Annotated in this window: 83 protein-coding genes, 3 tRNA genes and 10 pseudogenes (1 of these 96 cut by a window edge); 48 read left to right on the forward strand and 48 right to left on the reverse strand. The window is 69.9% G+C overall.

Annotation, left to right across the window (positions count from 1 at the left end):
• Positions 1 to 778, forward strand: the 3' portion of a protein-coding gene (locus tag IE263_RS18940; protein ID WP_189937946.1) for an oxidoreductase. It extends 155 nt beyond the left edge of the window; only the last 778 of its 933 coding nucleotides appear in the window; its start codon lies off the left edge, out of view; it ends in the stop codon at positions 776 to 778.
• Between the two features lie 171 nt (positions 779 to 949).
• Here IE263_RS18940 and IE263_RS18945 read toward each other — a convergent pair whose 3' ends face one another.
• Together IE263_RS18945 and IE263_RS18950 are read right to left on the reverse strand one after the other, a co-directional pair.
• A complete protein-coding gene (locus IE263_RS18945) occupies positions 950 to 3,088 on the reverse strand; it encodes a SulP family inorganic anion transporter (protein ID WP_229911051.1) in 2,139 nt (712 codons plus the stop codon).
• Positions 3,085 to 3,690, reverse strand: coding sequence for a carbonic anhydrase (locus tag IE263_RS18950; protein ID WP_189937948.1), 606 nt, complete (start codon positions 3,688 to 3,690; stop codon positions 3,085 to 3,087). Before IE263_RS18950 ends, IE263_RS18945 begins: the two co-directional genes overlap by 4 nt.
• Before the next feature lie 311 nt (positions 3,691 to 4,001).
• Between IE263_RS18950 and IE263_RS18955 the strand changes: the two genes are divergently transcribed.
• A complete protein-coding gene (locus tag IE263_RS18955; protein ID WP_229911052.1) occupies positions 4,002 to 5,042 on the forward strand; it encodes a response regulator transcription factor in 1,041 nt (346 codons plus the stop codon).
• Positions 5,039 to 6,523, forward strand: a complete 1,485-nt coding sequence (locus tag IE263_RS18960) for a sensor histidine kinase (RefSeq protein ID WP_189937950.1) — start codon at positions 5,039 to 5,041, stop codon at positions 6,521 to 6,523. Before IE263_RS18955 ends, IE263_RS18960 begins: the two co-directional genes overlap by 4 nt.
• A 340-nt stretch (positions 6,524 to 6,863) precedes the next feature.
• Here IE263_RS18960 and nirD read toward each other — a convergent pair whose 3' ends face one another.
• Genes nirD through IE263_RS18975 form a run of 3 tightly spaced genes read right to left on the reverse strand, consistent with a single transcriptional unit; the run spans position 6,864 to position 11,028 of the window.
• Positions 6,864 to 7,214 carry a nitrite reductase small subunit NirD gene (gene nirD / locus IE263_RS18965; protein ID WP_189937952.1) on the reverse strand — a complete coding sequence of 117 codons (351 nt, stop codon included), beginning with the start codon at positions 7,212 to 7,214 and terminating at the stop codon, positions 6,864 to 6,866.
• Positions 7,211 to 9,817: a nitrite reductase large subunit NirB gene (nirB, locus tag IE263_RS18970; RefSeq protein WP_189937954.1), complete on the reverse strand. Its 2,607-nt coding sequence runs from the start codon at positions 9,815 to 9,817 to the stop codon at positions 7,211 to 7,213. The genes nirD and nirB overlap by 4 nt, the downstream gene beginning before the upstream one ends.
• Positions 9,817 to 11,028: an NAD(P)/FAD-dependent oxidoreductase gene (locus IE263_RS18975; protein WP_189937956.1), complete on the reverse strand. Its 1,212-nt coding sequence runs from the start codon at positions 11,026 to 11,028 to the stop codon at positions 9,817 to 9,819. Before IE263_RS18975 ends, nirB begins: the two co-directional genes overlap by 1 nt.
• A 222-nt stretch (positions 11,029 to 11,250) precedes the next feature.
• Between IE263_RS18975 and IE263_RS18980 the strand changes: the two genes are divergently transcribed.
• Complete coding sequence (locus IE263_RS18980; protein WP_189937965.1) at positions 11,251 to 12,033, forward strand: sulfite exporter TauE/SafE family protein; 783 nt, start codon at positions 11,251 to 11,253, stop codon at positions 12,031 to 12,033.
• A gap of 52 nt (positions 12,034 to 12,085) precedes the next feature.
• On the opposite strand, the gene IE263_RS18985 is transcribed toward IE263_RS18980, so the two are convergent.
• The 3 genes from IE263_RS18985 to IE263_RS18995 all read right to left on the reverse strand — a co-directional run bounded on the left by IE263_RS18985 (position 12,086) and on the right by IE263_RS18995 (position 14,206).
• A complete protein-coding gene (locus IE263_RS18985) occupies positions 12,086 to 12,709 on the reverse strand; it encodes a class F sortase (RefSeq protein WP_189937967.1) in 624 nt (207 codons plus the stop codon).
• A 116-nt stretch (positions 12,710 to 12,825) separates the two neighbouring features.
• On the reverse strand, positions 12,826 to 13,353 hold the full coding sequence (locus tag IE263_RS18990) for a GVDTG sorting domain-containing protein (RefSeq protein WP_189937969.1): 528 nt from the start codon (positions 13,351 to 13,353) through the stop codon (positions 12,826 to 12,828).
• 418 nt (positions 13,354 to 13,771) lie between these two features.
• A complete protein-coding gene (locus tag IE263_RS18995) occupies positions 13,772 to 14,206 on the reverse strand; it encodes a gamma-glutamylcyclotransferase family protein (RefSeq protein ID WP_189937970.1) in 435 nt (144 codons plus the stop codon).
• Between the two features lie 169 nt (positions 14,207 to 14,375).
• On the opposite strand from IE263_RS18995, the gene IE263_RS19000 reads away from it, so the two are divergent.
• The 3 genes from IE263_RS19000 to IE263_RS19010 all read left to right on the forward strand — a co-directional run bounded on the left by IE263_RS19000 (position 14,376) and on the right by IE263_RS19010 (position 17,967).
• Positions 14,376 to 16,025 (forward strand): M4 family metallopeptidase, encoded by a 1,650-nt coding sequence (locus IE263_RS19000; RefSeq protein ID WP_189937972.1) that lies wholly within the window; start codon positions 14,376 to 14,378, stop codon positions 16,023 to 16,025.
• A gap of 123 nt (positions 16,026 to 16,148) precedes the next feature.
• Positions 16,149 to 16,835 (forward strand): DUF6215 domain-containing protein, encoded by a 687-nt coding sequence (locus IE263_RS19005; protein ID WP_189937974.1) that lies wholly within the window; start codon positions 16,149 to 16,151, stop codon positions 16,833 to 16,835.
• 331 nt (positions 16,836 to 17,166) lie between these two features.
• A complete protein-coding gene (locus IE263_RS19010; protein WP_189937976.1) occupies positions 17,167 to 17,967 on the forward strand; it encodes a LolA-like protein in 801 nt (266 codons plus the stop codon).
• A gap of 275 nt (positions 17,968 to 18,242) precedes the next feature.
• Here IE263_RS19010 and IE263_RS19015 read toward each other — a convergent pair whose 3' ends face one another.
• Positions 18,243 to 19,748, reverse strand: a complete 1,506-nt coding sequence (locus IE263_RS19015) for an MFS transporter (RefSeq protein WP_189937978.1) — start codon at positions 19,746 to 19,748, stop codon at positions 18,243 to 18,245.
• A gap of 189 nt (positions 19,749 to 19,937) precedes the next feature.
• On the opposite strand from IE263_RS19015, the gene IE263_RS19020 reads away from it, so the two are divergent.
• Positions 19,938 to 20,678 (forward strand): TetR/AcrR family transcriptional regulator, encoded by a 741-nt coding sequence (locus IE263_RS19020; RefSeq protein WP_189937980.1) that lies wholly within the window; start codon positions 19,938 to 19,940, stop codon positions 20,676 to 20,678.
• Here the strand turns inward: IE263_RS19020 and IE263_RS19025 are convergent.
• Entirely contained in the window at positions 20,675 to 22,924 is a 2,250-nt protein-coding gene (locus tag IE263_RS19025) for a molybdopterin oxidoreductase family protein (RefSeq protein ID WP_189937982.1), read from the reverse strand. The genes IE263_RS19020 and IE263_RS19025 overlap by 4 nt on opposite strands.
• Before the next feature lie 360 nt (positions 22,925 to 23,284).
• Between IE263_RS19025 and IE263_RS19030 the strand changes: the two genes are divergently transcribed.
• Genes IE263_RS19030 through IE263_RS19040 form a run of 3 tightly spaced genes read left to right on the forward strand, consistent with a single transcriptional unit; the run spans position 23,285 to position 26,873 of the window.
• A complete protein-coding gene (locus IE263_RS19030) occupies positions 23,285 to 24,802 on the forward strand; it encodes an amino acid adenylation domain-containing protein (RefSeq protein WP_189937984.1) in 1,518 nt (505 codons plus the stop codon).
• Positions 24,799 to 26,061, forward strand: a complete 1,263-nt coding sequence (locus IE263_RS19035; protein WP_189937986.1) for an FNR domain-containing protein — start codon at positions 24,799 to 24,801, stop codon at positions 26,059 to 26,061. The genes IE263_RS19030 and IE263_RS19035 overlap by 4 nt, the downstream gene beginning before the upstream one ends.
• Positions 26,062 to 26,105: 44 nt before the next feature.
• On the forward strand, positions 26,106 to 26,873 hold the full coding sequence (locus IE263_RS19040; protein ID WP_189937988.1) for an enoyl-CoA hydratase-related protein: 768 nt from the start codon (positions 26,106 to 26,108) through the stop codon (positions 26,871 to 26,873).
• A 107-nt stretch (positions 26,874 to 26,980) separates the two neighbouring features.
• Here the strand turns inward: IE263_RS19040 and IE263_RS19045 are convergent, their stop codons facing one another.
• Positions 26,981 to 27,670 carry a SanA/YdcF family protein gene (locus tag IE263_RS19045; protein ID WP_189937990.1) on the reverse strand — a complete coding sequence of 230 codons (690 nt, stop codon included), beginning with the start codon at positions 27,668 to 27,670 and terminating at the stop codon, positions 26,981 to 26,983.
• A 211-nt stretch (positions 27,671 to 27,881) separates the two neighbouring features.
• On the opposite strand from IE263_RS19045, the gene IE263_RS19050 reads away from it, so the two are divergent.
• The 5 genes from IE263_RS19050 to IE263_RS19070 all read left to right on the forward strand — a co-directional run bounded on the left by IE263_RS19050 (position 27,882) and on the right by IE263_RS19070 (position 35,154).
• Entirely contained in the window at positions 27,882 to 28,790 is a 909-nt protein-coding gene (locus IE263_RS19050; protein WP_189937993.1) for a sirohydrochlorin chelatase, read from the forward strand.
• A gap of 136 nt (positions 28,791 to 28,926) precedes the next feature.
• Positions 28,927 to 30,249, forward strand: a complete 1,323-nt coding sequence (locus tag IE263_RS19055) for a deoxyguanosinetriphosphate triphosphohydrolase (protein WP_189937995.1) — start codon at positions 28,927 to 28,929, stop codon at positions 30,247 to 30,249.
• 169 nt (positions 30,250 to 30,418) lie between these two features.
• Positions 30,419 to 31,684, forward strand: coding sequence for an NAD(P)/FAD-dependent oxidoreductase (locus tag IE263_RS19060; protein WP_189937997.1), 1,266 nt, complete (start codon positions 30,419 to 30,421; stop codon positions 31,682 to 31,684).
• A gap of 122 nt (positions 31,685 to 31,806) precedes the next feature.
• Positions 31,807 to 33,711 carry a DNA primase gene (gene dnaG, locus IE263_RS19065; protein ID WP_189937999.1) on the forward strand — a complete coding sequence of 635 codons (1,905 nt, stop codon included), beginning with the start codon at positions 31,807 to 31,809 and terminating at the stop codon, positions 33,709 to 33,711.
• Between the two features lie 114 nt (positions 33,712 to 33,825).
• Complete coding sequence (locus IE263_RS19070; RefSeq protein ID WP_189938001.1) at positions 33,826 to 35,154, forward strand: RNA polymerase sigma factor; 1,329 nt, start codon at positions 33,826 to 33,828, stop codon at positions 35,152 to 35,154.
• A 35-nt stretch (positions 35,155 to 35,189) separates the two neighbouring features.
• On the opposite strand, the gene IE263_RS19075 is transcribed toward IE263_RS19070, so the two are convergent.
• The 4 genes from IE263_RS19075 to IE263_RS19090 form a co-directional block, all read right to left on the reverse strand.
• Positions 35,190 to 37,118 (reverse strand): ABC transporter ATP-binding protein, encoded by a 1,929-nt coding sequence (locus IE263_RS19075; RefSeq protein ID WP_189938003.1) that lies wholly within the window; start codon positions 37,116 to 37,118, stop codon positions 35,190 to 35,192.
• Positions 37,118 to 38,851 (reverse strand): ABC transporter ATP-binding protein, encoded by a 1,734-nt coding sequence (locus tag IE263_RS19080; RefSeq protein WP_189938005.1) that lies wholly within the window; start codon positions 38,849 to 38,851, stop codon positions 37,118 to 37,120. Before IE263_RS19080 ends, IE263_RS19075 begins: the two co-directional genes overlap by 1 nt.
• A gap of 119 nt (positions 38,852 to 38,970) precedes the next feature.
• Positions 38,971 to 40,422, reverse strand: coding sequence for a xylulokinase (locus tag IE263_RS19085; RefSeq protein ID WP_189938006.1), 1,452 nt, complete (start codon positions 40,420 to 40,422; stop codon positions 38,971 to 38,973).
• 184 nt (positions 40,423 to 40,606) lie between these two features.
• Positions 40,607 to 40,912 (reverse strand): YtxH domain-containing protein, encoded by a 306-nt coding sequence (locus tag IE263_RS19090; protein ID WP_189938008.1) that lies wholly within the window; start codon positions 40,910 to 40,912, stop codon positions 40,607 to 40,609.
• 158 nt (positions 40,913 to 41,070) lie between these two features.
• Here IE263_RS19090 and IE263_RS19095 point away from each other — a divergent pair.
• From IE263_RS19095 to IE263_RS19105, 3 genes are all read left to right on the forward strand, one after another.
• Positions 41,071 to 41,143: transfer RNA gene (locus tag IE263_RS19095), tRNA-Asn, on the forward strand.
• 5 nt (positions 41,144 to 41,148) lie between these two features.
• Positions 41,149 to 41,221 (forward strand) — tRNA-Asn (locus IE263_RS19100).
• Between the two features lie 169 nt (positions 41,222 to 41,390).
• Positions 41,391 to 41,464 (forward strand) — tRNA-Ile (locus IE263_RS19105).
• Between the two features lie 1,076 nt (positions 41,465 to 42,540).
• Here the strand turns inward: IE263_RS19105 and IE263_RS19110 are convergent.
• Complete coding sequence (locus IE263_RS19110; protein ID WP_189938010.1) at positions 42,541 to 43,752, reverse strand: DUF418 domain-containing protein; 1,212 nt, start codon at positions 43,750 to 43,752, stop codon at positions 42,541 to 42,543.
• Positions 43,753 to 43,917: 165 nt separating this feature from the next.
• Between IE263_RS19110 and IE263_RS19115 the strand changes: the two genes are divergently transcribed.
• Together IE263_RS19115 and IE263_RS19120 are read left to right on the forward strand one after the other, a co-directional pair.
• The gene (locus tag IE263_RS19115; RefSeq protein ID WP_189938012.1) at positions 43,918 to 44,613 is read left to right on the forward strand and encodes a response regulator; all 696 of its coding nucleotides are present in this window, start codon (positions 43,918 to 43,920) and stop codon (positions 44,611 to 44,613) included.
• Entirely contained in the window at positions 44,610 to 45,722 is a 1,113-nt protein-coding gene (locus tag IE263_RS19120) for a sensor histidine kinase (protein ID WP_189938014.1), read from the forward strand. Before IE263_RS19115 ends, IE263_RS19120 begins: the two co-directional genes overlap by 4 nt.
• A gap of 184 nt (positions 45,723 to 45,906) precedes the next feature.
• On the opposite strand, the gene IE263_RS19125 is transcribed toward IE263_RS19120, so the two are convergent.
• Together IE263_RS19125 and IE263_RS19130 are read right to left on the reverse strand one after the other, a co-directional pair.
• Entirely contained in the window at positions 45,907 to 46,434 is a 528-nt protein-coding gene (locus tag IE263_RS19125; RefSeq protein WP_189938016.1) for a hypothetical protein, read from the reverse strand.
• A gap of 101 nt (positions 46,435 to 46,535) precedes the next feature.
• A complete protein-coding gene (locus IE263_RS19130; RefSeq protein WP_189938018.1) occupies positions 46,536 to 48,323 on the reverse strand; it encodes an ABC transporter ATP-binding protein in 1,788 nt (595 codons plus the stop codon).
• Positions 48,324 to 48,640: 317 nt separating this feature from the next.
• Between IE263_RS19130 and IE263_RS19135 the strand changes: the two genes are divergently transcribed.
• Positions 48,641 to 49,924 (forward strand): DUF418 domain-containing protein, encoded by a 1,284-nt coding sequence (locus tag IE263_RS19135; RefSeq protein WP_189938020.1) that lies wholly within the window; start codon positions 48,641 to 48,643, stop codon positions 49,922 to 49,924.
• Between the two features lie 462 nt (positions 49,925 to 50,386).
• Here IE263_RS19135 and IE263_RS19140 read toward each other — a convergent pair.
• Positions 50,387 to 50,833 (reverse strand): annotated as a pseudogene (locus IE263_RS19140) (tyrosine-type recombinase/integrase); the annotation flags it as partial.
• Between the two features lie 159 nt (positions 50,834 to 50,992).
• On the opposite strand from IE263_RS19140, the gene IE263_RS19145 reads away from it, so the two are divergent.
• The 4 genes and pseudogenes from IE263_RS19145 to IE263_RS19155 all read left to right on the forward strand — a co-directional run.
• The gene (locus IE263_RS19145; protein WP_189938022.1) at positions 50,993 to 51,424 is read left to right on the forward strand and encodes a hypothetical protein; all 432 of its coding nucleotides are present in this window, start codon (positions 50,993 to 50,995) and stop codon (positions 51,422 to 51,424) included.
• A gap of 75 nt (positions 51,425 to 51,499) precedes the next feature.
• Positions 51,500 to 51,622: a hypothetical protein gene (locus IE263_RS49525; RefSeq protein WP_268256038.1), complete on the forward strand. Its 123-nt coding sequence runs from the start codon at positions 51,500 to 51,502 to the stop codon at positions 51,620 to 51,622.
• 141 nt (positions 51,623 to 51,763) lie between these two features.
• Positions 51,764 to 52,144, forward strand: a complete 381-nt coding sequence (locus tag IE263_RS19150; protein ID WP_229911053.1) for a hypothetical protein — start codon at positions 51,764 to 51,766, stop codon at positions 52,142 to 52,144.
• A pseudogene (locus IE263_RS19155) lies at positions 52,145 to 53,127 on the forward strand (ferritin-like domain-containing protein); the annotation flags it as partial.
• A gap of 94 nt (positions 53,128 to 53,221) precedes the next feature.
• Here the strand turns inward: IE263_RS19155 and IE263_RS19160 are convergent.
• The gene (locus tag IE263_RS19160) at positions 53,222 to 56,395 is read right to left on the reverse strand and encodes a DNRLRE domain-containing protein (RefSeq protein ID WP_444545099.1); all 3,174 of its coding nucleotides are present in this window, start codon (positions 56,393 to 56,395) and stop codon (positions 53,222 to 53,224) included.
• 639 nt (positions 56,396 to 57,034) lie between these two features.
• On the opposite strand from IE263_RS19160, the gene IE263_RS19165 reads away from it, so the two are divergent.
• Positions 57,035 to 65,110, forward strand: coding sequence for a ricin-type beta-trefoil lectin domain protein (locus tag IE263_RS19165; protein WP_373312018.1), 8,076 nt, complete (start codon positions 57,035 to 57,037; stop codon positions 65,108 to 65,110).
• A 129-nt stretch (positions 65,111 to 65,239) separates the two neighbouring features.
• Positions 65,240 to 65,554 (forward strand): hypothetical protein, encoded by a 315-nt coding sequence (locus tag IE263_RS19170; RefSeq protein ID WP_134403998.1) that lies wholly within the window; start codon positions 65,240 to 65,242, stop codon positions 65,552 to 65,554.
• Positions 65,555 to 65,649: 95 nt separating this feature from the next.
• On the opposite strand, the pseudogene IE263_RS19175 reads toward IE263_RS19170, so the two are convergent.
• Positions 65,650 to 66,106, reverse strand: a pseudogene (locus IE263_RS19175) (penicillin-binding transpeptidase domain-containing protein); the annotation flags it as partial.
• Positions 66,107 to 66,129: 23 nt separating this feature from the next.
• Between IE263_RS19175 and IE263_RS50030 the strand changes: the two are divergent.
• Positions 66,130 to 66,488 (forward strand): annotated as a pseudogene (locus IE263_RS50030) (hypothetical protein); the annotation flags it as partial.
• A gap of 197 nt (positions 66,489 to 66,685) precedes the next feature.
• On the opposite strand, the gene IE263_RS19185 reads toward IE263_RS50030, so the two are convergent.
• Positions 66,686 to 68,305 carry an ISAzo13 family transposase gene (locus IE263_RS19185; protein ID WP_189938028.1) on the reverse strand — a complete coding sequence of 540 codons (1,620 nt, stop codon included), beginning with the start codon at positions 68,303 to 68,305 and terminating at the stop codon, positions 66,686 to 66,688.
• An 82-nt stretch (positions 68,306 to 68,387) separates the two neighbouring features.
• Here IE263_RS19185 and IE263_RS19190 point away from each other — a divergent pair, with 82 nt between their 5' ends.
• The gene (locus tag IE263_RS19190) at positions 68,388 to 68,531 is read left to right on the forward strand and encodes a hypothetical protein (protein ID WP_189938030.1); all 144 of its coding nucleotides are present in this window, start codon (positions 68,388 to 68,390) and stop codon (positions 68,529 to 68,531) included.
• Positions 68,532 to 68,553: 22 nt separating this feature from the next.
• The gene (locus IE263_RS19195; protein ID WP_189938032.1) at positions 68,554 to 68,901 is read left to right on the forward strand and encodes a hypothetical protein; all 348 of its coding nucleotides are present in this window, start codon (positions 68,554 to 68,556) and stop codon (positions 68,899 to 68,901) included.
• Positions 68,902 to 68,941: 40 nt separating this feature from the next.
• Here IE263_RS19195 and IE263_RS50350 read toward each other — a convergent pair.
• The 3 pseudogenes from IE263_RS50350 to IE263_RS19205 form a co-directional block, all read right to left on the reverse strand.
• Positions 68,942 to 69,052 (reverse strand): annotated as a pseudogene (locus IE263_RS50350) (IS5/IS1182 family transposase); the annotation flags it as partial.
• A 49-nt stretch (positions 69,053 to 69,101) separates the two neighbouring features.
• A pseudogene (locus tag IE263_RS19200) lies at positions 69,102 to 70,064 on the reverse strand (IS30 family transposase); the annotation flags it as partial.
• A 223-nt stretch (positions 70,065 to 70,287) separates the two neighbouring features.
• Positions 70,288 to 70,659: pseudogene (locus tag IE263_RS19205) on the reverse strand (penicillin-binding transpeptidase domain-containing protein); the annotation flags it as partial.
• A 190-nt stretch (positions 70,660 to 70,849) separates the two neighbouring features.
• Between IE263_RS19205 and IE263_RS19210 the strand changes: the two are divergent.
• The 4 genes and pseudogenes from IE263_RS19210 (at position 70,850) to IE263_RS19225 (ending at position 72,546) form a co-directional block, all read left to right on the forward strand.
• Positions 70,850 to 71,368, forward strand: a complete 519-nt coding sequence (locus IE263_RS19210; RefSeq protein ID WP_189938034.1) for a HEAT repeat domain-containing protein — start codon at positions 70,850 to 70,852, stop codon at positions 71,366 to 71,368.
• A gap of 130 nt (positions 71,369 to 71,498) precedes the next feature.
• A pseudogene (locus IE263_RS50035) lies at positions 71,499 to 71,768 on the forward strand (polymorphic toxin-type HINT domain-containing protein); the annotation flags it as partial.
• Between the two features lie 216 nt (positions 71,769 to 71,984).
• The gene (locus IE263_RS19220; protein WP_189938036.1) at positions 71,985 to 72,164 is read left to right on the forward strand and encodes a hypothetical protein; all 180 of its coding nucleotides are present in this window, start codon (positions 71,985 to 71,987) and stop codon (positions 72,162 to 72,164) included.
• A 1-nt stretch (position 72,165) separates the two neighbouring features.
• Positions 72,166 to 72,546, forward strand: a complete 381-nt coding sequence (locus tag IE263_RS19225) for a hypothetical protein (protein ID WP_189938038.1) — start codon at positions 72,166 to 72,168, stop codon at positions 72,544 to 72,546.
• A 91-nt stretch (positions 72,547 to 72,637) separates the two neighbouring features.
• Here IE263_RS19225 and IE263_RS48640 read toward each other — a convergent pair.
• Positions 72,638 to 72,866, reverse strand: a pseudogene (locus IE263_RS48640) (penicillin-binding transpeptidase domain-containing protein); the annotation flags it as partial.
• A 110-nt stretch (positions 72,867 to 72,976) separates the two neighbouring features.
• On the reverse strand, positions 72,977 to 73,393 hold the full coding sequence (locus IE263_RS19230; RefSeq protein ID WP_189938040.1) for a hypothetical protein: 417 nt from the start codon (positions 73,391 to 73,393) through the stop codon (positions 72,977 to 72,979).
• 60 nt (positions 73,394 to 73,453) lie between these two features.
• Between IE263_RS19230 and IE263_RS19235 the strand changes: the two genes are divergently transcribed.
• From IE263_RS19235 to IE263_RS19250, 4 genes are all read left to right on the forward strand, one after another.
• Entirely contained in the window at positions 73,454 to 74,638 is a 1,185-nt protein-coding gene (locus tag IE263_RS19235; protein WP_189938042.1) for a site-specific integrase, read from the forward strand.
• A gap of 1 nt (position 74,639) precedes the next feature.
• Positions 74,640 to 75,083 (forward strand): hypothetical protein, encoded by a 444-nt coding sequence (locus IE263_RS19240; RefSeq protein WP_189938044.1) that lies wholly within the window; start codon positions 74,640 to 74,642, stop codon positions 75,081 to 75,083.
• A gap of 66 nt (positions 75,084 to 75,149) precedes the next feature.
• Positions 75,150 to 75,815 (forward strand): nitroreductase, encoded by a 666-nt coding sequence (locus tag IE263_RS19245; protein WP_189938046.1) that lies wholly within the window; start codon positions 75,150 to 75,152, stop codon positions 75,813 to 75,815.
• 177 nt (positions 75,816 to 75,992) lie between these two features.
• A complete protein-coding gene (locus IE263_RS19250) occupies positions 75,993 to 76,652 on the forward strand; it encodes an MSMEG_1061 family FMN-dependent PPOX-type flavoprotein (RefSeq protein WP_189938048.1) in 660 nt (219 codons plus the stop codon).
• 430 nt (positions 76,653 to 77,082) lie between these two features.
• Here the strand turns inward: IE263_RS19250 and IE263_RS19255 are convergent, their stop codons facing one another.
• From IE263_RS19255 to IE263_RS19265, 3 genes are all read right to left on the reverse strand, one after another.
• Positions 77,083 to 80,427, reverse strand: coding sequence for an FG-GAP-like repeat-containing protein (locus IE263_RS19255; protein WP_189938055.1), 3,345 nt, complete (start codon positions 80,425 to 80,427; stop codon positions 77,083 to 77,085).
• Positions 80,428 to 80,624: 197 nt separating this feature from the next.
• A complete protein-coding gene (locus IE263_RS19260; protein ID WP_189938330.1) occupies positions 80,625 to 81,428 on the reverse strand; it encodes a carotenoid oxygenase family protein in 804 nt (267 codons plus the stop codon).
• Positions 81,429 to 81,516: 88 nt separating this feature from the next.
• Positions 81,517 to 82,920: an MFS transporter gene (locus IE263_RS19265; protein WP_189938057.1), complete on the reverse strand. Its 1,404-nt coding sequence runs from the start codon at positions 82,918 to 82,920 to the stop codon at positions 81,517 to 81,519.
• A 485-nt stretch (positions 82,921 to 83,405) separates the two neighbouring features.
• On the opposite strand from IE263_RS19265, the gene IE263_RS50040 reads away from it, so the two are divergent.
• Positions 83,406 to 83,657 (forward strand): WD40 repeat domain-containing protein, encoded by a 252-nt coding sequence (locus IE263_RS50040; RefSeq protein ID WP_373312011.1) that lies wholly within the window; start codon positions 83,406 to 83,408, stop codon positions 83,655 to 83,657.
• A gap of 486 nt (positions 83,658 to 84,143) precedes the next feature.
• Here the strand turns inward: IE263_RS50040 and IE263_RS19275 are convergent, their stop codons facing one another.
• Both IE263_RS19275 and IE263_RS19280 read right to left on the reverse strand, forming a co-directional pair.
• Positions 84,144 to 84,800 (reverse strand): response regulator transcription factor, encoded by a 657-nt coding sequence (locus IE263_RS19275; protein WP_189938059.1) that lies wholly within the window; start codon positions 84,798 to 84,800, stop codon positions 84,144 to 84,146.
• Positions 84,801 to 84,916: 116 nt separating this feature from the next.
• Positions 84,917 to 87,124 (reverse strand): MMPL family transporter, encoded by a 2,208-nt coding sequence (locus IE263_RS19280; protein ID WP_189938061.1) that lies wholly within the window; start codon positions 87,122 to 87,124, stop codon positions 84,917 to 84,919.
• A 310-nt stretch (positions 87,125 to 87,434) separates the two neighbouring features.
• Between IE263_RS19280 and IE263_RS19285 the strand changes: the two genes are divergently transcribed.
• Positions 87,435 to 88,841, forward strand: coding sequence for a flavin monoamine oxidase family protein (locus IE263_RS19285; protein WP_189938069.1), 1,407 nt, complete (start codon positions 87,435 to 87,437; stop codon positions 88,839 to 88,841).
• Between the two features lie 47 nt (positions 88,842 to 88,888).
• Entirely contained in the window at positions 88,889 to 89,374 is a 486-nt protein-coding gene (locus IE263_RS19290) for an SRPBCC family protein (RefSeq protein WP_189938071.1), read from the forward strand.
• Between the two features lie 49 nt (positions 89,375 to 89,423).
• Here the strand turns inward: IE263_RS19290 and IE263_RS19295 are convergent, their stop codons facing one another.
• Positions 89,424 to 90,047 carry a TetR/AcrR family transcriptional regulator gene (locus IE263_RS19295; RefSeq protein ID WP_189938079.1) on the reverse strand — a complete coding sequence of 208 codons (624 nt, stop codon included), beginning with the start codon at positions 90,045 to 90,047 and terminating at the stop codon, positions 89,424 to 89,426.
• Positions 90,048 to 90,235: 188 nt separating this feature from the next.
• Here IE263_RS19295 and IE263_RS19300 point away from each other — a divergent pair, with 188 nt between their 5' ends.
• From IE263_RS19300 to IE263_RS19310, 3 genes are read left to right on the forward strand one after another with little or no spacing between them, the layout of a single operon-like run.
• Positions 90,236 to 91,582 carry a flavin-containing monooxygenase gene (locus IE263_RS19300; RefSeq protein WP_189938081.1) on the forward strand — a complete coding sequence of 449 codons (1,347 nt, stop codon included), beginning with the start codon at positions 90,236 to 90,238 and terminating at the stop codon, positions 91,580 to 91,582.
• Complete coding sequence (locus IE263_RS19305; RefSeq protein WP_189938083.1) at positions 91,579 to 92,457, forward strand: SDR family NAD(P)-dependent oxidoreductase; 879 nt, start codon at positions 91,579 to 91,581, stop codon at positions 92,455 to 92,457. Before IE263_RS19300 ends, IE263_RS19305 begins: the two co-directional genes overlap by 4 nt.
• The gene (locus tag IE263_RS19310; RefSeq protein ID WP_189938092.1) at positions 92,454 to 93,866 is read left to right on the forward strand and encodes an aldehyde dehydrogenase family protein; all 1,413 of its coding nucleotides are present in this window, start codon (positions 92,454 to 92,456) and stop codon (positions 93,864 to 93,866) included. The genes IE263_RS19305 and IE263_RS19310 overlap by 4 nt, the downstream gene beginning before the upstream one ends.
• Positions 93,867 to 93,903: 37 nt before the next feature.
• On the opposite strand, the gene IE263_RS19315 is transcribed toward IE263_RS19310, so the two are convergent.
• The 5 genes from IE263_RS19315 to IE263_RS19335 form a co-directional block, all read right to left on the reverse strand.
• The gene (locus IE263_RS19315) at positions 93,904 to 94,986 is read right to left on the reverse strand and encodes an AraC family transcriptional regulator (protein WP_189938093.1); all 1,083 of its coding nucleotides are present in this window, start codon (positions 94,984 to 94,986) and stop codon (positions 93,904 to 93,906) included.
• 629 nt (positions 94,987 to 95,615) lie between these two features.
• On the reverse strand, positions 95,616 to 96,263 hold the full coding sequence (locus IE263_RS19320) for a response regulator (RefSeq protein WP_189938095.1): 648 nt from the start codon (positions 96,261 to 96,263) through the stop codon (positions 95,616 to 95,618).
• A 2-nt stretch (positions 96,264 to 96,265) separates the two neighbouring features.
• Complete coding sequence (locus IE263_RS19325) at positions 96,266 to 97,450, reverse strand: sensor histidine kinase (RefSeq protein WP_189938097.1); 1,185 nt, start codon at positions 97,448 to 97,450, stop codon at positions 96,266 to 96,268.
• A 50-nt stretch (positions 97,451 to 97,500) separates the two neighbouring features.
• Positions 97,501 to 99,705 (reverse strand): MMPL family transporter, encoded by a 2,205-nt coding sequence (locus tag IE263_RS19330; RefSeq protein WP_189938105.1) that lies wholly within the window; start codon positions 99,703 to 99,705, stop codon positions 97,501 to 97,503.
• Positions 99,706 to 99,948: 243 nt separating this feature from the next.
• Positions 99,949 to 100,125, reverse strand: a complete 177-nt coding sequence (locus IE263_RS19335; RefSeq protein WP_189938107.1) for a hypothetical protein — start codon at positions 100,123 to 100,125, stop codon at positions 99,949 to 99,951.
• Between the two features lie 265 nt (positions 100,126 to 100,390).
• Between IE263_RS19335 and IE263_RS19340 the strand changes: the two genes are divergently transcribed.
• Positions 100,391 to 101,077, forward strand: coding sequence for a maleylpyruvate isomerase family mycothiol-dependent enzyme (locus IE263_RS19340; RefSeq protein ID WP_189938109.1), 687 nt, complete (start codon positions 100,391 to 100,393; stop codon positions 101,075 to 101,077).
• A 7-nt stretch (positions 101,078 to 101,084) separates the two neighbouring features.
• Here IE263_RS19340 and IE263_RS19345 read toward each other — a convergent pair.
• The 3 genes and pseudogenes from IE263_RS19345 to IE263_RS19355 form a co-directional block, all read right to left on the reverse strand.
• Positions 101,085 to 101,351, reverse strand: a pseudogene (locus IE263_RS19345) (hypothetical protein); the annotation flags it as partial.
• Between the two features lie 111 nt (positions 101,352 to 101,462).
• On the reverse strand, positions 101,463 to 101,903 hold the full coding sequence (locus IE263_RS19350; RefSeq protein ID WP_189938110.1) for an SRPBCC family protein: 441 nt from the start codon (positions 101,901 to 101,903) through the stop codon (positions 101,463 to 101,465).
• A 10-nt stretch (positions 101,904 to 101,913) separates the two neighbouring features.
• Positions 101,914 to 102,237, reverse strand: coding sequence for an ArsR/SmtB family transcription factor (locus IE263_RS19355; protein ID WP_189938112.1), 324 nt, complete (start codon positions 102,235 to 102,237; stop codon positions 101,914 to 101,916).
• 182 nt (positions 102,238 to 102,419) lie between these two features.
• Here IE263_RS19355 and IE263_RS19360 point away from each other — a divergent pair, with 182 nt between their 5' ends.
• Positions 102,420 to 102,992 (forward strand): TIGR03086 family metal-binding protein, encoded by a 573-nt coding sequence (locus IE263_RS19360; RefSeq protein ID WP_189938114.1) that lies wholly within the window; start codon positions 102,420 to 102,422, stop codon positions 102,990 to 102,992.
• 477 nt (positions 102,993 to 103,469) lie between these two features.
• Complete coding sequence (locus IE263_RS48650; RefSeq protein ID WP_229911057.1) at positions 103,470 to 103,670, forward strand: hypothetical protein; 201 nt, start codon at positions 103,470 to 103,472, stop codon at positions 103,668 to 103,670.
• Here IE263_RS48650 and IE263_RS19370 read toward each other — a convergent pair.
• From IE263_RS19370 to IE263_RS19400, 7 genes are all read right to left on the reverse strand, one after another.
• Positions 103,653 to 105,857: an endonuclease gene (locus IE263_RS19370; protein WP_189938123.1), complete on the reverse strand. Its 2,205-nt coding sequence runs from the start codon at positions 105,855 to 105,857 to the stop codon at positions 103,653 to 103,655. The genes IE263_RS48650 and IE263_RS19370 overlap by 18 nt on opposite strands.
• 70 nt (positions 105,858 to 105,927) lie before the next feature.
• Positions 105,928 to 107,076 carry a DUF8225 domain-containing protein gene (locus tag IE263_RS19375; protein ID WP_189938125.1) on the reverse strand — a complete coding sequence of 383 codons (1,149 nt, stop codon included), beginning with the start codon at positions 107,074 to 107,076 and terminating at the stop codon, positions 105,928 to 105,930.
• On the reverse strand, positions 107,073 to 108,542 hold the full coding sequence (locus IE263_RS19380; RefSeq protein ID WP_229911058.1) for a hypothetical protein: 1,470 nt from the start codon (positions 108,540 to 108,542) through the stop codon (positions 107,073 to 107,075). The genes IE263_RS19375 and IE263_RS19380 overlap by 4 nt, the downstream gene beginning before the upstream one ends.
• Before the next feature lie 243 nt (positions 108,543 to 108,785).
• Positions 108,786 to 111,854: a hypothetical protein gene (locus IE263_RS19385; protein ID WP_189938128.1), complete on the reverse strand. Its 3,069-nt coding sequence runs from the start codon at positions 111,852 to 111,854 to the stop codon at positions 108,786 to 108,788.
• A 16-nt stretch (positions 111,855 to 111,870) separates the two neighbouring features.
• A complete protein-coding gene (locus tag IE263_RS19390) occupies positions 111,871 to 113,841 on the reverse strand; it encodes a M28 family metallopeptidase (RefSeq protein WP_189938130.1) in 1,971 nt (656 codons plus the stop codon).
• Between the two features lie 344 nt (positions 113,842 to 114,185).
• Positions 114,186 to 114,434 carry a hypothetical protein gene (locus tag IE263_RS19395; RefSeq protein WP_229911059.1) on the reverse strand — a complete coding sequence of 83 codons (249 nt, stop codon included), beginning with the start codon at positions 114,432 to 114,434 and terminating at the stop codon, positions 114,186 to 114,188.
• A 66-nt stretch (positions 114,435 to 114,500) separates the two neighbouring features.
• Positions 114,501 to 115,331 carry an ABC transporter ATP-binding protein gene (locus IE263_RS19400; RefSeq protein ID WP_189938132.1) on the reverse strand — a complete coding sequence of 277 codons (831 nt, stop codon included), beginning with the start codon at positions 115,329 to 115,331 and terminating at the stop codon, positions 114,501 to 114,503.
• Positions 115,332 to 115,343 lie beyond the last annotated feature (12 nt).

Below are 115,343 nucleotides of genomic sequence, written 5' to 3' on the forward strand. Positions count from 1 at the left end.
GGCTCGCGGGCGTGCCGCCGTCGAGCGGCTGGGCGGTGAAGTGCCGGGCTCCGACACCGAGTTGCGTCGACTGGACCTCGGGGACCTCGCCTCCGTGCGGGAGTTCGCGCTGTCGTACGAGCGGCTCGACCTCCTCGTCAACAACGCGGGCGTGATGGCGTTGCCGTACGGCACGACCGCCGACGGGTTCGAGACGCAGTTCGGGGTGAACCACCTCGGGCACTTCGCCCTCACGGGGCTGCTGCTGCCCGCGCTGCTCGCCGCGCCCGGTGCGCGCGTGGTGACCGTCTCCAGCATGGCCCACCTGCTCGGGAACATCGATCCCCGGGACCTCAACTGCGAGCGGGCATATCGTCGTTGGACCGCCTACGGCCGTTCCAAGACCGCCAACCTGCTCTTCACGCACGAACTCGCGCGGCGGCTGGCGGCGGCCGGGGCCGATGTGGCCGCGGTGGCCGCGCACCCGGGGTACGCGGCCACCAACCTGCAGACGGCCGGGCCGCGGGCCGAGGGGCGCCGGCGCGCCGAGCGGTTCATGGAGATCGGCAACCGCTTCTTCGCCCAGTCCGCCGAGGCCGGCGCGCTGCCCGTCCTGTACGCCGCGACCGCGCCGGACGTACCGCCGGACTCCTTCACCGGACCGTCCTTCGCGATGTGGCGCGGGGCGCCCGCCTCCTCGTGGCGGGCGCCCTGGACCCTCGACGACCGGGCCGGGGAACGGCTCTGGGCCGCCTCCGAGCAGTTGACCGGGGTGTCCTACGAGGCCCTCGGGTCCTGACCGCTCGCAGGGCCCGTGTCGCGTGGGGGAGCGGGCGGTACGGGACCGCGTACCTACGCCGCGCGCCCGTCGGGGTGACCGACGGGCGCGTGACCCACGAGGGCCTCAGGAAGTACCGGCCATGGGACGAACCGATCTTGAACCGTCTCGGCCTTCGGTGTCTCGGGTGTCTCAGCGCGAGGCGTATCCCTGGGTGTAACCGGGGGTGTACTCGCCCCCGTACCCCTGCGGATGGCCCGGGGCGTACTCCGCCGCGTACCTCTCCGCGAAGTCCTCCGGCATCGGTGTGGTGTCCAGGTAGAACCACTCGGCGGTGGGGCCGGGGCCGGCGGAGGGGGACGGGGTGGCCGGGCGGCGGGGCAGGGGCCTGGAGGACGGGCGGGGGCCGTCGGAGGCCGGTTCCGTGTCCCGGGGCGGCTGGTTCGCGTCCTGGGACGGCTGTTTCGCCGGGCCCGGCATCAGGAGTTCCACCCGCAGACCCTTGCCGCGTTGCTGGGCGGTGAACTCCTCCACCTGGCTGCGGCAGGCGTGGTCGAGGTGGGTCACGCCGGTGAGGTCGAGGCGGATGCGGGGCTTTCCGGCCTCGGCGGCGGCTTCCAGGGCCTCGATGACCTGGGGCAGGCGCAGGAACGTGGCGTTCCCGGCCATGACCACCTTCGCGGTGTCGTCCTCGATGTGCTGCCGGATGACGGTCTGCGACATGCGCACCGCGGCCAGCACGATGCCCGCCGCGAGGCCGATGAGGACGCCCTCCAGGAGGGCCGTCGCCACGATGACCAGCGTGGTGAGCGTCATGACCACGAACTCGCCCCGGTCCTGCCGCCACATCTTCGGGAACTCCTCGGGGGCGAAGAGCTTCCAGCCGCTGTGGATCAGTACGCCCGCGAGGACCGAGATGGGGATCAGGGCCAGCACCTGGGGGAGCAGCAGCGCGAAGGCCAGCAGCCACAGGCCGTGCAGGGTGCGGGAGAGCCGGGTCTTGGCGCCCGCCTGGACGTTCGCCGAGCTGCGGGCCACGACCGCCGTGATGGGCAGGGCGCCCAGCAGGCCGGCGACGGTGTTGCCGGCGCCCTGTGCGATGAGCTCGGGGTTGTAGCGGGTGCGCGGGCCGTCGTGCATACGGTCCACGGCGGCCGCGGTGAACAGGGACTCCGCGGAGGCGATCACGGTGAAGGTCAGGATCGCGGTGATGACCCCGGCGTCCGCCAGGCCCGCGAACTGTTCCGGGCCCGGTACGTCGACGGAGGCGAGCAGGTTGCCCACCTGGAGGGTCTTCACCTCCACGCCGGGCAGCGCGGCGACCGCGATGCCGATGCCCACGGCGACCAGGGCCGCCGGGACCTTCTTGATCGGGCCGGGCACCTTCTTCCACAGGAAGCTCAGGACGACCGTGACGATGCCGAGGCCCGCCGCGATCAGCGTCTGCGGGTTGCTGAACGTGTCCGCGAGCAGGCCGGGGATGCCGGCCATGTTCTCGATCGGGGTGCCGGGGGCCTTCGCGTCCATCGCCGGGTACGCCTGGCTGAACATCAGCGGCAGGCCGATGCCGGCGAGCATGCCCTGGACGACGGCCAGGGAGATCGCCTGGAAGAACCGGCCCAGCTTCACCAGGCCGAGGACGATCTGGAGGAGGCCGGAGAAGAGCACGATCACGCCGAGCATGGCCACGCCGTGCTCCAGTACTGTCTCCGCGACCAGCGCGGCGAGACCGGCGGCGGGGCCGCTGACCTGGAGGGTGCTGCCGCGGGCCGCGCCCACCACCAGGCCGCCGATGACGCCCGAGATGATGCCCAGTTCGGCGGGGACGCCGGAGGCGACGGCCACGCCGATGCACAGGGGGAGTGCGACCAGGAAGACGACGAGGGACGCGGTGATCTCGGTGGCCAGGTCGCCCTTCGGGGCCTTCGAGCCCTCCGGGCCCTGACCGGCCTTGGGAATCTTCGGAAGCCTCGGGATCCTCGGAACCCTCGGGGTCGTCGAGGTGGGGGCTTCCGCGGCGGGGGGCCGTGTGGTGGGGGACTGCGCGGTGTCGAACTCCGGTGCGAGGAAGTCCGGTGCGCGGAAGTCCGGTGCGGGGAAGCCCGAGGTGGCGAAGTCCGAGGTGGCGTAGTCCGAGGCGGCGAAGTCCGAGGCGGCGAAGTCGGACGCGGGGTAGTCGGACGCGGGGTGGCGCTGCGCGGCCGTGGGGGCCTGCGGGGGCCGGGGCGGGAACGGTATCCCGCCGGCCTCCCGGAAGGTGGGTCCGGACGCCTGTGTTCCCGGTGCCGCGCCGCCCCGGCCCCGGGCGTGCCGGGCGTGTGCGCCGCTCATGCCGCGTGCACCCGGAAGTGGCCGTCCTCGTCCAGCTCGTGCACCTGGCCGGTGTCCACCTCGTAGTACCAGCCGTGCAGCCGGAGCCGTCCCTCGTCGAGCCGGCGCCGTGCCGCCGGGTAGTTCCGCAGTACGGCGAGCTGGTTGACGACGTTCAGCTGGGCGATGTCCGGCAGGCGCGGGTCCTCGATCACGCCGTCGAGGACGGGGGCCAGCCTCGGGCGGGCCAGTTGCAGCCAGGCGTCCACGCCGGGCAGGCCGGACAGGTCGTCGCCGGACTTGAGGGCGCCCATCGCACCGCAGTGGGAGTGACCGCACACCACGATGTCCTGAACGCCGAGCACCTCCAGTGCGTACTCGATGGTGGCCGCCTCGCCCGAGGCGCCCTGCCGGCCGTGCGGCGGGACGATATTGCCCGCATTGCGCAGCTCGAATATCTCACCGGGCCGTGCGCCTGTGATCAGGGCGGGTATCACCCGTGAGTCCGAGCAGGTGATGAACAATGCCTCGGGATATTGGCCTTCGGCCAGCCTCCGGTATTCGCCGCTTTCGAAGTCCACCCGTCGCTTGAACGAGCGGGCGCGGTCCAGCAATGCCTTCACGGTTCCTCCCGGTGGGGGTTTCCAGGCCGGATCAGGGCAGGCCAGGGCAGGGTTATTGCAGGTCAGATCAGGTCAGACCAAGTCAGACCCGGTCGGCGGGGAGTTCCGACCAGGTGATCATCACCGTAAAGGGGCGTCCGCCAAGCGAAGGTTAGGGGAACACTAAACCGTCGACAGAAATGGGACAGTTTTCGTCCGGCGCTGAGCCGCTGATCACATTGACTGCGATCCGCGCGACGTTATTCGATCGCTCTTGTAGCGTGGCGGGTCCACGGACACGCGAATTCGGTTCACGGGAGAGACGGGAACGCATGGGCGTACGAGTCCTGCTCATCGAGGACGACCAGACGATCGCCGAGCCACTCGTCGAGGGTCTCGGACACTTCGGGCTGACGGTGCATCACGTCCGCACCGGCAACGAGGGGTTGAGAGGGCCGTACGGCGATGTCGTCCTGCTCGACCTGGGGTTGCCGGACGTGGACGGCATCGACGTCTGCCGTGGCATCCGGCAGACCTCGGACGTCCCGATCATCATCCTCAGCGCGCGGGGTGAGGAGGCCGACCGGGTCCTGGGCCTGGAGCTGGGTGCCGACGACTATCTGGCGAAACCGTTCAGCATGCGGGAGCTGGTGGCGCGGGTGCGTGCGGTGACGCGGCGGACGCAGCGCGGGGCGGGGGGAGGGGAGTACGGCGCAGGGGAGCCGTCCGGCGCAGAGGTCTTCGCGGGCGGCGGCTCCGGCGGCGGCGCCACCACGGCGCCCTTCTCGACCACGTCCTTCGCGACCACCTCCTTCACCACGGCGCCCCCCTTCACCACCGCACCGACGGCGGCCGCCCCCGCGCCCCCCGTCCCCGCCCCCGCTGCCCCCTTCGACCCCGTACCGCCGCCCCCCGAGGCCGCCGAGGGCGCCGTCGTCGGTCCTCTGGTGGTCGACCGGCGGACCCGGCAGGTGTGGGTGGGGGACGAGGCCGTGGTGCTGACGCCGAAGGAGTTCGAGCTGCTCGCGCTGCTCACCGAGGACCCCGGGGCCGTGTACTCGCGGCAGCAGATCCTCGACCGGGTGTGGGACCCGCACTACGAGGGGCCGACGAAGACGCTGGACGTGCATGTCGCCACGCTGCGGCGGAAGTTGGGCAACCCGGCGTGGATCCAGACGCTGCGCGGCGTGGGATTCCGGCTGGCGGTGCAGACGGCTCCGCCGGGCGCGCAGCCGACGTACGCGGCCCCGGGCCCGCAGTCGACGTACGCGGCCCCGGGCGCGCAGCCGACGTACGCGGCGCCGGGCTCGCACACGGCGTTCGATCCCCCCGGCGGCTACCCGTCCCACCAGCAGCCGGCGGCGTATCGATGACCCGTCGGCTGCTGCTCAGTTACCTCACGCTCGCCGCCCTGGTGCTGGTCTGTCTGGAGATCCCGCTCGGCTTCGTCTACTCGCGGGGCGAGCGGGAGCGGGTGACCAACGCGGCGAAGGACGAGGCGGAGTCGGTGTCGGCGTTCGCCTCGCTGTCCATCTCGGCGGGAAGTGCCGCGCGGGACCTGCCCGAGCGGGCGGCCCACTGCGCCGAGCGCATCGGCGGCAAGGTGCTGATCGTGGACCGGTCCGGGGCACTGCTGGCCAGTTCGCACCCGCTGTCCGAGCGGGAGGAGCGCGAGCTCGCGTCCTGGCCGGGCATCGCCGCCGCGCTGCGCGGGATCGCGACGGCGGACGTGCGCACCTCGACCATCGGCGGCGTGGAGTATCTGGCGGTGGCCACCCCGGTGCGGCACGGTGCCGAGGACCAGGGTGCCGTCCGTATCACCGTGCCGACCCGGATGGTGCACGAACGGGTCCACCACGTCTGGCTGTTGCTGGTCCTCGGCGGGCTCGGGGTGCTCGCGGCCGTCGCCGTCCTCGGCTTCGCCATCGCCCGCTGGACCGGTCGGCCCATCCGTGAACTGGAGCGCGCCACGAACGAGTTGGCCGTCGGCGGCACCGTCGCCCCGGTGCCGATCACCAAGGGGCCGCCGGAGGTGCGCAGCCTCGCCGCGACCTTCAACCGCACGGCCGCACGGCTGGAACACCTCCTGGCCTCCCAGCGCGCCTTCGCCGGCGAGGCCTCGCACCAGCTGAAGACCCCGCTCGCCGCACTGCGGCTACGGCTGGAGAACCTCGAGAGCGACATCGCCCTGAATGCCCGCGGTTCCCTCACCGCCGCGCTGACCGAGACCGACCGGCTGGCCCGGATGGTCGAGGGGCTGCTCGCGATGGCCCGGCTCGACGAGAGCGCCGCCGTACGGGAACGGGTCGCCCTGGACCAGGTGTGCGCGGAACGGCACCGCGCCTGGACGCCGCTGTACGAGCAGTACGGCGTCCACCTCGCGCTGGCCGGGGACTTCACCGGTGAGGTGCTGGCCGTGCCCGGGGCCGTCGAGCAGATCCTCGACAACCTGCTCTCCAACGCCCTGCGCGTGTCACCCCCCGGCTCCACCGTCTCCATCGACCCGCGCCGGCACTCCCCCCACGAACGCCGCTTCCCGCACCGCCCGGCCGGCCCCGCCTGGGTCGAGCTGCACGTCATGGACGAGGGCCCCGGTATGACCGAGGAGCAGCGCCGCCGCGCCTTCGACCGCTTCTGGCGCGCCCCGGACGCCCCCAAGGGCGGCACCGGCCTCGGCCTCGCCCTGGTCCAGCGCCTCGCCCACGCCAGCGGCGGCGAGGCGATCCTGCGCCGGGCCCCGCTCGGCGGCCTGGACGCGGTGATCCGCCTCCCCGCGGTGGGCCGGTCCGGCCCCGGCGCCCCCTCGCAGCGCCCGGCGAGACCGTTGCAGACCGCGACACGGGGCCAGGCGTAGGGCGAGAGGCTGCCGGTGCCCCTGGGCCTGCCGCGTCGGAGTTCCGGCGCGCGTCCCGCCGGCCGCGACAGCGCGGCGACGGTCAGCACGACGGGGACTGCGTACCACCACCGGCGCAGCCGCTCGGTCTTGACGAACTCCCATGTCAGAGGTGCGGTGACGACCGGGACGGCCAGGCCGGGGCCGGACGCGAAGCCCGAGCGCGCGACGGTTTCGCTGTCTCAGGGACCGGCGGGGCCGGCCAGGTACGCGAGGAAGCCCCCACACGACGCCCACACGACGCCGCAGGGCGAGGCCCGGTGTGTCCGGGCCTCGCCCTGCGGCGGGTGGTCGTGGGCCGTCAGGCCGTCCGTACCTCGTACGTCGTGATCAGCACCGTCTCGTCGTCCAGGCACTGGCCGCTCCGCAGGTCGAAGCGCTGCTTGAGGAGCGGGGAGGCGACGAAGGGGCGGCCCTGGTGGGTGCCGGTGAGGCCGCGGGAGAGAACGGCCGCGCCGCCGAAGGGGTCGCGGTTGTCGATGGCGTACAGCTCGCCCCTGCGGTCGCGGAACAGGGCGACCTGGCGGCCGTCGGGCAGCAGGGCGGCCACGCCGCGGCCGGGGACGAGCTGGTGCAGGTCGCAGACCGTGAACCAGTCGTCCGCCAGCTTCAGCTGGACCTTCAGGTCGGTCGTCTCGGGTGCCAGGGTCATCGCTGGGCGGTTCCTTCCAGGACGTCTTCCGTGGGTCGCATGCCGATGGAGAGCAGCGGCAGGTCGGGCTTGATCTGGTCGCGCTCGGGGACGAAGCCGACGACCGGGTCGGGGGTGTCGGGGGCGTTCACGAAGGAGACGAAGCGGGAGAGCTTCTCCGGGTCGTTGATGGTCTCCGCCCACTCGTCGCGGTAGTTCGCGACATGGGCCGCCATCAGGGACTCCAGCTCCTCGCAGATGCCGAGGGAGTCCTCCACGACGACGTCCCGTACGTGGTCCAGGCCGCCGGGGATCCGCTCCAGCCACGTCGACGTGCGCTCCAGACGGTCCGCCGTGCGGATGTAGAACATCAGGAAGCGGTCGATCAGGCGGATCAGCTCGGCGTCGGACAGGTCCTGCGCCAGCAGGTCCGCGTGGCGCGGGGTGGCGCCGCCGTTGCCGCCGACGTACAGGTTCCAGCCGTTGGCGGTGGCGATGACGCCGAAGTCCTTCGACTGGGCCTCCGCGCACTCGCGCTGGCAGCCGGAGACCGCCGACTTGAGCTTGTGCGGGGAACGCAAGCCCCGGTAGCGCAGCTCCAGGTCGATCGCCATGCGGACGGAGTCCTGGACGCCGTAGCGGCACCAGGTCTGGCCGACGCAGGACTTCACCGTGCGCAGCGCCTTGCCGTACGCGTGCCCGGACTCGAAGCCGGCGTCCACCAGCCGCGCCCAGATCAGCGGCAGCTGCTCCACCCGCGCGCCGAACATGTCGATGCGCTGGCCGCCCGTGATCTTCGTGTAGAGGCCGAAGTCGCGGGCGATCTCGCCGATCACGATCAGCCCCTCGGGGGTGACCTCACCGCCGGGGATGCGCGGCACGACCGAGTACGAGCCGTTCTTCTGCAGGTTGGCGAGGAAGTGGTCGTTGCTGTCCTGCAAGGCGGCCTGCTCGCCGTCCAGGACGTAGCCGCTCGCGCCGATCGTCGGGGCGAGGGAGGCGATGATCGAGCCGACCGCCGGCTTGCAGATCTCGCAGCCGTCGCCGCCCCGGGCGTTCTCGCGGCCGTAGCGGTCCAGCAGGTCCTGGTAGGTGTTGATGCGCAGGGCGAGGACGATCTCGTACAGCTCCTCGCGGGTCTGCGAGAAGCAGCCGCACAGGCCCTTGTCGACCTCGACGCCGCTGGCCTCCAGCTCGGCGTTGATCAGCTGGCCGAGGACCTTGACGCAGCTGCCGCACGTCGTACCGGCCTTGGTGCACTTCTTCACCTCGGGCACGGTCGTGCACTGGTGGTCGGTGACCGCGCCGCGGATCGTGCCCTTGGTGACGTTGTTGCAGGAGCAGATGATCGCCTCGTCCGGCAGCGCGGACGGGCCGAGCTGGGCGGGTGCTCCGGCGCCGGCCGGCAGCACCAGCGACTCGGGCGAGACCGGCGGGACCGAGCCGGTGAAGGCCTTCAGCGTGCCGTACGCCTCCGCGTCACCGACCAGGATGCCGCCGAGCAGCGTGCCGTCGCGGCCGATGACCAGCTTCTTGTACAGGCCGGCGCGGGAGTCGGAGTAGATGACGTCCAGGCAGTCCTCCGTGGCGCCGTGCGCGTCGCCGAAGGACGCCACGTCCACGCCGAGCAGCTTCAGCTTGGTGGACAGGTCGGCGCCGGTGAAGGCGGCCTCGTCGGCGGCGATCGTGGCGGCCGCGGTCTCGGCCTGCTCGTAACCGGGGGCCACCAGGCCGTACACCCGGCCGTCCGCGGCCAGCGCGCACTCGCCGATCGCGAAGACGTGCGGGTCCGAGACCGTCCGGCACTGCTCGTCGACGCTGATGCCGCCGCGCTCACCGACCGTCAGACCGCAGTCGCGGGCCAGCTGGTCGCGGGGGCGGACACCGGCGGAGAACACCACCATGTCGGTGGCCAGTTCGGAACCGTCGGACAGCTTCATTCCGGTGACCGCGCCGGACTCGTCGACCACGATCTCCTGCGTGCCGACGCCGGTGTGGACGGACAGGCCCATGTCCTCGATGGTGCGCAGCAGCGCGGCGCCACCGCCCTCGTCGACCTGGACGGGCATCAGGCGCGGAGCGAACTCCACGATGTGCGCCTCGACTCCGAGCCCCTTGAGCGCACCCGCCGCCTCGAGTCCCAGCAGACCGCCGCCGACCACCGCACCGGTGGTCGCCTTCGTCTTCGCGTACTCCTCGATCGCGAGCAGGTCCTCGATCGTGCGGTAGACGAAACAGCCCTGGGCGTCCTTGTTCGGGACGGGCGGCACGAACGGGTACGAGCCGGTGGCCAGGACCAGGACGTCGTAGTCGACGACGAGCCCGGAGCGGGCGGTCACCTTCTTCGCCTCGCGGTCGATGGTCTCCGCCGGGTCACCGATGTACAGCTCGATGCCGTGGTCCTTGATGAACTCCATGTCGGTCATGGAGAGGTCCTCGGGCGTCTTGCCCGAGAAGTACGAGGTGAGCGCTACACGGTCGTACGCCGGACGCGGCTCCTCGCACAGCACGACCACGCGGTGCGTGGCGGTCAGGCCGCGCTCGGCGAGCGCTTCGAGGAAGCGCTGGCCGACCATGCCGTGGCCGACGAGCACGATCGTGGGGTTCGCCCCGGTGGCGGTCATCAGGAGCCTCCATCATTGGTGAGCAGGTGGAGCAGAGGGCCGTTGTCGGGGAGCGGCTCTGCTCCCTCCCAGGCGCGGGCGAGCGCGCCGACGGTGCCGAGTTCGCCGACGAGGACCCCGCCGACCAGGCGGTCGTCGCGGACGACGACCTTGCGGTAGGTGCCGCGGGTGGCGTCGGCGAGCTGCACGACGTCGTCACCGGGGCGTGCCTCCGTCTCGCCGAACGCGGCGAGGTCGAAGGCGGAGTGTCCGTTGAGCGTGAGGCGGGTCAGGGCACGGGTGCCGGTGTACCGGGCGCTCGCGTTCCCGGTCAGCGCCTCGGCCAGCACGTCCGCCTGTTCGAGGGCGGGGGCGGCGAGGCCGTACACGTTCCCGTCGTGCTGGGCACAGTCCCCGATCGCGCGGATGTGCGGGTCGGAGGTGCGCAGTTCGTCGTCGACGAGGACGCCCTTGTGGACGGCGAGCCCGGCGTTCTTGGCGAGACCGGCGCGGGGGGAGACCCCGCAGGCCAGCACCACCAGGTCGGCGTCGAGGGCGTAGCCGTCCGCCATCTCGACGGAGCGGACCGCGCCGCCGACGCAGCGCACGTCCCGCACTCGGCACTCGGTGTGCACCTCGACGCCGAGGTCCTTCAGGTGCCGCAGGACGAGCCGGGACGCCCCCGGGTCGAGCTGACGCTCCATGAGCCGCTCGGACTGCTGGGCGAGGACGACCTGCGCGCCGCGCACCGCGAGGGCGCGGGCGGCGGAGACCCCGAGGAGCCCGCCGCCGATGACGACCGCCCGCACACCCGGCCGGACCGCCTTGGACAGGCCCAGGCAGTCGTCCATGGTCCGGAACGCGTGGACGCCCTCCGGCAGCTCGTGGTCGGGCGTGAACAGGCCGCGCAGCGGCGGCAGCACCGGGTTGGATCCGGTGGCCAGCACCAGCGTGTCGTATGCGATCTCCGAGCCGTCCGCGCAGGCCACGGTCCGCCGGTCGCGGTCGATGCCGGTGACCCGGGCCCGGACCAGCGCGGCGGGCGCGGGCAGCGCGATCACCTCGGGGGCGTACCGCCCGGCCAGCACCTCGGCGAGCAGGACCCGGTTGTACGGGAGGTGCTCCTCCTCGCCGATCAGTACCGCGGGCGTGCCGAGCTCACCGAGCCGCCGGGCGAGCCGTACGCCCGCGAGGCCGGCGCCGATCACCACCACACGCGAATTCGAGGTCATGTCATCGAGCGTGCGATGCGGAGGTTACCCGGCCGCATCACGGTTGTTTCCCGCGAGGAACGCTGCCCTCAGCGGGGGCGAGGCGGGGGTGTGAGGGTTTCCGGATGTGGTGCGGGACGGCCTGTGAGGTGGCGGGAAGGGCCGCCGGACGACGGCCCGGAACCTCAGAACTGCCTCAGTTCGATGGACGAGCCATGTATCCGGTCCCGTAGGGTCGCGATCATGCCCGACATACCTCTGACCATGGTCGCCGTCCTCTGTCTCGCCGCCCTCGCGGCAGGCTGGATCGACGCCGTGGTCGGCGGGGGCGGGCTGCTGCTGCTCCCGGCGTTGCTGCTCGGGCTGCCGGCCGGGACCCCGGCCGCGCACGCGCTCGGCACCAACAAGGCGGTGGCGATCGTCGGCACGGCCGGGGCGGCGGTGACCTACGCCCGCAAGGCGCCGGTCGACGTGGGCGTGGCCGTGCGGATCGGCCTCGCGGCGCTGGCCGGCTCCTCGGCGGGGGCCTTCTTCGCGGCCGGGATGAGCACCGAGGTCCTCAAGCCGGTGATCATGGTGGTGCTGCTCGGCGTGGCCGCCTTCGTCATCCTGCGCCCCGCCTTCGGCACCGCCCCCACGACCGGCCCGGCGGGCCCGCGCCGCGTCCTCGCCGCGATCGGCCTGGCCGGCCTCGGCATCGGCTTCTACGACGGCTTCATCGGCCCCGGCACCGGCACCTTCCTCGTCCTCGCCCTCACCGCCGTGCTCCACCTCGACCTGGTGACCGCCTCCGCCACCGCCAAGATCGTCAACTGCTGCACCAACGCGGGCGCCCTCGCGATGTTCGCCTGGCAGGGGGCCGTGCTGTGGCAACTGGCCGGCCTGATGGCCGTGTTCAACCTGGCGGGCGGCATGCTGGGGGCACGTACGGCCCTGAAGAAGGGCAGCGGGTTCGTGCGGATCGTGCTGCTGACGGTGGTCTTCGCGCTGGTGGGGAATCTGGCGTACGAGCAGTGGCTGGCCTGACGGGGGCGCACTCCTGGAGGACGGCTGTCGCGGTGCCGCCGGAGCCGTCCACTCAGCCCGGACGGCTGCCCGTGAGATGCGCGAACACCACGATGTTCCCCTGGTATCCGGTCGCCCGCGAATACCCTCCGCCGCAGGTGATGACCCGCAACTCCGGCCGCTCGGCCGCTCCGTACACCTTGGCGTCGGGGAAGTTCCGCGCCTCGTACGTCTCGACCGTGTCCACCGTGAACACCGCGACGGTGCCGTCCCGCCGGTCCACCTCGATCGTGGCGCCCCGCTTCAGGGCGCCGAGGTCGTAGAAGACGGCGGGACCATCGGCGTTGTCGACGTGACCGGCGACGATCGCGGTGCCGGTCTCGCCGGGGGTGGTGCCGGCCTCGTACCAGCCGGCGAGGTTCTCGCGCTCGGGGGGCGGCACGTCGAGGCTGCCGGTCTCCGTCAGGCCCAGGCCCATCAGCGGGGCGTCCACGTGGATCGACGGGATGCGGACCCGGTCGGGCGGGGAGGGCGGCAGCGCGGGGGCGGAGCCCGGGTCGGGGCGGCCCGGGCGGGCCTCGGCCGCGGACGGCTGCGGCGGGGCGTGCGTCTCGGTGCCGTCGGCCAGCAGCCACGCCCCCGAACAGAGGGCGACCGCGGTGACGGCCGCTATCGCGGTGTTCCCGATCCTGCGCATCCGAAGAACCCCTCTCGTCGGCGGAGCCCCGTGCCCCCCTCCGGGCCGCGAGGGGCGTCGGACCCGGAGGGGGAGGGGAGATGCGGTACCGGTGGACGGACAGCGGAGGGTGCCCGTCAGATCCCGTCGCCTCTCGCCCGGCGATGCAGGAGCCAGGTACCGCCCGCGGCGGCGACGGCGAGAGCCGCCACACCGGCCGCGGTCTGCACGGGATCGGGGCCCAGTGCGCCGCCGACCCCCGTCTTGACACTTCCCCGCGGATACACCTGCTGCCGCTGGGAACTCAGCATCACCACCAGGTCCCCGGTGACCTTCCGCCCGTCCGCGGCGCACTGCGCGACGATCTCGTACGTCCCCGGCTGCGCGCTCGGCGGCACCCGGAACTGCCCGACCGCCTCACCCCGGCGCGCGCTGGGCGCCAGTATGAAGCGGCCGGCGCCCACCGCCCCGGCATCACCCGCGGCCCCGCCGTCCGCGCACGCCGCCGTGTTCACGGTGACCTGGCCGCCCGGTACCGCGGTGGAGGGATACACCTCCAGGCGTCCGGTCCCGCCGCCGGTGCCGTACGCGGGCGCGGCCGTCCCGGCCACGGCGGCGACGGCGAACGCGGTGCCGGTCAGCAGTCGAGCGGCGGTACGTCGCATCGGTGCTCCTCCCGAGCTCGTCGAGGGCACGGCCCGCGGCACCCCCATGTGCCGCCGCCTCGGTCGCGTCCCTGCCCTTCCAGAGGTAAGGGGCAGCGACGCGAGCGCGCTTCCTGAGGACGCGTCAGGACTGGGATGAACGGGTGTCGGCCGACGCGGCGAAAGGCTCACTCGCGCGGGCGTTTCGGCAGGTCACCGCCGTGCGCCGGGCGCCCTCCGGAAAAGCGCCGCCAAGGGGTGTGAACGGGTGACCACTCGCACGGCGCGACCGCGCTCCGCTGTCGCGGGCGGCTGCTTCTGCCGCGCGGGTGCGCCTTGCCGTCGCGGGTGCGCACCCTCATGGCGTGGTCGCGGTTCGCTGTCGCGGACGAGCGCCCTCATGGCGTGGCCGTGGCGGCGCCCGCGGGGGCACCGCCCCTCACCGCGTGGGCCCGCCCCGCTCCCGCCAGTCCCCGCCCTCGATCAGCTTCCCCCGCGCCCGGAGCCCCGCCGCCACCCCGGGCGCGGCGACGTACACCCACGCCCGCACCGGCCGCCCGTCGCCGACCCGGACCACCTCGCGTGCCACCCGCTCGTACAGATTGCGTGGGTCGCCCGGCCGGTACTCCTCCAGCCGGTCCAGGTCGGCGAGCAGCCGCCCGTACGTCTCCGGGAGCGCGGTGACGAGCTCCCCGGTCACGACTCCGCCCGGCTCCTCGACGACGTACGGGTAGCCGGGGCCGTCGTAGAGCACCGCGCCCCTCAGGCGGGCTGGTTCCTCGGTGAGGGTGCGGCCGCGCAGGAAGAGGTCGTGGTTGACCTCTCCGGGGCGCAGGGTGCCGTAGACGAAGAAGGGGAGTTCCGGGGCGCTCACGGAAACGATTCTCTCCCCTCACCGCACCCGCACTCCTCCCGCACATGACCGCTATGGACATGACATGTCATGCCCACTTGAATCCTCAGGACCAGGTCAGCGCCCCACGCGCTCCCCCCCACACGTTTCCCCCCACACGCGCCCCCACGGCGCCTTCCCGAGGAGACCGATGAGCCGGATACGGCCGCACGCCCGAGGTTCCCGTCTCGCCACCGCCGGCATCGCCGCCACCACGGCCACCGTGCTGGCCGCCGTCCTCACCCCCGCCGCCGAGGCGGCGGACCGGCCGAGCCGGGCCACCGCGCTGGACAACGCGGCCACGGCCCTGGCCGAGCACGCCGCGGGCCTCGGGCTGACCGCCGCCCAGGGCACCACCGTCCGGGACGTCATCGTCGACAAGGACGGCACCCAGCACATCCGCTACGACCGCACCTACCACCGACTCCCCGTCCTCGGCGGCGACTTCGTGGTCCACCTCGCCCCCGACGGCACGTACCGCAGCGCGAACCGCGCGACGAGGAGCGAGATCTCGCTCCCGACGGTCACCCCCGCCCTCTCCGGCCCCAAGGCCGCCGACGTCGCCGCGAACGCCCTGCGCGCCGCGCACCTGGGCGAGACACTGAAGAAGCTCACCGCCAAGCCCCGCCTGGTCGTCGACGCCCTGCACGGCGCCCCCAGGCTGGCCTGGCAGACGAACGTCGCGGCCCTCGACTCCCTCGGCAACCCGGTCGCCCGCGCCGTCCTGACCGACGCCCGCACCGGTGCCCAGATCGACGCCTGGGACACCCTGGAGACGGCGACGGGCGACGGCAACTCCCTCTACGGCGGCAAGGTCCCGCTGGAGACGACCCTCTCGGGCTCGACGTACCAGCTCAAGGACCCGACCCGGGGCAACACGTACACCGGCGACGCCGCCAACAAGACCGACCTGTGCTTCCTCGGCGGCATCTGCATCAGCCGCGCCCCCTCGACCGTCTTCACCGACGCCGACAACCACTGGGGCACGGGCGCGACCACCGACCGCGCCACCGCCGCCGTGGACGCCCAGTACGGCACGGACGTGACCTGGGACTACTACAAGAACGTCCACGGCCGCAACGGCATCGCGGGCGACGGCAAGGGCTCCTACAACCGCGTCCACTACGGCACCCGGTACAACAACGCCTTCTGGGACGACAGTTGCTTCTGCATGACCTACGGCGACGGTGACGGCACCCAGCTCGGCCCGCTGGTCTCCCTGGACGTGGCCGGCCACGAGATGACCCACGGCGTCACCTCGAAGACGGCCGCGCTGACCTACTCGGGCGAGTCCGGCGGCCTGAACGAGGCCACCTCCGACATCTTCGGCACGCTGGTGGAGTTCCACGCGAACAACGCCGCCGACGCCGGCGACTACCTCATCGGCGAGAAGATCGTCCGCTCCGGTTTCGGCCGGGACGCCCTGCGCTACATGGACAAGCCCTCCAAGGACGGCAGCTCCGTGGACTACTGGAGCAGCACGGTCGGCACCCTCGACGTCCACTACTCCTCGGGCGTCGCCAACCACTTCGCGTACCTCCTCGCGGAGGGCAGCGGCACGAAGACCATCAACGGCGTGACGTACAACTCCCCGACCTTCAACGGCTCCACGGTCACCGGGATCGGCCGGGCCAAGCTGGGTGCCATCTGGTACCGCGCCCTGACGGTCTACATGACGTCCTCGACGAACTACGCCGGGGCACGCACGGCCACCCTGAACGCGGCCCGCGACCTCTACGGCGCCGGCAGCGCGGAGTACACCGCGGTGGCGGCGGCGTGGAGCGCGGTGAATGTGAACTGACCGCCCGTACAGGCATTACGGGTAAGTAACCCCGCTTCCCCGCTGAACCGATCACCCGTTAGGCTCCCCCGTCGCGCGCTGGGGGACCAGGGTGACCAGGGGAAACCGGGGGTAACGGGGAACATGACCGAGGAAGTCGCCGCGGCGGAGAAGAGCCCGAACGCGTGGGCGCAGGCCGCCACGGCGCTGGTGCTGATCGGGGCGCTCGGGGGCGGGCTGTGGGTGCAGGACAAATTCGCCGGGGGAACGGACGCGAACGCGCCGGCGGTCTGCCCGGACGACGAGGACGCGAAGCCGTCGAAGCGGATCTCCGGAGCGCAGTTGTGCACGGCCCTGAACCGCACGGACCTGCCGGCGCTCCTCGGCACGCCCAAGGAGCAGGCGCAGACGGCTTACGGCAGTGACGCTTCGGTCAAGTCGGCGAGCGGCACCGAGACAGCCACCCCTGAGGCGACCGTCAAGTTCGACACCTACACCGTGCAACTCTCGCGCTCCTACGACGACCTCCCGGTCGCGGGGACGGAGGACCTGCTGAACAGCGCGGAGTCGAAGACGATCCTGGGCCACCCGGCGGTCCTCTACTCGAGCCAGACGATCGCCATCCGCTTCAACCTCGGCGGCGGCGAGTCCGAGACCGGCCCCGGCGGCACCGCCCGCAGCCTGGTGGTCGCCCCGGACCCGAAGGACAGCGGCGGCTCCTACGAGCTCGCGATCTGGCGCCAGGACACCTTCCCGCCCGACGACGCGGCGCTGCTCCGCGTCGCCGAGAAGGTGCTGCCGACCATCCCGGGCTGGACGGCCGCCGGCTGACGCCGGGACGCACGCCGAAGGCCGGCGCTTCTGAGGGCGCCGGCCTTCTCTGTGTTGGGGGACGTCGGCGACGTCGCCGACGGTGTGCCGGCCGTACTCGGCCAGCTCAGCAAGACCACGGGCATCCCTCTTTCAGCACGGCGGTGTGTCGGTGAGGTCGAGGACGGCCATGTCCGGCCCTGACCCGCTGACCGCGGCACGCGTACCCGCGAGCGGCCACGCTGTGGAGTGCGTCGCGTCAGAGTGAGCCGGATCACGCGCTGGTCGCTGCATCCCTTTGCGTAGCTGATGGGTCGGATCAGCGAACCGGAATGCTAAAGGAGATGTAAAGATGACTAATCGTACCCTTCTGGCTGCGGCGGCTCTGTGTGCGACGGCAGTAGTGACGCTCACCGCGTGCGGAGGTGACAAGAAGGCCGACGCCAAGGAGTCAGGCACCCCTGCAGCCAAGGAGGCAGGCACCCCTGCCCCTGCCACGCCGTCGCCCGCGAAGCCGTTAGAGGGTCTGACCCCGGCCCAAATCGCCGAAGAGTCCCGGCTGGCCATGACGAAGCTGAAGTCGTTCAAGGTCAAGGGGGGCGTGACCAGCGACGGCGAGGAGATGACCGTCGACTTCACTGTCGCCGCGAAGGGTAGCTGCCAGGGGACCTTCACCAGCGGGGGCGCGTCCGCCGATATCCGGAAGGTCGGTGGCGCGATGTACATGAAGGGCGACGAGAAGTTCTGGCAGCAGACAGGCAGCGAGGAGGGCTCGTCGCCCGAGGAGGCGAATGCCCTCACCGAGCTGCTCAAGGGACGCTGGTTCAAGCTGCCGGCGGGGGATGCGAAGGCGGACGAGTTCCCCTTCTGTGACGCCACCATGCTGTTCGAGAAGGACACGGAGGAAATCCCTGTCACCAGAGGCGCGGAAGCCGTGGTCAACGGCACGCGCGCCGTGACGCTCACGAGGAAGGACGGCGCCGAGACGATGACGCTCCTCGTATCCGCTGAGGGAGAGCCCTACGCGCTGAGGATGACCAACGAGGGCGGCCAAGAGCCCGGCTCGCTCGAGTTCTCGGCGTTCAATGAGCCGGTGACCGTCACGCCCCCGCCGGCCAGCGAGGTCATAGACTCGGAGAAGCTCAAGGGATGACACCCGGCTCGCTGCCGTTATTGGGCCCGACCGCCGTGTTGGGGTGATCTCCCGGTGGTTGGGGCACAGCGGCAGGGCCTCTTGGTAGCTCGGGGTTGCGATCCCAACCGAGCAGTACCAGGAGGCCCTGTTGTCGCAGTCTGTCGCGCTTGCGTCCGTGGAGTCCAACGCGCCGTCTACGGCAGGCGTACGGGGCGCTGTCGGCGAACTCCCCACAGCCGGAAGGCCGGTGCCTTGGGAAGGCACCGGCCTGGGGGCGAGGGGGAGAGGGAGCGTCAGGCGACCAGCTCCCGCTCCTCCACCGGGGACTCGCTCTCCTGTCGCGCCGGCTTCTTGTCCCGCATCACCAGCGTCGCCAGCACCGCTGCCACGAGGACGCCGATCGCGCTGACCGTGAAGGTCGTCGTCATCGAGGTGGTGAAGGCCTCGCGGGCCGTCCGGACGAGGGCCGTGTCCTCGCCGGCCACCGCCAGGGCGCCGGCGATGGACTGGCGGGCCTGCTCGGGGGCGTCGGCGGGCATCTCGGCGGCGAAGCCGCTGGTCAGCAGGGAGCCGAGGATCGCGATACCGAGGGCGGTGCCGGCCTGCTGGATGGTGTCGTTCAGGGCCGAGCCGACGCCCGCCTTGTCCTCGGGGATGGTGCCCATCAGGGCCGCGACGGCCGCCGGCATCGCGAGACCGGCGCCCAGACCGAGCAGACCCAGCGCCACGGCCGGGACCGTGAAGCCGCTGTCCGCCGTGACCGTCGTCAGCAGGGCGAAGGAGGCCACCATCACCAGCATGCCGGTGAGGATCACGAAGCGGTTGCCGATCTTCGCGGCGAGCTTGACCCCGCTGCCGTTGCCGATGAGCGCGGTGATGGCGAGGGGCAGGAAGGCCAGGCCGGCCTTGACGGGGGAGTAGCCGAGGACGAACTGCAGGTACTGGGTGAGGACCAGCAGCAGACCACCGTTGCCGATCTGGACCAGGGCGAGGGAGATCGAACCGCCGCTGAAGTTGCGCTGCTTGAACAGGACCAGCGGGACCATCGGGGACTTGGTGACGTTCTCCCAGACCACGAACCCGGCGAGGGCGACGACGGCGACGACGAGGCTGATCGCGGAGCGGCCGCCGAACGCGCCGTGCTGCGGAAGCTCGATGATCCACCAGACCAGGGCGGTCATACCGGCCGCGGAGAGCACCGCGCCCAGCGGGTCCGGCTTCTGGTACGGGGCCTTCGACTCGGGCATGAGCAGGACACCGGCGAGCAGGGCCAGGCCGACGATCGGGACGTTGATCAGGAAGATCGACTGCCAGGAGAAGTGGTCGATCAGCACACCGCCGAGCACCGGGCTGCCGACCAGACCGAGCATCGACACCGAGCCCCAGGCCGCCATCGCCTTGCCGCGCTCCTCCTCGTCGAAGACGGTGATGAGGATCGAGAGCGTGGACGGCATGATCAGCGCCCCGCCGACACCCATCGCGACGCGTACCGCGATCACTTCACCGGGGTTGCTGCAGAAGGTCGCCGCCAGCGAGGCCGCTCCGAAGAGCAGGAGCCCGATCAGCATCACCTTCCGCCGGCCGAAACGGTCGCCCAGGCTGCCGGAGGTGAGCAGGAGACCCGCGAAGACCAGGATGTAGGAGTCCAGGATCCACTGGATGTCCTGGGCGCTCGCGCCGAGGTCCTCGGTCATCGAGGGCACCGCGACGGTCAGCGCCATGCTGTCGACGACCAGCACCAGCGTGCTGAGGCAGAGCACGACGAGGATCCACCAGCGACGTGGATTGCGGGTTTCCATGGGGCTTCCCTTCGCTCCCTGACCGGTGCTGCGAACACCGTTCCTTCGGTGCGAACACTGTACGCAGAGCGGAACAGTGTGCGCAACCCTTGAACTCTGTACGCTGGATGCGAACGATGTACGCGCTCAGGAAGTGTGCGCTCAGGAAGTACGCGCTCGCCCCGTCCTCGATTCCAAGGAGCCGCCGCCATGGCCGCCAAGGCGAAGTCCCACCCGATCCCGTCCGTCTGGGCCCGTGAGCGGCGTGAGCCCGACCAGCCCGCGCTGAGCAGGGACGCGATCGTGCGCGAGGCGATCGCGATGCTGGACGCCGACGGCATCGAGGCCCTGAGCATGCGCAAGCTCGGCGCCCGCCTCAACGCGGGCGCGACCTCCCTCTACCGGCACGTGGCCACCAAGGACGAGCTGATGGAGCTGGCCGTGGACGAGGTCGCCGCCGAGATCCGCGTACCGGACGCGGACGGCGCCGACTGGCGGGCCGCCGTCGCCGAGGCCGCGAGCTCCTTCCGGGCGACCGCCCTGCGCCACCCCTGGCTGTCCTCGGTCCTCGGCCAGGCGGGCCTCGCCTACCTCGGCCCCAACCTCATGAACTTCTCCGAGCGCCTCGCCGCCCTGTTCACGGCCGCCGGCTTCCCCGAGCCGGGCCGCGTGATCGAGCCCGTCCTGGCGTACGTCATCGGCATGAGCACCACGGAGGCGGCCTGGCTCACCACGGTCGCCCGTTCCGGCGAGACGGAGGCCGAGTTCGTCGCCCGGCTGATGCCCGCCGCCGCGCAGGCCGCCGCGTCCTACGAGCACCTCGCCGACGAGTACGCCACCACCGCCGCAGAGACGGCCGACCCGGCCGCCCTCCGCGACGCAAAGTTCACCTACGGCCTGGAGGTCGTCCTCGACGGTCTGGCCCTACGGCTGCCGCGCGAGGCCTCCTAGGACGAGGCGTTCTCCACCCGCACCGCGCACACCTTGAACTCCGGCATCCGCGAGGTCGGGTCCAGTGCCGGGTTGGTCAGGGTGTTGGCGCGGCCCTCGCCCGGCCAGTGGAAGGGCATGAAGACGGTGTCGGGGCGGATGCCGGTGGTGATCCGGGCCGGTGCCACCGCCCGGCCCCGCCGCGACACCACGGCCACCGGGTCGCCCTCCGCCGCCCCGAGCCGGGCCGCGAGGCGGGGGTGCAGCTCGACGAACGGGCCGGGCGCGGCGGCGTTCAGCTCGTCCACGCGGCGGGTCTGGGCGCCGGACTGGTACTGGGCGACGACCCGGCCGGTGGTGAGCAGGACGGGGTACTCGTCGTCGGGTTCCTCGGCGACGGGCCGGTGCGTGACGGGGACGAAGCGCGCCCGGCCGTCCGGGGTGGCGAACCGCTCGAGGAAGAGGCGGGGCGTGCCGGGGTGCACGGCCCCTGCACGGGGGTCGTCGTCCCGCGTGGGATCGTCCGCGCCCGCGCCCGCGCCCGCGTCCAGCGAGGCGTCCTCGCAGTCGCCCGTGGCGTCCGTGGCAGTCGTGACACCCGTCGCGGCCGTGGGAGCCGTGGCGCCCGTGGCAGCCGTCGAGTCCGCGGCACCCGTGTCGTCGGCCGCCGGGCAGGGCCAGAACACCCCGTTCTCCTCGGCCAGCCGGCGGTAGGTGATCCCGGAGTAGTCGGCGGGCCCGCCCGCGCTGGCCCGGCGCAGCTCCTCGAAGACCTCCTCGGGGTCGGTCGGGAAGCCCTTCTCCACGCCCAGCCGGGCGGCCAGCTCGTGCATGACCTCCAGGTCGCTGCGCACACCCTCGGGCGGGGTGATCGCCCGCTGCCGCAACAGCACCCGTCCTTCCAGGTTGGTGGTGGTCCCGGTCTCCTCCGCCCACTGGGTGACGGGCAGGACGACGTCCGCGAGAGCGGCCGTCTCCGACAGCACGACGTCACAGACGGCAAGGAACTCAAGGGACTTCAGGCGCTCCTCGATGTGTGCCGCGCGCGGCGCGGACACCACCGGGTTCGACCCCATCAGGAGCAGGGACCTGATGTCGGTCCCCAGCGCGTCCAGCAGCTCGTAGGCGCTGCGGCCCGGTCCGGGCAGGCTGTCGGGGTCCACGCCCCACACCTCGGCCACGTGCCGCCGCGCCACCGGGTCGTCCAGCTTGCGGTAGCCGGGCAGCTGGTCGGCCTTCTGACCGTGCTCGCGTCCGCCCTGCCCGTTGCCCTGCCCGGTCAGACAGCCGTATCCGGACAGCGGGCGGCCCGCCCGTCCGGTGGCCAGGCACAGGTTGATCCAGGCGCCCACGGTGTCGGTGCCCTTGGACTGCTGCTCGGGCCCGCGGGCGGTGAGCACCATCGCGGACTCGGGCTCGCAGAACAGCCGTACCGTCTCCCGGAGCTGGGGAACGGACACCCCCGTGATCCGCTCCACGTACTCGGGCCAGTGGGCCATGGCCGCCGCCCGCGCCTCCTCCCAGCCGGAGGTCCGCTCCCGTACGTACTCCTCGTCGACGCGGCCCTCGGCGACGACCAGGTGCAGCAGGCCGAGCGCGAGGGCCAGGTCGGTGCCGGGGCGGGGCATCAGGTGCAGGTCGGCCTGCTCGGCGGTCTTCGTGCGGCGCGGGTCGACGACGATCAGGGTGCCGCCGTTCTCGCGGAGCTCGTTGAAGAAGCGGAGCGAGGGCGGCATGGTCTCCGCGAGGTTGGACCCGACGAGGATCACGCACCCCGACTTCGGGATGTCCTCCAGCGGGAAGGGCAGCCCGCGGTCGAGCCCGAACGCCTTGATGCCGCCGGCCGCGGCGGACGACATGCAGAAGCGGCCGTTGTAGTCGATCTGCGAGGTGCCGAGCACGACCCGGGCGAACTTGCCGAGCGTGTACGCCTTCTCGTTGGTCAGCCCGCCCCCGCCGAACACACCGAGCGCGTCCGGCCCGTGCTCCGCGCGCACGCGCGTCAGCTCGGCGGCGATCCGGTCGAGTGCCTCGTCCCAGGTGGCCGGCACGAGCGTGCCGCCGGAGCGCACCAGCGGGGAGGTCAGCCGCACCCGGGACGACAGCACCTCCGGCGCCGTACGGCCCTTGCCGCACAGCGCGCCCCGGTTCACCGGGAAGTCGGCGCGCTCGGTCACCTCGACGCCCCCCTCCGGCGTGGGCGACAAATTCATCCCGCACTGCAGGGCGCAGTACGGGCAGTGGGTGGGCGTCGAGGTGGTCTGCATACCTTTCAGCGTGCTTCGGCCGTGTTACGCGCCGTGCGGTGTCCTGTTACGGCGGTGTGGTGGTGACCTCCCCGACGGTGCCCACCCGGCGTGAGGCACAGGGAGGCCCTCCCTCGTGTCGCCGCCGGCCGCTACGCACGTTGCCGTTGTTGTGAAAGACGCCACATGTGGCTCATTTCGTTCCTTACTTGGCTGATCCGCCCTCGTTGAGAGTTGAAGCAGCGCTACTACAGTCGTTCAGCGCAAGGGCGTGTCCCCGACGGACGTGCCCTAGGCCCCGCACGGCGTTCGAACACCGGGCATGCCGCCGTCCCCGGACATGTCACCCGACTCTCGAAGCAGCCTGGAGGTCCCCCACCCATGCCTCTGCGTCACCTCACCCCCCACGACCAGCGGCTCTTCCACCGGTACGGCCGCGGCCCGGCCGTTCCCGTCCCGGACCCGCTGATCCACCGAGCCGTCGAACGGCACGCCAGGGCCACCCCGCACGCCGTCGCCGCCGAGCACCAGGGCGCGACCCTCACCTACGGCGAGCTGAACCGTCACGCCGACGCCCTCGCCGCCCGCCTGGCCCGCGAGGGCGTCCGCCCCGGCGACCACGTCGGCCTCTTCGTCCGCCGCTCCCTGCCCATGCTGGTCGGCTTGCTCGGCATCCTGAAGGCGGGCGCTGCCTACGTCCCCCAGGACATCGGCCTGGCACCCGCCGCCCAGCTCACCCACGTGGTCCGCACCGCCGCCACCCGCATCGTCCTCACCCAGGCCGAGTACGCGCTCCGCGTGCCGAGGGGCCCGCGCGTGATCGCCCTCGACGAGCCGCTGCCGTACGAACCCGCCGGACCGCTCCCGGCCCCCGCGCCCGACGACGGCTGCTACGTCCTGTTCACCTCGGGCACCACCGGCCGCCCCAACGGGGTGAAGGTCACCCACCGCAACGTCGCCAACATCCTCCTGACCGAACCCGGCGCCCTCGGCATCCGCCCGGGCGACCGGGTGGCCCAGCTCCTCAACGTCGCCTTCGACATGGCCGCCTGGGAGATCCTCGGCTGCCTCGCCCACGGCGCCACCCTGGTCATCCGCGGCAGGGACATCCCCGCCGCCGCCCACACGGCCACCGTGCTCATCGCCACCCCGACCGTCCTGTCCGGCATCGACCCGGCCGCCTGCCCGCGGGTGCGCGCGGTCGCCGTCGCCGGGGAACCCTGCCCGCGCCCGCTCGCGGACGCGTGGGCCCGCCGGGCCGCCTTCCACAACTGCTGCGGCCCGACGGAGACGACCATCGTGAACACGATGGCCCGCCACGACCCGTCCGCCCCGCTCCTCACCATCGGCCGCCCCACCCCCAACAACACCGTCTACGTCCTCGACGCCGACCGCCGCCCCCTGCCCATCGGCGAGGTCGGCGAGATGTGGGCGGGCGGCGACTGCGTCTCGGCCGGCTACCTCGGCAACGACGAGCTCAACGCCGAGCGCTACGCCCCCGACCCGTTCCTCGGCGGCGGCCGCCGGATGTTCCGCACCCGCGACCTCGGCCGCTGGACCCCCGACGGACACCTGGAGCACCTCGGCCGCACCGACGACCAGGTCAAGGTGCGCGGATTCCGTGTCGAACTCGACTCCGTCTCCGCCGTGCTGGAGCGGCTGCCCGGCTGCGCCCGCGCGGTCACGCTCAAGCGCGACGACCGCAGCCTGGTCTCCTTCGTCTGTCCGGCCGACGTCGACCCCGCCGCGGCCCGGCACGCGGTCGCCGAGGCCCTGCCGTACTACTGCGTGCCCGAGGATGTCATGCCCCTGACATCACTGCCGGAGACCGACCGCGGCAAGATCGACAAAGGGGCGCTGCTGCGGCTGGCCCACGAGCGCGTGGCGGTGGCCCGATGACCACCTCCCTCGACCGCGCGGCGGCCGTGGAACTCCCCCCGCCCACGTCCGCGGTACGGCGCCTGCTCAAGCACCCCCGCCTGATGCACCACAACCGCCTGGCGGCCCTGGTGCTCCTCGCCAACGCGGCCTTCGCGTGGGCCGGCTGGCCCCTCTCCGACCGCACCCTCGGCCACGCGGCCCTCGCCAACCTCGCGCTCGCCGTCGTCATCCGCCAGCAGTACGTCATCAACCTCCTCTTCCGGCTGGCGACCTCGGCCCCCACGAGCTGGCCGCTGCGGCTGCGCTGGACGCTCGGCAAGGTCTACCACTTCGGCGGACTGCACATGGGCGGGGCACTGGCGGGAGCGGGCTGGTTCCTGGCACTGACGATCAGGACGAGCACCGACGGCTCCCACGCGCCCGAGACCTACGTGGGCTGGACCCTGATCGCCCTCCTCGCCCTCATCGTCGCCACCGCCCTCCCGCCCTTCCGCTCCCGCCACCACGACCACTTCGAGAAGATCCACCGCTTCGGCGGCTGGAGCGCCCTCGCCCTGTTCTGGACGCACACCCTGCTGTCCGCCCCCGGCCCGGCGTCGGTGACCGTCCTGGCGGGCGTCACCTTCAGCGTCGCCCTGCCGTGGCTGCGGCTGCGCAAGGTCGACGTACGCGTCGAACGCCCCTCCCCGCACGTCGTGCTGGCCCGCTTCGACTACGGCGAGACGCCCTTCGCCGGCTCCTCCACCGCGATCAGCCGCAGCCCCCTCAAGGAGTGGCACTCCTTCGCCAACGTCCCCGCACCCGGCGAGTCCGGCTTCCGGCTCACCATCTCGCGGGCCGGCGACTGGACGGGCTCCTTCATCGACGACCTGCCGTCCCGGGTGTGGGTGAAGGGCATCACCACCGCCGGAGTCGCCAACATCGAGGTCCTGTTCAAGAAGGTGGTGTACGTGGCGACCGGCAGCGGCATCGGCCCCTGCCTGCCCCATCTGCTCGCCGCCGAGGTCCCCTCCCGCCTGGTCTGGGCGACCCGCGACCCCCGCGCCACCTACGGCGACGCCCTCGTCGACGAGATCCTCGCCGTCCAGCCGCACGCCGTCGTCTGGGACACCTCCCGCCACGGCAAGCCCGACATGGTGCGCCTCGCGTACGCGGCGTACCGCGACTTCGGGGCGGAGGCGGTGATCTGCATCTCCAACAAGAAGCTGACCTGGCAGGTGGTGCACGGACTGGAACGCCGGGGGATTCCGGCGTACGGCGCGATCTGGGATTCGTAGGGACTCGTAGGGATTCGTAGGGACTCGTGGACCTGGAGGGACCGATGAACCACCTGAAGCTGGAACGCGAGGGCGCGGTCGTGACCGTCCGTCTGCACCGCCCGCATGTCCTCAACGCGCTGAACTCCGCGCTGCTGGCCGAACTCCTCGACGTACTGGTCCCGTTGGACGCGGACCCGGACGTCGGCTGCGTGGTCGTCACCGGCTCCGAGCGGGCCTTCGCCGCCGGCGCCGACATCAGGGAGATGGCCGGGAAGTCGGCCGTGGAGATGGCGGCGGAGGACTACTTCGCCGCCTGGGAGGACTTCGCCGATTTGCGCACCCCGAAGATCGCCGCCGTCAACGGCCTCGCGCTGGGCGGCGGTTGCGAGCTGGCGATGATGTGCGACCTGGTGATCGCGGGGGAGTCCGCGGTCTTCGGCCAGCCGGAGATCAAGCTCGGTGTCATCCCGGGCATCGGCGGCACCCAGCGCCTGACCCGCCTGGTCGGCAGGGCGAAGGCGATGGACCTGGTCCTCACAGGCCGCACGATGGACGCACGGGAGGCCGAGAGCTGCGGCCTGGTCTCCCGCGTGGTCGCCGATGAGGCGGTCCTTCCGGCGGCGCTCGAAGCGGCGGCGACGATCGCCTCGTACGGCCGTACGGCGGTCAGGGCGGCCCGTGAGTGCGTCGACCGCGCCCTGGAGACCGGCCTGCGTGACGGCATCCGCTACGAACGCCGGGTGTTCCACGCCCTGTTCGCGACCGAGGACCAGAAGGAGGGCATGACCGCCTTCCTGGAGAAACGCGCCCCGCACTTCCGGGGACGCTGACGGTCACACGAGAACCGGGGACGCAGACGGGCACACGGCAACCGGGGACGGGAGCGGCCGCCGCCGTTCCCGCCCCCGGCCGTGACGAACGCGGTGTTCATCCGCATTCATCCGTCCGCCCGTTCGGCCGTGGCCAACGCCCGTGCCACGCCCGGCTCCTTGGGCCCGAGGAACCGCGGGTCCGGCTCGAACACCGCGTCCAGCGCCGCCTTGCCGGCCGCGAAGATCTCCCGGGCGCCGCCGTAGTACCAGGTCACGTCGTGCACGGCGGCCACACCGACGCCGTACGACTCCACCCCCGCCGCCTGGCACAGGGCGACCGCCCGCCGGATGTGGAAGCCCTGGCTGATGAGGACGGCCCGGTCCACCCCGAAGATCTTCTTGGCGCGCACACAGGAGTCCCAGGTGTCGAAGCCCGCGTAGTCACTGACGATGCGGCCGTCGGGCACCCCGTGCTCGGTCAGATAGGCCCGCATGGCGTCGGGCTCGTCGTAGTCCTCCCGGCTGTTGTCGCCGGTGACGAGCACGACCTTGACACGTCCCTCCCGGTACAGCTCGGCCGCCGCGTCCAGCCGGTGCGCGAGATACGGCGACGGCTCGCCGGCCCACAGACCGGCACCGAAGACGACGGCGACCTCGGTGCGCGGCGCGTCGTCCGTCGTGCCCAGCCGGTCCGCCGTCGACACGAACAGCCACGTCGCCGGCAGCAGCCCGAGCACACACCCGGCCATCACGCCCTGCACCAGCCGCCGCCACCCCGCACGGGTGCGCGGCAGCCGCGGTCGACGGATGTTCATACGGTGTCCCCCTGGGTCGGCATCCCCTCTGGCCTGGGAAGACGCAACCTACGATGATCCGGTTCAGCACCCCGCGGGTCACCCCGGTCACACCTGGACCAACCGCCACGAACCGCACCTCACAGTGCCCGCCCGCGCACGGTGAAGCCCCGGAAAATACTCGTGACGGTCACGCAACGGGGGTGCAACCTCGCGCCGTCAGGATCGGTTCATGACGGCGTCGCCCTCCCTGCACGACGAGTCCGACCCCCGCCCCGGCAGCCCGCTGCCCGGTGGCGCTCACCTCGACAGTACGGCGCACATCATGAACCGGATCAGCACCCAGCTCGCCAGCCAACTCAGCCTCGTCCAGCTCGACGGCCGCCGGCGCCCCGGCCCGCCCGCGCTGGCCGTCGTCGCCCACGGCAGCCGTGACCCGCGCGCCCTGAGCACCGTCAGCGCGCTCCTCGACCGCGTCCGCGAGCTGCGCCCGGGCCTGCCCGTGCACCTCGGGCACATCGAGCTGAACGCCCCCCTGCTGACCGACACCCTCGCGGAACTCGACGCCACGGACACGGCCGACGCCGTCCTCGTCCCCCTCCTGCTCAGCCGCGGCTACCACGTCAAGCGGGACATCCCCGAGATGGCCGCGGCCGCCCGGGTACGCACGCGCGTGGCCGCACCGCTCGGCCCCCACCCCCTCCTCGTGGAGGCCCTGCACTCCCGTCTCGTCGAGGCCGGCTGGCGCACCCGGATGACGGACTCCGAACGCCGGACGAGCGCGGTCGTCCTCGCGGCAGCGGGCTCCCGCGACCCCGACTCGGCCGTGGACACCCGCCGCACCGCCCAGCTCCTCGCCGAGCGCCTGGGCGTCCCGGTGGTCCCCGCCTACGCGACGACGGCCGGCCCGACGGTCCCCACGGCGATCCGCGCACTCACCGCGCGAGGCCGCCACCGCATCGCCGTGGCGTCGTACTTCACGGCCCCGGGCCGCTTCGCGACGGAGTGCGCGGAAGCGGCCCCCTGGATCGCCTCGGCCCCCCTGGGCCCGCACGAGGCGATGGCCCGCCTGGTCCTGCACCGCTACGACCAGGCACTGGCAGCCCCGGCGAGCACAGCACCGGAACTGGCGTCGGCCTGAAACGAACGGCTGGGCCGCCTACCCAAGGGGCGCGGGGAACTGCGCGACAAGCCACAGACGGCCTGCACCCGCGAACCACAGCACTCGGCAGATGAGTGGGCACCCCATTGTCACTTCTGCCGCTTAATGTCGAGACATGGAAGGCACCGCACCCGCACCCCACCCCCACGCAAACCACATCCCACCCCCCGCCTACGCCCCCACGTCAGTGGCCCGCTGGGCGCCGGAGCCCGACAAACGCCCCGGCCGCACCGCCTTCCAGAGGGACCGCGCCCGCATCCTCCACTCCTCCGCGCTCAGACGACTCGCCGGCAAGACGCAGGTGGTCACCCCGGGCGCCAGCGACCAGGCCTGGGACGCCACCCCCCGCACCCGCCTCACCCACTCCCTGGAGTGCGCCCAGGTGGGCCGCGAACTGGGCGCGGCCCTCGGCTGCGACCCCGACCTCGTCGAAGCCGCCTGCCTCTCCCACGACCTCGGCCACCCGCCCTTCGGCCACAACGGCGAACAGGCCCTGAACGCCTTCGCGCAGGACTGCGGCGGCTTCGAGGGCAACGCCCAGTCCCTCAGGCTCCTCACCCGCATCGAACCCAAACGGTTCATCAGAACCGAGGAGTCGGACGACCTCGTGAGCGTGGGCCTCAACCTCACCCGCGCCACCCTCGACGCCGCCACCAAGTACCCCTGGCCCCGAGGCGCCCACCCCACCGACCCCGCGTCACAGAAGTTCGGCGTCTACGAGGACGACCTCCCCGTCTTCGACTGGGTCCGCGAGGAGGCCCCCGGCACCCGCACGTGCTTCGAGGCACAGGTCATGGACTGGTCCGACGACGTGGCCTACTCCGTGCACGACGTGGAGGACGGCCTGCACGCCGGCCACATCGACCCCAACTGCCTGCACGCCGAGCCGGAACGCCAGGAGGTCTTCCGCGTGGCCGTCGGCCGCTACGTCCCCGCCGGCACCGACCCGGCCGAACTCGCCGCCGCCCTCGACCGCCTCCAGGACCAGGAGTGGTGGCCCCACGGCTACGACGGCACGGCCGTCGCCCAGGCCCGCCTGAAGGACGCCACGAGCCAGCTCATCGGCCGCTTCTGCCTCGCCGCCGAGGCCGCCACACGCGCGGCGTACGGCAGCGGGTGCCTCACCCGCTACGGCGCCGAACTCGTCGTACCGCACGAGACGCGTCTGGAGTGCGCGGTCCTCAAGGCCGTCGCCGACCGGTACGTCATGCAGCGTGCCGAGCAGGCGCGGCTCCGCGCCGACCAGCGTGTCGTCATCACCGAGCTGGCGGAGGCGCTCACCGCCCGCGCCCCCGACGGCCTCGACCCCCAGTTCCGCGCGCTGTTCGACCGGGCCGCCGACGACCGGGCCCGCAAACGGGTGGTCGTCGACCAGATCGCCTCCCTCACCGACGCCTCGGCCCGCTCGCTGCACGCCCGGCTGACGGGGCACATGTGAGGTGACAGAAGGTCGAAGTGGCATAAGGGGTCAGAGTTGACATAAGGGGCCCGTGCGTCCAAACGGGCCTGAACGTGACGCTGCGTGGCCTGATCGGGTCACGTCCTCTTCCCCCCTCACGCTGCGTGCGGGACGCTCAAGTGGCGGCACCCTTAAGAGGAGGCATCACGTGGTCGACGCGGATCAGACATTCGTCATCGTCGGAGGAGGCCTGGCCGGCGCCAAGGCGGCCGAGACGCTGCGGGCGGAGGGCTTCACCGGCCGCGTGATACTGATCGGCGACGAACGCGACCACCCCTACGAACGCCCGCCGCTGTCCAAGGGCTACCTGCTCGGCAAGGAGACCCGCGAGAGCGTCTTCGTGCACGAGCCCGCCTGGTACGCGCAGAACGACATCGAGCTGCACCTCGGCCAGACCGTCGACGCCATCGACCGTACGGCGAAGACCGTCCGCTTCGGCGACGACGGCACGCTCGTCCACTACGACAAGCTGCTCCTGGCCACCGGCGCCGAACCCCGCCGCCTGGACATCCCCGGCACCGGCCTCGCCGGCGTCCACCATCTGCGCCGCCTCGCCCACGCCGAGCGCCTCAAGGGCGTCCTGGCCGCCCTGGGACGTGACAACGGCCACATCGTCATCGCCGGCGCCGGCTGGATCGGCCTGGAGGTCGCGGCGGCCGCCCGCGAGTACGGTGCGGAGGTCACCGTCGTGGAGCCCGAACCGACCCCGCTGCACGGCGTCCTCGGACCCGAGCTCGGCAACGTCTTCGCCGAGCTGCACCGCGAGCACGGCGTCCGCTTCCACTTCGGTGTCCGGCTCACCGAGATCGTCGGCCAGGACGGCATGGTCCTCGCCGCCCGCACGGACGACGGCGAGGAACACCCGGCGCACGACGTCCTCGCCGCGATCGGGGCGGCCCCGCGTACGGGGTTGGCGGAGGCGGCGGGGCTGCGGCTGGCCGACCGGGCGCACGGCGGCGGTGTCGCGGTGGACGAGCGGTTGCGCACCTCCGACCCCGACATCTACGCGGCCGGCGACGTCGCGTCCTTCCCGCTCCGGCTGTTCGACACGACGTTGCGCGTCGAACACTGGGCCAACGCCCTGAACGGCGGGCCCGCCGCCGCCCGCGCGATGCTCGGCCGGGACGTCACCTACGACCGGGTGCCCTACTTCTTCACCGACCAGTACGACCTGGGGATGGAGTACAGCGGGTGGGCGCCGCCGGGCTCGTACGACGAGGTGGTGATCCGGGGGGACGCGGGGAAGCGGGAGTTCATCGCGTTCTGGGTGAAGGAGGGGAGGGTGCTGGCGGGGATGAACGTGAACGTGTGGGACGTCACAGAGCCGATCCAGCAGCTGGTCCGCGCGGGCGTGCCCATCGACACCGAGGCCCTGGCGGATCCTCATGTGCCGCTCGAGGGGCTGGTCGCCTAGAACCTCTCGCCCCGGAGATGTCGGTCCGCCCCCGTGCTGCAATCCCCGGGGGCAACCCCCGGACCCCCGGCCGAGGGTCGGCACGGCTCAGGCGTGTCAGTCCGCCCCCGTAGAATTTCCTCGTGGCAGGACGGATCAACGACGAGGACGTGAAGGCGGTACGGGACGCGGTCCCGATCGACGCCGTGGTGTCCGAGTATCTCCAGCTACGCAACGCGGGCGGCGGCAACCTCAAGGGGCTCTGCCCCTTCCACGACGAGAAGTCGCCGTCCTTCCAGGTCAGCCCCAGCAAGGGCCTCTTCCACTGCTTCGGCTGCCAGGAGGGCGGCGACACCATCACGTTCGTGATGAAGGTCGACCACCTCACCTTCTCCGAGGCGGTCGAGCGCCTGGCCGCCCAGGCCGGCATCACCCTGCGCTACGAGGAGGGCGGCTACAACCCCTCCCACCAGCGCGGCGAGCGCATCCGCCTGGTCGAGGCCCACAAGATCGCCGCCGAGTGGTACGCGGAACAGCTCGCCGTCAGCCCCGAGGCCGACACCGGCCGGATCTTCCTCGCCGAGCGCGGCTTCGATCAGGCCGCCGCCGTCCACTTCGGCGTCGGCTACAGCCCCCAGGGCTGGGACCACCTCACCCGCTATCTGCGCGGGAAGGGCTTCACCGACAAGGAGCTGCTCCTGTCCGGGCTGGCCCAGGAGGGCCGCCGCGGCCCCATCGACCGCTTCCGCGGCCGTCTGATGTGGCCCATCCGCGACATCGGCGGGGACGTCGTCGGCTTCGGGGCGCGGAAGCTGTACGAGGCGGACAACGGGCCGAAGTACCTCAACACCCCCGACACGGCGATCTACCGGAAGTCCCAGGTCCTCTACGGCATCGACCTCGCGAAGAAGGAGATCGCCAAGACGTCCCGCGCGGTCGTCGTCGAGGGCTACACCGACGTCATGGCCTGCCATCTCGCCGGGGTCACCACCGCCATCGCCACCTGCGGCACGGCCTTCGGCGGCGACCACATCAAGATCCTCCGCCGGCTGCTCATGGACAACGGCAGCGCGCGCGTCATCTTCACCTTCGACGGAGACGCGGCCGGCCAGAAGGCGGCCCTGCGCGCCTTCGAGGACGACCAGAAGTTCGCCGCCGAGACGTACATCGCGATCGCGCCCGACGGCATGGACCCCTGCGACCTGCGCCTGACCAAGGGCGACGACGCCGTCACCGACCTGGTCGAACCCCGCACCCCGCTCTTCGAGTTCGCGCTCCGCCAGATCGTCCGCCGCTACGACCTCGACACCCCGGCAGGGCGTGCCGCCGCCCTGGACGAGGCCGCCCCCGTCGTCGCCCGCATCAAGAACAGCGGCGCCCAGCACGAGGTCGCCGTCCAGCTCGCCGGCATGCTCGGCATCCTCGACACCCAGTTCGTCGTCAAGCGGGTGGCCCAGCTGGCCCGTTGGGCCCGTGAACGCGGCGGCAAGGCCCCCGCCCCGGCCCGCGCCGGCCACGCACAACCGTACGAGGCGGCCCCCCGCCCCACCACCGCCGGCCCCGCCCTCACCCTGCGCAACCCCGTCTACGCCACCGAACGCGAGCTCCTCAAACTCGCCCTCCAGCGCCCCGAGTTGGTCTCCCCGGCCTTCGACGCGTACGGCGTCGACGAGTTCACCGCCGTCCCCTACGCCGCCGTACGCCAGGCGATCCTGGACGCGGGCGGCGCCGAGTACGGCACACAGGACCCGCAGGACTACCTCGTCCGCGTCCGCGAGGCCGCCCCCGACGACACCGTCCGCGCGATGGTCACGGAGCTGGCGGTCGAGGCGATCATGCGGAAGACGGTGGACGAGGTGTACGCCGGTGCCCAACTGGTCACCGTCCGCCGCCGCGCCGTCGAACGCCGGGTCCGCGACGTCCAGTCCCAGCTGGCCCGCCTGGCCGCGGGCGGCGACCCGGCCCAACTGGCCGCCGTGCAGAACGAACTGTGGGTCCTCCAGCAGTACGACCAGGCGCTGCGGGAGCACGGAGCCGCAGCTCTCTGAGACTGCTGGGGCCCGACGTGACCAGCACGGTCACCTCGCGGTCACGGACCGGACGCAAAAAGTCATCGCACGCCCCTCGTGGCGGCCGTGTGTCGTACTCCACACTGGGTTCCGGTGCCTGAGTCCTCGGAGCGCGGCCGATCCGTCCCCAGCGGGTCCCACACCCCCGCGGTTCCGCTCATCGCGTACGGGACGGACAGCGGCGAGGCCGCCGACTCCGCTCCCGAAGCAGCGCTGCCGCACACCTCAGCAGCGATCATCCTGGAGGTCGCCCCCGTGCAGACCCAGACCCTCACCCAGACCGACACACGTACCGACGGCACGGAACCGGACGCCGACACGGACGTCTTGGTCGCGGTCCCGCCGCAGAACCGTGCCGTGCACCACCCCGAGACGGAGACCGAGACGTCGACCGAGGCGGAGGCGGCGCCCGGCGCAGAGCCGGAGGGCCCGCCCGCCGAGGCGCTGGAGGAGGCCCCCGAGGCCGTCGAGCCCGTCGACGCGCCCGCCCCTCGCGCCACCGAGACGGCCGGCCCCTCTTCGGACCTGTTCCGCCAGTATCTGCGCGAGATCGGCCGGATCCCGCTGCTCACCGCGGCCGAGGAGGTCGAACTGGCCCGCCGCGTCGAGGCCGGCCTCTTCGCCGAGGAGAAGCTGGGCAACACCCCCGACCTCGACAGCGAACTGGCCCTCGACCTCGACCGTCTGGTCGTCATGGGCCGCATGGCCAAGCGCCGCCTCATCGAGGCCAACCTGCGGCTCGTGGTGTCGGTGGCCAAGCGGTACGTGGGCCGCGGGCTCACCATGCTCGACCTCGTCCAGGAGGGCAACCTGGGCCTGATCAGGGCGGTCGAGAAGTTCGACTACGCCCGCGGCTACAAGTTCTCCACGTACGCGACCTGGTGGATCCGGCAGGCCATGTCCCGGGCCCTCGCCGACCAGGCCCGCACCATCCGCGTCCCCGTCCATGTGGTCGAGCTGATCAACCGGGTCGTCCGCGTCCAGCGCCGCATGCTCCAGGAACGCGGCTGTGAACCGACCGCCGACGAGGTCGCCGCCCAGCTGGACCTGCCCCCGGAACGCGTCGGCGAGGTCCTCCGCCTGGCCCAGGAACCGGTCTCCCTCCACGCCCCGGTGGGCGAGGAGGACGACGTGGCCCTCGGCGACCTCATCGAGGACGGCGACGCGGCCAGCCCGGTCGAGTCGGCGGCGTTCCTCCTGCTCAGGGAGCACCTGGAGGCCGTCCTGTCGACCCTCGGCGAACGCGAGCGCAAGGTCGTCCAACTCCGCTACGGCCTCGCCGACGGCCGCCCCCGCACCCTGGAGGAGATCGGCCGTATCTTCGGCGTCACCCGGGAACGGATACGGCAGATCGAGTCCAAGACCCTGAACAAACTGAGGGACCACGCCTTCGCGGACCAGCTCAGGGGCTACCTGGACTGAGGTGGGGCCGCCCCCCGGGCGGCCCCACCGCATGCCTAGTCGACCTCCGCGACCGCCTCCGCGAACTGCGCCTTGTACAGACGCGCGTACGCCCCGTCGGCCGCCAGCAGATCGCTGTGCGCGCCCTGTTCCACGATCGACCCGTTCTCCATCACGAGGATCGTGTCGGCGTCCCGGATCGTCGACAGCCGGTGCGCGATGACGAACGACGTCCGCCCGTGCGCCAGCTTCGCCATCGCCTTCTGGATCAGCACCTCGGTCCGGGTGTCGACGGAGCTGGTCGCCTCGTCGAGGACGAGGATCACCGGGTCGGACAGGAACGCCCGCGCGATGGTGATCAGCTGCTTCTCACCGGCGCTGACCCCGCTGCCCTCGTCGTCGAGCACGGTGTCGTAGCCGTCGGGCAGCGTCCGGATGAACCGGTCCGCGTGCGCCGCGCGCGCCGCCTCCTCGATCTCACCCCGGGTGACCTGCCTGGACGCCCCGTACGCGATGTTCTCCGCGATGGTGCCGCCGAACAGCCAGGTGTCCTGGAGCACCATGCCGATCCCGGCGCGCAGCTCGTCGCGGGACATATTGGCGATGTCGACGCCGTCGAGGGTGATGCGCCCGCCGGAGACGTCGTAGAACCGCATGAGCAGGTTGACCAGTGTGGTCTTGCCCGCGCCCGTGGGCCCGACGATCGCGACCGTGTGGCCGGGTTCGACGACCAGCGAGAGGTCCTCGATCAGCGGCTTCTCGGGGTCGTAGCGGAAGGAGACGTGCTCCAGCGCGACCCGCCCGCGCAGTTCCTCGGGCCGTACGCCCGCCACCGGGTCGGGTCGCTGCTCCTCCGCGTCGAGCAGCTCGAAGATCCGCTCGGCGGAGGCGACGCCCGACTGCACGAGGTTCGCCATGGAGGCGACCTGCGTCAGCGGCATGGAGAACTGGCGCGAGTACTGGATGAAGGCCTGCACGTCACCGATCGACAGCGAGCCGGACGCCACCCGCAGACCGCCGACGACGGCCACCAGCACGTAGTTGATGTTCGACACGAACATCATCAGCGGCTGCATGACCCCACTGTTGAACTGCGCCTTGAACCCGGCCTCGTACAGCGCCTCGTTCTGCTCGGCGAACTGCTGCGCCGACTCCTCCTGCCGGCCGAACACCTTCACCAGCGTGTGGCCGGTGTACATCTCCTCGATGTGCGCGTTCAGCTTGCCGGTGGAGCGCCACTGCTGCACGAAGTGCGGCTGCGACCGCTTGCCGACCCGGGTCGCCACGACCGCCGACAGCGGCACGGTGACCAGTGCGACCAGGGCGAGGATCCACGACACCCAGAACATCATCGCCAGCACGCCGATGATGGTCAGCAGCGAGTTGATGAGCTGCCCCATCGACTGCTGGAGCGTCTGCCCGATGTTGTCGATGTCGTTCGTCGCCCGCGACAGCACCTCACCGCGTTGCCGCTTGTCGAAGTACGACAGCGGCAGCCGCGACAGCTTCGTCTGCACGTCCTCGCGCATCCGGTACATGGTGCGGTTGACAGACGTGTTGACCAGCCGGGTCGCCACCGCCATCAGCAGACCGGCGACGAGGAACACCACGAGCGCGAACAGCAGGACGCTCCCGACCGAGCCGAAGTCGATGCCCTTGCCCGGCGTGAAGTCCGTACTGCGGAGCATGTCGGCGATCTCGCCGTCGCCGCGCTCACGCATGGAGTCGAGGACCTGCTCCTTGCTCGCCCCCTCCGGCATCTCCCGCCCGATGATGCCGGCGAAGACCAGGTCGGTGGCCTCGCCGAGGATCTTCGGCCCCACCACGTTGAGGCCGACGCTCACGACCACGCAGAACAGCATCGCGCAGAGGGTGATCCGCTCCGGTTTGAACTGGGCGAGCAGCCGCCGCCCGGACACCTTGAAGTCCAGCGAGCGGTTCTCGGGGCCGCCGCCGGCCATCATCCGCCCCATGGGCCCGGCCATCAGGCAGCCTCCGCTTCCGTCAGCTGGGAGAGCACGATCTCCCGGTAGGTCTCGTTGTCCGCCATCAGCTCCCGGTGTGTGCCCGTGCCGACGACCCGGCCCTCGTCGAGGACGACGATCCGGTCGGCGTCCCGGATGGTGGCGACGCGCTGGGCGACGATGACGACGGTCGCCTCGGCGGTCTCCCGCCCGAGCGCCGCGCGCAGCGCCGCGTCCGTGGCGTAGTCGAGGGCGGAGAAGGAGTCGTCGAAGAGGTAGATCTCCGGCCGCTGCACGAGCGTGCGGGCGATGGCGAGCCGCTGCCGCTGACCGCCGGAGACGTTGGTCCCGCCCTGCGCGATGGGCGAGTCCAGCCCGTTCTCGAGCTTCTGCACGAACTCCTTGGCCTGCGCCACCTCCAGCGCGTGCCACAGCTCCTCGTCGGTGGCGTCGGGATTGCCGTAGCGCAGGTTGGTGGCGACCGTTCCCGCGAAGAGATACGGCTTCTGCGGCACGAGCCCGACGGTCCGGGCCAGCAGCTGCGGGTCGAGGTCGGCCACCGGCACCCCGTCGACGAGCACCTCGCCGTCAGTGGCGTCGAACAGCCGGGGGACCAGCCCGAGCAGCGTGGACTTGCCGCTGCCGGTCGAGCCGATGACGGCGGTGGTCTCACCGGGCCGCGCCACCAGGTCGATGGCCTTCAGCACCGGCTCCTCGGCACCCGGATAGCGGAAGCCGGCCCCGCGGATCTCCAACTGCCCGTGCCGGCGCAGCTCCCGTACGGGCGCCACCGGCGGCACCACGCTCGACTCCGTCTCCAGGACCTCCTGGATGCGCTCGGCGCACACCTCCGCGCGCGGCACCATCATGAACATGAAGGTGGCCATCATCACGGACATGACGATCTGCATGAGGTAGGCGAGGAAAGCGGTCAGATCACCGATCTCCATGCCACCGCTGTCGATCCGACGGGCGCCGAACCACACCACCGCGATCGACGACAGGTTCACCGTGGTCATGACCACCGGGAACATCAGCGCGAGCAGGTTGCCGGCCTTCAGCGAGATGTCGGTGAGGTCCGCGTTGGCCTTCCGGAAACGCTGCTCCTCGTACTCGTCCCGGACGAAGGCGCGGATGACCCGGTTGCCGGTGATCTGCTCGCGCAGCACCCGGTTCACCGCGTCCAGGCGCTCCTGCATGGACCGGAACAGCGGCCGCAGCCCCCGCACGATCAGCGTCACACAGATGCCCAGCACCGGCACCACGGCGACCAGCACGCCGGACAGCGGCACATCCAGACCGAGCGCCAGCACGACACCGCCCACGCACATGATGGGCGCCGACACCATCAGCGTGAACGTCATCAGGACCAGCATCTGGATCTGCTGGACGTCGTTCGTCGTCCGCGTGATCAACGAGGGCGCGCCGAAGTGACCGACCTCGCGCGCGGAGAAGGACTGCACCCGGTCGAAGACGGCCGCCCGCACGTCCCGGCCGATCGCCGACGCCGTTCTCGCGCCGTAGTACACAGCGCCGATGTTGCACACCACCTGCGCCAGTGAGATGCCGATCATCAGGCCGCCGTAGGACAGGATGGATCCGGTGTCCCCGTTGACGACACCGTTGTCGATGATGTCGGCGTTCAGCGTGGGCAGGTAGAGGGTGGCGCAGGTCTGCAGGAACTGCAGCAGCACCAGCAGGGTGATGGGTTTCTTGTAGGGCCTGAGATAGGTCCGCAGAAGTCGTATGAGCACGCTACGTCTCTCGGAGTCGGCGGTAGGGGCATTGGTTGCCCGTGGCCCCTATCGTCGAACACTCCACCCGCGTTACCTCAACTCATTAACCCGACAGAGGCGTGCTATAGAGCCTGTCTTCAACGGAACGCCGACGGATGCGTCTGCTCCCGCACCGACACGAACTGCTGCCGCACGGCCTGCCCCACGGCCAGGTCGTCACCGGGCTCCAGCACCTGCGCCGCCGCCCCGTGCCAGGCCGGCGGCGTCCGCGGATCGAGCGTCCCCTGCGACGCCCCGAGCGCCCAGGCGGCCTGCCGCGCCGCCCCGATCGCCGCGTAGTCGGCGGGCTGCGGTACGACGACCTGCGCCCCGAAGAGCGAGGGCGCGGCGGCCTGCACGGCCGGCAGCTCGGCCGCCGCCCCGAGCAGAAAGATCCGCCGCACGTCCACGCCCCGCCCGCGCAGCACGTCGAGCGCGTCCGCGAGCCCGCACAGCATGCCCTCGAACGAGGCCCGCGCGAAGTGCTCCGGCTTCATCGACTCCCGCCGCAGCCCCGCCAGCGTGCCCGCCGTGTGCGGCAGGTTGGGCGTCCGCTCGCCCTCCAGATAGGGCAGCAGCACCAGCCCGTGCGACCCCGGCGTCGACTTCATCGCCAGCTCGGACAGACTCTCCAGATCCGGCACCCCGAGCAGCTCGGCGGCCCCGCGCAGGGTCCGTACGGCGTTCAGGGTGGTGACGACCGGCAGGTGCATGCCCGCCGCGTCCGCGAGGGAGGTGATCATCCCGCTCTGGTCGACGAGCGCCTCGGGATGCACGGCCATCACGGACCCCGAGGCACCCAGCGACACGACCGCGTCGCCGATTCCGAGGCCCAGTCCGAGCGCGGCCGCCATGGTCTCACCGGTCCCGGCGGAGATCAGCAGGCCCTCAGGGGTCGTACCGGCCGCGTCGGAGGGACCGATCACCTCGGGCAGCATGGCCTGATGACCGAGCGCAAGCTCGACGAGGTCGGGCCGGTAGCCGCCGGTGGCGGCCGACCAGTACCCGGTCCCGGAGGCCCCGCCCCGGTCGGTGGTTCTGCGCACCGGCCGCCCGAGCAGCTGCCACACCAGCCAGTCATGGGCCTGCATCAGCACGGCGGTACGCAGCGCCGCGTCCGGCTCGTTCTTCGCCAGCCAGCGCAGCTTGGTCACCGGCTGCGCGGCCTGCGGCACACATCCCACGGCCTGCGCCCAGGCCTCGCGCCCCCCGAGCGCGTCGATCAGATCGGCCGCCGCGACTTGCGCCCGCTTGTCGCCGCCGACCATCGCGGGCCGCACGGTGTTGCCCTGCGCGTCCAGCGGCACGACCGCGTTCTGCTGCGAGGACACACCGATGGCCTGCACCCCTTCGAGCAGCCCGCCGCCGGCGGCCTCCCCGAGGGACAGCAGCCAGGCCTGGGGATCGACGTCGCTGGGCCGCCCCGCGCCCTCCAGACCTTCCACCGGATGCGGCGCATATCCCTGCCTGAGCACGGCTCCCGTGTCCGTGTCGCAGACGACGATACGAGTGAAATCGGGTGAACTGTCCAACCCGGCGACTATCCCCATGGCGAAAATTCTGCCGCACGCTCCGCCGGGGTTGGGCCGCGGAGACCACAGGGGTGGGTGTGGTGGTGCGGGTGCGGGTGCGTCATGGCTGGTCGCGCAGTTCCGCGCACCCCTGAGGTGGCGTTCCGCACCCGCCGCCTACGTCATGTCCACGTGATGTTGCACGGGATGTTCCACGTGATGTCTACGGGTTGCTCGTGCCCCAGTCGTCCTCGCCACCGTCGTGTGCGCTGCGCTCCCGCAGCGAGCGCACCCGGCTCGCGACCGATTCGGGCATCCGGTCGCCGACCTTGTCGCTCACCACGTGGTACGCCCTGCCCGCGAACTGACGGCCCTGGTGCGCGGCCGTCTCCGCGGTGTTGCGGACGGCGGGGTTCTGCGCGACCTGCCGCGCGGACTTCTTCAACTGCTCGTAGCGTTCGCGCCCGGCCCGTGTGCCCAGCACGTAACCCAGGGCCAGTCCGACGACGAACGTGAGCCGGTAGCGCATGGCGGCCACCCTTCCCTCGTGTAGGTCTCTGGTGCGGCATCGGTGCTGGGGGGAACCGATTGGCGGAGCACCCCCCTGCTTGCGCTAATGTATGTGTCGCAGCGAGCGCCCGCCCTCTGGCGAATACCCAGGTAGGTGCGTTCGATGCAACGAGGCATTCCTCCGTAGCTCAATTGGCAGAGCAGCCGGCTGTTAACCGGCAGGTTACTGGTTCGAGTCCAGTCGGGGGAGCTCGGTCCTCCGTAGCTCAATTGGCAGAGCAGCCGGCTGTTAACCGGCAGGTTACTGGTTCGAGTCCAGTCGGGGGAGCATCGTGATCGAGGACCCCGTAGGGGTCCTTTTTCATGTCGGCGGGAACCACGCAGGTCGCGGCGGGGTCCTCAGGGGCGTGCGACGTCGGACCAGGCGGAGCGTGAGATCGTATGAGCGGCTATGCTGCGGCAGACGGCGCGCACACATGTACGCGACACGCCGCTATGGGGCGGTAGCTCAGCCGGTTAGAGCAGCGGACTCATAATCCGTCGGCCGTGGGTTCGAGTCCCACCCGCCCCACCTTCGCAGGTCTCTGAACTGCGGAAACGTTCAATTTGTCCTGTCGGATCGGCAACTGCGCCTGAACGGACTGAATCCGCTGCGCGTGAGTTGCTGCCCAGGAACCTTCGAGTAGGCGGCACTGCCGGGTAGGCCGCTGGGTACGGAGGGCCGGACTGGGCGGGTCCCGCCCCACATACAGCCGCGCCGGTGCTCCTGCTCATCCCGTCCATCGAGAGGCATCGACAACCACTGCTCAGGCGTGACGTGATCCGGTGTGCAGGCGCGGGCGGGCTTGGATTTACCGACGGGACCCGGCACCCGAACCGGCAGGGTTGTGATTTTGAGCAGCAGTCACTTCCGGTGTACGGACTTTCCGGGGTGCCCGCCCGGGCTCAGCGGACGCGGTTCGCCATAGGGACATGGTTCCGACGGCGATGACTGGCGCTGCCAGTCGGCGCAGCACCGGCAGCCGGTCCACGGCCACCGTCAGGCACAGGATCACGGTGATCGCGACACCCAGGCAGCCGAAGAGGCCGAACGTGGAACCGCTGTGCGGCTCGGCCGCCAGCAGCCCCCAGCCGTCGGGGTCCGACAGCCCACTGCCGATCGGCAGGTCGAAGGATCCCTCATGCCGGGATCCTGCATGGCACTGCGGTCCTTGAGGACGTCGAAGTCCTTCATGCCAGGCGACCCGGCCATGATCTCCTTGGCGCCGCCGGTCGGCCGGAGCGTCAACCACGAGACGCCTTGTCCGAACGCGATCAGCGCGGGACCGACCACAGCCAGCCGCCGCCGCACGGTGCCCGAGGACGGTCACGATCCTGGCCTTCGCCTTGCCGACCCGCCAGTCCGGTCGTCGGCTCCAGGCGGCCGGCGATCAGCACCAGCGAGAATCCGGCGAGGGTGGCCAACAGTACTGGTCGCCGCGATGCCGCGGGTCGGCAGGCTCACCACGAGCCGGCAGTTCTTCCGCTCCGCCTGAAGGCCGAGCGGCGTCACTTCTCATCGATATTGATCACGCAGGCGGGCGGCGGGGTGACGTCCGAACTCGCGTAGGAACGGCATCCGCGGGAAGCGACACACCCCGATGTGTCTTATCGGATGTGTCGGGCCAGTCCGGTCGCCCTGCCCATCAGCCATTCGAGCGGCCCTCGCTTTACGAAGCGGGACCAGAGGGTGGCGAGGACGGTGACGGACGCGATGAGGCCGAGCAGGATGTGCAGCGGCGGGACGGCCGATGTCTCGGTGTCCAGGAGCCAGATGGCGACGATGTGGTAGACGTACGCCGTCAGTGACATCGAGCCGACCGCGATGACGGGCTTGGCCAGGCGGCGCAGCCTGGGAAAGGCGTCCATGGCGGCCAGGCACGCGGTGATCACCAGGATCGCCACACCCGTGGCGGCCATGATGGACAGGGTCGCCTCGCTGTGCGGGGCTGAGGCCAGCATCCCGGCGGGGGTGTCGCCGAAGATGCCGATGCTGTCGGGCGACACGGACGACACGGACGACATGCCCGGCCCCTCTTCGGCTTTCCGGACGGCTTCGGCGGCACCGGGTACGAGACGCACCGCGAGCCAGGAGCCGCCGTAGCCGGTGACGGCGAGGGCGACGCCGGTGAGGGCGAGGCGCATCCGGACAGCCTTGGCAGCCAGGTCGCAGCGGGCGACAGCCATACCGGCGATCACGAACGGGACCCAGGTCAGGGCCGGATAACCGCCGGTGAAGAACAGTGAGACGGGGCCGTCGGCCTGGCCGTAGGAGAGGAACACGCGGCCGCCGACCACCGGCTTCAGCGCGTACAGCAGCTGCGGACCTACCAGGGCCCATCCTGCGGCGATCAACGCCAGTGGCTTGGCGCCCAGCCGGTACAGCGGCAGCACGAGCAGGAAGAACAGTCCGTAGAAAGCGAGGATCGGCACGACCGGGGTGCCCGTCAGGGTCAGGGCGGTGCCAAGGGCCAGCAGGATCACGGCCCTGATGATCACCTTGGCGACGGCCTGCCGGCCGGCCAGGCCGGTCTTCGGTGTGCGGCGGCCGGTGATGAGGGCGACCGCGAAGCCGGCCAGGACGGCGAACAGGGCGGATGAGCGGCCTTGCGCCAGTTCCATCAGGAAGCCGATGACCCCGCCCTGGCTGGGGGCGGGGCCTACGTGGACCGCGTACATGCCGAAGACGGCCAGGCCGCGGGCCAGGTCCAGCCCTATCAGCCGGCCCACGCCGGGCGCGCCGGTCGAGGGCTCGCTGCGCTCGCGTTCGGGGGACGGCGCGTCGGCCGTAAGCGGCGGGGAGTCCGGGTGATGGGTCATGACCCTCAGGCTGGAGACCCGGGCCGATCATGGACTATCCGGCAGAAGGCTGCCGTGTCCCTGCCGAGTGGTGGGTGCTACCCCGCCGTGTGGCTGGAGCTGCCGCTCGCCGGGCCGCAAGAGCTCTACGTGGCTTTAGGGTCGAGTCGACATGGGCCGGACGGCATGAACGAAGGTGAGGCGGAGCGCGTGATCCGGGTAGTGGTGGTCGACGACGAGGCACTGGTCCGCTCGGGCTTCGAACTCATTCTGGGCGCGTCCGAGGACATCGAGGTCGTCGCGACCGCGAGCGGCGGCCACGCGGTGGAGGCCGTCCGGCGGGAGCGGCCGGACGTGGTGCTGCTGGACATCCGGATGCCGGACGTCGACGGGCTCACCGTCCTGCGCGAGCTGCGGATGATGCCGGATCCGCCGGTGGTGGCGATGCTGACCACGTTCGACGCCGACGAGTACATCCTGACCGCGCTGAACTCCGGCGCGGCCGGCTTCCTGCTCAAGGACACGGAGCCGGAGCAGCTTGCCCACCTGGTGCGGACCCTGGTCGCGGGCGGTGTGGTGCTGTCGCCCAAGGCGTCGCGGACGCTGGTGCACAGCCACCCCGGCACCGAGGCGGCCGTCGACGAGGAGGCCGCGCGGGTCCGGCTGCTCACCGCGCGGGAGCGCGACGTCCTCGTCCTGGTGGCGGAGGGGCTGTCGAACGCCGATATCGGGGCGCGTATCCACCTGGGGGCGGGCACGGTGAAGGACCACGTCAGCGCGATCCTCACGAAGCTGCGGGTGACGAGCCGGGTGCAGGCCGCGCTGCTGGCGCAGCGGGCCGGGCTGCTCGACGAGCGCCCGCGGTCGGAGGCCGGCCGATGAGCCGTGCACGTGCCGTGTGGCAGCGGGTTCCCGCGCCGGTCGTCGACATCGTCCTGGTGGCGGTGGCGGCCGTGGATGTGCTGGTGGTGGACATGTGGGAGCACACGCGTCCCGAGGTCACGCTGGCCGCGGTCGGCTGCGCCGCGTTGGCGTTCCGGCGCAGGTTCCCGCTCGGCGTCTTCCTGCTCACCCTGCCCATCGCGCTGATGCAGGATGTCGCCGTCGCTGTGCTCGCGGCGCTGTTCACGCTGGCCGAACGCTCCCGCAACCGCCGTCTCCTCGCGGTGTGCGTCGTCCTGGCCGCCGTCGCGAGCAGTACTCCGTGGCCCCTGGCCGCGGCGGACCGGACCATGACCCTGGTCTTCTTCGTGTACGGCCTGGCAACCAGCGTCGCCCCGGTCCTGTTCGGCCAGCTTCTCCAGGCACGACGGGACCTGGCGCGGCGGCTGGCCGAGGTCGAGGAGGCCAGGGAGCACGAGCGGACCCTGCACGCCCAGGCCGTGCTCGCCCGTGAACGCGCCCAGCTGGCCCGCGAGATGCACGACGTGGTCTCCCACCAGGTCAGCCTGATCGCCGTACGGGCCGGGGCGTTGCAGGTCGCCGCCAAGGACGCGGACGCCAAGGAGGCCGCCCGCACGATCCGTTCGCTGAGCGTCACCACCCTCGACGAGCTGCGCACCATGGTCACGCTGTTGCGTGCCTCCGGCGGCAAATCCACCGAGCTGACGCCGCAGCCCACCTTGGCCGACCTGCGCAAACTGGTCGAATCCAGCGGCACTCACACGGAGCTGACGGGTGAGCTGCCGCCCACCGTGGGCACACCCGCCCAACGCGCCCTTTACCGCACGGTTCAGGAGGCGCTGACCAACGTCCGCAAGCACGCCCCCGGCGCCAACGCTCGCGTCGAGCTGTGGCAGGACGGGGACGGTATCGGAGTGACCGTCACCAACACCCCTCCCACGCGCCCCTCCCTCTCCTTGCCCGGTTCGCAGCAGGGCTTGGTCGGCCTGCGGGAACGGGCCGAGATCCTGCACGGCACCCTGGACGCGGGCCCGACTGCTCAGGGCGGCTACCGGGTGCGGCTGAGGGTTCCCCTGAGCGCGGACTGACATGCTGTTCTGTCGGCTTGCGGCTTGCGGCTCACACGTGAGCCTCAACCGGCAGCGCACGCCGACGCCCCTGGACCGTGCTCCGCCGGCTTGCCTCTTGTCCAGCTCCCCATCCTGACCGTGTCCGGTGCCGCGTCAGCCCGTTGAGGGTCCCGGAACCAGGCTGACAGCCCTGATCGCCGCCTCACTTCAGCAGGGTGCTGACCAAGGCGACGGCCACTCCCAAGAGCGCGTCAGTACCGCCGATCCTGACGGCTCGTCCCCACGTACGGCCTGCGGCCCGGGAGGCGAGCAGGCCCCAGCCCAGGAGCAGGACGGTGTTGATTCCGAAGGCGACGTACTCGATGCCTGTGGAGTGCCACCAGCCAAGGCCCGCCCCCCACAGCAGCAGTGTGGTGGGCAACGCCGCCACTACCAGCGGCCATTCGGCGAGGACTGCGCGCACCACTCCCCGTATGCCGGGATGGCCCTGAGCATCGCGGTGAGCGATCTGGTGGGCGTATCCATGAGCCAGGGCCGAGGCAAGGGCGGTGAACAGGACCCACACGGCGTCGTCCATGCGCGCCGCCCGAGTCACCTCGCCGAACTGCGTGAGCGCGGCAACGGCCGAACTCGACACCAGGAGCCCGTACACGCCGCCGAACAGCGCAGTCGGCTGGGCCAGCCAGTCCCATAGCCCACGTCTGCAACGGATGGCGGACTCGGTGCGCATAGGCGGCCTTTCGCGGTCTTGGTTTCCGTGGGTGTCGGTGCGTGGGGTTGTCCGGCCGGGACTGGGACAGTGGACGACCGGACAACCTTGCGTGTGGTGGGTCATCGCGCGGGGGCCAGGAGCTGGGTGGCCGCCAGCCGCGCGTACAGCCGGTCCTGGTCCACCAGTTCCTCATGGGTGCCCACGGCCCGGACCCGGCCGGCGTCCATGACGACGATCCGGTCGGCGCCTGTCACCGTCGACAGGCGGTGGGCCACCACCAGCACAGTGGTCTCCCGGGCCACGTCCGCGATGACGTCCCGCAGCGCGAGCTCGTTGACGGCGTCGAGTTGCGAGGTCGCCTCGTCCAACAGCAGCAGGCGGGGCTTGCGCAGTACGGCGCGGGCGATGGCGATGCGCTGCCGCTCACCGCCCGACAGCTTCGAGCCGCGGTGGCCGACCGGGGTGTCCAGGCCGTGGGGCAGACGCTCGACGAGGGTGTCGAGCTTCGTGCGGGCCAGGACATCGCGGAGGGCGTCGTCCGTCGCATTGGGCGCGGCAAAGACGAGGTTCTCGCGGAGCGTGCCGGCCAGCACCGGGGCGTCCTGCTCGACGTATCCGATGGCGGACCGCAGTTGGGACAGCGGCCAGTGCCGTACGTCCTTGCCATCGACCAGGACCCGGCCACCGGTGGCCTCGTGGAACCGCTCGATGAGCGCGAAGATCGTCGACTTGCCCGCACCCGAGGGGCCCACGAAGGCCGTCATCCCGGCACCCGGTACCTCGAAACGCACCCGCTGATGGACGTACGGCAGGCCCGGACGGTAGCGGAAGGACACGTCCTCGAAACGGACCGACGCCGGACCCGGCGCGGCTGTCCCCTGCCGGGGCAGGGCGTCCGCCTGCCGAGCGGGCGATTCCGTCGAGAGGCGTTCCACGGCCGCGATGCGGGAGGCCGCGGCCGCCCCCTCCTGATAGGAGGTCACGGCGTCGACCAGCTTGGACACCGGCTCGATCAGATAGAAGAGGTACAGCAGGAAGGCGATGAGGGTGGACACGGGGATCTCCCCGGACGCCACCCGCGCCCCGCCGACCGCGAGCACCGCGAGGAAGGCCAGCTGTACGGCGAGTTCGTCGGCCGAGCCCGCCACGGCCTCCCACTTCGCGCTCTTCACACCGTGCCGCCAGGCCCGCCGCGCCGCCGCCACCACCCGAGCGGTCTCCCGCTCCTCGGCACCGGACGCCTTCACCGTGCGAAAGGCTCCGAGAGACCGCTCCAGCGCGACGGAGATCTCCCCGACCGCCTCCTGCGCCCGCTCGGTGGCCCGCGCGATCCTCGGCATCACCAGCGCGACGGCCCCGCCGACCAGCACGACCACACCGAGCGTCACACCCAGCAGCACGACGTCCAGGAACGCCATCATCACGATCGCGGCCACGAAGGCCACCACTCCAGAGGCCGCGGAGACGACCGCCTGCGTGCTGACCGCCCGCAGCAGCGTGGTGTCCGAAGTGACCCGGGACATCAGATCACCCGGCGGGATCCGCTCCCACTCCGAGATCCGCAACCGCAACAGCCGCCCCACAAGGGTGCGCCGAGCGGCCAGGACCACCGACTCCGCCGTCCGCTCCAGCACGTACGCGCCGAACGCCTCGACCGCCGTGCCCAGCACCACCAGGACGGTGAGCGCGATCAGGATCCCGGCGATGGTCTCACCGGAGGCCAGCCGGTCCACCAGCGCCTTCGTGGCCAGCGGCTGCAGCAGCCCCCCGGCGGCCCCGACCAGGGCGCACAACAGACCGAGGGCGACCGCCCACCGGTGCGGCCGCACATACGCGCCCAGTGCCTTGATCGTCTCCCGGGCGGACAGGGACGGCTCATCCGTCGTCGGAGCGGATGCGGTGTTCACGAAGTTCCTTTCTTCTGCGGTGTCGCGGCGTCACAACCCGGTACGCGGGCCGAAGTGCCGGGGCAGTCCTCGCGCTCCTTGTGTCGGCGCGGTCTGTCATGCCTGCAGTCTTCAAGCCCGGCCGCCACGCGCCCATCCGGCAACCGTCGGGTCCACCCCCGCCAAGTGGCCGAACAACACCGCCCGTCCGGTCGCACCGGACCGACCGGTCAGGACGAGACTCCGCCTGTCGGCAGGGCGGTACCCGCCGATCGGCGGGGGAGAGCCCGAAGACTGCCGGATGGTCCGCCCCCGGACGTCCACGCGAGGTTCTCCGTATGACACAGACACAGCCGCCGCAGGAGACATCAGCTCCGCAGGAGAACTCGCCTCCGCCGCCCCGGACCTCCCCCGAGTCCCCGGCCTCGCCCGGTCCCTCGATGGGACGCCTCGTCGGGGTGGACCTGGCCCGCGCGCTGGCGGTGTTCGGCATGTACGTCGTGCACATCGGCCCCCCGCTGTCCGCCACGACTGGCGTCGGCAGCTGGATCCGATACATATCGGACGGTCACTCGTCGGTCCTGTTCGCCACCCTCGCCGGGTTCTCCCTGATGCTGCTCGCCGGCCGCCGCGAGCCCAAGACCGGCCAGGCGGGCCGGCAGGCGAGGGCCCGCATCGCGATCCGCGCCGTGATCCTGCTGGCGCTGGGCACCGTGATGGCGATGGAGTACGGGGGCGTGATCATCCTCGGCTTCTACGGCGTCTACTTCCTCCTCGCCCTGCCCCTGGTGCAACTGAGCGCCAGGACCCTCGCGATCATCGCGGCCGCGTTCGCCCTCGTCACACCGCAGCTGGCGTTCGTCCTCACCTCGCTGCTGACCCCGTCGGTCCAGCAGAGCATCAACACCTACGACCCGCTCCGTCACCTCAGCGAGGTCGGCGCCCTCGATCTGCTGCTCACCGGCTTCTACCCGGCGCTCACCTGGATGTCGTTCGTCATCGCGGGCATGGCGCTGGGCCGCCTCGACCTCTCCTGCGGCACCATCCTGAAGCGCCTGGCCGCGCTCGGCGCCACCCTCACCGCGGCCGCCTACGGCATGTCCCTGCTGCTCGCCGGCAAGGGCGCGTTGCGGAGCCTCGCGGAAGACGGGCCGTCGTCCGGCGGCTCCGGGTCGATGCCCACCGGCAGCGGGTCGATGCCCACCGGCAGCGGGTCGATGCCCGCTGATGCAGGGTCGTTCCCCGACATGCCCGCGTCGTTTCTCCTGAAGGCCGGGCCGCACAGCGGCACCACGTTCGACATCATCGGCAGCGTCGGAATCGCGATCCTCGTGATCGTGGGCGCGACGGTGGCGATGGACCGTCTGCCGCGACTGCGCCGCCTGGCCAAGCCGGTCATTGCCGTGGGCACCATGTCCCTGACCGCCTACGTCGGCCACTTCGTCGCACAGTCCTTGCTGTCCACGCCCGCCGGAACCGGCACCCAGCAGTCCTGGCTGCCCCTGATCATGTACGTCCTCGGAGCCATCCTGTTCGCCGCGATCTGGTCCCGCTTCTTCCGCCGCGGCCCCCTGGAGTACCTGCTCAACGCCGCCACCAAGCCGGCGAAGCACATCCGATGAGACCCGGGCCGGGGTGTGAACCTCCACACTCCACCCCGGCCGGGCCGTTCATGGATCCAGCACCTGCCGCTGCTGACCCAACGCCCATCCGGACAGGCGGTGCTGGGGCAGCCTCCGAACAACCCGCACTAGAAGGATTCGAGACCCTCTCATCAGCTGGGGAGAGGATCCTTGAACCGGGTGTGCGCGTCCGTCCAGGGCGCGTTCTGGACGCAGGTTGGACACAAGGATCGGAACTGGGAAAACGGCCAAGATGAGCATGGATCGACAAGGACCGCCAAGATCCTCAAAGGACTCATAATCCGTCGGCCGTGGGTTCGAGTCCCACCCGCCCCACCACTCGCTACGCGGGAAGAAACCTTCTGACCAGGCACTTAGCCGGTCAGGGGTGAGTACGGCAGGATCTTGGCGGCCCTACTTGATCACAGTTTCATGATCATGAGGACAAGTTGAGGACGCTGGTCACGCGGCGGGACGCAACCCCTCGTTCGGTCCATCCTCATCGGCCTCGGGCCTCTCGCCGGAGCCCTCTTCTGCCTCGGGCTCAGGCTTGCGGCGTGCCTCCCTCGGAGGCGTCTCCTTCTTCTGCGGGGACCGGGGCACGACCGCGCTCGTCGACTCTGCCTCGGCGGTCATGAGTTGAGGCAGGAAGCTCGTGTACGTGTCCGAGGTGATCTGGCGGGAGCTGTGCCCGAGCCGCTCCTGGACCACCTTGATGTCGGCCTTGCCGAGGAGCGCCGGCGTGGCGGACAGGTGCCGCGTGTCGTGCAGGCGGATCGGTGGAAGCCCGGACAGCTCCACGAGCCGGTTGAACCGTCGGCTGATCCAGTCGGGGTGCAGGGGCTCGCCGTTCTCACGGGTCCAAACTCGGTTGCTCTCGACCCAGGGCCGAATGCACGGGGTATGGGTACGGGATACAGGGGTACGGCGGGCGTAAGGTCAGCCCCGGGCTGTGTGCGCCGCGTCGCGGACATGGGCGCGGCAGTACCGGATGAGGCATGCCCGGAAACGAATCCCGTCCCGGGTACGGCATGATTCCTCCGCAACCACCGCGTTCCTGGGGAGAACATGCGCCACCGCCACACCGTCACTGCCATAGCGATCACCGCGCTCGCGCTTACCGCCTGCTCCAGCAACGACGAGCCCGACCACCTCACCGCCGAAGAAGTCGCGGCCGAACTTGCCGACGCAACCGGCGTCGTCGACCTCGGCGACCAGACCGACAACACCAAGTTGTGCTCCAACGAGGCTGCCGGCAAAGAGCCGCACAAGAACGACTGCGTCCAGCTCATTGCCACCTACACCGTCTCGATCTACGAGTACGAGACGCCGGCAGTCGCCGCGAACTGGGTCAAGGAAATGAAGAAGGTCGGCAGCGACTGGCGGCAGGTCGACCGGTTCGCGCTCGCCTGGACGTCGCAGGAGCAGAAGAACACGTCCGACCAGCGGCGCACCGAGCTGGTCGCCGCGCTGGAGAAGCTGACAGCGAGTGAGGACTGACCGACTGCCGCTGACTGGCCCGGCCGCAACGCCACCACGACGGCCGGGCTTCGTACTCGCGCAGGGAGGTGACCCATGGCCCAACCAGAACATGGACCCGGTCAGCGACGAACGGACCCGGTCACCGACGAGGAGAAGGAAGAGATCCGCCGTTTCCGCGCTGCGGCCCACGGCCGCAACCCCATCGGCGACCAGTGATCAAAAACCCGGTTCAGCCTGCGGGTCCCAGACCTTGCGCAGGACGTCGAGCAGAGTGTCGCTGTCCTGTGCACGTGGATGCTGGAGGTGTCCGATGTCGGTGACCCAGATTGATCTCGACGCTACGCCGCGGACGAGCCGATGAGCGAACTGGCGCACGGCTGGGTCGTCACCTCCACGGTGACCCGCGGACGCATCCGCGACCTCGACACCTCCGCCGTGCCGGCCATGCCCGGCGTACTGGGCGTGATCGACCACCGCAACGCGCCCCGGCTCAATCTGGAAGCGGGATCGTTCTTCGGCCCCGACGGCGGCATGCACCTGCTGCAGAGCGAGGACATCCCGCACTCAGGCCGGCCGATCGCACTGGTCGTCGCCAAGACGGCGGAGCAGGCCCGGTCGGCGGCCATGGCCCTGCGGGTGACGTACGACGAGGAACCGCACGACGTCGACTTCTCAGCCGACCACCCCGCCGCCCGCCGGGCGACGTCGCACTTCGGAGAGGACGCCACCTTCTACTAGAAGGGCAAGGACAAGCAGTGGGACGGCGCCACGCGGATCGACTGGGACCTGGAGGTCGACCCGTACGACCCGCTCGGCACCCCCGACGAGGCGATGAGCCTGTACGGCACGAAGCACTGGGCCAAGCTCACCGGCAAGGACCGGGGCGAGCTGCGCCGCCACTACGCCTCCTGGCAGTTCAGCCAGTTCCTGCACTGCGAGCAGGGCGCCATGATCTGCGCCGCCCGGATCGTCGAGTCGGTGCCCGACATGGACGCCGAGTTCTACTCGGCCACCCAGGTCATGGACGAGGCCCGGCACGCCGAGATCTACGGGCGCTTCCTGCACGAGAAGATCGGGATGCTCCACCCGATCAACGACAACCTCCAGAGCCTGCTCGGCGACACCCTGCGCGACTCCCGCTGGGACATGCCCTACCTCGGCATGCAGGTGCTCATCGAGGGCCTCGCGCTCGCCGCCTTCGGCATGATCCGGGACACCACGAACAAGCCGCTGCCCCAGCAGATCCTCGCGTACGTGATGCAGGACGAGGCCCGGCACGTCGCCTTCGGCCGGATGGCGCTGCGGGACTACTACAAGCAGCTCACCGACGCCGAACTGCGCGAGCGCGAGGAGTTCGTCATCGAGGGCTGCTATCTCATGCGCGACCGGCTGCGCGGGGTCGAGGTCCTGGAGAACTTCGGCATCCCGCGGAAGGAGGCGGAGGCGCTCAGCGAGCAGAGCGAGTTCCCGCACCTCTTCCGCAAGTTGCTGTTCAGCCGATCGTGCCGTGCGTGAAGGACATCGGCCTGTGGGGCGAGCGCCTCCAGAAGGCCTATCTCGACATGGGCGTCTTCGACCTGGGCGACTCCAACCTGGACCTGCTGATGACCCAGGACGAGGAGATCGCGGAGGCGCTGGACCGGAAGCGGTTCGCCGTCGAGGAGCAGGAGCGCGTGGCGGAGGTGGCGGAGGCGATCGCGGAGGGCGGGGCCGTCTCGTAGCCGGAGCGCGGTCTCGTGGCCGTACGTGAAATGGGGTGAGCCCCCGGCGCCGGGTGGCGCCGGGGGCTCGGTGTGCGTCAGCGGGCGGCCGGGATCAGCCGAACGCCTTGACGGTGCTCCAGTCGGAGGACAGGACCGTCTTGACCGGGGCGTTGGTGTTGGTGGTGGACGGGTTGTACAGCTTCATGTTGCCGGTGGCGCCGTCGCGGGCCCAGATGTCGGGCACCCCGTCCTTGTTGACGTCGGGGATGCCGATCGCGGCGGTGATGTTGGTCGGGGTCCAGTTGGTGCCGAACGTCACGTCACCGTTGACCGAGTTGGCCGCGAGCTTGATCGACTCCAGGTCGACGCTGCCGGCGACCGGGCCGGGCTTGCCGTGGCGGACGTACATGTTGCCGTTGGACACGTTCCGCCACAGCAGGTCGGGCGTGTTGTCCTTGTTCATGTCCGCGATGTTGACGATGTCGCGGGCGGTGGTGGCCCAGGCGGTGCCCTCCATGAGCGTGGCGGACTGGAAGCTGCCGCCGGTGTAGCCGGAGAGGATCCAGAACGCGGTGCCCGCGCGCAGGGCGATGTCCGGGTGCTTGTCACCCGTGATGTCGCCGATCGCCTTCATCTGCGTCCACGTGGACGGCGCCGGGGCGTTGGACGGCAGCCGGATCTTCATGCGCTCGTCGACGTTGAAGGTGCCGTAGCCGTCGCCCGGGTAGAGCCAGAACTGCTTGTCCGGGGTGACGGCGAACAGGTCGGTCGACCCGTCGCCCGGGTAGGCGTCGTTGTAGTGCGCGATCAGCGACGGCGTGCCGGCGGCGTCGATCCAGTGGTTCGCCGGGTCGATCTTCTTGCCGGCGGTGACGTAGGACGCGGCGAGGCAGTTGTAGAGCTCACCGCCGGTGCCGGGGACGGCCGGGTCGGCGGGGGCGCCGACACAGTTCTTCAGCCTGCCGTCCGCGTAGAGGACGAGCAGGTCGGCGATGTTGTCGCCGCCCGTGTCCATCGGGCCGTCGGCGGTGTCACGCGGCGGCAGGTAGAAGCCGTAGTCGCCGCGGATGCTCTGGTTGCCGTTGGCGTCGTAGGCGTAGACGTTGATCGTCACCGGTCCCGCGTGCGGCGGGGTGACACCGGTGATGGTGACCTTGCCGTTCACCGGGGTCGGCGCGTCGACGTAGCCCTGGCCCTCGAAGGCGTACCGGAACTTCGACGCACCGGCGGCGGTGAAGGTGAAGTCACCGGGCTTGCCGAAGTTCACCCGCGCCCAGGTCTTGCCGTCCGGAGTGGCCTCGGTGAACACCGTGCTGGTGATGTCCGGCTGCGGCGGGGCGGTCGGGTCGACGGTGATCTGGCACGGCTCGCTGCCGTTCGGGAAGAAGGTCGAGGTGGAGCCCGCGGCCGGGTACGTGGAGTCCTCGGAGCGCACGTCCCACTTGTAGAGGGTGTTCGTGGTGATGTCCTTCAGCAGCGGGTCCGTCGCCTCGATGACCATCTGGCCGTATCCGGTGCTGTCCGCGGTGGCGACGTACTCCTTCTTGGTGGTGTCCGTCGACTTCCAGAAACGGAACCGCAGCTTGGGAACGGCGCCGTCCGGGTCGGAGCCCTTGGCCTTCAGCGTGATGGTCGTCCGGCCGATCAGCATGCTGTTCGTCGGACCGGCCACACAGGCGCCACCCGGGGAGGAGGTACCGGAGGTCGGCTGGTTCGGCGCGCGGTTGAACTCGCCTTCGATCCGGGCACCGGTCGCGGCGAACTTGCGCCAGGTCTGGGTGTCGGTCTCGGACGTGGCCCGCATGCCGAGGGTGATGTTCGACCAGCCCTTGTCCGCGGCCTCCTGGGCCGCCGACGTCACGGTGAACGACTCCCACGCGTCCGGGCAGGACGAGGACCAGCCGTGCGCGAAGGACTTCTTCTGCAGCACCCTCGACCAGCTCGGCTGCGCGTTCCACGTCGTACCCGAGGAGATGCCGCCCGTCAGCCAGAACTCCATCTGACGGTCGGTGCAGGACCAGGAGTGGTTGTTCACGATCTTGAACGTGGCCCAGTCGAACTTGGCGCCCTCGTAGCTGGTGGAGAACCTCATCCGCCAGAACGAGCGGGCCAGACCGCCGGTGTCGCTCTCGTAGCCCACGCGGGCGTCGGAGGTGCCGGAGGAGAAGTTCGTACCGTTCCAGAAGCTGGAGTTCGGGTACTTCTTGTACGCCACGGTCCAGGCCAGCCAGTCGCTGTTGAGCGGCGGGTCGATGAAGACCGGGAACTGCGTGTCCTTGTCGGTGAACAGGCCCGTGGCCGCGACGTCCAGGTTCAGCGTCGCGGAGCCGGTGCCGTCACCGTCGAGGACGACGGGGAGCTGGGCGGACTTCGCGCCGGGCTCGATGCCCGTCAGGCCCGACAGCTTCAGCACGTCGGCCGTGGTGGCCACGGAGGTGCGCTGCGGCGTGCCCGGGGGCAGCTCGGGGTCGCGGCCGGCCGAGTCCCAGGCGAACGGGGTCGGGATGCTGCCGGCCTCCTTGCCGTCCTTGCCGAGGACCTGGATCCGGTTGGCCTTCGTGTCCTGACGGAACACGGCCGTCTTCGAGCGCAGCCCGTACGAGACGGTCGCGAGGTCCTTGTTCCGGGCGGCCTGCTCGTCCTTGACGATGAGGAGCTGGCCGAAGCCGCCCTCGGCGCGCACGACCAGCAGCAGGTCGACACCCGGGAACACCTCGGGGTAGAGGGCGCGCGGGCCGTCGAGCACCGGCTCGGGCAGGGTGCCCGGCCAGGTGTACGCGACGGTGTGGCCGTTCAGGTCGACCTCGGCGAGGACGGTCTCGCCGGCCAGCGGGGCGCGGACGTACGAACGGTCGGCGCGGTCCGCGGACCGGGTACCGCCGGCGAAACGCACCGGCACGACCGCGTTCACCGGACGGATGCTCAGCGAACCGGCACCCTTCGTCCGGCGCAGCGTGGTGTCGATGGGCGCCCACTTGCCCTGGGCGTTCTTCGCACGCTGCGGCTGGGCGTCGATCTGGGTGCGCATCTTGCCGTTCGGCAGTGCCCAGATGAGCTGGTTCTCGGTGGTCGCCGTGTCGACGAGCACCTTCTTCCCGGTCCGCCTGGCCTCGGCTGCGGCAGCGGCCTCGTCGCGCGGACCGGTCGACGCCTGCCGGGCGTCGGTGGCGGACGTGCCGCCGTCGGCGGTCGTGGGCCCGCTCGGCTGCCACCAGGGCAGGAGCGCGGCGGTGAGTGCGGCCAGGACAAGGCCGAGAGTGAGGCTCAGCCGTGCGCGCGTGCGCACGAATGGGCTGAGAAGACGAGGCGGCGCTGGCACGGCGGTCTACTCCCGTAGGAACCAGAGGATTTCGGACAGCACAGACAGCCCCGTGGCTCAGACCACGGGGCATAGGCGCGCACACGATCACACGAAGGTCATGCGGCGTCCATTTTTGAAGGGTTTATGAAGACGTTATGTGTTGCCGTGCCAGAATCTGATGCATCGTGAAGGCGTCGGCATTCAGGTGATTTGATGGAGTACCATGTTCGGTTTGCCCTCGATGCCTGATCCGCGGTAAAGGCCGGCAGTACGGCAGTCTGCTTGCGATTGCACCGTGGTGAATCTCACTTCGAGACCACTCTGTTCGCTTTCAGCGATCTTGCCAGTGTGGCGAACATGACAGAGAGTGCGCACGCACGCGCCTGATCCAGACGCGTGCTCTTTGGTGTTTCCGCACCTCCGTTGTCTTGTTCGTCTGGGTGGGAGTCGACGCGCATGCGTGCTTCAGGTCCACTGTCATGGCTGGGGCGGCATCGCCTAGCCATGACAGAGTCACAACGACGGCGCCGTCGGCGAAGCCGCACGGCGATCGTCCTATTGCTGTCCTCGACGTTGACGGTGACCAGCCTGGGCTCGCAGGCCCTGGCGGTGCCCGGGCCCGGGATGTCCCGTGAGGAGACGACCTCTGAGGTCGACCTCCCCGACATTCCGCCGAGCACCACGCTCGCCGACAACGCGCAGGCTCCGAAGACGCTGAGCACGGCGCCGGAGAACCCGATCACGGCCTACGCACCGGTCGCCACGGACCCCTGGGCGGCGGATGCCGGCCAGGCGAACCCGTCGACGGCCACGCCGGGCACCACGGTCCAGGTCAAGAACACGACCACCCAGGCGCTCCTGCCGGTCGGTGTCGGTGTGCCCGTGGGTCAGGACCCGGCGACCATCGCCGGTGACTGGCAGGTCGCCGTCAAGGCGACGACCACGTCCGAGGACACCGGCGTGCCCGGCATGATCATGGAGATCGTGCCGCCGGTGACGGCGGACCCGACGGCGCAGGTGCTCGTCGACGTCGACACGACCGCCTTCGAGGACCGCTACGGTCAGCTTGCCGCCGAGCGCTTCGGCCTCGTCCTGCTGCCCAGCTGCGTCATCGACTCCCCGGAGAGCGGCGACTGTGCTCCGGACACGGGCATCCAGACCATGTCGGTCCGGGCCGAGCCGGACGTCGAGGTCGAGCGGCTGCGCAGCACCGTCAAGGAGGTGCCGGCGGCCAAGACCAAGCTGAAGGCGACGTCCGGCAAGACCAAGAACGCCGCGACCCGCCAGATCCTCTCCGGCACGGTTCCGGTCGCGAACCTGCTGCCGGACGAGGACGCCCCGTCGACGGCCTCGGGCGCCTCCGTGCGCAAGGCCGCCTTCTCGTCGAACGTGGGTGCCTCGGGCCGCCAGGTCGTCGGCGCGATGGACACCGGCTCCTCGGCGTCCGGTGACTTCACCGCCTCGCCGCTGCTGTCCTCCGGTTCCTGGGCGGCGGGTTCTTCGAACGGTGCCTTCACCTACTCGTACCAGGTGCAGGTCCCGGAGACCGCCGGCGGTCTGATGCCGAAGGTCGCGTTGTCGTACAACTCGCAGACGGTCGACGGCCGCACCTCGGCGTCGAACAACCAGGCCTCCTGGATCGGCGACGGCTGGGACTACAACGCGGGCTCGATCACCCGGTCGTACAACAACTGCCGCCAGGACTCCAAGCGGGCCGGGGCCAACAACACCGACCACAAGACCGCCGACCTGTGCTGGGGCTCGGAGAACGCCACCCTCTCACTGGGCGGCATGACCACCGAGCTGGTCTGGGACAAGGACAAGGGCCCGCTCGGCACCGACGGCAAGCCCGTCGGCCAGTGGTTCACCGCCAACGGTGACGGCTCGAAGATCGAGCGGCTCAAGGACACGTCCAAGGACCCGCGTTCGGGCGTACTGAAGGACGCGGACGGCGAGTACTGGGTCGTCACGACCAAGGACGGCACCCGCTACCACTTCGGTCTGAACAAGCTCCCGGGCTGGTCGGACAACGGCACCGCCACCGACGACCCGTACACCGACTCCGTCCTCTCGGTGCCGGTGTACGGCAACCACTCGGGCGAGCCCTGCTACGCGGGCGCGGGGACCACCAACTGGAAGAGCTCCTCCTGCCTCCAGGCCTGGCGGTGGAACCTCGACTACGTCGAGGACATCCACGGCAACGCCATGTCCCTCTTCTGGGAGCGCGAGGAGAACTACTACGCGAAGAACTTCTACTTCAAGGGCCCGGTCAAGTACCACCGCGGCGGCTACCTGTCGCACATCTACTACGGCCAGCGCAAGGAATCGATCTTCTCCGCGACGGCCCCGGCCCGCGTCGGCTTCACCGTCGCCGAGCGCTGCTACCCCGAGGCCGGTCTGACCTGCTCGGAAGCGGAGTTCACGGACAAGGACCCGGGCAAGTACCGCATCTGGTACGACACCCCGGCCGACCTGAACTGCAAGGCCGTCACCTCGACGTACACCCGCAAGTGCTGGAACGCCGGCCCGACGTTCTGGACCCGCAAGCGCCTGGACAAGATCACCACCTCGGCGCAGCGTCGTACCGACACCACCGCGCGCCAGGTCGTCGACGAGTACCAGCTCAAGCAGAACTTCCCGGTCCTGAAGACCGGCGCCAACACCGCGCTCTGGCTGGAGTCGATCCAGCGCACCGGCTACGCCCGCAACGGTTCCACCGACGCCTCGGTGAAGCTGAACGCGGTGCGGTTCGAGTCGAACTCCGACGACATGCCCAACCGCGTCTACCGCGGCAGCGCCGCGACGGATCCGCGACCCGGCTTCTCGCGTCTGCGCATCGCGCGTGTCGTCAACGAGTACGGCGGCGAGACGGTCGTCACCTACAAGCCCCGCGAGACCGCGTGCCAGGACAGCACGAACCTGCCGGGCAAGACCGAGACCGCCGCGCTGAAGTCCAACACCCGTCTCTGCTACCCGGTGTTCTGGCACCCGGACGCCGAGATCGAGGACATCGACTGGTTCAACAAGTACGTCGTCGACACGATCGAGGAGCTGCCGAACGTCGACGGCTCGTACTCGACGCTGACCGGGTACGACTACAAGAACGCCGGCTGGAAGCTGGCCGAGGCCGAGTTCACGAAGAAGTCCACCCGGACCTACTCGCAGTTCGCCGGCTTCGAGCAGACCACGGTCACCACGGGCGAGCGCAAGGCCACGGCCGACAGCGGTGAGGGCACCAGCCCCGCGGAGGAGATCCCCGGCGTCGACGGCCCGAAGACCAAGGCCGTCACCCGCTTCTACCGCGGCATGGGCGACACCGTCCCCATGAAGGACGTCCACGGCAACACGATCACGTACAACGGCCAGCCCGTGTACGACCGTGACGCCTTCGCCGGCCGCATCGCCGAGGAGCTGTCCTACACCAACGCGACGGACGCGGACACCAACTGGCTGACCCGCAGCATCACGATCCCGGAGGCCACCGAGCTCGCCAGCCGCGACCTCGGCGACGGGCTCAAGCCGCTGAAGGCCTGGCGGGTCACGGAGCCTGAGGAGATCGCGTATACGAAGTCCTCGGGAACGGGTGACGACAAGCGCACCCTGCGGACGGTCGAGACCAACACGACGTACGAGTCGACGTACGGTCTGCCGACCATGGTGGAGTCCCTCGGTGACGCCGATCCCACCAAGACCGGCGACGAGTCCTGCACCAAGCTCGAGTACCTGCACCGCACGGACAAGAACCTGATCGGTCTGTCGAAGCAGGTCCTGGTGTCACCGACGACGTGTGCGAACGCCGTCTGGGCGAACCTCGGTTCGCTGAGCAGCGCCACCCGCACTGCCTACGACGGCACCAATTACGGCGACGCGCTCGGCGCATCGACCCGGGGTCTGGCCACCCAGTCGTGGACGCTCAACAACGCCGGTACCGACTTCCAGACCACTGGCGTCAAGGAGTTCGACGCCGTCGGCCGCATGGTCAAGGAGATCCCGGCGGAGCAGCTGGCCAAGCCGACTCCGAAGTTCTCCACGATCAGCTACGAACCCATCGGACCTGCCACGGGCCAGGTCTTCAAGGTCACGACGACCAACCTGCTCGGTCACAGCCAGGTGCAGGAGCTGGAGCCGGGCCGCTCGGTCACCGTGAAGACGACCGACGTCAACAACCTCGTCAGCGAGGCCGTGTACGACCCGCTGGGCCGACTGGCCGAGGCCTGGGCCCCGGGGCGCACCCCGACCGCGGGCGCCGTGCCGGACTTCAGGGCCGAGTACACGATCCCGGCCGAGGAGCCGGACCCGAACGACCCCAACGGCGGCAAGATCCGCAAGCCTCCGTACGTCACCACGTACGCGCGTGGTTACGAGGACCGGGTCGAGAAGTCCGTCACGATCTACGACGGTCTGGGCCGCGAGCGGCAGTCGCAGGAGGAGGCGGACGGCGGCGGCCGTCTGATTACCGACACGCTGTACAACCGCGCTGGTGAGATCTACCAGACCAACAACGCCTACCTGAATCAGGACGCCCCGAGCAGCGAGCTGTTCATCCCGCGGGCGGACACCACCGTCCCGAACATCACCCGCTACAAGTACGACGGTCTGGGCCGCGTGCTCGAGGAGATGCCGGTCCTCAAGGTCAAGCTCACGGGCACGACCGAGGCCATCTCGCAGGAGGTCCCGGAGAAGGCCGTCCGCTACGAGTACGGCCCGGACTGGTCGAAGATCATCCAGCCGCAGGGCGACTCGTCCTATCGAGTCTGGACCGACGCGACCGGCCGCACCGTCCGTACGGACACCTTCAACCCGGCGGCGCCCGAGTACACCACGCCGACGGGCAGCAAGGAGCGCTACACGTCGACGCGCTACGAGTACGACGCACACGGCTCCCTCGCGAAGGCGATCGCCTCGGCCGACCCGACGCACCCGTGGTCGTGGACGTACAACCACAACGGCCAGGTGGAGACGGCGACTGACCCCGACGCGGGCACGTCCACCACGGCCTACGACGCCTTCGGCCGGGTCGAGACGATCCTGAACGCCCGCGGCATCAAGGTCTGGAACGGCTACGACGAGCTGTCGCGGCCGACGGAGGTACGTGAGAACGGCGCCGCCGGCAAGTTGCTGTCCTCGTTCACGTACGACACGGTCCCGGGCGGCAAGGGCATGCCCGCCACCGCCACCCGCTATACCGACGGCGACGCGTACACGCAGACGGTCAACGGCTACACGAAGGATTACCAGCCGACCTCGACCACGCTGTCCCTGCCGCCGTCCATCGTCAGCACCTGGGGTCTGAACAGGGACTACAGGTACGACTACACGTACAACGACCGCGGCATGCTGGACGAGACCACCCTTCCGGCGGTGGGCAGGTTCGCCTCCGAGAAGCTGGTCGTCCGCTACAACAAGGACGGCAAGCCGGTCACGATCTCCGGCAAGGACTGGTACGGCTCGGAGACGGTCTACTCCCCGTACGGCCAGGTCATGCGCTCCACCCTCGGTTCCCTTCCGTACCGGGTGTGGACGCAGAACTCCTTCGACGAGTCCACCGGTGAGCTCACCGAGAACTCGGTCTACCGCGAGAAGGGCGGCCCCAACGACACCACCGCCGACCGGACCGTCGTCCCCGGCAACCTCGTCTCGAACCGGGCGTACGGCTACGACCCGGCCGGCAACGTCACCTCCATCCAGGAGAAGTCCACCGGGATCGCGGAGCGCCAGTGCTTCGTCTACGACCCGCTGGGCCAGCTGAAGTCGGCCTGGACCTCCAAGGACCAGGACACCTGCGTCAACCCGAGGAACCCGGACGGCACGCTCAACAAGAACGCCGACGGAACCCTCCGGGTCGCCGCGGGCGCGGACAACTCCGGCTACTGGCAGGAGTACGAGTACGACCTGCTCGGCAACCGCACGCAGCTGATCGAGAACGACCTCAGCGGCGACACCACCAAGAACGCGGTCACCACGTACGCGTACGGCAAGAACGCCGCCAAGGACCAGCCGCACACGCTGACCAAGGTGTCGAAGACCTACAAGACCCCCGCGGGGGCCCAGATCTCGGCAGAGGCCACGCGTCTGTACGAGCTGACCGGTGAGACCAGGACGATCACCTCGGTCGGGAGCGGCGACAAGCAGGAGCTGACCTGGACCTACGACGGCCAGGTCGACCGGATCACCGGTGCGGGCACCGGCGGCAAGACCCCCTACGTGGGTCTCGGCCAGAAGTGCCTGGACCTGAAGTCGGGTGTAGTCGCGGCGTCCCAGCCGATCCAGCTGTACGCCTGCAACGCCTCGGTGGCGCAGAACTTCAAGTTCACCCCCACTCCGGGCGCGACGCCGACGGTGCAGACCAACCCGGACGAGGGCACGCTGTCGATCCACGGGACCTGGTGCCTTCAGCCCACGGCCAACACGGCGGGGTCGGCGGTCCAGATCCAGAAGTGCGGTACCACCGCGGCGCAGGAGACCGCCCAGAAACTGAGGCGCAACGCCTCCGGGCAGCTCACCCACCTCGCCTCCGGCCTGTGCCTTGCGGTCCAGGGCGCGGCGAACGTCAACTCGACTCCGATCGTGCTCGCCACGTGTGACGCGATGCAGGCCGCCCAGCAGTGGCTGCCGCAGAACGACACTCGTCACATCTACGGCCCCAGCAACACCCGTCTGCTCACCATCAAGGGCAATCAGGCGACGCTCCACCTGGGTGAGGCCGAGGTGACCGTCCAGCAGGGCGGCGTCCTCGTCAACACCCAGCGCACCTACGGGACCCCCGGTGGCGCGGTCATGCGCTACGCCTACGGCACCGGTTCGGAGACCCTGGTCGCCCAGACCACGGACCACCAGGGCAGCGTGTACACGGAGGTCGCCCTCTACGGCGGTCAGACGGTGCGCATCCGCAAGCAAGACCCCTTCGGTAGCGAGCGCGGCACGCTCGCTACCAGCATGCAGAACCACAAGGGGTTCCTGGGCAAGACGCGGGACGACGCCTCCGGTTTCCAGCCGCTGGGCGCCCGTCTGTACGACCCGACGGTCGGACGCTTCCTGTCCGCCGACCCGGTGCTCGACCTGAACGACCCGCTGCAGTCCAACGGGTACGCGTACGCGCAGAACAACCCGGTCTCGTACTCCGACCCGACCGGACTGGCGATCACCCTGACCGCCTCGGAGAAGGCCGCGGCCCTCGCCGGCGCGGGTCTGTCCGCGGCGCAGGTCGCCCAGGCACAGGCCACCATGGGCAAGTCGCTGACCTCGGTGATCCTGTCGATCGCCTGGGAGACGCTGAAGGACTTCATCGGCATCAACGACGCCATGGCCTGCTTCGGCGGTGACATGTGGTCGTGCGGCAGCATCATCCTGGACGCCATTCCGTGGACGAAGCTGGGCAAGATTCCGTCGGTTCTGAAGGCGATCAACCGCACCATCGAAGCCATCCAGGCCTTCAAGGCAGCCAAGAAGGCGGCCGAGGCCGTGCTGAAGGCGGCCAAGGCCGCCGAGGCAGCGGCACTCAGGGCCAAGAAACTCGCCATCGAGAAGGCGAAGAAGGAGGCCGCGCAACGGGCCAAGAAGAAGGCGGCCGAGGCCGCCAAGAGAAAGGCCGACGAAGCGGCCGCCGCGAAGCGGAAGACGGGTAACGCCGTCCAGAAGCAGTCCCAGGCCAAGGCCGCACCGAAGGCCTCCTCGCACTCGAGCGCGAGCAAGGGCGGCGGCGGCAAGAGTTCCGGCGGTGGCAAGAGCTCCGGCGGCGGCGGCAAGTCCGGCGGCTCCGCCCGCAGCAGCGGCGGTAGCAGCGGCGGCGGCGGCTCCGGCAAGGCCGACGGCGACGGCGGTGGCGGTTCCTGCCCGGTCAACAGCTTCGCGCCCGGCACGAAGGTGCTGATGGCCGACGGTTCCACCAAGCCGATCGAGAAGGTGAAGGCTGGCGACAAGGTCATCGCGACCGATCCCGAGACCGGTGAGAGCGTCGTCCAGACGGTCACCGCCGAGATCAAGGGCGAGGGCCTCAAGCACCTGGTCAAGGTCACGATCGACCTCGACGGCAAGAGCGGCTCCAAGACGGCCCAGATCACGGCGACGGCCGGGCACCCCTTCTGGGTCCCCGAGCTCGGCGAGTGGGTCGACGCCACCGACCTCGAGTCCGGCGAGTGGCTCCAGACCAGCGCGGGCACCTACGTCCAGATCGCCGCGATCCGGCGCTGGACCGCGCAGGACGCCACAGTCCACAACCTCACGGTCTCCGAACTGCACACGTACTACGTGCTGGCGGGTGCCACTCCGGTCCTGGTCCACAACGCCAACCTTCCGCAGGTCTGTGGTCCGGTCACCGCGAACACGCACTACGCCGACGTGGAGGTCTTCGACGCCGAGGGCACGATGATCGACTCGTACTCCCTCCGAAGCGGCGCCACCACGGCGGAAGAGGCCGCCATCGGTGTGGGACGCGCACGTCAGGCGGTCCACACGGAGAACCGGGCGGCACGCGCCGCCGGCGGTGCGCCCATGATCGGCGACACGGTCATTCAGGACGACCCGTTCTTCCTGGCCAGTCCCGTTCCTGAGGGCGGTCGGGTGAGGATCACCGGCACCAAGCCGCCGTGTGGGCCCTGCCAGGCACAGATGAGGTTGTCCGGGGAGGATAGGGGTGCAACCTTCGAGTACCTGTGGCCGGACGGAAATGGTGGAATGAACATCTTCTCCACCTCCGGGTAGGTCGCACCGAATCCAGCGGTCTATTGCCGAATTCACCTGGATGTGATCAATGAGTAAAGCTCCTGTCGGAACAGTCATCTCTCGGACTGCGCCGGCAGGAGCTTTGCCATGTGGAGGTACCATTCCCCCATGGACATCTTGCGAGAAGATGAGCGCTGTGGGATCTGCGGTCAGCCGATGGATGCCCACGAGGCCCATCAGCAGCACGAGGACGGCAAGCCCGCCCGAAAGGGAGGGCGCATCTCGTACGTCGTCGTGGAGGTGCGCGGAGCCACTGTCCATTACCAGGAGACCGAGAACCCCGGTCGGAGGTTCCAGTCCGGTGCTTCCGATGTGGCCGGAAACCTTCGAATCGATATTTCCGAACTGCCCGGATGCCACTTCACGTGCTGGGTGGAGCCCACCCAATACGGCGTCATTCGAAGCGACTTCCAGCTCGCCTGACACCACGGGTTCGCAACGCCCGGCCGGGTTTCCTCGGCCGGGCGTTCCGCCTTTTCATGGCTCGTTCGCGGGACGAGGCGTCATCACGGCCCACCTCATCGCCCCTCCGCCTCAAGCCTCAGCCCCTCCTCCATCACGGCCCGCGCGATCGGCGCCGCGTCCCCGCCCCCGCTGATGTCCGTGCGGTTCGCCGCCGCGTCCTCCACCACCACCGCGACCGCGACCGCCGGCTGGGCCGAGTCCTTGGCCTGGGCCCAGGCGATGAACCAGGCGTAGGGGGCGCCTGTATTGCCCAGGCCGTGCTGGGCCGTGCCGGTCTTGCCGCCGACGCGGGCGCCGGGGATGGCCGGTTGGGTGCCGGTGCCGTTCTCGACCGCGCGGACCATCAGGTCCTGGAGGCGGGTCGCGGTCGAGGGGCTCATGGCCTGGCGGTAGCTGCGGCGGGCCCGTGGTGTCGACGGTGGTGCCGCCCGAGGTGGTGGTGCGCTCGACCAGGTGGGGGAGGGCGATCTTGCCGTTGTTGGCGACGGTCGCGGCGACCAGGGCGAGCCGGTGACCGGACGGCCGTCCACCACGAGAAGGCCGCGGCCCTCAAGGGCGCGGGCCTGTCCGCGGCCCAGGTCGCGCAGGCTCAGGCCACCATGGGCAAGTCGCTGACGTCGGTGATCCTCGGGGCGGCCTGGGGCATCCTGAGCGACTTCATCGGTCTCACCGATGCCATGGCCTGCTTCGGCGGTGACATGTGGTCCTGCGGCAGCATGATCGTCGGGGCGATCCCGTGGACCAAGCTGGGCAAGATTCCGTCCTCAAGGCCGTCAGCCGCACGATCGACGCCATCCAGGCGTTCAAGAAGGCCAAGGCGGCCGCCGAGGTGGTCCTCAAGGCCGCCAAGGCCGCGGAGGCCGCGGCATTGAAGGCCAAGAAGGCCGCCATCGGCCTGGACCCGCGACACCCCGATGTCATTCAGGGCAGTGACAGCGACCTGCCGTTCGAGGACGGAACCTTCAGGACGGTCCACGCTGTCAATCCGTTCGGATTCAACCCGGTCAACGCGGAGACGGCCCGCGTCATGGAGCGAGGTGGTCTGCTGATCGTCTCGGCCGCAAAGCGGAACAAAGGGCTTGCAGATCATTAACACGTCGTCTTGATCTTGTTTCGGGGCTCGCTGGTTTGGGTGAGAACCCGAGCCTGGAGGGCCGCGAGGGCGACGGGTGGCGTCGTCGCGGGCGGGATGACGATGTCGTGTGCCTTGAACAGTTTCCTGTTCTTCAAAAGGGTGCGGTGCATCGCGGTCCGGCTGCTGCCGAACAGCACGGCGAGAGGTTCCGCGGCCAGGGCGACCCGCAGGTGTAGCACGGTGGACAGGACTTGTTCGGGGAAGGTGAGCCGGGGCGGACGGCCGCGCCGGGCATCGCCGTCTAGGGCCAAGGTCTCTGTGAGGCGGTTCAGTTGTTGCCGGGACATGCCGGTGAGGGTGGGATCGGACAGCAGGGCCTGGCTCCACTGCGGGGCTGGCGCCTGCGGAGCCTGGGCCACCGGGACGGCCGGGCGGGGCTGTGGGTGCAGGGCATAGTTCCAGTCGCCGTGGAATGCGTGGCGGGTCAGCGGCAGGGCCGCCATCTCCGCGTCACTGATACGGACTCCGGTGGGATAGGTGTTGGTGTCGAGGGCAGCACTCACGCGCAGTCCGGTGCTGGTGGTGGTCGCGGCGATGGACTGGACGATGACTTCGTGGCTGGTCAGCGGGCGGCCGCGCCAATTCATGGTGATGTGCGAGAAGAGCCGGTGCTCGATCTTGTTCCACTTCGATGTGCCTGGAGGCAGATGACACACGGTGATGGTCAGTCCCGTCTCGGCGGCGAGCCGGGCGAGTTCGAGTTTCCAGGCCCGCGTGCGGTAGCCGTTGGAGCCACCCGCGTCGGCGGTGATCAGCAGCCGTGCCGCCTGCGGGTAGGCAGCCTGGCCCTCGCCGTGCCACCAGCGGCGGATCGACTCGGCCGCGAAGGCGGCAGTGTCGTGGTCGGTGCCGACGTTGACCCAGCCGGTGTTCGCCGCCAGGTCGTAGGGGACGGCCTTGCCCAGCTGCGGGTCGGCGAAGTCATGCACGCTCACCGGCACTGGCTCACCCGTCGGCCGCCACTGTCGGCCGTTGTTCTTGAACTCTTCGACGAGTTCCTTCTTCTTGGTGTCCACGCTGATCACGGGCTGCCCGGTGTCCCGGTGATCGCGGGCCTGCTCGTTGAGGTAGCGGAACTGGGCGTCCCGGTCCGGATGTTGGCTGCCCTCGATGGTCTTGGCGTTGGCCTGCAGGCTGAAGCCTTCCTCCCGCAGCAGGTCGGCGACGGTGTCGGCACTGACGCGGTGCCCGGCCCGGGTCAGCTCCTGCGCAAGCGCGCGGGTGGACTTCACCGTCCACCGCAGCGGCGACATCGGATCACCCCGTACATCCGGCTTCACCAGCGCCAGCAGGGCCGGCCGCAGCCCCGGATTCAGATCCGCGACCCGCTTGCGGCCCCCGCCAGGACGCCGCACCCGCCCCAAAGGCTCCTCACCCGCCTCGAGTTCGAACACGCCCTTACGGACCGTCGTCTCACTGACCGCAGCGGCCTGAGCCACGGCCCGGACACCGCCGTGCCCCAGCCCCCGGGCCTCCGCAGCCATCAACAGCCGTCGCTGCCGCTCGTCCAGATGCGGGAGCAACACCGCGAGCTTCACGGCGAGTTGGTCACGAATCTCATCCGGGATGCGCATACCACACCAACGAGCTTCAGAACGGGAAGCAACACCTTGATTCTCTGCAAGCCCTAAGTTCGGGAAGGCCACAGCAGAGGAGATGGCCGCGGCAGGCTTCGAACTGCTCGAAGAGGGGGTCGGGGTTCACCCCTCCCACATGTTCGGGACGATGAAGTACACCGACGGCCGAGTCATCACACCGCACGAGGGCGCGTTCGCGTGGCGCATGTACCGGAGGTTGTAGATCAGTGAAGGTTGAGGACGTCATGAGCTTCCTCGTCGACCACAGGGCTCCGAATGTCACCCCCGGGTATGTCGCGGAGCAGCTGCTCTCCATGTCCTGGATCATCGATCCCAAGGACGGGGCGCAGATCTTCGTGACCGGGAAGGAGTGGCTGAAGTCGGACGACCCGTTTCGGGTCGAGGTCGCGATCGGACTGGAGAACCTGACCTATCTGGCCGACTCCTGGGAGGAGCTGGTCGAACTGGCCGAACCTCTCAAGGAGAAGTTCCCCACGATGGTCGCCGACATCGACGCCTGGATGGCGAGGGCTGAAGCCTCGTACGAAAGGCGCCGGACGGGTTCCTTCTGGGACGACTACAAGCCCCACTGACGTCTCCTCGACCGATCGGCACCACAACGGAAGCCCCGCCAGGCACTGGGCGGATTCCAGGGGTCGTTGCAATACGTGGTTGTTGATCAGGCCGCGAGCAGTTTATGCAGGCGCTCGGCTGGGGTTTCCCAGCCGAGCGTTTTGCGTGGCCGGCTGTTGAGTTCGGCTGCGACGGCCTCCAGGTGGTCGGGGCCGTGGACGGACAGGTCGGTGCCCTTGGGAAAGTACTGCCGAAGCAGTCCGTTCGTGTTCTCGTTCGATCCGCGCTGCCAGGGGCTGGCCGGGTCGCAGAAGTAGACCGGGATGTCGGTGGCCACGGTGAAGGCGTGGTGGGCGGCCATCTCGGAACCCTGGTCCCAGGTCAGTGACTTGACCAGGTGCCGGGGCAGCGTCTGGACGGTGGTCTGCAGGGCGGTGCTGACATATTCGGCGCCACGGCCCTGGGGCAGGTGGACGAGCAGCACGTAGCGGGTGGCCCACTCAACCAGAGTGCCGATGGCGGACGCGCCGTCCTTGCCGATGATCAGCTCGCCTTCCCAGTGGCCGGGCACGGCACGATCGTCCGCTTCGGCGGGCCGTTCGCTGATCATGACCATGGGGTGGGCGAAGCGCGGCTGCCGAGGGGCAGCCTGCCGGTGCGGCTTGCGCCTAGCTCGTCCTGTGCGCAGGGCCTTGGCCAGCTCACGGCGCAGTTCCCCGCGGCCCTGGACGTAGAGGGCCTGATAGATCGTCTCGTGGACCACGTGCATCTCCGGCCGGCTGGGGAACCGTCTGCGAAGAGCGTGACAGATCTGTTCTGGGCTCCACCGCATCGCCAGGTGAGCCTGGATGAAGTCCCGCAGCTCGGTGTTCTGGCCGATCTTGCTGGGTTTGGGTCGGGGCCGGCGTTGGTCGGCCCGGCGCTGTGCGGCGTGGGGACGGTAGGCCCATCGGGTGCGGTCACCGCGCAGGGGCATGCTGTTGCGGCGTATTTCACGGCTGATCGTCGACGGGCTGCGGCCCAGCTCGGCGGCGATGGCCCGGACGGACGCTTTCTCACGCAGCCGGTCGGCTATGTGGATGCGTTCGTCTTCCCGCAGGTACCTCGTGGACGAAGGCTCGGGCTCCTGCTCCGGCAGAGCAGGAGCCCGCCGCCGCTTCGGGTCGTCCGGCCGTTTCGCCATTCGCGGCCGGTCCGCTCATGGACGCCGACCTGTCGGCTTGCCTCTCGGTTGGTCAGCCCCATCTGCACGAGCCGGAAGTATTCCTCCCGTTCTCGCCGCAGCTTCACAGGCCCCTGAGCCTTGCGAACCTTACGGATCTCGAAGTCCATCGCACCCCTTGAGCTGGGGTGTTGCGACGACCACTAGAACCGAAGCTGCCTGGCGGGGCTTCCCGCTTTCTCCGCTACGACCGCCCCCGTACCTCCGCCTCCAGCCTGAGCGCCTCCTCCATCACCGCCCTCGCGATCAATGCCGCGCTCCCGCCCCCCGAGATCTCCGTGCGGTTGGCCTCGGCGTCCTCCACCACCACCGCGACCGCGACCGCCGGCTGGGCCGAGTCGGCCGCCTGGGCCCAGGCGATGAACCAGGCGTAAGGGGTGCCCGTGTTGCCCAGGCCGTGCTGGGCGGTGCCCGTCTTGCCGCCGACCCCGACCCCGGCGCCGGGGTCGGCCGCGTTGGTGCCGGTGCCGGGGTCGACCGCGCGGACCATCAGCTCCTGGAGGCGGGCCGCGGTCGAGGGGCTCATGGCCTGGCGGTAGCTGCGGCGGCCCGTGGTGGGCCACATGGTCGTCGATGAACACGTACAGTGCCGCCAGAAGGGCGTCCAGGTTTGTCGTCACACACGAGCCAACGGGCGCCCTTCGCCATGGTCGCGGCCAGCACAAACATCGGACTCATTCATCTAGCGGCCGTGACGCGCTCAAGCTCTTCAACGAGAACATCACCGCATGGGAGGTGGTCAGGCGATGACCCCAGAGGAGCGGGATCTGGTCATGGACCTGGTGCTCGTACCGGGTAAAGGCCGGACGCGCACGCTGGACGAGGTGCTCGCCCACTTCGGCGAGTCCGACGGTGGGGTCCTGGCGCTCCGGCTACTCCGGGACGCCATGGAGCGCCGGGACGCCGACGACGTCGAGATGGCGTTGATCGTCAAGGCCGCCGCCGGCGCCTCGGGCGAGGAGTTCCTGGAGCCGTTGATCGAGCTGTCCCGTGCCGACTGGCACACTCGCCACGAGGATGTCGTGCGCATGCTGGGCAAGCTCCGCTCGCCCAGGGCGGTGCCGGCGCTGCGCGAGGCGGCTCGCTGGGTTCCCGAGTACCTGGACTGGGACGAGAACCGGGCGCTCGCGGTGAAGGCGATCTGGGCTCTCGGCGCCATTACCGGCGCGGAGGCCCGGGAGGCCCTCGAGGGCTTGCGCGACGACGAGAACGAGATCATCCGTGAGAACGCGGTGAAGCAGCTCGCACGCCGCGGCGAGCTCTGACCGCGGACTCGTAGCCGTTCATCCGGAACGCCCGGCCGAGTTTCCTCGGCCGGGCGTTCCGCCGTATCCGGAGCCTATCGAGAGGTGGGGCATCACCCTCGCGCCTCACCGCCCCCGCGCCTCCGCCTCCAACGGTTCAGCCGGCTCGAAGACGGCCCAGGTCACCGCGACCGACGGCCACCCCTTCTGGGTCCCCGAGCTCGGCAGGTGGATCGACGCCACCGACCTGAAGTCGGGCGAGTGGCTTCAGACCAGCACTGGTACGTATGTACAGGTCACCGCCGTCCAGCGGTGGACCGGTCTGGGCGCCAGGGTTCACAACCTGACCGTCTCGGACGTCCACACCTACTACGTGGTGGCGAGCGGTGCCCCGATCCTGGTCCACAACTGTGGAAGGAACCAGGACGGGTATCTGTACCGCGGTCTTGCCAGGGGGCACAACCGCTACGATGCCGCTGCTGAAGGCCGTGCGGTTCCCATCGGAGGCAACCGGACCATCGAAGAGCACTCGGGTGGAAACAAGACAGACAGCAACTTCACGTCGTGAACGGATGACCCCGACACGGCCGCGGAAAGTGCCCAGACTCTGGGCGACAACTGGGTTGGGGAAGGTGTGGTGCTGCGCATCAGGGTGGCAAACATCGATCCCGCCATCGGGCCGTCGAGGAATATTCAGATCCACGACACGGAATATGAAAACTGGGGTGAAGACGAGCATCTCATTGTCGGTGAAATCGAGGCCGACGAGATCAGCTTCGACCTCGGGGAGACCTGGTCACCCGTCAGGCGGCGATGAGATGAACGAAGTATCCGCGAGTGAACTGCTCGCCGCATGGGAGTCCGGATCCGAGGTCAGTGTTCAGGCCAAAGATGCACTGCTTTCTGGAGCGCATTTCAACGTCTGGCTCGACACCGTTCCGGCGCCGAGACTTCGGGGCGTCCTGCGCCGCAGGGTGACAGCCACGCGACGGCGCGGCAGGCCGGTCGTCGGGGCCACGGAATGCCTTGCGAGTCTTGCCGAAATGGGCGAGCGGGGCCTTCTGGTGGGCTACGTGGACGACCGCGAACGAGCGGGACACTGGTTTCAGCTCTACCTCGATCCGCACCCGCTCAAAGTGATCGGATGCGTCAGGGTCGGCATCTCCTCCGGAGATGACCCCGGCACTGGTCCCGCATAACACCGCGGGTAGACGAAGCCACAGTGCCCCAGCGGCCCCACCGGATCTGCTTCCGGTGGGGCCGCTGGGTTCTTCGCGGCGGGCCCGCGTCTCACCGCCCCCGCGCCTGCGCCTCCAGCCGCAGCGCCTCCTTCATCACCGCCCGTGCGATGGGGCCGCGTCACCGCCGCCGCTGATGTCGCTGCGGCTGGCCTCCGCGCCCTCCACGACGACGGCGACCGCGACGGCCGGCTGGGCGAGTCCTTGGCCTGGGCCCAGGCGATGAACCAGGCGTAGGGGCTGCCCGTGTTGCCCAGGCCGTGCTGGGCCGTGCCGGTCTTTCGTTTCGCCCCATGGCCTGAACCCCGTGCGGTGACGGTCTGCGGACAGCAGTTCGCCGTACTCCTCTTGCCGCCGTCGCCCAGGACCACTGCGACGCCTTCCTGCGCGACTACGGCGTGGTCCGCGACCGGTCGGGCGAGGTCGTCCGTCCCAAGGCTGGCAACACGCTGCGGACGGTCGTGTCGGCCATGCAGGAGATCGCCGACTCGCCCAGGGTGATCACGGGGGCGCCCGCGAGGCCGCAGGTCGTGATCAAAACCTCGCCGCTGAGACGGCCTGCTTGCACATGATCGATGAACTCGGCCCCCATGTCGCTGACCTGCGACGCCTCCGCCGGGCCGACCAGCAAGCCAAAGACGCCCAGCTTGTCCGGCGCCTGTTCGATGAGGACCGCCTCACCGCCCTCGTCGACGGACATCTGCAGGCAGGCAGCCCGCTGCCCAGGCTCGATCCACGCCAGATCGCCATGCGCAAAGCCCGCGGCTGGGACCCGGGGGATCCGCTGCTGGAGGTCAACTTCGTCCATCTGCTGCGGCCGACGGGGCACCGGGACCTCGCTCCAGCCTTGTTCAGGCAAGTTCGCCCGATGCTGGAGGAAGCTGTCACCCGCGTCGGTGTCGAGTTTGTGTGGTGCCGCAACGCGGACCCTGTTCCCCGCGCGGACACGGGTGAGATGGTCCCTTGGTCTCTTCCCATGCCGTCCGTTCGTGCGGACAGCCTGGTGAGGGCCGCCGGTCATGCCTGCATCGTTGCGACGTCGGCGCTGACCGGAATGCGGGCCAGCGAGCTGATGGAGCTGACTGTCGGCTGCCATCGGGCCAGCAGCGACGACGGCACCGGCCTGGCCCGTCACCGCTTGGTGAGCAAGGTCATCAAGGCCCGTCGCTGGGGCGGCGAGGTCGACGAATGGGTCGTCGTCGAGGAAGTCGTGCGCGCCATTGCGCTGGCCGAGCAGCTCACCGACGCCACCACGGGGCAGCTGCTGTTCGGCCCATTCCAGGGCTTCAACAGCAACGGCGCGATGGACTGGCTTCGACAATGGGTAGCCTCACCCGCCGGGAAGCGACTGGGCCTGGCTCCGATCCCCGACGAGCCGATCCACCCCCGGCGCCTGCGGCGGACACTCGCGGTCGAGATGGGAGCCCGTCCCGGCGGGCTGTTCGCCACCAAGGTCCACTTCAAGCACCTGTCCGTGGCCACCAGCGAGGGATACGCGGCCCGGCCCGGCGGGGCGCAAGCCGGTTTCCACCAGGAATGGAAGCAGGCCGAGGCCAAGGAGAAGCTGGCCCAGACAGTCGAGGCATTCCGCCAGTTCCAGCAAGGACAGCTGCCCGCTGGCCCCGGAGCCGACGCCCTCATGGCCACCTTCCGCACCGTCGAGGAGGAGTTGGACCGGAACGATCCAGGACCGGCGAAGATGGTCACCGACCGGCAGGTTGAGCTATTGCTGAAGAAGAAGGCCGCAGCCCTGCATCTGTCCGCCGCGAACTACTGCTGGTTCGAGGACCCTGCGAAGGCCCTCTGCCTCAAGCTCGCCGGCGCCAAGTCCGCGAGCGCACCGCTGACCGGGCTGTGTGACAGCGCCCGCTGCCCGCAGGCCACCCACCACCTCGTCCACCGGCCCATCTGGCAGACGGCAGCCGACAACGGCACTGCACTGCTGAGCAGCCCTCGCATTCCGGCAGGGGAGAAGACCCGCCTGCGTGCGGAGCAGGAACGTTCGCAGCACGTCCTGGAAGAAATCGACAAGGCCAGCAGAAAGGCGAAATGACATGGCCCTCACCGCAGAACAGCGCGATCAGGCAGAACGGCGGGTCCGCGCGGCCATCGACCGTCTGCTGGCCGGGCAGATTCCGCCCGGTGGGGCCTGCGACGTCAAGACCCTAGCCCGCGAGGCCGGCATCTCCCGCGCAGCTCTCTACCGGACCTGGGGACATCTCAAGGACGAGTTCGAGCAACGACGTTCCACCGCCCGGGCCGCCGGCCAGCAGCCCGACCCGCGCGAGGCTCAAATCCTCCGCCTGCGAGCACACAACCAGCGACTCACCAGCAAACTCGCCCGCACTCACACCGAACTCGCCCAGCTCAAGGAACGCCATCAACTGGCCCTGTCGGCCCTGGCCGCCCAGGACGACGAACTCCAGCGGCTCCGCCGCCAGCTGACCACAATCAGCCCCACCGCCCCTGCAGGCGTCGTCACTCTGCCCCGCCCATGAACTCCTCCGGCGCGTGCTCAAGAGGGTAGAGAGGTGGTTGTCGTTGAGTGAGAGGACGAGAACCACGTGGACGTGTATGAAGCCGTGGACAGTCGGCGGGCCGTGCGGGCGTTCAGCGATGAGCCGGTACCCAAAGAGGTTCTCGAACGAGTGCTGACCGCTGCCACGCGGGCTCCGTCGAGTGGAAATCTCCAGCCGTGGCATGTCTATGTCGTGGCCGGCGATCCCTTGGCCGAACTGAAGAAGCGTGCGACGGCCAGGGCGCTTGCGGGAGATCCGGGCGATGAGCGGGAGTATCCGATGTATCCGGCCGAGCTGCCTTCGCCGTATCTGGACCGCTTTTCCGCTGCGGCCGCCCAGCGGTACGAAGCGCTGGGAATCGAGCGCGACGACCCCGACAGGCCCATGAAGATCGCCGCCTTGAACTCGGGGGCGTTCGGAGCGCCGGTCGTGCTGTTCTGCTACCTCGACCGGACGATGGGGCCCGGGCAGTGGGGAGATGCGGGGATGTACTTGCAGACGGTCATGCTGTTGCTGAGGGCGGAAGGGGTGCACAGCTGTCCCCAGGTGATGTGGACGATGTATCGCAAGACCGTCAGCCAGATAGTCGGAGCCGATGACGGGCTCGTACTCTTCTGCGGTGTCTCGGTGGGCTTCGAGAAGGAAGGCGTACCCCGGCTGCGTACCGGGCGAGCGGATATGACGGAAACAGTGAGCTTCATCGGAGTGTGACCGTCAGGCAGTCAAGATCGGCAGGACAGCCTATGAGCCCCCCGGGCCCCTAACGGGCTGACCCGCGATTGATCTCGGGGCGTGTTGGCCCGCGGGTTCGGCTGGGCGCGACCGTCTCTATGGCCCCGCACTCACCGACCAAGATCAGTCGCAGGTCGGCCCTTTAGGGTCGGTGGCATGACGACATCCCTTGCCAGCAGTGCCTTCGACTCGCTCCGCCTCGACGCCGTGCCCGATCAGGACGCGTTGCGCCGGGTCTACGAACTGCCCAAGGACACGGCCATACGCAAGCAGATGACCGAACTCACCGAGCAGACCCGGCGGTTGATCGGCTGCTCATCGCTGGTCCTGGTCGCCAGCGCGGACGCCGAGGGCAACTGCGACGTTTCCCCGCGCGGCGGCCCCGCCGGGTTCGTTGCCGTCCTGGACGCACGGACGGTGGCGATACCTGACGCGACCGGCAACAAGCGTCTGGACACCCTGCAGAACGTCATCGCCACCGGACGGGCCGGGCTACTGTTCGTCATCCCGGGGCGCACCACGACGCTCAGGGTGAACGGCCGGGCCTGCGTCTCCACCCGCCCGGAGCTGCTGTCGCAGCTGACCGCCGTGGGCAAACCTCCGGCCAGTGCGCTGGTGCTGGGGATCGAGGAGGTCTACCCGCACTGCCCCAAGTCGCTCCTGCGCAGCGGGGCCTGGAAGCCGGAGCAGTGGCTGTCGGCGGACGCCCAGCCGACCTCGGCCGAGGTGACACTGGCCCAGCTGCGGATGCCGGAGCTGACGATCGCTGACATCGAGCAGGCGGAAGCAGACTCGCTGAAGTACCGGTACGAGTAACGGGCCGACCTGCGCTAACTGAACCACCAGCCCGTCGAATCCCCGGACCAGCACCCCCCAAGATCAATCGCGGGGCGGCCCGAAAAAGGAGCGGTCGTGCCCGGCAACTCGTAGAGGCTGAGTTCCAAACGCTTCACCCGCACGGATGAACCTCGCCCCGGCACACAGCCGAGACACGTGATCTCCGCGTCTTCGACGCCGAGATCACGGCGCAGACCATCCCGACGAGACACTACGGAAGGTGGACACGCCCGATGCCCCGATAATCCAGTGATCCCGCGGTGGTCGCCACTGCCCGGTCCGTGGTAATGGGCCGGCGAGTGAGCAGAAGGACTGCCGGCCGTCGCAGCAGACGGGCCACCTGGCTGCCCGACGAGCGGGGGTGCTCGGAGGAGTCCTCCGGAGCACCCCCATGGCCCGTCACCGGGGCTCAGGCAGGGTCTCCGCCCGCGTTGAGCCACGCACGCACCGACCCGTCACCGGACACCACCAAGTAGTCCGCCCTGTCGTCACGGTTGATGTCGGCGAGCCGAAGGCTGTTCCGGGACGAGCCGACGCCGACGGCGAAGACGCCCCGGTTGGTCCAGCCGCCGCGGCCCTCACCTCCGTTGTTGATCCAGGCGCGGATCTGGCCCGCCTCACTCACCATCAGGTAGTCGGCACGGCCGTCACCGCTGACGTCGGCGAACCGGACCATGGCGCGGGTGGCACCGTCCACACCGGCGGCGAAGGTCCCCAGACCGGCCCAGGAGGGTTTCCCTCCGTTGCCGGGGGTGTTGAGCCAGGCTCGTACGGCGCCGTTGTCGTCGATGACCAGGTAGTCGGCTCGGTCGTCGCCGTCGATGTCGGCGAACCGGACCTGAGGGCCGGGAGCGCCGACGCCGGGAGCGATTTCACCCCAGCTCTTCCAGGAGGGCTTTCCTCCGTTGCCGGGGGTGTTGAGCCAGGCTCGTACGGCGCCGTTGTCGTCGATGACCAGGTAGTCGGCTCGGTCGTCGCCGTCGATGTCGGCGAACCGGACCTGTGAGCCGGGAGCGCCGACGCCGGGAGCGATCTCCTGGGGACCGGTCCAGTGGGGGGTCCCCGCGGGGGAGATCCCGCCATCGGTGAGCCGTGCCTGCACCGAACCGTTGTTGTTCACGATCACGTAGTCCGGGAATCCGTCTCCGTTGATCTCCGCGAACTGAAGCGCATCCGGGTCGCCGACCAGCTCGCCGGAGTAGACCCGGCCGAGGCTGGACCAGGACGGCTTTCCGCCGTCACCCGGTGTGTTCAGCCACGCGTCGACGGCGCCGTCGACCTTGAACGCCAGGTAGTCTGATCTGCCGTCGCCGTCGAGGTTGACGAACCTGATCTGGCCCGGGGTGACTCCCGGCACCTTGGCGATCTCTCCCCAGCTCTTCCAGGAGGGCTTTCCGCCGTCGCCGGGTGTGTTCAGCCACGCTCGCACCGCGCCGCCCCCATCAATCGCGAGGAAGTCCGCGCGACCGTCACCGCTGAGGTCGGTGAACCTGATCTGGCCCGGGGTGACTCCCGGCACCTTGGCGATCTCTCCCCAGCTGCTCCAGGAGGGCTTTCCGCCGTCGCCGGGTGTGTTCAGCCACGCCCGCACCGCGCCGCTGTCCTCGACGACCAGGTAGTCGGCGCGCCGGTCTCCGTTGATGTCGGTGAGGTTTATCTGGTGCGATGATGCTCCGACGCCAGGAGCTATCTCTCCCCAGCTCTTCCAGGAGGGCTTTCCGCCGTCGCCAGGAGTGTTCAGCCACGCCCGGACCGGGCCGGCCGGGTCCAGGTCCAGATAGTCGGCTCGGCCGTCTCCGTTGATGTCGGTGAAGTACACCTGCGCTCCAGGCGCACCCACGCCGGGGGCGATCCGGCCGAGGCGGGACCACGACGGCTTGCCGCCGTCACCCGGCTCGTTCCCCCAGGCTTCGACCGCACCGTCGTCGGCGATCCTCAGGCGGTCATCCCGTCCGTCGCCATTGATGTCGGCGAAGTCGACCCACCCGCTGGAGACCGGAAGCCCGGCACCCGGAATGACCTCCCCTGCGTTGTCCCAGCCGCCAGGTTCCGTCTCGGGGGCCGGGCAGGTGCCCGTACCACCGGAGTCGGGAGCGACGGGGTCCTTGAGCCAGCCCCTCCCGGCAGCGTCATAAATGCTGTCCCGGAAGACGGTGCTCATCTTGCGGTAACCCTCGTCGTTGGGGTGCAGCTGATCGGCCAGATCGGCTGTGGTCACCGAGCTCATGTCCGCCAGCAGAACGTGCTTGCCCGCAGCCTGGCGGCTCTTGACCAGACCGGGGATGCTGCGGTTGTACTCCACGATGCGTGGCTGAACCGCCGGCTTGGTGGACGGAACGACGGTCGCCACCACGACGACCGCCTCCGGAGCGTCGACGAGGACCTGATCGATCAGGTTGCCGAGCCGAGTCGGTGCGCTGCCCACGCTGTAGTTCTGGTTCATGTCATTCGTCCCGGCATGCAACAGGATCACGTTGGGCCGGTGCATGGGAACCGAGCAGTCCGCCACCTGGGCGATCTGGTCGATGCGCCAACCGGAATGCCCCTCGTGGTTGCGGTCCGGCAGCTGACCCGCCGTCATGGTTCCGACGAAGTCCAGTCGGTTGCCCGCCGCGTCGAACTCGGCCCAGAGATCGGCTCGGTAACTGGACCCCGTCGAGCTGCCACGCCCCTCGGTGATCGAGTCGCCCAGGGGCATGACCCGCATGTTGCGGATGAAGCCGAGCCTCCTGGCCGCGGCGACGATCAGGTCGTGGAAGAGGATGCCGGTCTGCGTCAGTTCGGCCGACAGCCAGGTCGCCGCGCTCACCACGGAGTCGCCCACCCACCAGCGGATCGAATTCGCGGCGGAGACGATGGCCTTGCCCATCCTGGAGAAGACCGCGGGGGCCTTGTCCTTCGCCCACGACACCAGGTAGCGATTGGTCATGTAGCCGCCTGCTGCGGCGACGATCCCAGCGGCCAGCGCCTCGTTCCAGACCGGGTTGAAGTGGCTCAGGTCGTCGCCTTTGAAGATCGCCAGCATGACCGTGCCGACGAAGGCCCCCGCAAAGCCGGCGAGCGAACCGCAGAGGTCGATGACGAGCGGAGTGGCTGAGGCACCGCCGAAGCCGACGATGCAGACGGCGTCGACGAACGCGTACAAGGCGAAACCGATCACGCCGGCAACCCAGGGTCCCCACAACGGTGGCTCGGACTGCTCCCAGGTCTGGGCCCCGGGCAGGACGATCGCCAAGCCGGTGGAGGTCTGCACGAGAGTCCCGTCGAAATCGAACCACTCGAACCCCGGGTCCGGCAGATCCATCTTGTGGCTCTCGAACATGTCTCTGATCGCATCGCTCAGCAGCTCGTCGTCCTGGTTGAGCCCGTCGATCACGTCCTGGGTGACCGCCTGATCGAGTCCCTCGACGTCATAGTTGATCACTATGTCGCCGTCGGCGACGTCCATCGCCGCCACTCTGCCCGGCTCGTCCACACAGTCGATGCTGATGCCGGAGCCACCCCCGGCGGCAGTCTGCTCCAGCGCGCCCGTGCTGGCCGGCCCCGGGCGCGCCGTCCCCGCCGGTCCGCAGAGCACCACTGGCGGGGACGTCTCCGTCACCGGCACCGCGGCGGCCGACGCGTTGACATCGATGATCTTCAAGCCGTCTGTTCCGAAGCCGCCTGCTTCGGCAGCGGCGTCATACGCGGCGAACCCGGTTGTCGGCTGCCGGGCGGCTGCCTGGTCGAGTGCCACTGCGGACTCGCTCGACACGTGCAGAGTGAGAGAACAGGCGATACCGACTGTGATGATGCGGATGATTGAACCCAGGCTTCGCGGGCCGGGCGTTTTTCTTCGACTCAACGAACTTTTCCACTTCTAGAAGCGGCAGCGTCCCAACAGGCTCGGATGCCCGGCCGGATGAGCTGCTGCCGCAGACACAAGCAGCTACGTAAGGTCTGGTTCACGCGTCAGCCGCGGCCTCGTCGTTCGGCGGCGTCCTTCAGGGCGCCGAGCCATGCCAGGAGGGAACCTTCCAAGGCCGTGCGCATCCCCTCCGGGTCGGCTTCCACGGGCGCGCCCGCCCAGGACCCGAGGGGAGTGACGAGGGCGCCGCCCTTCGTGGTCGGCTCGAAGGTCCGGACGTGGAGGCCGTCGATGCCGTGGGCCGGGCCGCCCCGGACGGTGCGGCGCCGCGGCTGCAGGGCCCAGGAGGCGTTCCGGGTCAGTCCCGGTCGGCGATCGAGGACCCGTGGATTCCGGCGGTGACCCTCCGCGGGAGGTGCACGGTGGCGACGGGCGCGGCCTCGCGGAATCACACCGATGCGGGCGGGCTGCTCGTCCTTCCACGGGTAGGGGATGCCGGAGGTTTCGCCTCGAAGGTCACCGTCCCCTCCACGAACACCACGTACCGCTCGGTGACGGCGAAGTCGTGCTTGCAGCCGGCCGGCATGCTCGATGACGTGGGTGCCCGCTGTGCCCGCTGTGCCCGCTGCGCCGGCGGTCAGGTCGGGTCCCCTGTCCGTCATGCAGGGCGCTTTGTTCAGGGCCGGCGTGCGGACCCAGCGATCGCGGTACCACTCGGCGCGCCCGTCGCGCAGCCGGATGCCGTGCACCATGCCGCTGCCCTCGAACCAGTGGGTGGGAGTGACGCCGGGCTTGGGCTTGTGGCCGTTGTGCACCAGCCGCCCGGACAACTCGTGGGGAAGGGTTCCTTCGACGCGGAGGTCGTGTGCGGTGACCTCGTCGACGTGGGGCGTGTAGTGGCCCGGCAGGGTAGGACTTCACGATGACTCCTTGTCACTGGGGTACTCGTACTCGGTTCGCCCGGGGGACGGACCGGCTCGGTTCGCTGCGGGGAACTCATCGGGACGGGGTGGCCTCGGGGGCGCCGGTCCGCGAGTCGCGCAGCTTGTCGACTCCTGCTCCGAGGGCGGCCAGGAGGCAGATGACGGCCGCGCCGACCAGGGCGCGGCGATAGCCGTGCGCCAGGGCCGCCGGACCGGTGACCGCGGTGCCCACTCCGGATACCGCGAGCGGGGTCAGGACAGCGAGGCCGATCGCGCCGCCGACCTGCCGTGTGGTGTTGATCAGTCCGCCGGCCACACCCGCGTGACGCGCCTCCACACCGTTCACGCCGAGAGCGGTCAGCGGTACGAAGGCCAGGCCCAGACCCACACCGATCAGCACGGTCGGACCCAGCAGGTCGGCCGCGAACGTGCCGTCGACGGGCAGCCGCGCCAGCCAGAACAGCCCTGCGGCGAGGGCGAGGAAACCGGGAAGCAGCGTTGCGCGCAGACGCCCGGCCAGGGCGGAAGCCGCCATGAGCGCCGCGGAGAGCGGTAGTTGTGTGAGACCGGTGGTCAGCGGTGAGTAGTCGAGGACCTTCTGCTGGTAGAGAGGAAGGAAGAAGAAGGTGCCGACCCACACCATGCCGAGCAGCAGCATGAGGAGGTTGCCCACCACAACGGCACGGTTCTTCAGCAGCACCGGAGGGATCAACGGGTGACTCGCCCGGCGTTCGAGAGGCGCGAGACACAGCAGCAGGGCGAGGCCGGCCGATGGGATCACGGTGCTCTGCAGGGTGGATCCGTCGCGTGAGCCGAGGCCGTACACCAGGAGGACGAGGCCGACGGTCGCGGCGAGAGTGCCTGGCAGATCGAGCCGCCCTTCGGCCCTGCGGACACCGCGGGGGATCAGGCCGGGAACGGCGAGCAGGACGGGGGTGGCGACGACCGCGCTCACCGCGAAGATCGACCACCACCCGAGGGCGCTGGTCAGCAGCCCACCGAAGAGCACGCCGGCCGCTCCGCCCGCCGCGGAGGCGGCTCCCCAGATACCCAGGGCCCTCCCGCGGCCCGCGCCCGCGGGCCACAGCGACAGCAGGACGGCCAGGGCCGCCGGGGAGAGCACGGCGGCCCCGACGCCTTGCACCGCGCGTGCCGCGATGAGCGGGCCCGCTCCGTACGTCAGGCTTGCCGCGCAGGATCCGGCGACGAACAGCAGGAGACCGATGGTGAACATCCTGCGGTGTCCTAAGAGATCGGCCAGCCTGCCGCCCACGAGCAGCAGGGCGCCGAAGGCGATGAGATAGGCGTTCACGATCCAGGCGAGCCCGGTCGGCGAGAGCTTCAGATCGCTGCCGATGGCGGGCAGCGCCACGTTCACGACGGACGTGTTCAGCACGACGAGGAACTGCGCCGCTGCCAGCAGGAGGAGAGTGGCTCCACGACGACGGGTGTGCGGCGAGTGGGTGCGGGCTCGCATGAAGGCCTTCCGGACCGCTGATCGAACAGGGGCTTGCCCCGTGGGGCGTGTGCACGCCGGCGCTTCCGGCGGCGGTGCGGTCACCATGCTCTTCCGATCGGCCGGCGGAGCCCAGACCGGTTCAGGTGCTCACTACTGCCCACTGATGCTCATGGTCGTTGCGGAGGCGGACAGGCGCCGTCCGTGACGTTCACGAGCGAGTCGGACCGGGGTTCCGGCCGGACGGCCCGCTCGGCTCCCGCTGTGAGCGGGGGTGAGCGGGGGTGAGCAGTGCATCGGACTGTCGGGTGGGCGGGCGCCGTGCGGATGATCGTTTTCATCAGTCCGGAGCCGAATGCACCCGGGACCTACGGAAGGAAGTTCGTACGGGGCCATCGCCTCGTTCGACGCCGGTCCGCGACAGCAGCCGCCTCCGTGGCGGCCGTCGCCCTCGGCGCGGACGTACGGTGGCCGCCGACCCAGACGGCATGGTCAGACTGTGGAATATGTCCGACCCGTCCCGGCCCACCGCTTTCGGACAGCCGCTCACCGGCCATACAAGCGACGTCTCTTCGGTCGCTTCCAGCCCGACTGCGCGCACTCCGCTCAGCGCCGGGTATGACGGAACGGTACGACTGTGGGGCATCGACGTCGATCGAGCCGTCGCCCGGATCTGCGATGTCACCAGAACGACCCTCAATCGTCAGCAATGGCTGGAACCTATCCCGGGGTTGCCGTTCGACCCGCCGTGCACATAACTCGCCCCAGCCAGTCGGCGCAGTATTCAAGAAGGGACGGCAGCCCGGGCCGGCGTGGTGACGTCCTGGTGTTGTTCCGGGCTCAGAAGGACGATGTGCCCACCGAGTTGCTCGGCTTTTTCCTTGCGCCCGAAGGTTGCCACTTTGCCGTCACCGGAGCGTGGGGTTCATGACGATGAACGGGCGCTGGGTGGGGGTGAGGGTGGCGGGGGCGGCGATCGCGAGCAGCGCCGCTGCCCAACGGGCAAGGCCGCGTCCGGTCAGTGCCCATCACAGTGCGGCGGCGGTGAGGCCCGCACCGGCGGTGCGGCCACGAGCAGCAGGACGCCGCCCACGCCTCCGTAGCCAAGAGGCAGCAGCACGGCGAGAGCAGCCGCGGCCAGTGATGCTCTGGCCGCCCATCGCTGCCCGTGATGGTCCGGGCGACGCGTCCACAGTCATGGTCCCCGCCAGTCGGCGGACATCGTAGAAACGTGATGGGGTGATTCAGTACGCGGGCGTGCGCCAGGCCGGCGGTCCGGGGCTGACGAGTCCGGTCTCGTAGGCGATCGTGACCAGGTGGGCGCGGGAGGAAGCGCCGAGCTTTCGCAGGATCCGGTTCACGTGCGACTTGACAGTGAGCGGGCTGATGCCGAGAAGCTGTGCCAGCGTCTTGTTGTCGGGCTGGGTGGCGATCAGGGCCAGGATCTGGCGCTCCCTCGTGGAGAGTTGGTCCAGCACGGGACTCGGCGGGGTGGCGGAGATCCTTGTGGTGGACGATGGCGAGGAGATGACCGTTCCGCCCTGGCTCATCAGGGCGAGCGCCGCCACGAAGGGGCTGGCCTCGATGCGTTGGTTGAGGATGCCCGCGACTCCGACATGCAGGAGTGAACTGATCTCATCGGCTGACATGTCACCGATGACGGCGAGTGCGGTGTGGGCGGCGGCGCGGCGCAGGCACAGCAGTGTCGTGGCCCATGGGGAGGGGGCCAGGGCCAGGATGTCGATGAGGAGGATGTCGGGTCTCAGGGAAGGGAGTTGGGCCAGAGCCTGGGTGAGGTCGGGGATCTGGGCCTGGACGGTCAGGAGGGCGGAGCCCTCGATGATGCGTGCGTAGGCGTCGCGCGTGAGAGCGGGGCCGCCCGTCAGGAGTACCCGGTGCATCGTTCGTCCCTTGGGTCGCCAGGGGGTGTGGGGATGTGGTCGGCTGTGGCACTGCTCCGGTGGGTGGGCTCGCGATGGGGTCGACGCCGCGAGCCCACCCGGTGGACTTGACGAACTCAGGAGACGGGCTGGGGTTCCTTCTGGTCCGTCGCCGGAGCCTTCCGAAGGCTGGTCCCTTCGACGTCGAGGTCGGGCAGGATCCTGTCCAGCCAGGCCGGCAGCCACCAGGCGCCCCGGCCGGCGAGGGCGAGCACCGCGGGTACGAGCGTCATACGGACGGCGAAGGCATCGATGGCCACTCCGACGGCCAGGGCGAACGCGATGGGTTTGATCAGGGAGTCGTCCAGGGGGAAGAACCCGGCGAAGACGGTGAACATGATCAGTGCGGCCGCGGTCACGACCCGTACGCTGTGGCGTGCGCCGTCGATGACCGACTGGCGGGCACGGCCGGTGTGGGCCCACTCCTCGCGCATCCCGGACACGAGGAACACCTCGTAGTCCATGGCCAGCCCGAACAGCACGCCGATCAGGATGATCGGCAGGAAGCTGACGACGGGGCCGCTGTGCGGCACATCGAGGACGTCGGCCAGCCAGCCCCACTGGAAGACGGCGACAACCAGCCCGAGCGAGGCGCCCACCGAGAGCAGGAAGCCGACGGCGGCCTTGACGGGGATGACCAGTGATCGGAAGACGATCATCAGCAGGAGCAGGCTGAGGCCGACGACGATGGCGACGAAGGGCAACAGGGAGTCGCTGAGCCGGTTGGAGACGTCGATGTTGACGGCGGTGGTGCCGGTGACCGCGACGGAGGCGCCGGTGGTCTCACGGATGTCGGGCGCGGTCTTGCGGATGTCGCGGACGAGTTGGCCGGTGCGGACGCTGTCCGGGCCGGAGGTGGGCAGGACGGTGATGACGCTCTGTGCCGGGTCGCTGGTGGGCTGGGGCGGTAGGACGGCTTTGACGTTCTTGAGGGTCCGCAGCTTCTGGGCCACCTGGGCGCCGGCCTGTGCACTCGTGGAAGCTGTGCCGTTCTTGGTCTCGGCCAGTACGAGGAGCGGGCCGTTGAAGCCGGGACCGAACTTGTCGCCGATCGTGTCGTAGGCCTTGCGCTCGGTGGAGGCGTGCGGGGCGGAGCCGTTGTCGGGCAGAGCCAGGCGCATGTCCGTGGCGGGCAGGGTGAGGGTCACCAGAATGCCCGCCACGGCGAGCACCGTCAGCAGCGGCTTGGCGATGACCCACTTGGTCCAGCGGGTGCCCATGGTGGTGTGGCCGGTGGATCCCTCGGTGTCGGCGGCCCGCCGGGCGGCGCGGCTGCCGGGCTTGGGGGTGAGCCGGGAGCCGGCGAATCCCGCGACGGCGGGGACGAGGGTGATCGCGGCCAGCACGGCGATGAGGACGGCTCCGGCGGCCCCGAGACCCATCGTGGTCAGGAACGGGATGCCGATGACGCTCAGTGCCGCGAGCGCGATGATCACGGTGGTGCCGGCGAAGACCACGGCGCTTCCGGCCGTGCCGGTGGCCAGCGCGACGGATTCCCTGGGGTCGGTTCCGCGGGCCAGCTGCTGTCGGTGACGGGAGAGGATGAACAGGACGTAGTCGATGCCGACGGCCAGGCCCAGCATGAGGGCGAGCGTGACGGCCGTGGAGGAGATGCTGACCGCGGGCGCGAGAGCGAGCAGCCCGGCCAGACCGACCGCCACACCGATCAGCGCGGGCAGCAGCGCCATGCCGGCGGCCAGCAATGAACCGAACGTGACGACGAGGACGAGCAGGGCCACGGCCACGCCGATGATCTCCGACGGGCCGACGTGGACGCCTTTGCTGCTGTAGACGGACCCGCCCACCGAGGTCTTCAGCCCGTCCCTCTCCGCCGCCTTGGCCGCGCCCTCGATCGCGTCCACCGATGAGGGACGGACCTCCGCGTTCTGCACGGGGTACTGGACCTGGACGATCGCCGTGGTCCGGTCGGCCGAGACGGCGCCGGAGGAGCGGGGGTCGAGGACCTCGCCGACCTGAGGAGCCTTCCTGGCTTCCGCCACGGTCCGGGCGATGGTCGCGGCGTAGGGGGCTTCGGTGACCTCGTGGCCCTTGGGGGCGGTGAAGACGATCTGGGCGCCCGCGCCCGATGCCTCCGGGAGGGTCTTGCTCAGGCTGTCCAGCGCACGCTGCGACTCGGTGCCGGGCACTGCGAAGCGGTCGTCGAGCTTGCCGCTGAAGACGCTGACGCACGTGATGAGCGCGGCCAGGACGAAGAGCCATATGCCCAGGACGAGCTTGCGGTGCCGGTAGGCGCTGTGGCCCAGCCGGTGGAGCAGGACGGCCATGACGAACTCCCGAGGACGGTGGGGATCCCGCCCGCCCGAGCGCAGAGATGGGCGGGGGAAGCAGAGGGGACACCGGTCGGACTCCGGCCACGTGACGGGCCGACGCCGACGGCGCCTTGATTGGTAGCTCGACTTTATCACTTGCTCAAGTCGTACGACCGAGTCGTGCGACTGTTGTGCGTGCCACACTCGTCAAAAGACCAGGTCACATGGCATTGTCGAGTGACGGAATCATCTGACCTTGTCGAGTGACAATGTCATCTGTATGTTGTGCGCCGACCGCTTCACCGCTGTGAGCCAAGGAGTAACCATGACCAGTACGCACGGCACGCCGGCCGCCAACGGGCGCTGGAGTCGAGAGGCTGACGTCGTCGTGATCGGCGCGGGACTGGCGGGGCTGACCGCGGCGCGGGAACTCGTCGCGGCCGGCAAGTCCGTGGCCGTCCTGGAGGCCCGCGACCGGGTCGGCGGGCGGCTGCTCAACCACGACCTGGGTGACGGCCGAGTGACCGAGATCGGCGGCCAGTTCGTCGGCCCCACCCAGAACCACATCCTGGCGCTGGCCAAGGAAGTCGGCGTGGCCACGTACCAGGCCGCCGTGCCCGGCGAGCGGGTCTACGTGCACGACGGCAGGGCCAGGCGGTTCTCCGGGCACACGCCCCCGGACCTGTTCGCCCTGCCGGACATGGGCATCGCCCTGGCCCGTATCGAACAGGCGGCGGGCAAGGTGCCCCCGGCGGCGCCGTGGCAGGCCCCGAACGCCCGCGACCTGGACGGCATGACCTACGAGACCTGGCTGCGCAAGGCCGAGATCACCGGCGATGCCGTCGACCTGATCAACATCTTCCTGAACTCCGCGTACGGCGGTGAGGCGCGCGACGCGTCGGCGCTGTTCAGCCTCTGGTACGTCTCGACGTTCGGTGACGAGACCCATCCGGGCACCATGGAGCGGGGCACCGGTACCTCCGGCGGTGCTCAGGACAGCCGGTTTGTCGGCGGCTCACAACTGGTCGCGATCCGGATGGCCGAGGAGCTCGACGGCCGCGTCCACCTGTCGGCCCCGGTACGCCGTATCAGTCAGGACGCCGGCGGGGTCACCGTGATCTCCGACGCCGGCGACTGGCGGGCCGACCAGGTGATCGTCGCCGTCCCGCCCCTCCTGGCCTCCCGGATCGTCTGGGACCCACTGCTGCCGCCGCAGCAGGACCAGCTCTTCCAGCGGCTGCCCTTCGGCACCCTCATGAAGTGCGTGGCCGTCTACGACACACCGTTCTGGCGGGCGGAAGGACTGTCCGGGATGGGCCTGCTGCGGGGCGGTTCGCCCATCCGCGAGATGTTCGACAACAGCCCGCCCGACGGTGGACCGGGTGTGCTCATGGGATTCCTCGGCGGCAAGGAATGGCGCAAGTGGGCGCACCGCCCGGCGGGCGAGCGCCGCGGCGCGGTGCTGCGCTCCTTCGCCCAGGTCGTCGGAGAGCGGGCCTTCGACACCGTCGACTACGTCGAGCAGGACTGGACCGCCGAGCAGTGGACCCAGGGCGGCCCCACGTCCGTCGCCGCCCCCGGGGTGCTGACCGAGTACGGGGAGTGGATGGGCCGGAGGTTCGGGCGCGTGCACTGGGCGGGCTCCGAGTTCTCCCCCTACTGGAACGGCTTCATGGACGGCGCGGTCCGCTCCGGCGAGCACGCCGCCACCGAACTCCTGCACCAGAGCTGAACGACAGAAGACCAGAGCTGAGCGGAAGAGAAGAAAGGGCACTACCCATGACCGAGTTCCAGGTCACCGAACGCGCCGTCATCGACGCTCCCGTCGAGCGGGTCTGGGAGGTCGTCTCCCGCACCGACCGGTACGCCGAATGGGTCGCCGGCGCCATCGAGGTCACCGACCACCACGGCATCGCCACCGTGGGCAGGACCTACGCCGAACGCAATCGCACCCTCGGCCCGCTGCGCACCGACTCGGTGTGGACCGTGGTGGAGATCGACCCCCTCAGGCGCCGCGTCGACACCGGGGTCGGGTTCGCTCCACTGAAGGACGTGACCAGCATCTTCGAGTTCCAGCCGGTCCGGAGCGCGGACGGCAGGGAGGCCACGCAGATGACGTACCAGGTGGAATACGTCATCGACCTCGGCCCCCTCGGGCTCGCGCTCGACTGGATACAGCAACCGGCCATGCGTGCGAACATGCGTACCTCGATGGCCAACCTGAGCACCTTGATTCGCTCCGAGACCATCAACGCGCGCGACTGACGACCGAACGCGGGCGCACTCGTACCCGTACGAGTGCGCCCGACCGCTGTCAGCTCGCCGGAACGGACACCAGCTCCAGCCGACCGCCGGCCATGGCCACCACGGCGGACACGAAGGCCTGGAGGCAGGTGTGCTCGGACTCCTCGTCGGGGAGCGAGAGATGTTGCATCGTGAGCCCGTCGAAGCCGGCGAGGAAGAAACGCGCAATCGTCTCCGCGGGCTGGGCGAGAGGCTGCCCGGTGCGCGCGGCCGCCTCGGTCACCAGTCGCGCCGTCACCTCGGTCACCCTTCGGTAGTGGCTCTCGAGGGCCTCGCTCAGCGCGGGGGTCCGGAGCGCGAAGTGGGTCAGTTCCGCGAGGAGCTGATGGCTGGCGGGCTGTTCACGCACCGTTCGCCACAGGGCGGCGGCCAGCGTGCCGGCCGTCTCCTCGAATCCGGCGTCGGCCGGAGCGGCCTGCTCGACCTGTGTGATCAGGTCCTGGGTGAGCTGCTCCATGACGGCGCGGTACAGCCCTTCCTTCGTGCCGAAGGTGTAGTGCACCGTGGCCTGGGCCACCCCCAGCTCGGCGGCGATGGCACGGGTACTCCCGGCCGCGACTCCTTCCCTCGTCATGAAGTCGATGGCCGCTTTGATCAGCTGAGGGCGGCGCTCGGCCGCGGGAACGTGAGCCATGACTGCATCATACCGACTTAGTCCCATGAACAAGTCGCCCGAACAAGTCAGGCTGTGCGCAGACGGATGCCGTGCCGGCGCGGCCGCTGAGGTCCGGTCCGTGGCCGCGCAGGTCAGTTCCCGCTGGACGGCGGGTGAATACGTTTCCTCCAACCCCCGTGAAGCGGGATGAACCAGGAGGCAGGCCCGTGAAGGAAAACCAGTTTGATACGTGCGTGATCGGGGCGGGACCTGCCGGGCTGGCGGTCGCCAGGGCCCTGGCGGAGCGGAATCTGCCATACACGCATCTTGAGCGGCACACCGGGTCCGGCGGTATCTGGGACATCGACAATCCCGGGAGCCCGATGTACGAGTCGGCCCACTTCATTTCCAGCAGGACCCTGTCGGGATTCGGCGGTTTCCCGATGCCCGACCACTTCGCGGACTACCCGCCCCACCGGCAGATCCTGTCGTACCTGCGGTCCTTCGCCGACGCCTACGGGCTGACGGACAGCATCGAGTTCGGCGTCGAGGTCGAGAACGTCGAGAAGAACGCGGACGGCACCTGGACGGTCACCCGGTCCGACGGGCGGGAAAGCGTGCACGGGCAGGTCGTCGTGTGTACGGGCTCGCAGTGGCACCCCAACGTCCCCGAACTGCCGGGTGAGTTCAGCGGGGAGGTCCGGCACACCGTCGGCTATCGCAGCGCGGAGGAGCTGCGGGGCAAGCGGGTCCTGGTCGTGGGCGCGGGGAACTCCGGCTGTGACATAGCCTGCGACGCCGCCCGGAGCGCGGACCACGCGGTGATCAGCATGCGGCGCGGGTACTGGTTCATCCCCAAGCATCTGTTCGGCCGACCGGTGGACACCATCGCCAACAGGGGGCCGCACCTGCCGATGTGGCTGGCGCAGCGCGTCTTCGGTGCCCTCCTGCGGATCATCAACGGCGACCCGACGCGGCTGGGGCTGCCGAAGCCGGACCACAAGCTGTTCGAGACCCACCCGGCCATCAACTCGATGCTGATCCACCACCTCCAGCACGGCGACATCACCGCCAAGCCCGGGATCGCCCGCACCGAGGGCAGGACCGTGTACTTCACCGACGGCACGAGCGACCACTTCGATCTCGTCCTGCTGGCCACGGGCTACGTCCACAAAGTGCCGGTCGCGCAGCGGTACTTCGGCGACGAGCAGCACCCCGACCTGTACCTGTCCTCGTTCTCGCGCGAGCACGAGGGCCTGTTCGGCATCGGCTTCATCGAGACCAACTCCGGTGCGTACCAGCTCTTCGACACCCAGGCGCAGCTGATCGCCGGGTACCTCCACGACGCGCGGCACCGGCTGCCGAACGCGGAGCGGTTCGCCCGCCTGATCCGCACCGACCGGCCGGATCTGTCCGGCGGGCTGAAGTTCGTCGACTCGCCCCGCCACACCGGCTACGTCGACAGCGGGGCCTTCGTGAAGTACCTGGGCAAGGTCGCGGGGGAGATGGGCTGGCGTACCGAGGGCCGGCCGCCGCGGGTGAGGTCCCTTCGACCCGCGGAGGCGACGGCATGAGCGGGTTCGACTTCACCGACAAGGTCATGCTGGTGACCGGCGGCGCGGGCGGCATCGGCAGTGCGCTGTGCCGTCGCTTCGCCTCCGGTGGCGCCCGCTGCATCGTCGTCGACATCGACGGGGTCCGCGCCATGAAGGTGGCCGCGGACCTTCCGGGCGCCGGGCACACGGGCATCGGCTGCGACCTGATGGACCGCGCCCAGGTGGAGCGGTTGTTCGAGTCGGTCGCCGATGACCACGGTCGCCTCGACGTACTCGTCAACAACGTGGGCATGACCAGCGCGGAACGCTTCGACGTCCGCAGCGTCGAGAGCATCGAGCGGGAGATCACCCTCAACCTGACCTCACCGCTGGTCGCGACCCGGATCGCCATTCCTCTTCTCATGGCTTCCCGGGACGCCCGGGTGGTCACCACGGTCTCCCTCGGCGGGATCTTCCCGCTGGGCGAGACACCGATCTACACCGCTTCCAAGTTCGGGCTGCGTGGCGCGATGCTGGCCATCGGGCTCGACCTCAGGAGCAAGGGCATTCTGGCCGGGTCGGTACTGCCGTCGGCCACCGACACCCGGATGCTGCGCCAGGAGGCCGTGGACGGCGGAAACTCCCTGCAGTTCCAGGACCGGCCCCAGCAGCCCGCCGATGTCGTCGCGGCCGTGGTGAGTCTGCTGGACAAGCCCCGACTGGAGGCCTACCCCCGGCCCGGTGAGTCCCGTCTGGTGCGGTTCGCGATGCTCATGCCGAACCTGCTGCCCCGGGTCCTCCCGCTGTTCCGCAAGCGCGGTGACCGCGGCATGGCTCGCTATCTGGAGGAACTCCGCCGACGCGGACTGGCCCGCCGGACAGAGGGGCACTGGGAGCTGGTGGAGGAAGCATGACCACGAACGAGATGCTGCGGGTCGTCAACCCCGCCACCGGGGAGCCGATCACCACCCTGCCCGCCGCGAGCGCCGACGACGTCGCCAAGGCCGCCGAGCAGGCCCGGCAGGTCCACGACGCCGGGGTGTGGTCGCGGCTGCCGGTCCGGGAGCGCGGCGCGGTGCTGCTGCGGCTGGCCGACCTGATGAAACGCGACGCCGAGATCCTCGCTCGGCTGGACAGCGAGGACGCGGGCAAGCCGATCACGGAGTGCCGTACGGGCGACGTACCGGGCGCGATCGAGTCGATCCGCTGGTTCGCCGAGGCGGCCGACAAGGTCTTCGGCCGGGTCGCGCCGAGCGGGCCCGACGGGCTGGGGCTCATGAGCCGCGAACCGGTCGGGGTCGTCGCGGCGATCCTGCCGTGGAACTACCCGCTGGCCATGACCGCATGGAAGGTCGGACCGGCCCTGGCCGCCGGCAACTGTCTGCTGGTCAAGCCCGCCGAGGCGACCCCGCGCTCGGCCCTGCACCTGGCCGCACTCGCCGCGGAGGCCGGCCTGCCCGACGGGGTGCTCACGGTGCTGCCCGGGTATGGCCAGGAGGCCGGGGCGGCCCTCGCCCGTAACCCGGTCGTGGGGGCGCTCTCCTTCACCGGGTCCACCGCGACCGGCCGCCGCATCCTCAAGGACGCCGCTGAGAGCAACTTCAAGCGCGTATCGCTGGAGATGGGCGGCAAGAGCCCTCAGGTGCTGATGGCCGACGCGCTCTCCTACGGCGACGAGCTCATCGGCAACATGATCGAGGCCGCGTTCCTGACCATGGGGCAGAACTGCACGGCCGGCTCCCGGGTTCTGGTTCACCGCAGCATCGCCGAGGAGGTCCTGGAGCGGTTCACGGCAGCGGCGAGAGAGCTCGTCATCGGCGATCCGGCCGACCCACGCACGCAGATGGGGCCACTCATCAACCACACCGCCTTCGACCGGGTCGCGGGAGCCGTGCAGGCCGCCCGGGCCGGCGGAGCCCAGACCCACACCGCGGGACTGCCCCACGGGCTGCCTCCGCGCGGCGCCTACTACCCGCCCACCGTGATCACCCGAGCCCCCGACGGCAGCGACGTCCTCACCCAGGAGTTGTTCGGTCCCGTCGTCACCGTCCAGACCTTCACCTCCGAGGACGAGGCGGTACGCAGGGCCAACGCCACCGAGTACGGTCTCGCCGCCTCGGTCTGGACCCGCGACCTCGACACCGCCCTGCGGCTGGCACGCGGCATCGAGGCCGGCGTGGTCTCCGTCAACGCCTACAGCGAGGGTGACATCACCACACCTTTCGGCGGCTGGAAACAGTCGGGGTTCGGTGGAGTGGAGAAGTCCACCGACGCCTTCGACCAGTGGACCCGGGAGAAGACCATCTGGATCCGCACCCGCTGACCCCAGCCGACAGCCGACAGGCGCGGTGGCCGACACGTCATTCCGTGTGCCCCGCCCCACGGACCATCCGCTCCCGCAGCTGGACCGGGGAGGTGCCGTGCCAGCGGCGTACCGCGCGGCGCAGCGCCCGTTCGTCGGAGAATCCCGCCCGGCGGGCGATGTCGCGCAGTGTCAGTTCCGGGCGGAGCAACAGCTGTTCGACGCGTTCCCGGCGCACTCCCTCGACGAGTGCCTCGTACGTCGTGCCGCAGTCGGCCAGCCGACGGCGCAGCGTCCGCTCGCTCGTCGCATGCCGCCGCGCCTGCTCGCCGAACGAAGGCACCACCGGGAGGCTCTGTGCGACGGAGATCTCCAGCACCTCCAGCAGGTCCTGCTGGTCACGGCGGGAAGCCGTCTGCGCGTCGAGCGTCTCCAGCGTCGACGTGTAGCTCACCGGATCCCGGCCGGGCATCCGGGTACGGGCCCACGCGGGGTCGATGACCATGCGGTTGGCGGGGGCGCCGAAGCGGACCGGACAGCGGAACAGGGCGCTGTACAGGTCGATTCGGCGCGGTGGCGGAAACGAGAACTCCACTTCCCTGGGCGCGAAGGCCGGGCCGACGGCCAGCCGGGACAGGGTGACCACGGAGGCGAACGCCTCCTCGATCAGGAAGGTGGCCACGGCCGGGTCCATGGCGGGATCGGGAAGATCGGCGCGCAGCACGAAGGCGTCGTCCTCCTCTCCCACACCGGCCGACCACATCACCATCGCTCCGGACAGGTTCTGGTACTTCACCCCGGTCTTGATGGCGTGCTGAAGCGTGTCGTCGGCCATCAGGGCGAAGCCGAGCAGGCCCCACGCGGTCAGGTGCTGCGCCGCGCCGACCCTCAGCCCCAGGCGCTCGTCCCTGGTGAGCTCCAGCGCACGGCGGATCACCGCGCTGCCCTGCCGGTACGACACACGCAGCGCGGCGGAGCGCATGACCGTCTCGTCCAGTCCCATCTGCTTCAGCAGGGGCCGCAGATCGACGCCGCGCTCGTCGGCGACCACGACGAGATAGCGCAGGATGTTCGGCTGGATCGTCGCCGACGTGCTGCGGCTGGTCCCGGGAGGGTCTGCCGGGCCGGGGGCAAGGGACATTGCACTCACCTTCTCCTCGGCGACCACCGTAGGCAGCCGGCATCACCGGTCGCGCGCTCTGGCCCCCGAAGTCCCCTGTACGGCCCCTGGCGTCCTGTGCCGGGCACCCGGTCTCCAAGAGGGGCGCCCGCAGGGGCGTCGCGTTCGCCGAGCAAGGGGTGTCCGTCGCCGCCGTGTACACGACCGTCCCCCTCGCCCTGATCAGATCTCGCCGCCCCCGGGCGCGCACATCCTCTCCGCCGGGAGCACCGAACGGCAGACAACTCTCGTCGTGCCGCGGCGACGCCCCGGTCGAAGACCCCGTCCGGACCACCGATCCGCTTCCATCATCCTGGTCCTCATGAGGCGACTCAGGGCCACGACCTCGCTTTCTCGTCATCCATCGGCTTACCAGCACCCGACATGCCCGACTACGTCGGCGGGGCGGTCGTACCCCTGGCTCCGGCTTGTCACCGCTCTCTGGGGTGCGTACGGGAGCGCCGCCCCGCTGGCCGACACGCGTCCCAGGGCAGGCTCGGCACGCGGTCGACGGAAGCCGCCCTCGACGTCCGCGAGGCCGAGCACATCTCCCCGCCGGTCAGCGCCTACACGGACGACCTCCCTGCCGGCCCTCCTGGGGCGCCCGGGCCTCAGGAGCGCGCGAGGAGTCCGCGTTCCAGGGCGACGACTACGGCGCGAGTGCGGTCGCTGACGTCGAGTTTCGCGAAGACCCGCAGAAGGTGCGTCTTCACCGTGGCCTCGCCGATGACCAGGCGGCGGCCGATCTCGGCGTTGGACAGGCCGTCGGCGACCGCGTTCAGCACGTCCCGCTCGCGGGCGGTGAGCACGACCGGCTCGGGGCGGCGCATCCGGGCCACGAGGCGCTCCGCGACCTTGGGCGCGAGGACCGTCTCACCGCGCGCCGCCGAGCGGATGGCGTCGGCGAGCTGCTCGCGGGTGGTGTCCTTGAGGAGGTAGCCGACGGCGCCGGCCTCCACGGCTCGTTCGATCTCGACGTCCGTGTCGTACGTGGTGAGGATCAGCACCCGGGTGGTCACCGGCAGGGCGACGATCTCGGTGGTGGCGGCCACGCCGTCGAGCACCGGCATGCGCAGGTCGAGGAGGGCCACATCGGGGGCGAGCCGCTCGACGAGGGCGACGCCCTCGCGGCCGTCGCTCGCCTCGCCGACGATCTCTATCGTGGGCTCGTCGGTCAGCAGGGCGATGACTCCGGCGCGCATCACGGCGTGGTCGTCGACCACGACCACGCGGATCCGGTCGTACGCGGTGTCGGTCATGGTCAGTCCTGACTGTGCGTGGGAAGGCTGGCGAGGACACGGGTGCCGTCCCCGAGGGAGCTGGTGACGGCGAGTGCGCCGTCGAGTTCGGCCAGCCGTCGGCGCATGCCGTCGAGGCCGAAACCACGGGACTCCTCGACGACGAAGCCGCGGCCGTCGTCGGTGATCTCCAGCTCGACAACGCCCGCGCGTTCGGTGAGGACGACGCCGACGGTGGAGGCACCCGAGTGTTTGCGCACGTTGGCGAGGGACTCCTGTGTGCAGCGCAGCAGGGCGACGCGGGTGCGCTGGTCCAGGTCGATGTCGGGCAGTTCCGCGGTGACGGTGAGGCCGGTGTCCTGGACGAAACGGTCCAGGGTTCTGCGCAGGGTGGTGGCCAGCGAGCCGGGTGCGACGCCGCTCTCGGGGGCGGAGCCGACGAGCACCCGGGCCTCGGCCAGATTCTCGCGCGCGGTCTGCTCGATGGAGGTGAGCTGCTCGGCGCAGCGTTCGGGGTCGGTGACGGTGGCGGCGCGGGCGGCCTCCGCGAGCACCACGATGGAGGCGAAGCCCTGGGCGAGGGTGTCGTGGATCTCCCGGGCGAGCCGCTCGCGCTCCTCGGCCGCGCCCTGCCGCTGGTACGCGGCCGCCAGCTCCTCCTGAGTGATGGCCAGTTCGGCGGTCAGTTGCTCCTGCCGCTCGTTGCTCTGGCCGACGAAGCGGTGCACCCACAGCCCCAGGCCCACCCCGGCGACGTAGGCGACGACGGTGAACACAGCGTTCCCCGTGAGGAATTGAGGGCTCCAGCCCTGGCCGAGCGTGCCTCCGAACACGGTGAGGGCCGCGGCGGCCCCACTGAGCGTGATCGCGTCCCGCGGGGCGCGGGTGAAGAGCCAGAAATGCGGCAGGGACACCACGTAGAAGGCGGCCCCGCCGTCCAGGAGGTAGGACGTCGCGCCCAGGACGAGGGCGAGGACGGCAAGGTAGGTACGGGGACGCAGGACGGGGTTGTCCGGTCGGGTGAGAACGACGGCGTGACACAGCGCGATCAGGGCGAGCAGGCCGAACATCCAGTACCTCCGGGCCGGCGACGCGTCGAGCACGGCGACGGCCGGGGGCAGCAGGCCGAACAGGACCCAGCCTGCCGAGTTCCAGCGACGGATACGGCCGACGGTGAGCCGGTCACCCGGCTGCTGCCACTGACTCACAGTGATTCGCCTCGCTCGTAAGGGAGTTGAGGTGCCGACGGTCGAGTCGATCAGCCTACCGATTCCAGAGGGCGGGGGGCCTGTTCGGTGCTGCGGCGGGCACGGCGCACTCCGCGCGAGGGCCACCAGTTGGCCTCGCCGAGCAGGAGCATCATGGACGGCAGAACCAGCATGCGGATCACGAAGGCGTCCAGGAGGACGGCGACCGCGAGGCTGAAGCCGATCTGCTTCATCTCGATCAGGTGCAGGGCCGCGAAGCTGGCGAAGACCGTGACCATGACCACGGCGGCGCTGGTCACCACGCCCGCCGAGCTGCCGATGCCCTCGATCACGGCCTTGCGGGTCGGGACTCCGCGCAGAGCGGCCTCCCGGATCCGGCTGATCACGAAGACCTGGTAGTCCATCGACAGGCCGAACAGGATCACGAAGAGGAACAGCGGGACACGGGCGCCGATCGAACCGGTGGAGGTGAAGTCGACCAGGCCCTCCGCCCAGGTGTTCTGGAAGACCATGACGAGGATGCCGAGCGAGGCGGCGGCGGAGAGGAGGTTGAGGACGATGCCGACCAGGCCGAGGACCACGGAGCGGAACGCCCAGACGGTCATGGCGAAGGTGACCAGGAGCAGTGCCCCGAGGATGAGCGGCAGCTTCTGTTCCTGGTGGGTCGGATAGTCGGCGTAGCGGGCGACGTCACCGGTCATCGCGAACTCGGCGCCCTGCACCTGGCCGACGGTCCGAGGGAGGTACGTGGCGCGGATGTCCTTGAGCGAGGACTGGGCCTCGTCGCTGCTGACGTGGTGCGGGATCTGCAGTTGGAGCATGCTGATGCGCTGGTCGGGCGACGTGGTCAGCTGGGAGGTACCGCTCAGACGCGGGTCGTCCTTGACGTCGGCGGCGAGTTCGCGCAGGGCGGCGGTCACCTCGGACGAACGGTCGGCGTCGGCGCGCACGACGACCTGGTGCATGGACTTCAGTTCCGGGTAGGCCGCGTTGAGTCGGTCGTAGACCTGCATGGCGACGATGGAGCGGGAGTGTGTCTCGCGGCCCATGTCGGTGAGCTTGAGGCCGAGGACCGGGGCGGCGAGGGCGAGCAGCGCGAGAACGGAGACGGTGAGCGCGGCGACGGGGTGCTTGGCGACGGGGCGCAGCACGGCGGCGGTCAGCCGGCCGGGGCCGGTCTTGTGCGTCTTCTGCTTCTTCGGTGCGAGCCCCCGGGCCGCCCGGCGCTCGGCACGGCGCTCGGCGCGCATGCCCAGCTTGGCGAGGATCGCGGGCAGCACGGTCAGGGAGCTGACGACGGCGACGAGAGTGACGACGATCGCGCCGGTGGCGATGGACGAGAAGATGACGTCGTCGGCGAGGTAGAGGGTGGCACTGGAGACGGCGACGGCGAGACCGGAGACGACGACAGCCCGTCCGGATGTGGCGGCGGCGAGTTCGACGACGGCCTGCGGGCTCAGTTTGCCGTTGGCGCGGGCCCGTTCCTCACGTTCGCGCTTGAGGTAGAAGAGCGTGTAGTCGACGCCGACCGCGAGGCCGATGAGCAGGATGACGTTGGTGCCGATGCCGTTGTCGGGGAAGACGTGCGAGGCCACCATCGACAGGCCGACGGCCGCGGCGATCGAGGACAGGGCGAGCAGCAGCGGTACGAGGGCCATGGCCACGGAGCTGAAGACCAGCAGCAGGGTGATGAGGGTGACCGGCAGGGCGATCATCTCGGTGCGCGCGAGGTCGTCGCCGCGCAGTTTGTCGACGCCCTTGCTGATGGAAGGCGATCCGGTCTCCTCGATACGCAGCCCGGGGTTGGCCTTCTGTACGGCCTCGGTCTGCTCGATCAGCGGATCGACGTGCTTCTTGCCCTCCAGCTCCGGGGCCTTCATGGTGACGGTGACCCGCACCGCCGTGTTGTCCGCGCTGCGTACCGGGTCGGTGACGGAGAGCACCTCGGGCAGCTTGCCCATCCGGGCGGCGACGTCGGCGGCGGCCGAGTCGGCTGCGGCGATGTCGAGCTTGCCGGTGCCCGGCTTGGCGGTGATCAGGACGTGTTCGACGGGGCGCTGCTGTAACCCGCCCTCCGCGGCGATCGCCTCGCCGCGTCCCGCCTCGCCGATGCGGAAGTCCTCGGTGGTCGCCGCGTTGGTGCCGACGGAGATGCCGATACCGAGGCACAGGACGACGAACACGAACCAGCCGACGATGCCCCGCCAGGGGTGGGCGGCGCTCCAACGAGCCATGCGTACGGGAAGATTCTTCATGGCATCCATGCTCTTGGCCGGGGGTGCGGTGCCGACAGCAGCGACCGGTTGAACTTGGGGTCCACCGACTGGTGGACCCCGCCCGGCTCAGCGGAATCTGAGGGTGTGGACTTCAGGGGACAGGGCACTCGGCGCGCTCATACAGGGGCCTCGGTTTCGTATCGGAGCGACCTCGTCAAGGCCGCTTGGATGGTCGTGTGTTCCATCGCCCGCTCGGTTCTCCGCTACGGCTGTTGCTCGCTGTCACCGCCGCTTGCGCCGTGCCGACATCGGACCGATCACTCCGATGATCGCGAGAGGGGCCGCGACGAGGGTGAGGACCGGTGCCCCGCCGATGAGGCCAACGGCGTTGCCGAGGGCCCCGATGAGGACCAGTGCCCTCCATCCGGCGAGGTTGCCGCCTGTCTGTTCCTGCGCCATGGCGCTGCCTCCGTCTTGCCGGATCCGGTGGAGCGGCAACGTACTTCGCCGGCGACCCGTCCCTGCGCGCGCAGACCTCCCCAGGTGGCATCAGGGCAGGTCGGACCGGGCGGGAGAACGGTGCGGGAAGTCCCCGGACCGGGCCGGACCGGGGGCACGGAACCGGTTCCCGCAATCCGGGCGTTCCGCCTAGCGCCGCATCAGGCAACGTTCGCCCCGTTCGTGCGGCGAGTCCTGCGTAGCTGAGGGGCTGTACCTTGGCGCCGTGGATTACCTGGTTGAACTTCGGCGTGAACTGGATGCGTTCGGCGCCATGCTGGATGGTGATTTGTCGGCCCCGGTCGAGCACTGCGGCGGTTGGAGGTTGGTGGATCTGGCCGTACACATGGGAGCGGGGAACCTGTGGGTCGTCGCGGCGGTGCGGGAGGGGCATGGCGATAGCTATGACGAGGGTGCCGCACCCCGTGACCGGGCTGGTCTCAAGGCGTGGTATGCCAAGACGGCGGACGCGCTCGTGCAGGCCCTGTCGGTTGATCCCTCGACCGAGGCGTGGACGTTCTTCCCGCCGCACACGGTCGGGTTCTGGCGTCGGCGCCGCAGCCAGGAGACGCTGATCCACAGGTGGGACGCCGAGCACGCCCTCGGCTCGGCGACGCCGATGGATCCGGCGCTCGCCGCCGACGGTGTCGCCGAGGTCTTCGACACCATGGCGCCCCGCATGATCTCCAAGGGGGCCGCCACCTATCCCGAGCAGGGCGTGCGGATCACCGCCACCGACTCTGGCCGCTGCTGGACTTACGGGCCCGGCGAGCCGGTCGCTGAGGCTTCGGGCACTGCCGAGGACCTGCTGCTGATGTTGTGGGGGCGCAAGCCGCGGGATACCGGATCAGTGACCTGGGCTGGGGACCGTGAGGCGGGGTTGGGTGTGCTGGCCGGGCCGCTGGTCCCCTGACGTGGGATCAAGCGACGTTGGCCCTGGTAACAACGGCGCGTAGGCGCCGGTCGTTGGCGTACTTGTTCCGCCAGATGATGGAGCGGCGGATCATGCTGCCCTGCTCCTTGTGGCTGCCGTGGTCGGTGCCGTCGAGGGCGAAGTAGCGCAGGGCGGTGAACTGGGCCTCGATCCGGTTGAGCCAGGAGGAGTGGGGCGGGGTGTAGGCGATCTCGACGTTGTCCGCTCCGGCCCACTCAGCGACCCGGCGGCATCGCTTGGTGGTCAGGTGCGGTTCAATCGGTTGAACAGCGGTGTGTCATCCTGTGAACCCCGCCGTGGGTCCAGGGAGCGTCGTGGGCGCGCCGAACTCGGCTTGTGTGCGGCCGGTGGATGTGGCGCAGGGTCACAACCAGACGTCGGGCCCGGGGTCGCCGTCCGCTGCCACGGTCGCGAGCCGGTCCATGTAATGGGCCCAGCCCTCCTTGTGTGCGGCGCACGCCTGCGGGGTGGGCAGGCCGCGATGGACCAAGCGCAGCAGAGTGCCGCCGTCGACCGGTTCCAGGGTGATCTCCACCGTCGTCGATCCGGCCGGCAAGGGCATCTCACCCTCGGCCCAGCCCCAGGTGAAGACCAGCCGCTTGGGCGGGTCGATCTCGATGAACCGGCCCTCGGCCACGTTGTCGCGGTTGACGTTCGTCCGGTAGTGGCCTCCGGGCTCGAAGCTGAACTCGCCGTCCCTGCCCATCCAGGACAGCCACCTGTCCCGGTCGGTGAAGAAGGAGAACACCGTCTCGGGCCGTGCGGCGATGCGCCGTTCGACCGTCACCGCGTCTGTCGTGCTCAAGGCTCGCCCCTCAGGTGTTCTCGGACTGTTCGGCTTCGGCTCGCTCGGCCGCCTCCGCCAGCTCGGCGAGTGCGTCGAGCTTGGCGGCCCACATGGACTGCAGATACTCGGCAAGTGGTCCCATGGCTTCGCGGTCGGCCCGGTAGAAGCGTTTCCTGCCGTCCTGGCGCAGCGTGACCAGGCCGGAGTCCCTGAGCACCTTGAGGTGCTGGGAGACCGCCCCGAAGGTGACGTCGAATCGCTCCGCGATGTCGCCCGCGGACAGCTCTGTGTCCCAGACCAGGCGAAGGATCTCGCGCCGCCTGGGCTCGGCGACCGCCCGTACCGCATCCATGAACATCATTTTAGCCGCCACTTGAATTTGCTGCCGAAGCCGTGTCATTTTAGTCATGGCTAAAATAACTGTCGGGGCCGAAGGGAGCGCGCGTCATGCGGGACATCGCGATGCAGCTGCTCGCCCGAGACGGGCAAGCCGTTTCCTTCTTCACTCCGAAGACCCATCTCAGGGAGAGACTCATGAACACCGAGCACAACGCACTGCACCCCGCCATCCGGGAATGCGCCGCCGCGGTCGTCGCCACGGCCTCCGCCGTCCGCGGCGACCAGCTGGGCGACCGCACTCCGTGCGAGAAGTTCACCGTCGCCGACCTCCTCGACCACCTGGGCGGAACCCTGGCCTCGTCCGCACGTGCCGCCCGCAAGGAACCACAGGCCGGAGAGGGTGAAGCCCTGTCGATGTCGCCCGCTGCCGTCGCCGAGGCCGCCGAGCTGGCCGCGGCGGCCTGGGCCCACCCCGCGGCCTACGAGGGCACCACCGAGTTCGGTCCGGGAGAGATGCCGGCCGCCTTCGCGGCGACGATCACCCTGGAGGAACTCGCCCTGCACGGCTGGGACCTGGCCCGCGCCACCGGCCAGACCTTCCCCCTCAGTGAGGAGACCGCCGAGGTCGCCCTTGGCGTGGTCGAGCGGATCGCCGACCAGGCCCGGGCCAACGGAAGCTTCGGCCCGCCCGTACCCGTCGCCTCCGCCGCGCCCGCCTTCCACCGCGCGCTCGGCACCAGCGGCAGGAACCCTGAGTGGAGCGACTGACCACCCGCAGGACGGCATCCGGCAAGCAGGACCGGAGGGCAAGCAGGACCGGTGAGGCCGCGGGGGCCGGGTTGGGGCCATCATGAGGCAGTGGTTCGCAGCGGCTGTGCCTGGAGGCGACGATGGACCGGGAAGTCGTTCACGCAGAGTTGCAGCAGGCCGGTACGACGTTCCACCGGCTCTTGGACTCGGCTACCGGTGACGACTTGCGCCGTCGGAGCAACGGCACCCGTTGGACCAACGAGGAGTTGCCCTACCACATGCTGTTCGGCTACATCGTCGCGCTGGCGCTGATTCCGCTGGCGCTGATTCCGCTGGTGCGTCTGTTCGGTCGTCTTCCGCCGGGCGCGAGCCGCGCTTGGGCGCGTTTGCTCAATGCCTGGACGCGCCCGTTCAACGTGATCAACTACGTGGGGACCGTGGGAGGTGCCCGGGTGTACAACCACCGTCGCATGGGTGCGAAGTTCGATCGCACCCTTGCGGCCCTACCTGTCCCGTCGCCTGGATGCGGAGCCGGACGTGGAGTTGGCGCGGACGATGTACTTTCCGGTGCGGTGGGATCCGTTCTTCAAGGACGCGATGACCCTCGAAGATGTCTACCGGTACCCCACCCGGCACTTCGACTTCCACCGCGCCCAACTCACCCTGGGTACCCCGTCCTCATGGCCAGAGGCCTGAGAAGTCGATGTCCCGGGCCCATTCCGGGTGATCAATCAGCGGATTGCGGTTGCCCTGGATCTCCGCGATGGCGGCATTCCGGTGCAACTCGTACTCGCTCACCGGCTCGCTTTCGTGCCACGTCAGGAGGCTGGGCAAACGGTTCCTGGGGAACTCGCCCGGGGAGTCGCCGACCAGCCCCGGGTAACGCAGCAGGAAGTACAGGGTTGCCCGGGCGACTGCTCCCTTTCCTTCCTCGGGCTCGAATCCCACTTCCTCGCGCATTCCGCAGTCGTCCCGGACCGCTTCCTCGAAGCCGGGGAAGTCGAAGTAGGGGAAGTTGCTGCGGAAGCTGTTGCATCCCACCTCGCACGCGAAGAGGTGATGCAGGTCGCCCCGCATGGGCTCCTGCTTGGTGAACCACGACTGCGGCACGACGTGTTCGCAGTTGAAGGCCATCGACGCCTCCAGAGCGTCGAATTCGGCCTCGAACTCGGCAGGACCCGCCGCACTCTCGTGGAGGAGGAACTCCTGCATGCGTGCCAGCCGGGCTTCTTCCACGGCGGCGTCGGCGCGTATGAACTCCTCCGCGGAGAAGGCCCTGCCGGAGTAGATGCTGCGCAGCTTGCCGTCCTGGTGCAGGTCGACCCACGGGTAGACCAGCCGCATCGGTTTGTACCTGGGCCGGGGTGAATGGGTCTCCTCCAGCAACTCGGTGAGGGCCTGGCGCAGCGCCCTGCCATCGGTGGTGCTGATGCCCGCGTAGTAGGCAGCGCGTGCGTCATGGTCGCGGGTCCGGTCGTAGTAGGGCCGTTCCCGCCCGAGACGGAAGTTGACCAGGGCCGCGTTCAGGTCCCTCTCGACCGCGGATCGACCGTCCGACCGTCCGAACCGGGGAAACGTCGGAGCGGTCGTGAGCGTGGGCGTCGCTGTGAAGGTGGGCTGCGCCGTGGTCACGGTTCCGACGGGGGACGCGGGAGCGTCGATACCGAGGCTGATCCGCAGCGGGACGGTGAGGTGCGCGGTCCCGCCCGTCACGTACGCCGTGGATCCGTCGGGACCGGCACCGTGCGCGGCCCCGTCGGGCCAGGACGCGGACGCCGCGGACGGCGAGCCCTCGACCGGCGGGGAGAGGGCGGCCGAGGCGGTGAAGACCTCGTCCCTCAGCCGCGCGGCCCCGCCGGTCAGTGTGATCTCGTGCAGCGCCTGCAGCACACGGCTGATGCGCACGCCTTCGTTGGCCTTCCAAGCCAGCCGGTGCTCGCCCATCTCCGGCGTCCAGACCGTTCCGTCCACGCTCAGCGGCCGACCCTCGGCGTCGGTCTTCGGGACGGCCGAGTGGTGGAGTGCGACGACCTCCCACTGGTCGTTGAAGACCGGTGAACCCGACGACCCCTGAAGGGTGTCGGACTCGTAGTGCAGGAACCGGTCCAGCACGTCGATGACCTGGTTCTCACGCAGCGCGAGCTGCTTGGGCTCGCCCCGGGGGTGCTGGATGATGTTGACGAACTCCCCGATGATGACCTTTCCTTGCGCTCCGCTGAGAGGCAGCCGGCCGAAGGCCGAGAGAGGGTCGCCCTGCGCGCTGTGTTCGGCGACCGCGACCAGGCTGAAGTCCAGCTCGCGGTCGGTGACGAAGAATCTTCGCGGCTCCAGCTGGAAGACCGCCGGTACGAGCGGACGCCCGTCGATCCCTGTCTGGAACGCGAACGCGACGACACTGCGGTCCGCTTCTTCCCTGCTGCGCAGTACATGGTTGTTGGTGAGCAGAAGGGACGGGGAGACCATGAAGCCGGTGCCGTGACCGCCGCCGGGTCCGCTGGTGGTGATCCGGCCGACGGCGCGGGCGGCCAGGGTGCCTTCCTCCAGGAACGCGACCGGAGTGAGATTGTTGCGCTCGATGAGGCGTTCCAGCCCCAGCACGTCGCTGCCGAAGCTGTCCGGCGGCAGCTGAAGGGTGCTTCCCGCCGTCGTGACCGGTTCCGACGGTGTCTTCTCGATCGCCATGGCCAACGACCAGTCGGCGCCGAGCCGTGCCAGCCGCTTCTCGACTCGCTGCGGTTCGTCGGCGTACAGCACACCGCGCGTGTCCAGTACGGTTCGATTCCTCTCCCGCTGCTCGGTACGGTTCGCGTAGCGTTCTGTGGCCATCGCCAGCTGTGACAGGTAGTCCGATTCCGTCTTCGACAGGCGTTCCGCCGTCGTCATGGGTCCGCTCCTTGCCTGCTTGAAATGTGCCGGTGGTTGTCGTTGGATCACGGCACCCGCGTGGGGCGCGCTACGACGACAGCCTGGTGCTGCGGGATGCCTGATCGGGATGGGTCCCGAGGTAGCCGTGTGAGGAGAGCGCGCCGGGTGAGAAGGCGCCCGGTGTGAATTCGTCGCGTGCCGGGGGCTTTGCGCAGGCGGTCTGCGGCTGGGCGGTGCTCCGGCCCAGGCGGCAGGCGACGGCCGTGAGTTTGATGGTGACGAAGTCGGCGATCTGGGCGCCGAACTCGATGGGCCTGCCGTTGATGGTGATGTCGCCCACGGTGAAGTTGCGGTCGGCGGGAACTTCGTAGACGGCACGCACGGGGTGGTCGGCGTCGCCGCGATGGAAGATCCAGAAGCTCTTCGGGTCGGAGCCGTCGGGCGCCCGCCATCCGTCCGTGGCCAGGTCGTCGAAGTAGAGGCCCACGGGGTCGGACAGCGCGATGTCGGCCTTCTGCCGGGCGATCCCATTGACCACTTCACCGATGTGCGGGTCGCTGTTGCGCTCGGCCACTCCGTATTTGCCGCAGGCGATGAGCTCTTGTGCACCGGTGAGTTCCCTGCCGCCGATGACCCGCCGGATCGTGGCGGCGGCGGCGAGTTCGATTTCAGCCCCGAGGGTGTTGGCCTGCTGGATGAGGTGCATCGCTCCTTGTGTCGTGGAGTCGTTCCACTTGTTGCGCCGCAGATACCGGCCGTCCGGGCCGAAGAGGTCGCTGCGCTGCACGGTCGGGCTGATGTGGGTGCGATAGAGCTCCAGCGCCTTGTCAGGGCTGGTCTGCGCCAGTACGTCCCAGTACTCGGGCCCCTCGCAGGTGAACGTGACGCGGGTGATCTTTCCCGAGTCGTTCCGGGTCACGCTCCATTCGCAGTACTCGTCCTGCACGTCGCGGCTGGCGTCGGCGCGTTGCCAGCGTTGTCTGTCCGAGACCGCGGACCTGAGACGGTTGGGGAACGCGGTCCAGGTGACTGCCGCCTCGACCGCGTCCGGGGCGGTCTCCGTCTTGGTGAGGTTGTAGAACTGCGGCCGCGGGCTGTCGTGCAGTACCTGGCTGGGGTCCGGGCCGTCGATCGCCTGGTCGACGCTGTCGCCGATGAAGACGTTCCACGCCTTCAGCCCGACGTCGCCCATGTCGGTGAGGCGGCCCGGAGGCCCGTACGCGGTGATGGTGGTCATGGGGATCCTCCGTCGGTCTGGGCGGTGACGGTGCCGTCCTCGTTCATCCGCAGCGGTGGCGCATCGGCCGGGATGTCGGTGGTGGGCAGGGTGAGTTCGAATTCGTTGAGTTTCATCGCCTGGAACGCGCGGCGACGCGACTCCGCCAGCCGGGTGCAGTCGCGGAAACCCGACGTCGTGCGGATCCGTGCCGCGGCCTTCTCCAGGTAGGCATCCACGCGCTCCGCGAAGACGCTGCGCCATCGGGCCTCGGGCAGCGACCAGTTGCGGGCGAACTCGCCTTCCGGGCTGTCGGCGGGCAGCGTGGCCGCGGCGGCGACGATGGCCGCGGCGATGTCTGTGCACCAGGCGGAGGCGGGGACGGGTTCCGTGGGCACATACGTCATCAGGTGGCTGCGGGCCGGGCTGAAGACCGGATTGGTGAAGTCCACCATCAGGGCGCACGCCGCGAACCTGGCCGGGACGAGGCCCTGCGCGACCAGTTGCCGCACCACATCGTTGTCCTCGTGCGCGGCCTCCGGGATGACGAAGGCGAAAAACGTGTCGCCCTGCCGCGAGAAGTCGCTCGCTCGCTCCTGGAGCCGGAAGCCGAACGCGGCGAGACTGTCCGCGTAGAGGGACGCGGGCGCGGCCGGCACGGTCTCGGCGCTCACCGGCAGCCCGAGATCGTTGATCAGGGCGTCGGCGTTCAGCCAGAAGCCGAGGGGGAGCACGAGATCTCCGCTGTCGGGTCCGACGGTCGTGCTCTGGGTGCTCGTACTGGCGAGGTTGACGGTGGTGGTGGTGAACAACTGCCGCAGCAGATGGTCCGGGTGCCGCACCATGCCGTCATCGACGACCGCGGCGAGGCGCGCGGTCGTCCAGCGGGAGACGAGCCCCTTGACCGTCAGTTCCAGGCGCTCGGCACCGATGACCCGTTGGTACAGCGGGTTGTCACGCAGCGGGTCGTCCGGGGGGAGTTGGATCGTCGCCGCCATGGACTGCCAGTTGCTCCACGGCTGTCTCAACTCCTTCATGACGACGCTGCCGTTGACATGACTGTCGAAGCAGCCCTTTCCACGGGACTCGGGCGCCAGGGCCGACCAGGAGTTGCCCGTCCAGACCCATGTCGGAGAGATCCGCATGTAGTAGTTGAAGACCTGAGCAGCCGGGTCCCATGCGGCGACTTGGAGAAAGGCCGAGTCGGGATCACTGCTGACCAGCAGGTCCGGGTCCGCGCCCGGTGCGGCGCGGGTGACCGCGAAACGGAGGTCGCGCCGCAGCCCCGGGGCCTCGTCCGGGGTGATCTGCCCGGCCTCGCTGATCATGTACACGCACTGCACCGGAAGAGCGTCGGCGCGCGTGAGCCCGTCGAGGACGTCCTCCAGCGTCATGGGCCACTGCCCCTGCTGGAAGAAGACCGCGGCCATCGGATCCTTCAGCCCCGCCAGGTCGTCCGCGCTCATCGGCACGGGGCCCTGATCCACACCGCTCACTCCGCGGTGCAGCGTCCCCCGCTCCAGCCTGCCGTGCTCATCCGCCGCGGCGGCCGTGGCGGCCGTCGGCCAGGCCGTCGCCCTCCGACGTTCAGGGGTGCGGTCCCACAAGCACATGGTTCTTCCGCCTTCCGTCGCTCTGCTACGGGAAAGGGCTGAGGACGTGGGAAAGCGCGGCGCCGGCGTCGATCCCGGCAGCGGCCCGACGTCGTCGACGGCTCGAACCGGCGGCTGCTACTGCGTGGAGCCGCCAGAGCCGCTGTGCCGCCCGCGGGGGGCACCCATCTCGATGTCGACCTCTCGCCACTTGATCCGGCGGACGCGATCGCGCAGTGCGTCGGAGGAACCGAGCTGGGCGATGACGTGGTCCACGTCACCGTCCATGGCGCTCTCTTCCGTGCGGCGGATCGCTGCGGCAGCGGAGCCGGGGGCGGCAGGTGTTTCCTCCCCGATGGCGCCGGAGGCTTCCGCCTCGTGGAGCCGGGCGTCCTCGATCATCGCGTCGACCGCCGGATCGTCGGGGGAGAGCTGGACGCCTCCCGCCGTTTCGTTCGGCGCCACCGTCAAGTCGGGGTCGAGTCGGTAGGTCATGCCGCCGAAGGTGACTCCGTCGGCCGAGGCAGTGACGCGGATCGAGAGAGCACTGCCCGCGTTCAGGACCTCGTCACGGGTGAAGTCCTGGCCGGGACGCAGGCTCACGGTGACCTTGCGCTCGGCACCGGGCGCCAGACCGAGGGCGAACGGGGAGTCACTGCGGCCGCTGACCCGGATCCGCCAGTCACGGTCGGCCAGGAACGGCGGCAGCTCCGCCTTGAGTGTGATGCGGGCTTCGCCGCTGAGCGGATTGCGCACCGTGAAGCTGCGGTTCACGAATCCCGAGAGCAGCCCGCGGAGGCCGCCTCCGCCCGGCACCGGTGCGACGTTGCGCTGTGCGAGGTTGTTGTCGAACGGCACCAGGCGCCACTCGGCCGTGGGCCCGGCCGCGCAGGGGAAGAACGTGCCGGGGTCGATGTTGCTCAGGTCACCGGCGGCGCTGACCTCCATGAACATGCACTCGTGGCCGACCGTGCCCGGCCTCCAGCGGAAGGGGCCGACGACCGTGCTGCCGCCCGGCGGAATCCCGCCGGGTACCGCGATCTGTGCCGTGTCCATCGGCTTCCAGTCGCCTGGCCAGGAAAGGCCGACGCCCGGGTCGGCGGAGTAACCCCGCACCACCACGTTGTCGGCCGGCTTGGTGCCCCTGTTCCTGACGCGCACGTATGCGTGGTTCACCTGTCCGACGACAGGTGTTTCATGCACTCCGCCACCGCCTCCCGCGCTCGGCGCCAGCCGGTTCCAGATGTCGGTGCATTCCCAGTGGGACGGCTGGAACCCGTACTCGCCGCCCCGGCCGTCGTCGATGTAGACGTCGACGTCCGGCGGCGCGCCGGGCTTCGTCACCGGGGCCGGGGCGCCGGGGGGCTGGTAGAGGCCCTGCTTCTCGAAGCTCCAGCGGATCACTTTGTGGAACGTACCGCCGCGGTGGCCCTCGAAGTCGGCGGTGCCGATGTCGGCGTTCATCAGGGCGGTCACGAACACCTTGGGGTCCGGTGTGGGGATGACGGGGCTGCTGGCCAGGGACCCGACCGCCTTGAAGATGAGGTACATCGTCTGGCGTGCCGCGAGTTTGCGGCGGTTGACGTCCGCGGAGTCCCCGCCGAGCGACTGGTACAGACGGAAGTGCGTCGTCGACAGGATCTGTTCGCTCGAGTAGCCGCCCTTGTCGTTCTGTCCGCCCCATGCCCAGCCGTCGGTCACCGCACGGCCGTGGTTGCGGTGGGGCAGGATCCACGGGAAGGTCTGGAACCGGAGCACCGGGTCGGTTCTGAGCGAGGACTCCGGGTCCATGTACACCGCGGCCAGACTGTCCCCGGCGCTGTGCGCGAAGCCGAAGTTCGGGGAATGGACGCTGTCCCACAGAATCGTGTGGCCGAACTCGTGCAGGACGACGCGCAGATCGGCGGCGATACTGACCGCCGGGAACGGCGATCCCGCCAGACCGAACTCGAAACCCCCGGAGCCGGTGCCGGTCACGTTGCCCGGCGCCCGTGCGTTGATGTCGTCACGGAAGCCGCAGGCGTCCACGGGCACCGGGAAGTCGGTGCCGTCGAAGTAGCTCTCGAGCTTGAAGCCCATCCCCTGCAGGTGACGGAACAGCCAGTCGCAGTGGTGGTAGGCGTTCACCGCCGCGAACTCCCGCGCGGGCGCGTCGAAGAAGAAGGTGGCCGGCGGATTCGTCGCGGTGGGTGGACCGACGAACGGCAGAGCCGTGTCGACGACCTCCACGAACGTGCCCCTGAGGTGTTGGGGGTCACCGTCGCTGAGACCTTCCAGGACGGCCGCGGAGCGGAACGGGTTGAGGGTTGCCGCGGGGCCGGTCGGCGGTGCGGTCGGAGCGCCGGCCGTCAGAGGGTCGGTCCGGTAGATCAGGCCGGTGGCACAGGCCGTCAGCGCCCGGAGGTAGAGGACCGCCCCCGTGGTGGTTTCGACGAAGGCGCGCCAGTTGAGCGACGGATGGCCGGTGACGGGCAGGGAGAACAGCACCTCGGTCACGCGGTAGTACTGCTCAGGAGAGACGGCGTCGGGAACGGGCGGAAGCGGAAGCGTGGGCGGCGCTGCCTCCAGCTTCTCGCTCGGAGTGGTGCGGGTCTCCGGGTCGAACCTCTGGTCCGGGTCGTACTGGTAGACCAGCTGCCGCCTCGCATTCACCGTCGGTGTGCCGCCGGTGCGCACACCCAGCAGGGACTTGAGTACGCCCGGAGTGATGTCGCCCGGACCGTACCGCCCGCCTTCCGGCGGGTCCTCCGGCAGCTCCACGTCCGTCCGGACCGAACTCTGCGACGCCGTGACCCGCATGGGTTCCGGCTGGATACTGACGCTCACCCCGGCTTCCCACACGGGCAGGTCGTCGTACTTCTGCTGGTAGGAGACGACCGTGGTGCCCATGACCTCCTTCTCCTCCGCGAGTTCCAGCGTGCTGTGGCCCGGGGAGGGGGCCGGGGCGATTCTCTGGTCGGTGAGGGACGCACCGCCGCCGTTGCCCGGCAGCATGGCCTCTTCGATTCCGTAGATGGGTGCGACCTCCCGCAGATAACTCTCCGCGAGAACCTGAGCCGTCCGGGCGGGCACCCCGGCGATGCCGGTGTGCTCCGCGAATTCCTGACTTCCGGGTGACACCGCCACGAACGGCTGCTGGAAATGCTCCAGGTGCTGCACCTTGCCGTTGTTTTCGTTGCGTACGTTCTCGGTGAGCTCGAATGCCATGATGATTCGCTCCTAGCTACCGGGTGGCGGAAATCCACGCTGCCGCGGTCACGGCCCGGGCGATGTCCCTCGCGTAATCCGCGTTGATCGTCCTGTCAGCAGGGAGGTGATAGTTCGGGTTGGGCTCCGGATTCGGTGCCGAGGACCCGGGGCCGATGAAGAAGTCCTCCGAGACGAGACACGCCCGGTATCCGTGGAGCTGGAAGCTGTAGTGGTCGCTGCGTTCCTCGGCCGGATCGCCCCCCGCGGTGGACCCGGGGTACATCTGCGGAGCGGGAAGGCTCGGCGCAACCTGCGAGGCTGTGGCGGCGATCAGCTTGGCGAGCTGGACCGAGCGAGCCTGCACGGACGCGGAGGGCGTGAAGCCGGCGTGCAGCTCGAATTCCCGGGGCTGCAGAACGTCGTAGCCGATCATGTCCATCTGCAGGACCGCCACGATGTCCGTACCGAGCTGCGCCTGGTCCCGCGCGTAGGCGTGACTGCCCACGAGCCCGTGTTCCTCGGCGTTGAAGAAGACGAAGCGGATCTCGCGGCGTGCCACGCCGACCTCGGCCGTGAGCGCCGACATCGCCCTGACCGCGCAGAGGACACCGGCGACACCGCTGCCGTCGTCGTCGGCGCCGGGGGCGGGATCGACCTGAGCGCGGTATCCGGGCTGCCGTGCGCCCGTCGAGTCCATGTGCGCGGTGACCAGGACCACACCGTCGAGACCGGAGCCGGCGAGGGTGGCCTCCACGTTGTCGTAGGAGCGGCCCTCGTGTACGAACTGGTGTGCTCGTACGGTCAGCAGGCCGGATCCGGCGGAGGTGACGTCGGCGAGCAGGGTACGGACCGCAGAGGCGTTGTCCGGGTGGTGAATGTGACGGCTGCGAATGGTCACGGTGTCGGACGCCGGACGGACACCGGTGTACCGCTCCACTTCCCGACTCATCCGCTGTGCAGTGATGTTCTCCGTGACGAGGTTCCGCTCCGCGAGCGTCAGCCGGGGATCGAGTGCAGCGAGCGTGTCCGCGTCGTGGGGTGCGACGGTGGGTGTCGCTGCCGAGGGCGCGGCGCCGTCCGCACGACCGTCCAGTAGTGCGGGAGTGGCCTGCAGCTTCAGGTTGTGGCCGTGTCGCGCGCCCGAGAAGTGGTAGCTCTCCACGGAGCGCCCGGCAGGGATCGCGACGAACAGGCCCTCCGGTGAGGAGGCGAGGACGCGGCGCGCCGATCCGTCGTCGGAGAAGAGGTCGAAGGCGTTCCCGGCCGGCGACCCGAAGCCGCTGTCGTTCTGCCGGTCGTCGCGGAGCAGGTAGAGGTCCGTGGTGAGCGGCTCGTCCTCCACGCCCAGGCGGTCGACCGGGAACCCCAGGTCGTCCAGTTTCAGTGCGGTCGCCGCGTCTGCCACGGCATACACCTCGACCGACGGGGGAGCTGCGCGGCGTACCGCGCCGTACAGAGGAACCAGCGGCTGTTCCCGCAGGAGAGAGCGCCAGTCCGTCCCGCTCGCTCCTGCAGGAGGAACGCGGATGCGCAGATAGCGCAGCGGCGCAAGCCGGCCCAGCACGGTCAGTGCGAGGCTGGGATGGGGGGCGACGAGAAAGTCCGCGAGCCGGGCGAAAGACCGCTCGGTGGCGTCCTCGCCCACGAAAAGCAGCCGAGGTCTGTGCCTTGCCCCGGCATTCTGTGCTGCTGCATTCTGTGCTGCGGCAGCGGCCTGCTCGAAGAGGAGCGTGGAATTCTTCGGACCATAGAGAACCAGTTGCTGGTCGAACTTTTCCAGTAGACCGGCCCGGTCGAGGGCCGCATTGACGCGTTCTTCCGGAATGGTACCCCGGTCGGAGAGGATTCCGAGCCGGACCCCTTTCTCGTGGAGGGCCGACAGGATGGGTGGGATATCTGGGTAGGCTATAAGGCTCTCTATGTCTGTTCCGTCCGCGGATACTCGCACAGAAGCGAGTGTGTTTCCGATGTCGAAGAAGGCGACACTTCCCGAGTGCTCAGCCATTGACGGATCCTCCTCGGCGCATGCGCGACAGGCGTGCGTCGATGCGAAAGGTAAATCCGTACGTCGTTCACCTGCGCTGATTCCGATCGCTCATCCGGCGCTGTCGACGTGGGCCCCTCACAACATGGTGGGCCTGCAACGCAGCCGCTGCAACTGGGCGGAGATGGTGGTACCGCGCTCGCTCCATCGGGGAAACAGTTGGCGTTTCGATTACATGACGGCCCGTCACGAGTTGGGTCGGCGATATCGCTTGAGCAGACGACGGATGACGGTGCCGGTCCTCGGCGTGCCAGAGCACGGCGCGGGACAGGACGGCGCGTTCGCGGCGGTGGCGCCGACGAGCTTCACGCCCCGCTTCTTGGCCTTGGTGTACGGTCCGGCCCCGATGAAGGCCGGTGGCTGATGCCGGTCGCTGCGACGTCCCAGCCGCCCTGGCCGAGCTGCCACAACAGCCAGTCACAGCTTCCGGCGGTGTAGACGAACTCCTCGGGGCCGAGCCGGCACAGCACGCCCTCGGAGGCGACCCAGCCGTTCTCGTCGAGCTGGACATGGTGCTTGATCCAGCCCGTCTCGAAACGGGAGAGATCCCTCATGCCCAGGCGGTCGAGGTGCGGGTGCCCAGCGTGCGGGCGAGGCGGGTGGTGCGCTCATGTGTCCCTTCAGAGGTGCGGAGTCGCGGTTGCGGCGCCTGCCGCGCTCGGAACGGAGGCCTCTGTGTCGCCGCTGTGGTGCTTGGCGCGCTGGATCTGTTCGTAGACGTGCGCGCGCAGTTCGCCGAAGCGGGCGCTGGAGCGGGTGTGCAACTGGTCGCGCTCGTCGGGCAGATCGATGGTCAGGTCCTCCTGCACCACGGTCGGCGACTTGGACAGGATGATCGTGCGCTGGCCGAGGTAGACGGCTTCGTCGATGTCGTGGGTGACGAACAGGACGGTGACGCCGAGTTCGCGCCACAGGCGCCGGATGAGGTCCTCCAGGTCGGCGCGGGTCTGCGCGTCGACCGCTGCGAAGGGCTCGTCCATGAGCAGCACTTTCGGCTCGTAGGCGACGGCGCGGGCGATGGCGACGCGTTGCTGCATGCCTCCGGAGAGCTGCCAGGGGTAGGCGTGGTGGGCGTCGGCCAGGCCGACCACCTCCAGGGCGTGGTCGACGAGTTCCTTCTCGCGGGCCTTGCCGAGTTTCTTGCGGCGCAGCGGGAGGGCGACGTTGTCGCGGACGTTCATCCAGGCGAACAGGGAGCGGCCGTACTCCTGGAAGACCACCGCCATGCCGGGCGGGGGCCCGCTGACCGGGCGGCCGTCCAGCATCACCTCGCCGCCGGTGGGGGCGAGCAGTCCGGCCATGCACTTGAGGAGGGTGGTCTTGCCGCAGCCGGACGGGCCGACCAGGCACACCAGTTCATTGGCGTCGATGTGGAAGCTGAGACTGCGCAGTGCCTCGACGGTGCGGTTGCGGCCGGTGTAGGTCTTCTGCAGGTTGCGTACGTCGAGCATCGACGTCTCCTT

The sequence above is a fragment of the Streptomyces aurantiogriseus genome, assembly GCF_014649375.1.
In the GTDB taxonomy this organism is placed as follows: Bacteria; Actinomycetota; Actinomycetes; order Streptomycetales; family Streptomycetaceae; genus Streptomyces; species Streptomyces aurantiogriseus.

What these genes read in the sequence shown, in the direction of transcription:
- IE263_RS50040 (WP_373312011.1), top strand. Translation starts at nt 83,406, where the DNA reads ATGTCCGACCCGTCCCGGCCCACCGCTTTCGGACAGCCGCTCACCGGC.
- IE263_RS19330 (WP_189938105.1), bottom strand. Translation starts at nt 99,705, where the DNA reads ATGAAGAATCTTCCCGTACGCATGGCTCGTTGGAGCGCCGCCCACCCC.
- IE263_RS19005 (WP_189937974.1), top strand. Translation starts at nt 16,149, where the DNA reads ATGACCGAGGAAGTCGCCGCGGCGGAGAAGAGCCCGAACGCGTGGGCG.
- IE263_RS19110 (WP_189938010.1), bottom strand. Translation starts at nt 43,752, where the DNA reads ATGACCCATCACCCGGACTCCCCGCCGCTTACGGCCGACGCGCCGTCC.
- IE263_RS18960 (WP_189937950.1), top strand. Translation starts at nt 5,039, where the DNA reads ATGACCCGTCGGCTGCTGCTCAGTTACCTCACGCTCGCCGCCCTGGTG.
- IE263_RS19305 (WP_189938083.1), top strand. Translation starts at nt 91,579, where the DNA reads ATGAGCGGGTTCGACTTCACCGACAAGGTCATGCTGGTGACCGGCGGC.
- IE263_RS19385 (WP_189938128.1), bottom strand. Translation starts at nt 111,854, where the DNA reads ATGGCATTCGAGCTCACCGAGAACGTACGCAACGAAAACAACGGCAAG.
- IE263_RS19030 (WP_189937984.1), top strand. Translation starts at nt 23,285, where the DNA reads ATGCCTCTGCGTCACCTCACCCCCCACGACCAGCGGCTCTTCCACCGG.
- IE263_RS19230 (WP_189938040.1), bottom strand. Translation starts at nt 73,393, where the DNA reads ATGGACGAAGTTGACCTCCAGCAGCGGATCCCCCGGGTCCCAGCCGCG.
- IE263_RS19025 (WP_189937982.1), bottom strand. Translation starts at nt 22,924, where the DNA reads ATGCAGACCACCTCGACGCCCACCCACTGCCCGTACTGCGCCCTGCAG.
- IE263_RS19035 (WP_189937986.1), top strand. Translation starts at nt 24,799, where the DNA reads ATGACCACCTCCCTCGACCGCGCGGCGGCCGTGGAACTCCCCCCGCCC.
- IE263_RS19150 (WP_229911053.1), top strand. Translation starts at nt 51,764, where the DNA reads ATGAGCGAACTGGCGCACGGCTGGGTCGTCACCTCCACGGTGACCCGC.
- IE263_RS18955 (WP_229911052.1), top strand. Translation starts at nt 4,002, where the DNA reads ATGGGCGTACGAGTCCTGCTCATCGAGGACGACCAGACGATCGCCGAG.
- IE263_RS19145 (WP_189938022.1), top strand. Translation starts at nt 50,993, where the DNA reads ATGCGCCACCGCCACACCGTCACTGCCATAGCGATCACCGCGCTCGCG.
- IE263_RS19250 (WP_189938048.1), top strand. Translation starts at nt 75,993, where the DNA reads ATGACGACATCCCTTGCCAGCAGTGCCTTCGACTCGCTCCGCCTCGAC.
- IE263_RS19370 (WP_189938123.1), bottom strand. Translation starts at nt 105,857, where the DNA reads ATGACGACGGCGGAACGCCTGTCGAAGACGGAATCGGACTACCTGTCA.
- IE263_RS19400 (WP_189938132.1), bottom strand. Translation starts at nt 115,331, where the DNA reads ATGCTCGACGTACGCAACCTGCAGAAGACCTACACCGGCCGCAACCGC.
- IE263_RS19170 (WP_134403998.1), top strand. Translation starts at nt 65,240, where the DNA reads ATGGACATCTTGCGAGAAGATGAGCGCTGTGGGATCTGCGGTCAGCCG.
- IE263_RS19190 (WP_189938030.1), top strand. Translation starts at nt 68,388, where the DNA reads ATGGCCGCGGCAGGCTTCGAACTGCTCGAAGAGGGGGTCGGGGTTCAC.
- IE263_RS19315 (WP_189938093.1), bottom strand. Translation starts at nt 94,986, where the DNA reads ATGTCCCTTGCCCCCGGCCCGGCAGACCCTCCCGGGACCAGCCGCAGC.
- IE263_RS19235 (WP_189938042.1), top strand. Translation starts at nt 73,454, where the DNA reads ATGCTGGAGGAAGCTGTCACCCGCGTCGGTGTCGAGTTTGTGTGGTGC.
- IE263_RS18990 (WP_189937969.1), bottom strand. Translation starts at nt 13,353, where the DNA reads ATGCGACGTACCGCCGCTCGACTGCTGACCGGCACCGCGTTCGCCGTC.
- IE263_RS18975 (WP_189937956.1), bottom strand. Translation starts at nt 11,028, where the DNA reads ATGACCTCGAATTCGCGTGTGGTGGTGATCGGCGCCGGCCTCGCGGGC.
- IE263_RS19390 (WP_189938130.1), bottom strand. Translation starts at nt 113,841, where the DNA reads ATGGCTGAGCACTCGGGAAGTGTCGCCTTCTTCGACATCGGAAACACA.
- IE263_RS19290 (WP_189938071.1), top strand. Translation starts at nt 88,889, where the DNA reads ATGACCGAGTTCCAGGTCACCGAACGCGCCGTCATCGACGCTCCCGTC.
- IE263_RS19195 (WP_189938032.1), top strand. Translation starts at nt 68,554, where the DNA reads ATGAGCTTCCTCGTCGACCACAGGGCTCCGAATGTCACCCCCGGGTAT.
- IE263_RS19165 (WP_373312018.1), top strand. Translation starts at nt 57,035, where the DNA reads ATGTCCCGTGAGGAGACGACCTCTGAGGTCGACCTCCCCGACATTCCG.
- IE263_RS19075 (WP_189938003.1), bottom strand. Translation starts at nt 37,118, where the DNA reads ATGGCCGGGCCCATGGGGCGGATGATGGCCGGCGGCGGCCCCGAGAAC.
- IE263_RS19040 (WP_189937988.1), top strand. Translation starts at nt 26,106, where the DNA reads ATGAACCACCTGAAGCTGGAACGCGAGGGCGCGGTCGTGACCGTCCGT.
- IE263_RS19010 (WP_189937976.1), top strand. Translation starts at nt 17,167, where the DNA reads ATGACTAATCGTACCCTTCTGGCTGCGGCGGCTCTGTGTGCGACGGCA.
- IE263_RS18985 (WP_189937967.1), bottom strand. Translation starts at nt 12,709, where the DNA reads ATGCGCAGGATCGGGAACACCGCGATAGCGGCCGTCACCGCGGTCGCC.
- IE263_RS19240 (WP_189938044.1), top strand. Translation starts at nt 74,640, where the DNA reads ATGGCCCTCACCGCAGAACAGCGCGATCAGGCAGAACGGCGGGTCCGC.
- IE263_RS19115 (WP_189938012.1), top strand. Translation starts at nt 43,918, where the DNA reads ATGAACGAAGGTGAGGCGGAGCGCGTGATCCGGGTAGTGGTGGTCGAC.
- IE263_RS19265 (WP_189938057.1), bottom strand. Translation starts at nt 82,920, where the DNA reads ATGCGAGCCCGCACCCACTCGCCGCACACCCGTCGTCGTGGAGCCACT.
- IE263_RS19045 (WP_189937990.1), bottom strand. Translation starts at nt 27,670, where the DNA reads ATGAACATCCGTCGACCGCGGCTGCCGCGCACCCGTGCGGGGTGGCGG.
- IE263_RS19355 (WP_189938112.1), bottom strand. Translation starts at nt 102,237, where the DNA reads ATGGATGCGGTACGGGCGGTCGCCGAGCCCAGGCGGCGCGAGATCCTT.
- IE263_RS19125 (WP_189938016.1), bottom strand. Translation starts at nt 46,434, where the DNA reads ATGCGCACCGAGTCCGCCATCCGTTGCAGACGTGGGCTATGGGACTGG.
- nirB (WP_189937954.1), bottom strand. Translation starts at nt 9,817, where the DNA reads ATGACCGCCACCGGGGCGAACCCCACGATCGTGCTCGTCGGCCACGGC.
- IE263_RS19000 (WP_189937972.1), top strand. Translation starts at nt 14,376, where the DNA reads ATGAGCCGGATACGGCCGCACGCCCGAGGTTCCCGTCTCGCCACCGCC.
- IE263_RS19135 (WP_189938020.1), top strand. Translation starts at nt 48,641, where the DNA reads ATGACACAGACACAGCCGCCGCAGGAGACATCAGCTCCGCAGGAGAAC.
- IE263_RS19375 (WP_189938125.1), bottom strand. Translation starts at nt 107,076, where the DNA reads ATGACCACCATCACCGCGTACGGGCCTCCGGGCCGCCTCACCGACATG.
- IE263_RS19280 (WP_189938061.1), bottom strand. Translation starts at nt 87,124, where the DNA reads ATGGCCGTCCTGCTCCACCGGCTGGGCCACAGCGCCTACCGGCACCGC.
- IE263_RS19395 (WP_229911059.1), bottom strand. Translation starts at nt 114,434, where the DNA reads ATGAGGGATCTCTCCCGTTTCGAGACGGGCTGGATCAAGCACCATGTC.
- IE263_RS19185 (WP_189938028.1), bottom strand. Translation starts at nt 68,305, where the DNA reads ATGCGCATCCCGGATGAGATTCGTGACCAACTCGCCGTGAAGCTCGCG.
- IE263_RS19020 (WP_189937980.1), top strand. Translation starts at nt 19,938, where the DNA reads ATGGCCGCCAAGGCGAAGTCCCACCCGATCCCGTCCGTCTGGGCCCGT.
- IE263_RS19210 (WP_189938034.1), top strand. Translation starts at nt 70,850, where the DNA reads ATGACCCCAGAGGAGCGGGATCTGGTCATGGACCTGGTGCTCGTACCG.
- IE263_RS19085 (WP_189938006.1), bottom strand. Translation starts at nt 40,422, where the DNA reads ATGGGGATAGTCGCCGGGTTGGACAGTTCACCCGATTTCACTCGTATC.
- IE263_RS19360 (WP_189938114.1), top strand. Translation starts at nt 102,420, where the DNA reads ATGAACACCGAGCACAACGCACTGCACCCCGCCATCCGGGAATGCGCC.
- IE263_RS18945 (WP_229911051.1), bottom strand. Translation starts at nt 3,088, where the DNA reads ATGAGCGGCGCACACGCCCGGCACGCCCGGGGCCGGGGCGGCGCGGCA.
- IE263_RS19295 (WP_189938079.1), bottom strand. Translation starts at nt 90,047, where the DNA reads ATGGCTCACGTTCCCGCGGCCGAGCGCCGCCCTCAGCTGATCAAAGCG.
- IE263_RS19285 (WP_189938069.1), top strand. Translation starts at nt 87,435, where the DNA reads ATGACCAGTACGCACGGCACGCCGGCCGCCAACGGGCGCTGGAGTCGA.
- IE263_RS49525 (WP_268256038.1), top strand. Translation starts at nt 51,500, where the DNA reads ATGGCCCAACCAGAACATGGACCCGGTCAGCGACGAACGGACCCGGTC.
- nirD (WP_189937952.1), bottom strand. Translation starts at nt 7,214, where the DNA reads ATGACCCTGGCACCCGAGACGACCGACCTGAAGGTCCAGCTGAAGCTG.
- IE263_RS19120 (WP_189938014.1), top strand. Translation starts at nt 44,610, where the DNA reads ATGAGCCGTGCACGTGCCGTGTGGCAGCGGGTTCCCGCGCCGGTCGTC.
- IE263_RS19310 (WP_189938092.1), top strand. Translation starts at nt 92,454, where the DNA reads ATGACCACGAACGAGATGCTGCGGGTCGTCAACCCCGCCACCGGGGAG.
- IE263_RS19225 (WP_189938038.1), top strand. Translation starts at nt 72,166, where the DNA reads ATGAACGAAGTATCCGCGAGTGAACTGCTCGCCGCATGGGAGTCCGGA.
- IE263_RS19050 (WP_189937993.1), top strand. Translation starts at nt 27,882, where the DNA reads ATGACGGCGTCGCCCTCCCTGCACGACGAGTCCGACCCCCGCCCCGGC.
- IE263_RS18980 (WP_189937965.1), top strand. Translation starts at nt 11,251, where the DNA reads ATGCCCGACATACCTCTGACCATGGTCGCCGTCCTCTGTCTCGCCGCC.
- IE263_RS19335 (WP_189938107.1), bottom strand. Translation starts at nt 100,125, where the DNA reads ATGGCGCAGGAACAGACAGGCGGCAACCTCGCCGGATGGAGGGCACTG.
- IE263_RS19320 (WP_189938095.1), bottom strand. Translation starts at nt 96,263, where the DNA reads ATGACCGACACCGCGTACGACCGGATCCGCGTGGTCGTGGTCGACGAC.
- IE263_RS19275 (WP_189938059.1), bottom strand. Translation starts at nt 84,800, where the DNA reads ATGCACCGGGTACTCCTGACGGGCGGCCCCGCTCTCACGCGCGACGCC.
- IE263_RS19015 (WP_189937978.1), bottom strand. Translation starts at nt 19,748, where the DNA reads ATGGAAACCCGCAATCCACGTCGCTGGTGGATCCTCGTCGTGCTCTGC.
- IE263_RS19055 (WP_189937995.1), top strand. Translation starts at nt 28,927, where the DNA reads ATGGAAGGCACCGCACCCGCACCCCACCCCCACGCAAACCACATCCCA.
- IE263_RS19090 (WP_189938008.1), bottom strand. Translation starts at nt 40,912, where the DNA reads ATGCGCTACCGGCTCACGTTCGTCGTCGGACTGGCCCTGGGTTACGTG.